Origin of the sequence: Paenibacillus sp. GCM10023252 (genome assembly GCF_042653305.1) — a bacterium.
Taxonomy (GTDB): Bacteria; Bacillota; Bacilli; order Paenibacillales; family Paenibacillaceae; genus Pristimantibacillus.
Map to the genome: position 1 here is coordinate 1 of NZ_JBHSHW010000021.1, position 115343 is coordinate 115343.

Consider the following 115343-nt stretch of genomic DNA (forward strand, 5'->3'; position numbering starts at 1 on the left):
ACTTGGTGGTTGTGAGGTGCGATGAACGTGAGCGGACTTTTTTTCAAGAAGGGTTCGAGCTCGGAAGCAGATGAAGCGAAAGGCAACATGAGGCGAAAGGTCAAACTACACATAACACTGTACTCACGCATCGGGGCATTCGCCCCTCGGTCCGGATCCGATGAAGAAGAGCCGCGGGCAACTCAGTCCGGACACACCTGCAAGGCTAAGTGGCGGAGCCACCCGGCGAACTGCTCGCTGCGCTTGACCAGAACTGCAGCTTAAGCCTTTCGGCGTCGTGAATACAAGAACGTTATGTGCCATACTCCAGAGACTATTAATCAAAGGAGGAAACCATGAGAAAAACTATTTTATTTCTCAACATAGTTTTATTGTTACTCGCTGTATTAACAAGCTGTTCCAATGATATTAATAAAACAATTCAAGGTGATTGGATTGCTGAAAGTGCAGATCAAAAGGTTGGAACGACGGACTTTTTGAATAAATATAACTACGTGAACATTCAAGAAGAAGAAATGAATTTTAGGCTATACTCTCGAGAGCAATTAGATGACAAAACACTTAGAGTATTAAGCAGTACAAATGAAAAAGTAAAATATGATTTGAATAAAAACTCAATAACAATTAATGATAGTCACTATCAGATTGAAATACAACAAGATGAAATGATTATAAAGAATGACAATATTGAAATCCTATATATAAGAGAATAATAAAACTAGATAAATAGTTTGTGTAAGTTATTCTGGAAGCGGAGTACAGCACATAACAACGTATTCACGCTACGTCGCTATCGCTCCTTGGTCCGGTCCGAAGTAGGAAGAAGCGGATTCGGTGAAGAAGATTCATTAGCAAGGAAGAATATTCAGCCGGACAACCTTGCACTGCCTAACCGCGTCGCGGCCGTTCCCTTCGGTCACTTAAGGCAGTGAAGGTTCGTGAATACAAGAACGTTATCAGAAACTGTCAAAGATCTAAACATTATATTTAAGAGGGTCTTTTCAATGAAGCTATGTAAATTAAATGAATTAGTCAGGTTGAATTATATTGAACTATATCCAGGCAGGTTAAAAAACGGATATTTAAATGAAGAATCAATTTACATTACTGATAATAGCTTTAGTTTGATTGTACCTGCAATAAAGAAGGGGTTTGAACAATACGAACCATTTAATTCGTTCGAGATAGGAAAGAGGCAATGGGAATTAATTTTGAGGGAAGTTAAATATTTAACTGAGATACTATACCAATCTCCTGCCAGTAAACAACTGGATAATTATATTTCGATATTTTATAGAGACCCAAACCTAAGAAAATCAAAAGTTAAAGAGACTATAGAAAATAGAGAAGATTTAGTTTTATTCACAGAAGATCTTATCGAATGGATTAATGCACAGCTAGAAACTAATGAATGTATAACATTGATAGGAATTTAATCAGTAAGGTATTTCAAGAAGTCGACAGCATCTGATAACACAGTATTCACGCATCGGAGCGTTCGCCCCTTGGTCCGGACCGTAGAAGAAGAGCCGCGGGTAACTCAGTCCGGACACACCTGCAAGGCTAAGTGGCGGAGCCACCCGGCGGACTGGTCGCTTCGCTTGACCAGGACTGCAGCTTAAGCCTTTCGGCGTCGTGAATACAAGAACGTTATCAGAAATTGGGGCAAAGTCCTTAAGGTGCAAAGAAATATAAAACCATAAGAAGGAAGGTTCTACTTTTGTCACATGTTAGAATTAGATGTACTGGATTGATTATACAGAATGACTGTGTTCTTCTCGTTGAATATGATAACAATGGAATTCATTATAATCTTCCTGGTGGAGGACTGGAACCAGGTGAGATAATAAAAGACGGCGTTGCCAGAGAGGTATTAGAAGAAACAACAGCTGAAGTAACTGTTGGATCACTTGCATTAATCTATGAAATGGCACCTCATAGACAATCAGGAGAATATATGAATCAAGAGCCTCATGGATTACATCTTATATTTGAATGCAGTTTAAAAGAGAATTCAATTCCAAAGTTACCTTCGCAACCCGATCCGCATCAATCCGCTGTAAAGTGGATACCAGTACAAGAGCTAGATTCCATTTTGCTATTTCCTAACATCAAAGAACAAATCAAATCATATGTAGGAAACAAGAATAATATTGAATTAATAGAGGACCATCAATTAGAAAGACAAGTATTTGAAAGAGAGTAAAGGATATATGAAAGTAAATTGAAGAAGGCCCCAACATCTGATAACACCGTATTTACGCTGCGTCGCTATCGCTCCTTGGTCCGGCCGAAGCTATAAGTAGTGTTTTCGAAGTAGTAGTTTCAGTAGCAGAGAAGCAAATTCAGCCGGACAACCTTGCACTGCCTAACCGCGTCGCGGCCACTCCCTTCGGTCGTTTAAGGCAGTGAAGGTTCGTAAATACAACAACGTTAGCTGAAAGATCGTGAAAAGATAATAAAACTCTAAAAGGAGGGAAGCCAGCATTGATTCCAATAACCAAAAGACTAATAGATTTAATTAGATCTTCTCCCAATATTGATTCGAGCTTTGTTACTTCTTATACAAATGTGATAGTCAAATACGGCGGTCTCGAAGATGCCTATAGCCTCTTCAAGTTATTTATTGAAGTTCCTGCTGATTACAATAGAATCTTGCTTTTAGAACCTATAATGATGCTTGGAGATTTACAGTTAGCACAAGAAATATATGACTACTGTTTTTATCAGAAAGATCTAAAGGAAGGAATGCCAAGCGAAGTTTTACATGTTTTAGGACATCTTGGATTTACAAAGTGTACAGAAACACTTGTGTCATTAATTAATTCAAATGACTGGCACATATCTAAGGACGCATGTTTAGGATTACTACATTTACCATGTAATGATTTTGAAAGCTATATAAAATCCATAATAGATTACTCATTTGGAAAGAGTCTATTTCAGGAGTTCGTACCAGCACTAAGTTATAAAATCTCAAACAATAGTATGGTTTCAAGATTATTTGAATGGGGAGATAGAAGAGCTTCAACTGATTGTAATGCAGGAATAATTCTAGGTATTGCTTTGTTTGGAAACAATCATAAAAACATGATTAAGAATATTTTGTGGAATCAGAATTGGGAAGCCCATGATAGAGGTACTGGCACATGCATTTGGTCATACATCTCAATGCAACACGTGGAATTAACCTTTGGGGAACTTATTCAAGATATCAAGAGTGAAGTTAATTCAATGCAGAATCTTAGATATCGTTTAGATGTTTTATCTGAATTGTTAGAATGTAAGTTGACATTCAAAAAACAACCAATTCGGTTTACAGAAACTAACAAAGAATCGATTGCTGATATCTATAGAGACTTATTTGATTGGAGCGATGATGACAAGGACGACTCAATTATTGGAATTATTTCAAATACATTAGAACAAGAAGTTGAATTGTTGGACAAGTACTATCATTTAAGAGAGAAAATAGAAATGAAAATTGAACATAATATCGAAGTGGATCTATTACGGGGATATTCAGAGAAGTCACGATCCATCAGCTAACACCATATTCACGCTTCGGGCCATTCGGCCCTCGGTCCGGCAGAAGTTAGAAGTGGAATCGAGGATGAATTATCAGTAGCAGTGAAGCGGAATCAGCCGGACACATCCTTCCACCTAACCGCGTCACGGCCGCCCTTCGGGCTTAAGGTGGAAGGACGTCGTGAATACAAGAACGTTAGCTGAAATTCCTGAAAGTCGAATTAATGATTGGAGATCAATGATGCCTTATATTAGACCAGTAATTACAAATCCATATTATGAGAGTCCCATTTGGATTGAAGATGATGTAACTCGTAAAGAGTTTATTTGTTTATCTTCTGATAGCACGGTAGAAGAAGTTGAATTATTTTTGATACTACTTTTTGGATTTAACAATATTGATCCAAAGCTTTCATTCACGGAATCATTCAACGAAATTCTTAATGAAGAGAGTGTTGCTATCTCAGGTGGCATTGCCTTCTTTGAAGATGAGAACAATTATATAATTCCGAGTTGCTGTAGCGGGCTAGAAGATTGGGAAGATCTCGAAGAATCAGTGGTTAACCGAAGTAGCCCGTGGCTTGGGCACGATCCTTCTCCAGGAATTACTTATCAATCAGATCACCTCTTTGTTTGGCCAGATGATCCAAATGAAAGTAATAATAACTTGATTAGTATTAAGTTTACAATCGAAGAGATGTTGGAAAATATTAAAGAAGTTAGAGCTGACTTAAAGGAGTTTATTCAACAACCATTATTCCAATGGATCAAATTAAGAGATGTGGATATCGCAGCCAGAATGAGTGAGAAAATGATTCAATGGTTCATTAAGAATTGATTGTATTACGAAGAAGTCAGGAACTACATCTAACAACATATTCACGCATCGGGCCATTCGGCCCTCGGTCCGGCCGGAGTTAGAAGAGGATTCGAAGAGGTATTTCAGTAGCAAGTAAGCGTATCAGCCGGACACACCCGCACCACCTAACCGCGTAGCGGCCGTCCCTTCGGGACTTAAGGTGGTGGGGCGTCGTGAATACAATAACGTTATGGGAAATCTTCGTCTGATAAAGGAGCCTTTTCTTGAGAACCTTTTTAAAGATTATTATGAGCAAACCATTAATTCTAATTTACTTTCTAGTATTATATATAAAATTCTCTGACTCATTTAGTATTTATCTAAATCAAGACCCTATAAAAACAGATAGTCTTTTTGTATATTTTTTGTAACTTTAACTTGTTTATTAGTTATACTTGGTTTCATTCAAATATGTTTGAGAATTTCTTTTCATAAGAAAAAACATAATGAACTTAAATTAGAATTCCTTAATAAATTTTTATTATTTGAAATACTTCCGATTGGAATTATCTTTTTAATTTGTTGGGCGATTTATCAAATAGTATTGCAATTTCCAGTGATTTAGGATTTTTGGGAAGCTAAATCACGATGTCGAAGACTTCCGATAGCACCATATTCACGCAGCGGGCCTCCGGCCCTTGGTCCGGCCGATGAGGAAGAGCCGTGGGTAACTCAGCAGGACACACCCGCACCACCTAACCGCGCCGCGGCCGGCTCCTCCGGAGCCTTAAGGTGGTGGGGCGTCGTGAATACAACAACGTTATCTGAAATAGTCCATATATAGAAAGGGATACGATGAAGAGACATTATTCTCAGATCTTAATATTAATTCTTATGATTATTCTAATGACTGCTTGCTCTGGCGGTCGGACTTTAGTGGAGACTACATGGATTGTGGCAGAGAAAAATGAGATGGACGGAAAGTATTTTGTTACTACAGAAAGAGTTAGAAAGAAAGATATAAAAGACCTTGAGATTAGTTCAAAAGAATTGTGGGATTCCATCGACATAGGGAAGAGTATCACATTCAGATATAAGGATGGAAAACCATTTTACTTAAAGGCCATTAATAATGTACCTACCTACAGTGAATTTGATGGAAAGGTAAAGAGCAAGGCACAAGATAATGGTAGTCATTTCATCATTGTTGACTTTCAACAAATAGGTGAGGAATTGATCAGAGTAGATGAATCTGAATGGAACAAAATGTCTGAGAGGCAGATTGTCCATTATTCCATTGATAGTTGGGGTGGAGTAAATAAGAGATTAAAATGATTTGTATGGTTTCTCATAAAATCTGACTCCATCAGATAAACCAGCTATTCAAAGTTAATACAGTCAGATAATCAAAAATCAGACCACTAAAAAAGGCGCACTTAAATAAGCTATCCCGAGAGAGATAGCGTATGGTAAAATGTTCCTAAAGTTTAATGATCAGACGTTGAAAACGGCTTATGTGTGCTCCAAACACCGAAAATGATGCGTAAAAGCTTGTTTGCAGTAGCGACAATAGCGACTTTTGCTAGCTTGCTTTGTGAACGGTTTAACTGGTTATATCGCGATAGGACCGTTAACTTGCTTCGAGATTCCTGCAACGGTAGCTTGGAATAAGGCGGTACGGAGGTAAGTTGATTGGAAATGCGATTCTGATTGGCGCTAAAGGTTCCCGACTCGTAAACAGATGAATCCAGCCCGGCAAAAGCGGTCAACTGTTTAACGGAAGGGAACCTTTTTATATCACCAATCTCCGCTTGAATGGTAGATGCTGTGAGCGGGCCAACGCCTGGAATCGAGCGAAGTAAGGCATGCTCAGGTAAGGAAGAAGCGAGCTGTAGCATAAGCTTTTGAATATCTGCTAGTCCTGCCTGGTGTGCTTGAATTAAAGAGATATAGTTTCTCATCGCAATGAAGTGAGAAAAAGCAGCCTTAGAATCTGGTAAGCTGTTACGCGCATGAGTAAGAAGAGCTTCCAGCTTCTTTTGGTTCCATGTGACCCCTCGGCGATTGCCCAATAGAATGCGCAAGACGTCCTCCTTGCTGGCGTTGAGCAGAAATTGAGGCGTGGGAAAGGTGCTTAGCAATTGCAGGGAAACCGTATTACATACGTTCTGAAAAGCCTTGTCATACCCCGGAAACACAAGATCTAGAACAGAGCGAAACTGGAGTTGAACCGTGCCATACAAGGACATACATTGGTAATGCTGCCTGCACAGGGCGCGGAGTCCTAAAATCTTGGGGTCAAGTTGAGCGACCGGAGAAACCTCTTTCATATAGAAGGCTTGGGCGCTCCGCAGCGCATCGATGGGATCTGTTTTGACCTTACGTGTGGCCTTCTTCTTCAACTGGGTACTGAATGCCCATACAGGAAAGAAGCACGGATGCACTAGAATGGACGGTCACTGTTATTTCCTGTTTGACATAAAGAAACCGGAACGCTCAGGAAGAAGAATCAGGGAACAGCTAAACCTTGGGATCCAAAATACGGAGTTCTGGTCCATGCAGCTACCTGAAGGATATTTAAGCTGCCGTCACCCTGAATTTGAAATGTGGATATAGTGCCCTGATTCCCGTTAAGGGCGTATAGATTACGTCCGTCTTCTGATACGCCGATATCCATAGGAAGTCCTGTGGGAAAACCTTCCGGAGTGCTGGCATAATTGCGGAGGAAAGTCAGGGCTCCATCTCGCTCGATACGGAAAACACCTATCGTTCCGCTCAATGTATTTGGACTGAAAGCGAAGCGTTCATCTTTTGTTACGGCAACCCAACATGTGGCGATCTGCCCTGTCTGAACAGAACCGCTGATTACCTGCAAGCGACCGTAACGGTCCATGGAATAAGAGGACAGCGCATTGGACAATGCTTCTGTAACCAATAGAACGCCGGAAGACAAGAATAACGAACCGAAGGGCTGCATTCCGTTAGAAGCGTTAATGACAGGACCGGTTAACGTGCCGTCCTGATTCACATGGTACACACTGAGATGATCCGTCGTAATCTCGGATACGACGAGTTTGCTCCCGTCCGGGCGGAACAGAACCTGTGACGGCACAGCATTAAGCTGACTAAGGTTACGTGTGGATCCGGGTATCGGAGTAAGACTCCCGTTTGGATTGATCCGGAACCTTGAAATATTAGATCCATAATTGTTCACAGCATTCCCCGCATTGGCAACGTAAAGAAGGTTCCCGAAAATTGCTATGCTGTTCGGTTGTTCCCCTCCTGAAGGGATAACATCGACAAGGATCGGCAATCCATTTCCGGCCAGGACAAAGCAACTGATCGTATGGCTACCCGCATTTGCGGCAAAAAGAAAACGACCGTCGGGTGACAACCTGAGGGAATCCTGTGACGACAAGGGATCGATGCCTCCTCAGGCTGCAGCCGTCGGGTTGATCCCCTTAATTCCAGACCCGCTTCCCCTCGTAGGCAATGCCCCTGCAAAGGTAAGGGTTCCATTAACGTTTCTGTAGAATGCGACGACTTGATTCATTACTCCCATATTTGTCATCATATAAACCATATTAGGCATAAAGTCGTTCTCCTCCTTATTTGAAACAATGATCTCATTCATTATTCGAATCATCCCGTCGTTTCATAGTATTCATTCCTGCCAAAGACCATGAGGTGAACTTAAAGGAATAGCTTCTTAAGAATTAACGGGGCATCGAACAAGGCAAGCATTGCTTGATTCAGAACGACGACGTTGGTTGAACCTGCTGTCTTGGACGCAGAGTCCATCAAGGAGGAGCATATGCTGACGGAAGAGGTATTGAATTTATGGTGGATTATCTCTTGAGATAGATTTGGTTGACTCTGTATCTGATAAACCAGCTAATCAAAGTTAATACAGTCAGATAAACAAATATCAGACCGCAAAAAATGGCGCACTGAAATAAGCCTATCCTGAGCGAGATGGCGTATGGTAAAATGTTCCTATAGTTTATTCCTGCGACAGCAGCTTGAAATAAGGCGGTACGGAGGTAAGTTGATTAGAAATGCGATTCAATTCTGAGTGGCTTTAAAGGTTCCCGACTCGTAAACAGATGAATCTACCCGGCGAAAGCGGTCAACTGTTTAACGGAAGGGAACCTTTTTATATCGCCAATTTCCTGCTTGGATCGTAGCCGCTGTGAGCGGACCTACGCCAGGTATTGAGCGAAGTAAGGCATGCTCAGGTAAGGAAGAAGCGAGCTTACGCTACTGGTCTGGACGAGGTATTCGGAGAAGTGGATTCAGCCCGACAACTCCTCCGAGGCTTAGCCTTCGACTAGGCACCCGTTGGTCGCCTTAGGCCTCTCGGGTTCGTGAATACCAGAACGATAGGTGAAATTGCCGATGAAGGAGAAATTCAATGAAGTTTACATCAATAAAAAAGAAGTTAAGGGGTATGAGAAGGAGAGCTAGAAAGCTTCCTTTGTGGGGGATTCATCATAAAAACCTTGATCTTGTATCATTAATTAAGAACAAAAAAGACTATGTTAAGTTATGGATTAGCCCTTTTTATAGGCTATATCAATTAAATAGTAAAGAGGTCGGCAAGAGGAACCCTCCAAATAGATTTAGGAAACAAGTGATTTATCAATTAATAGAAATATACCTAGAATGGCAAAGAAAATTAGATCAAATGAATGAAGATTATTACCTAAAGATATGGTTGGGAGACCCAGAGTTTATGGATTCCCAAGTAGTAACAGCTTTAGGAACAGAAATTCAGTATTATGAACGAATATTTCTTATGAATCCAGAACCAAAGCCTTTCCCATATAAGAATGTCCACCCATACTTTGAATTATTTACTTGGGAGAGATGTGTTAATGGTTATTATGTTTGGGAAAGCGATCTTGAATCTGAAGAAGAAATAAATGAGATGAAAAGTAAAGCCTATAAAGTCTATGAAGACATAATTAATGGTCAGCCTGAACGATCTTATTTTATAAGTACCGGTGATATGTGGACTGGGCAGATTCGTGGAAGCGGCAATCTCACCTAACACCATGTTCACGCTTCGGGGTATTCGTCCCTCTGTTCAGACCGAAGAAGTATAGCCGCGGGTAACGTAGTCTGGACACAGCTGCAAGGCTCCCGAAGTGCATTATTGATATGTAAAGTGAGGTGAGATCTCATTTTCACAACATTATTGAGCTATTCTAAAATACGGCAATTAAAGTATGACTTAGAATTAGTTGAACCAGTTTTTAAAATCTTAAATGATCGTAAGGAAATATTTGAAAACCATTGGCAAGACAGAGGAAATGAAAATAATCTAATAAAACAAGAAGATATACAAGACATTTTACATTACACAAAGCAGAAACTAATTGAATTAAGTGAATACTTTTGTACGGTCAAGAAAACTAAGCAATCTAAATGTCTATATTTTTATATAGATCAAGTTGAATTGCTATTACGGTATCACCGTGGAAACTTTGATACATATCCAGAAACCTATATGTATTTATATAACGAGTTATTACTGGGAGCAACAAGGTATCAGAATATAAGGAAAGTGTTAACGAAATATGGTTGTAAATTCGAAGATGATGGCCAAATCACATAACACTTTATACACACTATTCGAGACATTTGTCCCTCGGTTCGGATCCGATGAAAAATAGCCGCGGTAACTCAGTCCGGACACCTTGTAAAGATTGGAGTAAAACATATATGAAGGATCTAAGGTTTAAATTCTTCAGATTAATCATATTTTTAGGTTTAATTTCTCTGATTATTTATGAATATATGACGTACATGTCTTTGGTTGATTATATGGGACAGTACAATGTGGGTTATGATTCAGAATATTATCTGTATATGATTATTGGACTCTTGGTAGTATCAATTTTGCTGACCTACCTCTTTGTAAAAGTACAAATTGAGAACTCTATTAGTGAACTAATATACCTTTATATAATGGCTTTATTTTTTACGACTTTAACTAGCACAACAATGCTATCTGGAATTTGGCTGTTCAATGATTATAAGTATGATGAAATCATATACTGGGGAACTGCTGTAATTAACATCTACAACATATTCATTATATGTAAACAGCTGAAACGGAATCATAAGAGTAGGCATTTCGGAGATGGCAAGAATTTCACATAACACCGTGTTCACGCCATTCAAAATCATATTAGAGAGGACTATTGGCTCATGAACAACTTTGGAGAAAACTCTGTTATTGAGAAGAATTTAGAGGACATTACAGGAGTCACATGTATATATGTCCCAGTTAGAGATGTGTTTACATCTGTTCAATGGTACAGAAGGAATCTAGGTTGTGAGCCGACTATTCATTATTCTGTTGAACCCGGTATGACAAGGGCAATAATGAGATTTCCTGATATTAATGGAGTTCTAGCAGAGCCTGGAATAAGGCAAGTTGTTCCTGCTTTGATTCTAATGCGGGCTATAGAATCAGCAGGAGAACTCGGCTTTGTCCTTGATGACGGTATACGCCACCCCTCGTTTTGCTTTATAGCTCCTAATTTTTATGAAATATTTAATCGTTTTAAAGAGAATGGGGTACACATATTGACAGAAAGTATTGAAGGAAAACCCAATGGACCTTACGTAAGTTTTACTGATCCAGATGGTAATGTGTTGGCAATCTGGCAACCATTGTAATCACTTTCCTAATCTAACCTGCAGCAAGTTTAGTAGATGTAAAGAAAATTGAAGAACAACAGTTTAGGCGAGGGAGTCATGAATTCAAAAATATTGTAGTAGAGACTTATAAATAAAAATTCTAGAGTTGAAAAGAGTGATAAAGATAAAGTTACTTTTTATATGCAGCAGAAATAAGTGGCGCAGCCTGACTGCAGAGAAGATTTTTGAACAGTATGGAATGTATGATGTTCGATCAGCGGGAACGGAAGAGAATGCTCGTATTAAAGTGACTGCGGGCCATATCGGATGGGCCGACAAGATATTTGTAATGGAGAAGAAACATGAACAACGACTTAAAAGTAGATTTCATCAAGAAGTAAATGGGAAATGTTTGATAAGACTCGATATACCCGATGAATATCTCTTCATGGATGAGGATTTAATAGAACTATTAAAAGCAAGAGTATCTGAATATATTGAAGTACCTGATTAAGTGGGATTAGAATATTCAGCGAATTCAGCTGACAACACCTCCGAGGCTGAGTCTTCGATCCGGCGTGGCGATCAACTCGGTTGATTGCCCGCGGCAGCTTAAGGCTCACGGGTTCGTTAATGTGTAAGAAGTTATACGACAATCCTGCAAGACGGTATTCGAATGTGAATTCAGGGGAGTTGGAATGATGAGTATTAAAGCGATATTCCTTGATTTTTATGGGACTTTGGTTCACGAGGATGACGAAATTATCCCATTGATTTGTAAAGATATACAAGAGTCTGCTTTTGAAGATTGCCAAGTTAGGGATATAGGAGCCTATTGGTGGGGAGTATTTTCGAATATGTTTCAGAATAGTTATGGAGACTCATTCAAAACTCAACGGGAGCTTGGATTAATATCCTTATCTGAAACAATTTCTAGATTTAGGGCAAAGTGTGATGCAAATGAAATAATTCAGAAACAATTTGCTCATTGGTGTAAGCCTAAAATCTACGATGATACACTCCCCTTTTTAAATGATCTTCACGGATATCAAGTATATATTCTATCTAATATTGATATAGCTGATGTACACAACGCAGCGACCTATCATGGTATTCAGGTAAATGACATAGTCACAAGTGAAGATGTAAAATCTTACAAACCTAGACCGGAGTTATTCCTTGAAGTCCTCAGCAAATATAATCTCTCCGCTAAAGAAGTCTTACATATAGGAGACTCATACACGAGCGATGTTGGAGGAGCGAACAATGTAGGAATAAAGTCGGTCTGGTTAAACCGATTAAACAAGAAAAAACCAGAGGGGACAGAACCGAATTTTATATGTAGAGATTTAAGACAAGTTAGGGATATTATTAATGACTTCGAGGAAGGCAGATTCGTCGTATAACACCCTATTCTCTTATCGTGGCTTACGCCGCTTGGTCTGCAAGAATCATATTCGAAGATGTTGATTCAGTGGACAATCTGACATCGACTAAGATAGAACTATCTAAGCCATCTAGAAGGAGGTGCCGAGTTGAATAACAACAGAGGAAGCACTATTGTTGCATTTACTTTATTGACTACTGCAGTGATAATAACTCTTGGTCAACTAGGTGTAAATATTGATGAGATTGACGGAAGTTATAATAATAATTGGTTCGATCAAATTCCTTTTCTAGCATGGATTCTACTTATTATTTCCCTTATCTATGGACTTGTATTAATAAATAAGAACAAGGATTGACTAAGCTATATTTGGGGGATCTACTATGTTGAAAAGTCTTGATGAATTAAAGAAAAACAATGAATGTATTAAAGGAAGTTTTATTTACTCCTTACATGAAAAAGATTATTTCGATGAAAATTTATATTGGATATTCTACAACTCCATATTTGAATTGTCCAATTACTTCAGAGATAAGGAGCATGATCCGGAAATCACTGGAATGATATTTCATACATACAATTACTTCATCAAGTCGTTAATATGGAATTATAGTCCTCATGATTCATGTCAGGTTAAGAACCTTCCTCATGATAAGTTACATCTTTATGTTGAGCGGCTAAGTGTAAGAGTGGAGTGTAGTTATTTTGGTAGACAATCCGTTGATGAAGAAGGATTTAATGAAGAACTTTTGAATCCATTTTACAAAGGCCACGAGGGTGTATGAATGTAAGAACATAAATTGATATTACTGAAAAGATGGTGAGTACTTGGTTTTAGATTATCTAAATAAATACGCTCAGAAGGCATACCGAGAAGTGGCTACAATTATAAACTCACCGAATTTTTTGTTTTCTAATGATCCTACCCTACCAGAAATGAAGCAAACCATAATTACTTGTATATTCATGGATTCAATAGACTTATAAAGAATAACAGAATATCATCAGATAAATTGATCGAAGTGTTTTCTTGTCTTGAGAATGAGATAGAGCTGTATTTAAGGAAGCATTACACAGGAAAAGATTTTGTGTTTTTCTTGAACGCTGATGCACTTGTGCCGGCATTTACAATTACAATAGTTTCACACTATGAAAGTAAGGAAATACAAGGAAGCGTGTCATTAGTTGAATTAATTGATTGGTATAAAGAAAATGCATGTTACGAAGGACTAGAAATCGTTGAAAACCAGTTAAATGATGATAGCAAGGAAGATGATTCCGAAGAAACTTTTCCGGATTCTGTGAGGACCTATATAAAGATATTTAAAACCTGAACGACGACGATTCAGTAGATTTTCTTTGATTATGATCTCAAGGAGGAAGTATGAAAACCCATATTTATATGATTCGCCATGCCGAATCTCCATATGTATTTGGCGAAGAACGATCCAGAGGATTGTCAGATGAAGGCTTCCAGGCTGCGAAGAAAGTTGCGGATCTATTAGATTCTGAAGAAATTGATTGTATTGCTTCTAGTACATATCTAAGAGCCAGACAGACGGTGGAATATCTGGCGGAACGTAAGGGTCTGCCAATTAGAGAATATGATGAGTTGATTGAGAGGCCTATAAAGGGATTAGATTACAAGGCACCATGGGAAGAACTTTTACAAGCTATTGCGAAGTCATTTAATGATTATGACTATTGCCTGGAAGGCGGGGAAAGTACGAAACAAGCTCAACAAAGAGCGATTCCTGTCATTCTTGAATTACTGAAGGAATATGAGGGGAAAAGCATAGCAATAGGAACGCATGGCAATATCATGACGATCATCATGAACTATTTTGATCAGACATATGGATTTGATTTCTGGAATAGTACGTCAAAGCCAGATATATACAGGATGACATTTCAAGCTGGTCAGTTGGTTATAGTTGACCGATTATGGATTAGTGAATAGCCTCGGTACAAAGAGGGATTTCAGAGAAGCAAGAGCTGCGGATAATCCCTGGTGGGATTCATGAATGCGAGAGACGTTAGATGAAATCGTTATGCGGGGTGAAGTTTTATTAAACTATTCAAACTTATGTCTACTAGCTCAATGATATTTGGTATTTTGCTACTGTTAGCTGGATTTGTTACACATCCTGGTATTCCCTATCAAGATCCTACACCTGAAATACTACTTGATTACAATATCAGAGTAGAACAAGCAGATTCCTTACAACTATGTGGTTTTACTATTTTAATAGTAAGTATAGTCTTGACAATATCAGCCTGGATAATAAAAAGATCAAAAACGAAGCAGAGAAGTTAACTGAAAAATTTCAATAAGAATATAAGGGAGTTTGAGGCGCCTCGCAAGCTGCGGGGTCTCTTGCAATAGCTGATAACACCCTGTTCACTCATCGGGAGTTGAACGTCGTGAATACAAAAACGTTAAGCTAGATAACCAGAAGCATTTACCAAGAGGTGATCTCACTGAAGTTTCCATTAATCGTCTTGGATCTAGATGGTACACTCCTCAATTCAAATAAAGAAATTACTAATCGAAGTCATAGAGCCATTATGGAATGCACAAGTCTTGGTATGAAATTTGTGTTTGCAACAGCACGCCCGCCAAGGGCAGTCAGGTCATTTATGAAAGAAGAATTAATCAGATTAGGTTCATTTATCTACTACAATGGAGCCTATATTGATTGTAAACATACTGGAATAAGGGATCATGTGCTAATTGAATCTGAAGTTACAACTGAAGTCCTAGATTACTGTCTAACTTGTAACCCTAATCTTGATATAAGTCTAGAAGTGAAGGATGAATGGATGAGTTTAAGGGAATATGATTACACGACACTCATTAAAGTTAGAGACAATCCTATTGTAAAGCCGCTGGAAGAACTCAAACGACTTGCAGCCTCAAAGATCCTTTTTTCAGGGGACCTTGATATATTGTCGTTTCTTGAGAAATTCAAAACGAAATTAAATATTTTAACGACAGACAATGGAAAGCTGGTTCAGCTTTCATCCCTGAGGGCTTCTAAGGAAAGTGCAGTATCCGTTTTGTGTAAATCGATGAACATTGCACTCGAAAACGTCATGGTATTTGGTGATGATTTTAATGATATAGGATTATTTAAATCTTGTGGATATCCCGTGGCAATGGGAAATGCCATTGAAGAATTAAAACGGATATCAAAAGAGATTACAGAAACTAATGATAAAGATGGAGTCGCGAAGATTTTAGAAAGACTTTGTGAGTAATTCAAGGTTACTTCTGCTACACTTATTTACGCATTCATAACATGGACTTAGAAGACTCATGGGATTCAAAGGGTTACTTTATTGATTATTATATGTGAGTAATATCAGGGAAGTCTCGGACATCAGATAACACCGCATTGGGCTAGCGACCTCGGGCTCACACGTAGATTCGAAGAGGAGTAAATAGTGATGTTTCAAGATACCGGTGAAACGATATATAGTTTCTTTTACAACTACGACAAGCTAATTGAATGTCCTGAATGTTTGCACTGTATTACTTTAAAAAAAGATAGTGCAATAATCATTTGTTACAAATGCGGATATCAAAGCAGCCTAAATTCTATTGATTTGTTTACTTCTCTATGGGGGCGGAATGAAGGAACAGCGTATGGTTATAATTTGTTTTTAAGAACACCGGTATGTGGTCATGAACTCTGGGTGCTTAATAAGGAACATTTAGATTATTTAGAAGGTTACATAAGCAGTACCAACAGAAGAAGGATACCGAATATAAATCAAAGTGTTGCAAGTAGGATTCCGGACTGGATGAAATCATCTAAGAATAGGTTACAAGTAATAAATGCATTAACCAAGTTGAGGTTTAAATTAGAAAAACTATAAGTATGTGCTTCGAAAGTATTAAACATCAAATTAATAAAAGGAAAAATAATGAATGATAACTTGTTATTTGTTCTTGGCGTTTTTTTAGTTATTGCTTTTATAGTGACAATCGTTAATTATAAAAAATTAGGATCTAAGTTTAATCGATCATACTCCGGGGAAATAAGTTTGAAAGAAATCAAAAACTTCTACTTTAAAAAACAATATTGTAACCATTGTAATCAAAAGCTAATTAGAGTTCATGATAAGGAGTTTATCGAGGAGGGGTGGGATAACATTAATGGAACTCATTTTTATGGAAAAAAATATAAAGTGAAAACTTATCTCAAATGCCAAGAGTGTCAGAAAAAATATAAATTAGAAGATTTAATGAAAGAGTAACTCGAAGATGGTGCCAATAGCAGGGAAACAGATTCAGCGTGACACAGCTGCACCACCTAACAACATCGCGGCGGTCCCTTCTTGGACTTATGGTGGTGGGGCGGCGCCGTGAATTGAAGAATGGCCTCTGAACATTGCCATTGCCTACATTGTCAGAACTTTTATTCGCAAATACACTCAATTTTCCCATTAGAAGTTACAGAGCTACTTAATGTTTTGGGAATTGATTATACAAAGGACTCAGAGTCTCACGGTTTTTACACAGGTGAAGAAGACGAAGAAGAATATTTTGCTGGAGTTTGGTATCACTTTGTAGGCAAGATTGTATCTGGCAGAGATAGATTTAATAGAGAAGTTACAAGATCGTCTGACTTTGAAGATGTAGATGGTAATTTTTCAGTAGGCTTATCACAAGACTTGGAGTTGGTTCCATTTGAAGATGGGAAATTACCTTTTACACAAATTGATTTTCAATTCACTATACCTTGGAAAATAAAAAAGAAGATCGAGTAATCATCGGGGCATTACACATCTGCAGGAATATTGAAGGAGCCACCCGGTGACAGGTCTCTTCGCCGTGATGGGCTGGAAAGGAGATATCATGGAAACCTTTAACTACTTAGAAATTAAACCGTCTCAAAGATTCGATGATTTAGATCCGAATCAAGATGGAAACAAAAACACTAAATTCGCAGACCTCATTATTGACGGTAAATCAATTTATCAAATTCTTAAAAAACATGATATGGTCCCATCTCTTGGGTGGGGAAGTGCAGAGAATCAAAGGGAAATGATTGATTACTTTTTACTAATTGATCATCATGAATATATGTATAATAGATATCCCGTCTTAGTTTGCCCAATGTGTGGCGATGAAGAATGTGGATTTATTTCGGTCCAGATTGAGAGAGAAGGAGATATTGTCATATGGGAAAATTTCAAGAAAGAAAATGACAGTAATCCAATTAATCTTGGGCCATTTTATTTTGAAATAAATAATTATGAAAGAGCTATAAGGAAAACATTTGGTACTGTAGGATTCGAATAAGTAGCCGGAAGATTATTTTATATATTCAACGTGGAGGAAATGTAATGATCATCATTCTAATTATTGTTGTCATAGTTGGATTTGCCGGAATTATAGGAAATCAATATTCAGGATTAAGAAGAATGGAATATCTTCAAAGATCATTGGATGATATCAATCAAAAGCTAAGAGAAATTAAATCAAAATAGAACTGAGGAGAAACATCTGCATGAGAATTAGGGAGTGGAAGTCATGGCAGCAGGATATTATCAGATCATTCTAATTCCCAGCATGAATTGGGCTGAGTTAACAGAAGATGGAATTGAATTTTTTGGTAGCAGTACTATTCAATTTAAGCTTCTAGTAAAATATTTAGAATCGTTAAATGATTTATTCAATTCTTCTCCACCTGATAAGTGGCCATCGTTTGATAAAGAATGCTACTTTTCATTTGATGATGGAACTAATAAGTTCGATTTAGAGTTAAATACAGGACAAAAAGAAATTAACATTTCAGAAGTTTCAGTTAGGACATCTTTATATAAACCAAATGGAAATATATTAAAAACACTTGAAATCTGTAAAGACATTTGCAATCAATTTAATTTAAAACCATGGGACATGAAAATAAGGAGAATAATTGATTTGAATAATAAAAGTGATATAGCCGAAGTAGTTAATAAATTTAATTCATTTCCTATGTAAGTAATTCAAGAGGCAGATGCACATCTAATCACAGGCTAAGTCTTCAACCCTGCGGACCAATCCTGATTCTTCAATAAGGAGAGGAACATCCAATGAAATCCACTATAATTCAAGCACTCATCTTTTCTTTAGGTATTAATCTGTTACTGGTCATTGGGTTTTATATATTTATTAAGTTTGAACAGATGAAAGAAATCCGTGAGATAGAGAAAAATGGGGGTCAAGTTTTATCTTCAAATATCGGGCTGCAATGGGTTGGGGAGGTTACAATATTCAACTTAATGGTTCCAGGGCTTTTAAGTCTTGTTTTTTTCTCAGGAATATATGCATTAGGTAAATGGCTTGTGACTAGAATGTTGTAGGCGAAATACTATAAGCATCGATGTAATGAATAAGACTTAATTGGAGGAGATTTATGCTATTTAAGAAATTCACCAATTCAGATGAGTATGCACTTCCTATTGACTGGGAACCAGAATGGAGTGTTGGAGCACCGATACCTCATGTTATTTCTTCAGGGCATCAATCCTACTTGATTTATTACATAGAAGAAGAGAGCCAAGACTGGGACGGAATTAATGTTAAAGTTATGGATTCCAATGCTAATGAGGAACTACCGATAGCTGTAGTTGAATTTAAAGGTTGCTATGCTTATAAATTTGGTGGAGCAAATGATGAAGTATTGTACGGCCATCCATTATACAAAAAGGGGTTAAAATTTTACAGTGCACATAAAGTCATCAATTCTAATTGGATTAAAGCAGAAGAAAAAATAAATAGCGTACATGACTATTACAACCCAGAGCCGTGGAGAGATCGTATTCATTATTTACTACTATTTCATGACGAATTATTTGAATGCATAGCTGATGGATATGAAACTTCGGTGTACAGAGAGTCATTTAAAACAGTACTATCTAAAGTTCTCAATAAAATGAATTGTCTGTAGTAAAAAATTCGGCGGTAGGTGATTACAATTAACCTTTATTCTAGTGATTTCACTTTTTTAGATCCATGGAATATGGATGAATCAATTCTTTTTGTAGAGCAGCTTAACAAGGAGATTGGACCTAAACATCTACTTGCTGGAGTGAGGCTAAAGACAATTGCACGAAGATTTGATCAGGACGATGTATTATTTCAATTAATTGATGAACCTCATAAATATGTCGAAGTACATTTAACATGGACAAATAATAAAAACAATGAATGGCCAAGAGCTAAGATATTCAACTCTTTCGAAGAATGGATACAAATGAAAATGATTCCTGATCATAAATTGAATGAAGTATGAAGAGATCATATTAATGTAATTCAAGGAGATGGGAACATCACTTAACACCGTGTTCACGCTTCGGGCATTCGGCCCTCGGTACAGCAGGAGTTAGATGTGAGCTCAAAGAAGTAGTTGCCAATAGCAGGGAAGCATAATTAACTGGACATATCCATCTCTAAACCGCATCGCAGCTGCCCTCGGGGTTTAAGGGAGTTGGACGTCAATAATCTAAGAACGTTACACTAAGAACGTTACACGCAACACTTCGAAAGCGGGAAAACTATGAAGATTTAGATGATTTTTTAACGGGAATAAAACTAATTCAAAACTGGGAAGAGAAATTAAGAACTAAGTATCCAGATCGAGAATTTATTTTATTATTAAGTTCCACAATTGAAGGCAAAGAAGCCGTAATCAGATTTTATCAAATAAGGTAATGAGGCTGGATGGATGGAACTGAACAATCTTGAAGAATATAAAGAGGAAGCCATATTAGTATTAGAGATTCTGAATGGAACTCATTGAAGCAAAGAGAGTTTCGTTAAAACCATATTCACACTTCGGGGCATTAACCCAACGGTCCGCCAGTAATAAATCCGAAGAAGTAGTTTAAGAGGAACACCTGCAAGGCTACTGTCGGCGTCACCTGGCGGAGTAAGTCCCTTTGCTTAGTAGCAGTACAGCTTAAGCCTTTTGGCATATCGTGAAAGAACGATATTAGAAATGACCGAAACCATGAAAGGAAACGAATGAAACAATTACCTAAAGGAATCACTGATTTCGGAAAACCAGAAGAAAATGAGTCGATTTCCGAATTAGAATTCAAACTATTTTGTTACAAGCTACTAGTTGAATTTAAGTATGTAGAATTAGAAGTCATTGAATTGAGCAGTGGTAATTACTATTTAGGAAAGTTAAAGACCAATAACAAAGAACTCTGTATTTTAATGAATAGGCATTATCCTATAGTTGGGTTGGCTGATTATTATGATTATGGGATTGCTAACTTCATTGATCATAAAGAAATATGTGAATATATAAATTCAGAGAACAGATTGTTAACTCTAGAAAGTACATATAAACATTATCGTTGTATGAGTGTGTTGGACTTGGAACGTGAAGTAGATGAAGTAACTTTAAAATTACTAGACAGTCAGGAAATCAGACAAATAAATTATTGGAAACCTCAAAAAGTAAAAGACATTGTATTTAATAATTGGGATTGAGTAACTCAGAAAGCCTAAGGAGCTATAAAGCAGATGAGGGTTCTTGAGTAAAGCTAAAAGGGGGAACTGTATCTGATGAGAGGGATCAGTTTTGAAATCCCAAATATGTACGGTAGATTTCTTGGGGACATACTCAAGCGTTTTGACATGGATAAGTACAATTGGCGAATTGGTGGGGAAGAAGCATATCGAATAGCTAATGGTACATTAGGAGATGCCCTTTTTCCAGAGCCTATAGACAGTATGGATGGAGGTACTCTGAAAAGCATAGTAGAGAACAACGATTACTATATAATATTTCAGGATCTGAAAGCTTTCCCTAAGGGTAAGGACACGATTGAAATAAAGACTTATGAAGAATATCTTGTCAGTGATTGTGAACTCGTGCTTTTGGTTATTGATAGTGTTTATGTTGCAATATACTGTAAGGATAGAAGAGTGACGGAGTATATTTATGGAATTTCGATAAACATGGGATATACAAAAGTTAAATATATAACAGACGAAAACGATTTTAGAACTCGTCTTACTGTTTGGTAAAGAAGTATTGAAGGATGCCAAAGGGACAAAGACTTGGGATAAAATCATAATTGACAAGCAAAAAGATTCAGAAGGAATTAAAATAGAATTTGAAGATGATAACTTTGTATTACCACTAATCATTAATACTAAGCCCGATATTAATTTTACCTGGGGAACCTCATTAGGACTTCAAAAATAAATTAAGACCAGATAAACCAGAGCTGAAAGTCATAAAAAAATTCGAGGTGTATTCATGCTAGACGCATTCACAAAGAAGAGAATAGAAAAAATAATGACAGAGTATATTGATAAGAAAATCCCGAAGCACTTAAGAGATCAGATAAAGCTCAATTATAAGTTCAGAGGCAAAAATGTGACTTTGGTTGAACAAAGACCAGCTTTCAAGGGAGAAGGTTGGGTGGAGTTAGATATTGCGCAATTCCGGCTAGATCAGAATAAATGGAAAGTATACTGGAGAGATAGCAAAGATAAGTGGCACTATGTAGAGGAAATAACGCCTGAAGAGGATATTGAAAAACAATTAAAAATCGTTGACACAGATAATAGAGGATTATTCTGGGGATAGAGCCGCGGGGCCTGACGCTATGGACTAAGCGTAGAAGATTAGAAATAGAGATGAAAGTGGGGGTCATTTTATTTTAAATCGCCTTGGCCTTAGGCATGCCTTTGGGAGAGTATGCTATGGGTGGTAAGTATCCGGGGAAATTACCATCACCATTACGTTTTGCTTGCTTCATTCTGATTGTCATTCTAGTATTAATAGCCTCAATTGTAATGGTTAGAACAGAATTATTATTCCCCGATTGGACAAGGTATGCGAATTTTTAGAAGAGATGAATCGAGCAAAGCTCGTGAGCGCTTTCATTAAGAGATAGTGTATACTAGATTTACTAACCGTGCAAAGGATGAATGGATATGAATCAGGACTTCAGCGGGCTGGGCCGCCGTCACTTACAAAATGAGTCTTACGGAATTGCAGCTTATTGTTTCTATAGAGCGATTGCAGAACAAGCAGCGGACGGAAGCGCTTGGAATGGTCTCGTGCTTGCGCTGAGCTTGATGCGTAAGGAGGTCGACACGCAGACGATTCTATCCAGGTATGCGCTGCAGCCGCAGCTTCCCTACGATAAGCAGCTGGTTCCAATTGCGTTCATGATGTTCCGTAATTATCCGCAGGCCATGGCTGGATGGGCTCGCTCAATGGTAGGGCGCCCCGGCGTAAGTTCGCAGGAACAGAAGTCCTTCGCTGGGATGGCGGAGGATATTGAAGCCCAATACCGCAAGCTGGCAGAGGAACGTGGAGAAGAGACTCTGAAGCGCGAAGGAATGTTGACGCTCGAGGATTATGCAGCAAGGGTCATCGAGCTGGACTTGATTGTGAAGGGAACAACGGATTCACTCTTCGCCCAGGCGGAAGCTTGGCTTAAGGACGATTCAATGGTGCTCACTGCCGTCCGTATGCTGTGCCTCCTGCCTGATCCACGTAGCGAGCGGTTGCTGCGCCGGGTGTGCCGCGATGAGTCTATTCCTGGCAAGATGAGAACACATGCGCTGCTTGCACTTAGATGGCTGGGCGTACGCGGGAATGTTCGTCTCCATAAGCTTGGCGAGTCGTTCGTAATCGATCTGGACAACCCGAAGCCTGAGCTTACCCTCTCGGTCCCTGAGGCGTACAAGCCTGCCTTGGATCGAATGTGTCTCTGGCTGGCGAAGGAGCAGGGGGCCGTCACATCAGAGGAATATGAGCGGTATGCGGGAACGGAGGAGACGGAGCTGCCCCAGCATCTTGCTGAGAAGGTGAATGCCGCAGATCTACCTGGACTTCTGCAGGAGGTCATTCATACGGTCATTCGAAGTGCTAATGACGAATATTATCCGTTAGTTCCTAGTATTAGCGGATACCGCTCGTGGAGCAACGCCTTCCTAATCGTGATGAAGCAGTATGTGGAAGCCTCCGGGGGAACGTGGAACTATGGGGCATTGGAGCCGGACGATACCGCAGTGCTCCATCGCAATTGGATGCTCAGCGCAACGCCTGACTTCCATGAGCAGATCGCGGCTGGCAGAAGCAACAGTTGAGTCTGAAAAAGTGGAAGCCGGCCCTTGTTACGATGACAAGGGCAGGCTTCCACCTTTTTGCGGTATGCTTCCTAATTTTAAGCAGTGGCTCCTCTCTAAGAGGAGAAAAAAATGGTATGCAATAATATTGTAGAAGTAACCGGAGAAGTCCATGATTAGGACACGACCCCGAGAATATCTAAAGAAGATTCTAGGAATCTTATAACACAATATCCACGACTAAAATAAGAACTTTAAGGCGAAAGACGAATGAAAGTTGCTTATCTTGAACCTAAAGGGACATTTTCAGAAGAAGCAGCAATACCGATCAAGAAAGGGCAAGATTCAAAGAACGCTTCTACATAGAAGAATTTATGCATTAGAATTAGTTGTTCAAACCATTGTTGATCATACTAGAAGAGAGGGCTGACGCTTGTGTTCGTCTTAAGATTCACTCAAGACCTGATGAAGGATATGAAAGTCTCGCCAACAGAGCATGCAGATACATCAGAGCTTTTTAGCTGGCATTCGCATATCTACAGACTGAATAATCGGAAGCATATTATCTTCATTAATGATTTAAGTCGACTGTGTGTAATCATTGATGGAGTTAGAACTGCGCAGATAAAACAGTTGAAACAAAAATTCCTCTCTACCCTTGAACAATACCTGTTATATGAAGACATTCATCAAGGTTTAGTTAACGCGTATGTGAGTAGTAAATCTGAGATCATAATCTCAAAAACGAATAGTAGAAGTGTTCTGGCAACCATGAAAGAAATTACAATGCATGAGACTGATGCCCACCTAGATTTAAAGGATAATATGGAAAGAATGAAGTGGCTAAATAGATTGATATATAAACCAATCGATTATAAAGAACCAATCCATGTATTTAAAGATGCCATACAAAACCAGTTCTAATATCGTTACTTCACAGGAGGGGTTTACTTGAACGAACCATGGTCGAATAGGATACCTGCCATACAATTCCGAGTTGCTAGACCAACCCATCAATTGAATAAGATTGTAGATTTCTATACTAACGGTCTTGGTCTAAACATTGTAGGATCCTTCCAAAATCATGATGGTTACGATGGTGTGATGCTTGGACTGCCTAGCATCAACTATCATCTGGAATTCACCCAGCATGAACATGCTATTCCCATTCCACCACCCTCTGAAGATAATCTCTTGGTATTCTATATACCTAACCTGGAATCCAGAGATGAAGTTGTATCCAGAATAATCTCTATGGGATACCCTGTAGTCGAGCCTGAGAACCCTTATTGGAAGCTTAACGGCATAACAATCTGTGATCCTGATGGATGGAGAATTGTATTACAGGCCACAAGTGGAATTTCATAGTTAATTGGGAGCTAGTTGTACGTAGAACTAGATGAGGCCGAGGAGGCTACATACATTCTTACAAATCATAGAATTCAGAAGCATAAACTTAGTTTTATTGTCTTATTGATCTCAATAAGTGTTGCGGTGTATTTATTTGCTTTCATATTGCCTTATGCAGACCGGAAAGGCTTTTTTAGTGAGAATGATGTGCCCAACAAAATAGAAGCCACAAAGTATTTGTTCTTATGTCTTACAATGCTAGTCGGTTATTCAGTGGTTTTAAGCAAATATCTTCAAAGAATAACATGTATCAGATTTTTAAATTATCCCTTGGCTATCTTCAATGTGTATAGCGGGTTCTGGTTAACCCTAATTTACAAGGGTGGTACAATACTATGGTTCATGATGCCTACAATTATTTTATTAGTAATTGCATTGCCATATGGCTTTTATAAGGGATTATTAAAAGATATACAAAGTCGAAAGTGAACTCGACAGGCAAATCGAGAGGATTTGTCATTGACTAACAAAGTTCCTCGATCAGGTAAATAAACGAATCCACTCGTCTATATGACGAATGTCTACACCGTTACATTATAAAACCAAGGCTGCCGGAAGACCGGCAGCCTTGAGTTCATTCCAGTAAGATGCAGGAACCTATCGCTTGCAACGAGAGGGGTTCTTCATAACCTGCATCAGCAAGCGTTAATCCCGATAGATGCGAATGGAATCGACATACAAGGTGCCCGGCCTGGCGATCGGCTGCGCCGCTTCCACATAGATGGTGAGCAGCTCACCCTTCCACAGTGGACTCACGGTCGGATCGATCGTGTAGGTCGTATACTTGTCGTCACGGGCCGTCATCGTGAACGGCACGGTACCCGTGAACGCATCGGAGAAGGGAGCTTGTTCATAGAGATTGACGGCGCCCTCCCGTACGTTCGACTTGTAGCGGAAGCGCAGAAGCCAGTCGGTTATATCCGTGTCGTTCTTCACCTTCAGCTCAATCTTCTGGCCGGGCTCCGCGAAGAAGTAAGCGGACCAGCTCTGGGACATGAGCCGCGGGAGCCCCGTCTCGAAGCGAGCTTCCATCACGCCGCCCGCGATAGGGAATAGGCCGGGGTTCGCCGGATTATAGAAGGCGTCGTACGTATAATCGAACTGCCAGGAAGCGAGCGTCTTCGTCTGCGTAACGGCGATATCGCCAATCTCGATCGCCCCGCTGTAGCCGTGCCCGGTGACCGGCTCGATGACGAGCTGATCAATGACACCTGCCCAGTTCACATTACGTCCAATTGGGAAGGCATAGGTCCTGTATTCGGAGTCATTAGGCACAACCGGTATCAGGACGGATTGCTCGGGCTTCCAGACGTCTGCCGACTTCCACGATACCTTCGCCATCGGAGAGCCGGTGCCATTCTTCAGGCGGAAGGAGATCAGCTGAGCCTTCGAAGCAGCAAGCTGCAGCCGGTCCGGCGAGGTCAGCGACTTGACGCCGAACTGCAGCCCCGCATGCAGCCGTCCGTCCGCAACTCCCACCTGCTTGAAGCCGCTCTGCAGCGTCCAGCCCTGCAAGCCGCCGTCCACCGTATCGCTGAATGTCCACCCTTGAACAGTTGGCTCAGGTGTCGGATGAGTGGCCTTCTTCACCGCCTGCTTGCGGACTAGAACTAGCGGAGAGACAATCGGCTGACCGTCAATCATGCGCACCTGAACCTTGTCGCCGGATGGCGCTTCCAGCTCAATTCGATATATCCCTTCCGTCTGCGGTGTGAAGTGTATTCGAACGGCAGACTTACCGGGAATAGACTGGAAGGTCTGCGCTTCACCGGCTGCCGACCATTGGTCTGTACCGAGCTTCTTGTACAGCCTGAAGTTAAGAGCTGTATCAGGCTTCACGCCTTCAATCTCGACGTCTACCCCGTTGAAGGGGCGCTGACTCTCAATAACAGCAGCCAAGGCATTGGTGCGCTCGACTGTCACCTTGCCGGTGCGTTCGGAGCGGGGCGCCTGCTCAGTCACATACCGATTAACTCGGTAGGCGAGATTGCCGTCCTCCGCCTTGTACCAGCCAACAGAGCCGGCCGGCCGATCAAGTACAATCCGGTAGGTGTCCGTCTCGAGTGTGCCGGGGACGGGAATGTGGAACCAGTCCTTGTCTGCTGGGTAGAAGTATTCCTTGGAGGTTACGGCCTTGAATGTGCCTCCAATCTTTTTATAGATTGTACCGGTCAGTCCATTGGGTTCGTTATTGGCCGTCCAGACCGGAATTTCTACCGAGCTTATGGCGGTTCCAGGCGGAACGGTGAACTCCAGGCTAAGACTGTCCGTCAGCACTTCGGCCTCGCTGCCCGGCAGCTCGGAAGTCACTTCTTCCTCCCGCCACTCGCCAGCAGGCACGAAGTTAATCTCGGCATAGCGGATCGCTTCTGTGCCGTCGCCCAGATCGTCGATGATCAGATCGTTCTGTACATCCTTGCCGCTGTTGCGCGGCGAATCAGCCCAGTTGGTATCATGGAAGACGGCCGTCTTCCACTTGCCGGTTCCGGTCTTCTGTACCGTGCCGAGCGTCTGCCAGGTGCCATCGCTGTAATGATACAGGGATAGGCTGAACTGGTCGCTGCCCTGATCGTAATAGTCGATGCTGATCGTCGTGCCGTACATCGTGTTATACTGCTGGCGGTCATCCACATCGAACAGGATGCGTGGATTGCCTGCTGCGGTCATGACCGTCTTCTCGCCGTTCAGCGTGGTGAAGACCGGTGTGGCGCCTGGTGCATCATATTGACGCAGACCTTGCCAGATATTACGGATCTTAACGGGACGCGTCAGCCGCGCCTGCTCGCTGGAGAAGTCTCCGAGCCTGGCGTACAGCTTGGTGAAGACCGCCCGTCCCATCTGCTCGTGTGCATAGTGGTAGTACGGATTAACCTCCTTGGAGGCAACATCGTAAGGGAACATATACAGCCCGTCCACACCGTCCAGCATGGCGCGATTAATGAACGAGATGGGGTGCCCGAAGAATTCATTCGTATTCTGCCCAATCGACGCCCCTGCTTCATAGATCGTCGGAATGCCGGGTCTGTGACGCATACGGTTCATCATATAAGAAGCATCCGTATAGGCGTCCCACGTATCGTAGAGCTGGCTCATGCCGTTCTGCTTAATGCCAATGCCGCGTTCGACAGCGAGCTGAGCCACACGGCGGTAGATGAAGTTGCGGTTGGTCTGCTCATGCAGGCCGTACGCCATCTGAATCAGAAGCTGCTTCTTCGGAAAATACTTCTTATACAGCTCCATGCACCAGCGGATATGCTCGAGATACATGTCCTTGTTATAGCCGAGCGACAGCCACTGCGGATCGAGGGTGCCCTTCACATCATTGTCGAGCATCACTTCCTCCCACCGGCCGACGCCGCCGACGATGATGCGATTAACACCTGGATGGTTCGCATAGCGCTCCGCCATCGCGCTGACAAGCTTCTCATACTTTTCCCGGAATACGGGATCGAAGTAGTTGGGGAAGCCCGGAATACGTAATACCTTAGGCGAGGCATGCGGAACAGCATTGATATGGTCGATCACAAGTGAACCAGCCCCATCCATACCCCATGCGAGCTTATAATCGCCGGTCTTGCCCTGAAGGTGGAAGGTAGCCGTCTTCGTTCCGGAGTCGCCAGCAGCGAGCGTCCACGAGTAAGTAATTGCCTCAGCTGCCGGATCGGCCGGTATGGCCTTCACCCACAGTGTCGAGTCAGCAAGCGCCTTGACGTCGAACTGAACGGAATAAGACAGGGGCGGGGTGATGGAATAGACCGAAGTGAGAAATCCAGGATGACCGGCTTCATCCGAGTCTACGGCAAGCGACCTGCTGCCTGCAATAACCAGCGACGGATCTTCCGTAAGCTGAGCAGGGGAAGCAGGAGTATATCGATTCCGGTTCTGTTCCCAATCCTCCCACTGGCCGTCGATTATACGACGGACATTATACTTTTCGAACAGCCATTCCGGCGTTACGTCAGCCAGATTGTCAGCCGTGGCGAGGGCTAGCGTCACTTTTTTGCCCTGACTCGACCAATTGCGAATGCCCTCATCGAATAGCTGCCAGTTGTAGACGCCTTCCGCATGCTCAATCATATCCCAATGCGCAGCAACCTCGACGGTTGCGATATCGGGACGAAGAACTCCTGCTGTCGACTCATAGGTGTACGTCTGACGGGCCATATTCACGAAGCCGTGATCCGGCAGGCTCTCGACCGGAACCGCCGAGAATCCTTGGCTGCTTGCCGCTCCTGATATTGGCGGTGGAACAATTACGGACATCAAGACCGCCAACGATAAAGCCTTGCCTGACCATGTTCTGCTGAATCTCACGCAATCAACTCCTGTAGAATAAGATAGCCGGATGTACCGGTTGCACCGGATTTGCCCGGTGGGCAAGTTAATTGTAAAGTTCGATGTAACCGCATTCAAGAGCAATTGTTTGTGCTTTGGGTTGGATTTTGCGGTGTATCCAGTAATTAGAAGAGAATGATATAATGGGAAGGTGAGCGTGATGGCTTGAACCAACCTGTCAAGTTGAATCGGATTTTCCAACAAGACCATATACAGCGCTTATCGAACAAGTTAGGATCTGGAAGAATAACTAAGTGGGAACGGCCAACAGATAAGAGGTATACAAGCATCCAACATGAATTTTTTACTGAAGGATTCATAAGTATGCCTGGTCCAGGTGACTTCGTTCTACTCGTCGGCAAGCATCTGTGTGAGTTAAGCTCTTCAATCAGGTGGGCCGCGTTCCTGGATAATGAAGAGATACAGGAAGATCTTCGAGCAATAGCATTCGAACTCTCTAGTTGGTTAGGCAATCCTCTCTACGCACCTGATCTGTTCGGCTTGAATGCCTATCTGTTCGACGAGCACACCATGCAAGAGGCAAGGATCTGGCTATACCGCGAATATGGTGACCCTTCGTCTGATATGAAGTCTATGCTGCATGATTGGAAAGCTGAGAATGAATATAGGAAGTACTACATAGATGAGTTCACTGACTAAGGGGGAAGCAAATAATGGAAAAGGAAAGTTGTGACTTAGTACACCCTAATGGTGTTAAGGAAAAGAAGCTAGAAGTGGTTGATGGCTACACGATCAAGTATCATGCGAATGGAAAAACAATGTGGTCCAAAGGAAAGGTGATTGACAATCAGCCGGAGGGTTACTGGGAGTGGTATCGTACCGACGGAACCCTAAAACGTTCAGGGTATTTCGACAAGGGCGAGCCGGTGGGGGAATGGGTTACCTATGACAGTAAAGGGATGAAGTACAAAACGACAAATCGTGGTAATGGCTAGGCTATGAGGGTGAACCAGAACAAACGTATTCGAGAGATATTGTATGTGAGCAGATGCGAAACAAATCATACATGCTTTCTTACAAATTGACGAGTTAATCGATGATAACATATAAGGTTATGGGGGTTTTTGCTGGGTTGATTTTAATCAAATAGAAGATCTCGATCAATTGAGTGAAGCTCATATTGCTGAATTGTTATATTTTGCATTGACGGGAAGCTCAATCATTCCTATCCCAAGCGATATATCGAGAGTTTTATTGAATTTCACGGAGGAAGGCTTGTTTATAGATTTATCAAGGATAAAGAGAGATCAGAATGACATTCAGATTCCAATAAATGTAGTTAGGCATTACAGAGACATGGATAAAGTTTATAGACTGAAGGATGAAATAAAAGACGGTAAAGCTTGGTTAGTTCTTTCAAAGGAATCGTGGAAGATTATACAAGAGGCGTGATTATAGGGAGCGGCGATGAATGAAAATCAATTGGAAATATTGCGTTATTGCTCTTTTATTTTTCAGTGTTACTTTCTTGTATTACAAAGAAAATCAAGAGAATAAGAAATACGAAAATTATCTGTCACAGGAATTACAAAATCGTCACAATGAACTCATTGGAAACCTATTTATTGTTAAAGACGAAACAACCTCGTTTCTTAACGAAACGTTAAATCCCGAAATGAAGAGGAACATCGCCGAACGATTCTATCGAATCTCAGTGCTCTCTCAAGAACTTAATTACTTTATCAGTAATGTTCAACAAGAAAAAAATGATCTATTAAAAAATCAAACTTCAAGTGTTTCAAGTGATTTAGCCTGGTTTTTTGAGAACCAAGACTTAAATTCATTATCTAAAGAAGATAGAGCGAAGCTTACCAGAATAAATGTAATTTCTAACGAGTATAAAGGGGTCAATAGAAAGAATCAAACAGAAATTAAAAAATACAATTCCAATCCTTTTATTAAGAGTGAGAAGTGGAAGAGTGTAATGGTTGGACTGGACGAAGTGTCAAGAGAATACAAAAATGCGTTTAGCAGTTAGCCATTAGAAAGGATGCTAGAGAAGTTGCTTAAAAGGAGAGTGGAAATCACTTGAAACCTCAGAACAGAAATCGATATATCGGTGTATCCATGATTATAGTTGGATTGTTAATTCTAATAATTGTCCCACAGCTTGATGATACGAGTACAGAAAGATTTTTTTATATAAGTGGCCATGGTGAACAAGTAGGAGAGGTTCCGAATGCTCAAGAAACGGTGTACTACTCCATAACCTTACAAAATCAAGATAATAAGACTTATAAGATTAAGGCGATTGAACCCATTATTCCTCTAGAGATAAGGAAACTTATACTAGATGATAAAGTGCAAATCAACAAACGAGCGACTTTGAAAAAGAACGGTGAACTTGAATTTGAAGGACAATTCATTATGAATACGGCTTATTTCAGTCAAAATGAGATAAAGGCACTTTTGCCAATGATTGATTTGTATAAGATTAGGTATGACGAAAATGAAGAAATATTATTAAATACAAAGGGTCAGATCGTGATGCAGTGAGACCTGGTTGACTTCATAAGTACAAGATCGCTATACGATTCCATCATATAAAAGTCAGGTGAGCTGGTTGACCCTTGCTGCTGTTGTTCTAGTCATTTTATCTGGACTAATTCATTCTGTTTGGAATCTCTTTGCAAAGCAAAGTATAAATAAAAACGTATTTCTTTGGTGTTGTCAGTTGGCTGCTATCCTTATATTTCTGCCAATGTCAGTCATTGAGCTGCGGACAATTGACACGGTCCCATTAGTAGGATACCTATTACTTCTGGCTAGTATGATATTACATGGTATTTATATATTCCTGCTAGCGAAGACGTATACGATTGGTGATCTATCTCAGGTGTATCCCATCATGAGGGGAACTAGTCCATTATTCGTACCTATCATTGGTGTGCTTATGCTAGGAGAGAATTTAAGCATTCAGGGATGGATCGGGATAATCATGATCGTAATAGGTATTTTTCTAACAGGGGACATTAATACGAAGTGGAGGTTCAATAAGCCAATCCTATTAGCCATTATGGTCGGATTAATAATTACTTCATATACGGTAGTTGACAAAATCACACTTAACTACATCCCTGCTTTTACCTTGAATGAAGCAACGAACATCGGAAATTTAATCGCACTTACCTTTTTAACTATGAGATCACAAGGTATTCGTACAGAATGGAGAGTCAATTGGAAAACGATTATTTTAGGCGGAATCCTTGCTCCAGGGGGATACCTGTTGTTTCTGAAGGCGTTAGAACTACAGCCAGTCTCACAGATCGCTCCGATGCGCGAGATCGGAACCGTATTCGGGACAATTTTTGGAGTCTTCCTATTGAACGAATCACAAGGCAGAAACAGAATTATAGCATCCATTATCATAACCGCGGGAATCATTATGCTTGCTTATCAGTAGGGGTAACCCAATGACTGAAGAATCCATTTCTAAACAAAAGGAGATTATATGAGAAGAACAATCATGATTAGCGATATTCATGGCTGTATGAATCAATTCAATCAAATGCTGCATCATATTCAATTTGATTCAAGCGCTGATCAATTAATCTTACTCGGTGATTATGTCGATCGAGGACATTATAGCAAAGAAGTTGTTGATAAAGTAATCGAATTAGTTGAGAACCATCAAGCTATTGCTCTTAAAGGAAATCATGACCAAAGATTAGTAGACTTAATAAAAGGTGATAATCTCTCGGTGAGATCAAAGTTTATAGAGCATGGAGGAGTCCAAACCATTCAAAGTTATTGTGGTTTAGATGAAATTGTAAACCATAGAATAACAGATGAAATGTTTGACCAATGGATAGCCTTTATAAAAACTCACTATAAGCATCATATAGACTTCTTGAGTAAGTTACCTTGTTATTATGAAGACAATCATCACATCTATGTTCATGCGGGATTAAATCCTAGTTATAGAGACTGGAAGGACCAACCCGAACAAGACTTTATGTACATTAAAGATGATTTCATTCAATCAAGTTTTAACTTAGACAAAAAAATTATCTTTGGGCATACAAGAACAATAGATATTCATGGCAAATCGGATATCTGGTTTAGTGGGGACAAGATAGGAATTGACGGTGGTTGCGCGTACGGAGAGCAATTGAATGGTTTGATTTTTCAGAATGGATGTTATTCTTCCGTTGTAGTGGCTTCGTCAGATGAGAAGGGATATGTTAGATGAAAACGATATATCTCATTAGACATTGTAAAGCAACTGGTCAAGAACCGGAGGCGGAACTTACACTTGAAGGACAGGAGCAAGCAAAGAAGCTCTCTGAATTCCTTTTACATGAGCAGATTGAATTGGTTTATTCGAGCCCGTATGTAAGGGCAATAAATTCAATAAAGCCATTATGTGAGTATTCGAAAATTCCGTTACATATTGATGTTAGGTTGTCAGAAAGAATTCTAAGCTCAGAAGACTTACCTGACTGGACGGATAAATTAGAGCAATCTTTTATTGATATGAACATGAAGCTGCCAGGCGGAGAGTCCTCAGCAGAGGCGGCTCTTAGGGGCCCTTATTGGCTTTGATTATCAAGAATTATAAAAATGATTTCGGATATAAAGAATGGAAAGAAATGAAGAACCCCGACATATTCAAACTAAATATAGAGGAAAATCAGTTTAGTATGGAACGAATGTGGAAGTAATATGTCTGAAGTTTAAGGAACTCATTTCAAGTCGTGCCGCGGCGTAAATAAATTTAAGAAGGGGTATCATTTTATGCATTTTGGCTTTAAATATTCCAAGGAAGAATACGTTAAGGCTATGAGAGAATCCTATGACGACTCTAAATTTATCGATCTACTTGTAGCTGTAGGACTATTGTCATTGGGCATATATTTATCGTTTACTGATTCCTATGAGTTATTTAGTGCCATTTTTATCGTTATTTCTTTGGTTTACATCTTTATGATTTTCTCGAAATATTTTATTCTGCCAACTATCGTATACAACCGAGAACCAAAGTTTAAAGAGGATTATGAGCTCTCCTTTCTAGAGAATGAAATACTATTTAAAGCAGGAGCAATGAATTCAACCATACCGTGGAGTTATTATTTTGATTATAAACAATCTAAGGATTTTATCTTTTTAAAATATGCTAAGGAGAGATACACCGTCATTCCGAAGAGAATTTTTAAAAATGATGAAGAAGCAAAAGAGTTTATAGACTTATTAAAAATAAAAATGGTTAAATAGAGGTTATTTTATATAGCTTGAACCTAAAAAGGAGCAGCCAATCCATGATGGGAAGGATTAATTCGGATAAATGGGCTTCGTTTCGGCACTTTATAGATAAAAGTAAAGTTCATAGCTGTCTAGTAAGCTCTGGAGATAAAATGGTTTATGAGTATTATCGGAACAAAAAGTCTCAGAAGAAGCTATATAAAATTAATTCGGTTACCAAGAGCATTACCTCCTGCCTCGTTGGAATTGCTATTCAACAGGGGCTGATTCGGGATGTACATACACCGATCGCTCACTACTTTCCTTCCATTCTCAAGGATCAAGATACTAGAAAACAACAGATTACCATTGATCATCTGCTCAGTATGACTGCTGGGTTCGACTGGCCAGAGCTGGGCGAGTGGAATGGTTGGCCACACAGATGATTCATAGCTCGAATTGGGTCAATTATGTTCTGGAGAGACCCTTACGTTCTAATCCCGGTGAGCATATGAACTATAATTCAGGCTGTAGTCACTTGCTAATTGCAATCCTCCAGAAACTAACAGGAACTAGTGCGAAGAGCTATGCGGATAAAAATCTATTCTCCCACTTGGGAATTAATGAGTACCTATGGCATGAAGACCCGCAGGGTATTAATATTGGCGGCTTCGGGTTACATATGTCCATATCCGATATGCATAAGTTCGGGTCTCTCTACTTACGGAATGGGGTATCGAATAACAAGCAATTGTTGAGCGATGAATGGATCACCTACACAACCAGACCCAATCTGCTTACTTATAATCACATTGGCTATTATGGTCGTCATTGGTGGGCACCCGTTCATTCTCCAGAACATCCGTATTATTATGCGATGGGCATGGGAGGGCAATATATTTGTATCGATTCAACGAATGAAGTCGTTATTGCGCTGACATGTGACACGTATGGTGATACACTGAAACCGCTCAGAGCGATTGATGAATTATTAGCTTAGTAAACACTTAATATAGGAGGCGGAAGTTATGGAGGTCTTTGAAGAATATGTATCAGGTATACAAAAAGAGGAACAGCGAGCTCGTGTGGTGGAGGTTTTTGAGTGGGTTAGTCAGACCTTTCCACACTTGGTGCCCAAGATAGCATGGAATCAGCCTATGTTTACGGACCATGACACGTTTATTATTGGGTTTAGTGTAGCTAAGCAGCATATGGCGGTTGCCCCTGAGAGGGCTGGGATGGAACGTTTTGCTGATGATATCGTGAAGGCTGGGTACGACCACACGAAGGAATTGATACGAGTTCGGTGGGACAGTCCAGTTGATTACTCGCTGCTTGAGAAAATAATTAAGTTTAATATCAAGGATAAAGCGGATTGTACGACTTTTTGGCGGAAATAGCCAATGTCCTGGCTTCTAGGAAAACTCAAGAGTAAGGTGGCACCGAATGAATCGCAATCGACAGTTGATGAGCTTACTTTTAAACTAACAATTGAAGTAAAAGATGAGTTTAAAAATTTTAGTAAATACAAACGAATAAAAGTTCCCGTTATTTATTTCAGCATACAAGTGTTTATAAATGATAACGAACTTGATCAAGTTTTTGTAGAAGATCAATTTCTTCAATCGTTGCTTCACGAAGGTAAGTACCCCATGTTCACATGTACCTGCGGAATTTTTGATTGTGGGGGTTACTACATAGAGGTAATTCATAGAAAAGATAAACTGTGTTGGTACGCAGAGGATCCTCCATTTAAGGACCTTGAAATAAAGTCATCTAATTATTTTCAGTTTGAGTGGGAAAATGTATTTGAATTTACAATGGAGCTAGTTGCTCAGTTAGATGAGTTGAATAAACTCTATGACTCAAAGGGATTAACAAGGCCTTATGATCTAAAGGAATACTATCTGACAATTGAAAAGTTAAAGAAAATGAGACATTGAACGAGGGGGAGACTCTGTGAATGAAAAAGAGCGAAGAGCCTATTTAAAGCTACTCCATTATGGCCTTATTGAAATTAGACATCTTTCTTCACAGAAGTCCTTGTTTCATTTCATTAAGAATCGTAAGAAAATAAACAATCTGAGTGACGTATTACATAACCTACCCATACTCTTGCATAGCGATAGATTTGATGAAAAACTTATCTGGAATCAATTAATTGACACTGTGCCAGAATACATAGAGTATTTTAGAGAAGTATATGAAGATGAACTTTCTGCGTATTTTGAGTTTAATTTCGCTCTAGTAGAGCCCTGGTGTGAGTTGTCCGAAGAAGCAAGAGATGTAATGACACGGGAACTATATAAGGAATTAAAGGATCGAGATTCGTTGTTTTTCAATAAATTTACTGCATTAGCACGCAGAATAGATAATGATGATGTTCTTTTTAGAGCTAAGAACCAAGATGAGGATGAGTTCTTTGTAGTCGCCCATCTAACCTGGAATAACACTCTGCCGTCACTACATATATATAAGTCCATTGAAGAATGGAAAATAGATCATATGATGAAGACGGGAAAGAGTACGAAGTATTAATCGACGAATAATGAGATTCCAGGATACCGAGTAGGAAGAGAGTTGTTAAAATTGCTTGACTATTTCAAGATAAACGCTCAAAAAGCATATCGTGAGATAATAGCTATATCAGAGTCTCCATGCTTTTTATTTTCTAATGATCCTGAATTAAGTTCAATTGAAACGAAAAATAACTATTACTACATTCATGGATTTAATAGATTAATAAAACATAACAAAATAGAAATTGACCGGATTGTTTGGGCCTTCGCTTACTTAGAAGACGAATTAGAAAAGTATCTCATTCGATTTTATAAAGATAAGAAATTTGTTTTAACTATTAATGCCGACATACAAATCCCCGCATTTACACTTCTAGTGAAGTCCTACCATAATGAGATGCTATTAACTCCATCACCAAGTATTCAGAATTTAGTTGAGTGGTACAAGACGGAGGCTTGTTTTACTGGACTTACCATCTCTGAGACTCAAGATGAGAATGAAACAGAAGACGAGCCAATTGACTCTTATAGATCTAATGTGAAAGTTATATGCACCTAACGAAAAATGATGAGGGATTTCATTGCTATATTGTTCATGCTAGGAGGTGAGCCGCTTGAAAGCATTTATATTTGATATGGACGGGGTCATCATTGACAGCGAGCCTATACACTTCGAGATAGATGTTCAAACGATGAAGAGATACGGAGTTACGATTACGCACTACGAACTAGAGAGATACGTTGGCATGACCAATCCTGAAATGTGGCAATTGCTGAAGCAGCAATACGAGCTGCCTGAAGAGATCTCAGACATTATTGAATATCAGCTATCATCAAAAATTGATATAATCCGGAACTTGGATATCGCTCCAATTCCGGGTATAGCTGAACTAATATCTGAGCTTAAATCAAACCAAATAAAGCTGGGCGTTGCTTCCTCTTCACCCATTAGATTTATCAATGAAGTCTTAAAGAAATTTGAATGGCTTGCTGAGTTTGAATGCGTAATAAGCGGAGAAGACATGGCAAAAGGCAAACCTGCACCTGACATATATGTTGCAGCAGCAGGGCTGCTAGAGGTTGAACCACAGGAATGTGTCGTACTTGAGGATTCCAGGAATGGAATCTTAGCAGCTAAATCAGCCAATATGACATGCATTGGATATTGCAATCCGAATTCCGGCAATCAGGATCTATCACATGCAGATCTGATTGTTAAGGATATTCGTGAGATTAAGGTAATTGATTTTCTTCATAAGGAGCATTGACAGAATGGAAGACCATTGGAGGATATCGCCTTATAATCCGGAATGGGCAGTAATTTTCAACGAGGTGGGGTCAAGACTTAGAGAATCTCTGCAGGAGCAGGCATTACGCATAGACCATGTAGGGTCAACCTCCATAATTGGATTAGAAGCGAAGCCAATTATAGATATACAAATCTCCGTGATGAACGTTGAGGATGTACTTCGTTATCGATCCCAGATTGAATCAGTTGGCTTCGTATACAGAGAAGACAATCCAGACAAGACGAAGAGATATTTCAGGGAGATTCCTGGGACTAGAAGGACTCATATTCATGTAAGGCAGTCCGGAAGTTACTCAGAACAGATTACGCTGTTATTCCGTGATTACCTACGATTGCACCCTGAAGATTGCCTTCGGTATGCTAAGGAGAAGCATAGACTGATGGCTCTGTACAAGAATGATCGTCCTAAGTATGTGGATGGCAAAGGCCCTATCGTATGGGATATTATTGAAAAAGCACATCAATGGTCACAAGAACAAGGCTGGAAGCCTGGTGTATCTGACAAGTGAGATAAATAGAGAGGATGAACTCATCATGATGGTATTCTTATTCATACTTGGTCTCATTGTGTTAGTGATCGGGCCGATTGTTGGGGTTATGAGCTCTGACTTAGCTACAGCAGCGATAAGTATAGCATGTGGTGGTCTGCTGATTGGCCTATCTAAACTAATAGAGATGGTTGAAGATATTAAAAGCAACTTACTCCGTGCGCCACTGACCACTAGTCAAGTTGCTACAATTATCAAAAACACGATGACCTATGAGATTGAGTCAAAAGGGCTTGAAATCGAACTTAACAGTGAGAACGAGAATGGATATTCGGTCATAAGAATCGAAGACGACTATTACATTGCTGTTAGCCTTTTTAGTAAGTATTTAACGAAAAATGAAGAGGAATATATATTTGCTTTACCTAGGCAGGATGTAATCACTCTCTACTTGGAATACAACTATTATAAAGAGGTCGGATTGTTTAAAGTAATGAATGAGGTCTATGTCAACTTAAGTAAACTGAATGTACAACCAATCTTCTCAGGGAATTCAGTAACTCTAAAATATATCCAAGACTAACTTCACCAATGAGGAGATTGTGGGGGCGGCTTGAATAAAGGTGAGCTTTAACCCATTAGGGTATAGGATCATCGTGTTTCCCCCTTTCTTATGCTATAATGAATGACAGTCATTCAAGTGAGATGAAATTGGAGTGGATATGCTTGCGTCTGAAATACTTAAATATGATTGCTATCTTACTAGGATCGGCCGTCATGGCGTTCGGAATTAACAGCTTCAACTTGGCTAATGGGCTGGCAGAAGGCGGAATTACGGGTGTAGCCCTGCTGCTCAAATATGTGGTCGGATGGGATCCAGGTCTATCGAGCTTGCTCATCAACGTGCCGCTGCTGCTGCTGGGATGGAAGGTGATGGGGAAGACGGGGTTCATCTACGCGCTGATAGGTGCGGTGTCCTTCTCCTTGTTCCTCGTACTCTTCGAGCCATTCTCCATGACGCTCGAGGATCCGCTGCTCGCTTCCCTGTATGCGGGAGCATTCGTCGGAGTTGGGCTAGGTGTGGTGTTCCGGTACGGTGGCATATCAGATGGGGTGGATGTCATTGCCCGGCTGCTCCATCAATCGTTAGGGTGGAGCTTCGGACGGACCCTCTTCCTCACCGATGCCCTCGTGCTGGCTGCTTCCCTGTTCTATCTGGATATTCAGCGAGCGATGTACACAATGATTGCAATCGTGATTGGGACCCGGTTAATCGATCTTGTACAGGAGGGAACTTCCTCAGCTAAGGCGGTAACGGTTATCTCGAAGCAGCCTGACCTGATTGCTGGCCAGATTCTGAAGGAGATGAAGCGCGGGGTCACATTCCTGAACGGCAAGGGCGCTTACTCAAGAGAGCCTCAGGAGGTACTGTATTGTGTCATTAGCAAGCGTGAGACGGGCAAGCTGAAGCAGATTGTGAAGGATTCCGACCCACATGCCTTCGTCATCGTGAACGATGTACATGAGGTGTTAGGCAAGGGCTGGGAGTCTGAGCATACTCTAGTCTGATTATGCAAAATAAACCAATAAACCGGCTGACAAGATCATCCGCCGGTTTATTTGGTTACCATACTATACGTTATAATGAATGAATATCAGTCATAAAACGATAATAGAAAGGGTCACATCGTGATGGTTGGCTCTTCGGTCTTGCTATCCAGCTGGAACTCAGCAGGCTTGACCTTGAAGAGCTTGGTCGTGTAGAGCAGGCAGATGAAGCCGAGCAGCAGCCAGACGAGTCCAAGAATCCAGGAGTTACGGTCAAGACTAAACCACATGATGACCATCGCTGCCGTCCCGATAATCGGAACAACTAGGTACCGCAAGTAGTCTAGAGCAGAATGCAGCTGCTTGTTCTTCACGACATAATGCGAGATGACCGATAGATTAACGAACGAGAAGGCGATGAGGGCACCGAAGTTGATGAATGAGGCGGCTGTCTCCAGGCTGAACAGAATTGCTGTGAGGGAGATGGCGCCGACCAGCACAATATTGAACAGAGGCGTGCGTGAACGTGAGTTAATTCGACTGAACCATGCAGACGGCATCATGCGGTCCCGTCCCATGGCATACATGAGGCGTGATACGCTCGCTTGAGAAGAGACGGCCGATGCGATCGTACCGGCGAATCCTGCAGCAAGGAACAGCACTTGGAAGAAGACACTTCCGAACTTGGCTGCGATCTCGGGTGTGGATGCTGTGAAGTCTTCGAAGTCTGCAGCAGTAGGGTATAAGGTCTGAACGAAGTAAGAGCTGATCATGAACATCAGTCCGCCCAGCAGAGCGGTAAGGAAGAGAGCACGCGGAATGGTACGCTTAGGGTCAGCTGTCTCTTCCGAGAAGCCGGCAACCGCATCGAAGCCGAGATAGGAGAATACAAGCAGCGTCGCTCCCGCAATGAGAGAGGAGGAGTCTATGCCCGTCGTGAAGATGGCTTCGGGATACCAGAGCTTGCCTTCCACCGTGCCGTTGATGATGCCCCAGGCAGCGAAGACGACGAATGCAGCGACCATGACAAGTTGGAAAATAACGAAAGTGGAGTTCAAGTTAGCCGTTCCCTTGACCGTCAGCAGGTTGATCAGCGTCATGACAACTACGAATAGGACGATGAAGATCCAAGTCGGAACGTCGGGGAAAATGGAAGCGAGATAGATCTGTGCAATCAACGCGTTAACCATGGGCAGGAAGAGGTAGTCCATTAAGGCCAGCCAGCCCACCATGAATCCGAGATGAGGGTTGAACGACTTCTGGGTGTACGTATAGGCCGAGCCTGCGCTTGGATAAGCCCGAATCATGAAGACGTAGCTCCCAGCAGTGAATAGCAGCGCTATTAACGCTAGGATATAAGCACCTGTCACATGCCCGCCGGTCATGTCTGAAGCAATGCCGAACGTGTCGAAAATAACCATTGGTGTCATAAACCCTAGTCCCAATACTACCAGCTGCCACACGCTTAACGAACGTTTAAGTGTTGTCCCCGTGTCTTGCATACCATTCCTCCTTATGCTTTCTGTGTAATAGTATATATCGCAAATCTTCAAGCTTTCAACGATTATTTTTGGTATCATTTTGATGTAACCCTTTTCATCTAACCTCTTATGTAATAAAACTTAACATTAAACTAACTCTTGAATTCATTCATGGGATGTTATATATTGGAGTTACCAACATTATGACTGATGTTCAGTCAAGCTGCAGGAGGTCCATCATTGAGTACCGCTACGCAAGATAAGTACAAGTTAATTCTACAAGCTGCGATTGAGATTATCTCGGAGAAAGGCTTGTACAACACGTCGATCTCAGACATTGTGAAGAAGGCGGGCGTAGCCCAAGGCACCTTCTATCTGTACTTCCGCTCTAAGAACGCCTTGATTCCTGCGATTGCGCAGAACCTGATCTCCATCACGATGGAGAAGATGAAGGACAATACGGATAAGCATGAGGACTTCTCCGCGTTCCTGCAGACGTTCATTGAGGCCATCTACAACATTACGGATGAGTACAAGGATGTCATCGTGCTGTGCTATTCCGGTCTTGCGATTGACCATTCGATGGAGATCTGGGAGTCGATCTATCAGCCGTATTACGAATGGTTCGAAGCCGAGCTGAAGCGGGGAATCGAGCAGGGCGCCATCATTACTCAGTCGAATGTGCAGTGGACGGGCAAGCTCATCATTAACCTGGTTGAGAACGCAGCTGAGCGGTTCTATATCGGCCGAGATCAGGATATGACCAAGGAGCAATCGATGACAGAGGTGTTCCACTTCGTTCATCGTTCTCTAACGGCGAAGTAACACATAGAGTTCATGTATAGGATTTGTGCAAAATTGATCGGGAAACCGGTCATTTTTTGGAACATTAATGACTGATAGTCATTCATTAAAAGGATGTGAGGCTCATATGAGAAAAGAGCTCGTGTCTATCGCGCTCATCCAGCTGGGGTGTGGGCCGGATATTCTGGACAATCGTGAACGAACGCTGAGGCAAGTGGAAGCGGCCGCGGTTGAAGGAGCACAGATCATCTGTCTGCAGGAGCTGTATGATGGACAGTACTTCCCCCAACGGGTATCTCCTGAAGGGTATACGCTGGCAGAGTCCGTGGAGGGTGAGCATCTGAAGCAGATGGGCGCTCTGGCGGAGAGGCTGGGTGTTGTCCTCATCGTCCCGTTCTACGAGAAGGCGGGCAGGGGATTGTACTACAACAGTGCAGCCGTGTTCGATGCTGATGGCAGCCTCCTCGGCGTGACCCGCAAAAATCACATCCCGGATGGGCCGCAATACCACGAAAAGTATTACTTCATTCCCGGCAATACGGGGTATCCGGTCTATCACACCGCCTACGGTGTCATTGGCATCGGCATCTGCTGGGACGAATGGTTCCCGGAGACGGCTCGCCTCCTGGCGCTGCAAGGCGCGGACATTCTATTCTTCCCCTCGGCTATCGGCTCAGAGCCGGACTATCCGGAGCTCTCCACGAGGAGGGCTTGGGAGAAGGCGATCTCCGCGCATGGCATCTCCAACGGGGTGTTCGTTGCCGCTGTCAATCGTGTCGGCCAAGAGGACGACATGACGTTCTACGGCGGGAGCTTCATCAGCAATCCGCTGGGAGACATTGTGCAATCCCTAGACAATGAAGAGGGAATGCTGCTTCAGACAATTGATCTGAAGGAGATCGACTTCGCTCGTCATCTGCTTCAATTCCTACGAGATCGCCGGCCTGAGACTTACGGACCCTTGCTCACAAGGGACGCTAGAGCTTGAACCACAACAAGGAGGAATCATCCCATGTCCATTCAACAACCAATAGCAGGGCAACAGACCGCCGTAACAGAAGAGACGCAAGCCTATATTAAGCGGGTACTGCAGCTCATTGAGAAGAGCGAAGTGACGAAGGAAGATGCGGAGTGGATTACGAAGGAGACGGTCGAAGGATTTCGGGAGAACGTCAATCCTGGATTCCTGGAGTATCGGAAGACGGTAACCCAAGGCGGCCAGTTCGCAGCGGTGGAGTGGTCGGACAATGGCTCCTGCTTCAAGGATGTGAATGGCAAGGAATACATCGACTGTCTCGGCGGATTCGGCATCTATAACGTCGGGCATCGGAATCCTAAGGTCGTGAAGGCGGTCGAGGATCAGCTGAAGCGGCAGGCGCTGCACAGTCAGGATCTGCTGGATCCGCTTCGGGCGATGCTGGCCAAGATATTGGAGCGTATTACGCCGGGTGACCTCAAGTATTCGTTCTTCACGAACAGCGGGACAGAGAGCGTCGAGGCAGCCCTGAAGCTGGTTAAGATGTACAGCGACCGAACGACGATTATCGCAACAACACGCGCCTTCCATGGCAAAACGCTTGGCGCGTTGTCTGCGACAGCGAAGGGGATGTTCCGGAAGCCGTTCCTGCCGCTCATCGCTGGGTTCAAGCACTTGCCGTTCGGGGATATTGAAGCGATGCGGTCGACGTTCCGGTCTGCCGCGGCAGTCGGAGAAGATATCGCTGCTGTCCTGCTGGAGCCCGTACAAGGAGAAGGCGGCATTATCCTTCCTCCACCAGACTACTTGCGCCAGGTGCGGGAGCTGTGTGACGAGTATGGCGCCCTGCTCGTGTTCGACGAAGTGCAGACCGGCATGGGCCGAACGGGGCGGATGTTCGCTTCCGAGCTGTATGGTGTTGTACCGGACATTCTCTGTCTAGCTAAGGCGTTCGGCGGTGGCGTCATGCCCGCAGGGGCGGTCGTTGCGAAGGAGAAGGTGTTCAAGAGCTTCTTCCCTAACCCATTCATGCACACGACGACGTTCGGCGGGAATCCGCTCGCCTGTGCGGCCGCGATTGCCACGATTGATGTACTGCTGGAGGAGAAGCTGCCTGAGCGAGCGGCGGAGATTGGCCTATACTTCCTTGAGGAGCTTCGCAAGGCGAGCATGGGCCATGAGGACAAGGTGATGGAGATACGAGGCATCGGTCTCATGATAGGCATAGAATTCCACCAGGACGAGGTCGGTTACGAAGTGTCCAAGGGGATGTTCGACGAAGGGGTACTTGTTGCGGGGACGCTCATTAATTCCAAGACGATTCGAATTGAACCGCCACTGACGATCTCGAAGGACGATGTAGACCGAGTGGTGTCGACGTTCCGCCAAGTACTAAGCCGTACTAATTCCTTGGTATAAGGAGGGCTTCGTATAGATATGGCAGAGACGTTGTTAAGCACGCCGAGACAAGATGGATTCCGCATGCCGGGTGAGTTCGAACCCCATCAAGGGACCTGGATGCTGTGGCCGGTGCGGACGGACACCTGGCGGCTCGGCGCCAAGCCTGCCCAGGACGCGTTCGTGGCGGTGGCGCTGGCGATATCGGAGTTCGAGCCCGTGACAATCGGGGTCTCCGCGATACAGTATGAGCATGTGAGATCTGTATTCCCTTCCCGGGTGCGTATCGTGGAGATGTCGTCGAATGACGCTTGGATGCGAGATATCGGGCCGACCTTCGTCAAGAATGACGAGGGCGAGGTTAGAGGGGTGGATTGGGGGTTCAACGCTTGGGGCGGGTTGAATGGCGGACTGTACTTCCCATGGGATCAGGATCTGCTCGTGAAGCAGAAGGTGCTGGACATGGAGAGCAAGAGCCGATACGACTGTCAGTCGTTCATCCTCGAAGGCGGTGCGATCCTAGTAGATGGGGAAGGGACGCTCATTACAACTGAGCAGTGTCTGTTGAATGAAAATAGGAATCCTGGCATGAGGCGTGCAGAGGTGGAAGAGAGGCTGCACGAGTACTTGAACGTGGAGAAGATTATATGGCTGCAACAAGGGCTGATGTATGACGAGACCGACGGCCATGTGGATGAGGTGGCCGCCTTCATCAGACCGGGGGTCGTCGCGATGAGCTGGACGGATGATCCCGAGAGCCCCCAGTACGAGCGGCTGAACGCTGCCTATGAGGTGCTGAGCGGGACAACCGATGCGAGAGGCCGGCAGCTGGAGGTGCATAAGATTCATATCCCTGATCCAATGAAGATCTCGGATGAGGAAGCAAGGCTCATTGACCGAGCGAGGAGGAGCTATAACCGGGCAACGGGAACGCAGTTCGCCGCTTCCTATGTGAACTTCTATATATGCAACGGAGGGGTTGTCATGCCTTCGTTCGGCGATCGGCATGATGCTGCCGCTTATGAACAGCTATGCGGGTTGTTCCCGGAGCGTAAGGTGGTACAGGTTAACACGAGGGAGATTGCACTTGGCGGCGGCAATATTCACTGCATTACGCAGCAGCAGCCGAAGTGAGAGGATGGGAGGAATGGAGACGATGGCAGAGAATCTACTGAAGATGTTCATTCATGGGGAGTGGACAGAGGCGGCATCTGGAGAGACGCGGAACATTGTGAATCCAGCGAGCGGCCAGTTCATAGCGGTGGCTGCGGAAGGCGGCGAAGAAGACGCGAATCGCGCAGTGGCTGCAGCTAAGTCGGCCTTCTACCAAGGAGGCTGGTGGGGAACACCAGCGGCAGAGCGAGCTCGCCTGTTGTTCAAGGCTGCGGACCTGCTGGAGAGCCGCAAGGAGGAGTTCGCCAGGCTGGAGACACTGAACAATGGGAAGCCGCTGCGCGAGGCGGAGTTCGATGTGAATGATACGATTGCTTGCTTCCGCTACTATGCGGGACTCGCGACGAAGCCGCATGGACAATCGTATGAGGTGTCTGACCCGATGCAAGCGGTTGTCGTGCGAGAGCCTATAGGCGTATGCGGTCAGATCATTCCGTGGAACTATCCGCTCTTAATGGCAGCCTGGAAGCTGGCACCGGCGCTCGCTGCTGGCAATACGGTTGTGTTCAAGCCGGCTGAGATTACTCCGATCTCGGCTGTGGAGCTGTTCGGTATACTTGAGGAAGCGGGATTCCCGCCTGGAGTTGTCAACCTTGTGTTAGGAGCTGGAGCGTCGGTGGGACAGACCTTAGCAGCACATGACGACGTTGACAAGATTGCCTTCACAGGCGGAACGGACACGGGAAGGAAGATCATGCAGGCCGCAACCGGCAACTTGAAAAAAATATCACTAGAGCTAGGAGGCAAAAACCCCAATATCGTGTTCGCGGATGCCGACTTCGAAGCGGCTGTGGAATATGCGCTGTTCGCTGCTTACGCCAACTCCGGTCAGGTGTGTGCGGCGGGCTCCCGCTTGCTGGTGGAAGAGTCACTCTATGATAGATTTATTGCTCGCCTTGTCGAGCGGACTATGGCGATTAAGGTTGGTCCCGGACTGGCCGACGGAACAGAGATGGGGCCGCTTGTCTCGGAAGCGCATCTGAACAAGGTGCTGGGCTATGTGGAGATTGGCAAGGCCGAAGGCGCGACGCTGCTCTGCGGCGGCAGCCGCTTGACCGGCGGGGAGTATGAGGGCGGGTTTTATATGGAGCCTGCGATTTTCACAGATTGTGAGCCTAGTATGAGAATAGTTCGTGAGGAGATCTTCGGGCCGGTGCTGGTCGTGCAGACCTTCAAGAATGAAGAGGAAGCGATAGCGATGGCGAATGACACGATCTATGGGCTGGCCGGTGCAGTGTTCACGAGCAATGGGGCGAAGGCGCAGCGTGTGATTCGGAAGCTAAGAGCAGGCATTACGTGGATTAATACTTATCATCCCACTTATAATGAAGCGCCATGGGGCGGCTACAAGCAGAGCGGCATCGGACGGGAGCTGGGCACCTTCGGCTTCGAGGAGTATACGGAGGTTAAGCAGATTAATACGAATCTTGCAGTCGAGCCGCTCGGCTGGTACAGCTCATGATGAAGGAGACGACAACGATGGGGATCGCACGTCAATTCGTAACTGGAGGGACTGACCTTCCGGGACCCAAGACACAAGCTCTAATTGACAGACGGCAGCAAGCTGTAGCCAAGGGGGTAGGCAATAATCATCCCTTGTTCGTGCAGAAGGCGGAAGGGGCGCTGCTGGTTGATGTGGATGGGAACCAATACCTCGACTTCGCAGGGGCGATTGGAACCGTTAATGCCGGACATTGTCCGCCGGAGGTGGTGGAGGCGCTGCACAAGCAGCTGGATCAATATCTCCACACTTGCTTCCATGTCGGCATGTATGAGCCCTACGTTGCGCTGGCCGAGAAGCTGGCACAGATTACACCGGGGACTCATGCGAAGAAGGCGATGTTCATGAACAGCGGGGCGGAGGCGGTTGAGAATGCGGTCAAGATTGCTCGCAAGTATACGGGCAGACCCGGTATTGTCTCCTTCACCCGCGGCTTCCATGGCCGTACCCTGCTAGGAATGTCACTGACTAGTAAGGTTAAGCCGTACAAGTTCCAGATGGGGCCGTTCGCTCCAGCCACGTATAAGGCGCAATTCCCTTATCCTTATCAGAGGCCGGCGGGGATGACAGAAGAGGAGTATTCGGAGTTCTGCGTGAAGCAGTTCGAGGACTTCCTCTTGACGGAGGCAGCTCCTGAGGAAGTGGCGGCGGTCATCATGGAGCCCGTGCAAGGAGAAGGAGGCTTCATCGTTCCGCCTGAATCATTCGTGCAGGGGATCTACCGCATCTGCCGGGAGCATGGGATCCTGTTCATCGCGGATGAGATTCAGACGGGCTTCGGCCGCACGGGTGAGATGTTCGCCAGTACCATCTTCGGCATTGAGCCGGATCTGATGACGCTGTCGAAGTCGCTCGCTGCGGGATTCCCGATCAGCGCCGTCGTCGGCAGAGCAGAGATGATGGACGCACCGAATCCGGGTGAGATTGGCGGCACCTATGGTGGCAGCCCGCTGGGCTGTGTGGCTGCCCTTGCGGTTATTGAGAAGATGGAGCGGGAGGACCTGCCGGCGAGGGCTCGGGAGATGGGGGAGATGATCCGGGGAAGGTTCGGTGCACTGCAGCCGAAATATCCGTGTATCGGTGAGGTTCGGGGTCTAGGTGCGATGTGCGCGATTGAGATCATTGATCCGAAGACCGGGGCGCCTGGCAAGGAGCTGGCTGCTCAGGTGATTCAGTCGAGCTTCGGCAAGGGGGTTGTGCTGCTCAGTGCGGGAGTGCATAGCAACGTCATTCGATTCCTGGCACCACTGGTCATATCCGATGAGCAGTTGCAGGAGGGTCTCTCTATAATAGAAGAAGTTCTTGAGGAGCTTCATGCGGAGTCTGCATTGAAGCAGTGGTAGTAGACAGATAGGAAGAGGGGGAAGAATTGAATGATTAGACATCTGTTCATTAACGGCGAATGGATGGAAGCCGAGTCTTATGTGACCCTGTACGCTCCATATAGCGGGGAAGCTATTGCTGAGGTGCCTGCAGCGTCGGAGCGGGAGGTTGGACTTGCGATCGCAGCAGCGGAGCAGGCGAGAGAGACGATGAGGCGAATGCCCGCTCATCAACGTGCTGTTATCCTGGAAAAGCTCGCCTTACTGCTAGGGGAGCGACGTGAGGAAGGAGCACGGTTAATTGCTCTGGAAGCGGCTAAGCCGTTCAAGACAGCATTGGCCGAAGTGGACCGGACGATCCAGACGTACAAGTTCGCCGCAGAGGAAGCGAAGCGAATTCACGGGGAGACGATTCCGATGGATGCGGCTCCAGGAGGGGATCATCGGACCGCCTACACCGTGCGGGAACCGATGGGCGTCGTAGCGGCGATTACTCCGTTCAACTTCCCGATGAACTTGGTCGCTCACAAGGTTGGTCCTGCGATTGCTTCGGGGAATACGATCGTCCTTAAGCCAGCTAATCAGACGCCGCTGTCGGCGTACTTCATTGGCGAACTGCTGCAGGAAGCGGGGCTGCCGGCCGGTGCGCTGAATATCGTGACGGGCAGCGGCAAGGCGATAGGAGACATTCTTGTCACGGATCCTAGGGTAGCGAAGATAACGTTCACCGGCAGTCCTGAGGTAGGCGCTTCGATCAAGGCCAAGGCGGGGCTTAAGCGAGTAACGCTCGAGCTTGGCTCGAATTCAGCGCTCATCGTCGATGATCATGTGAGTGTGGATGCCATTATTCCTCGCTGCGTAATGGGGGCTTACGCTTACCAAGGGCAGGTGTGCATCTCCCTGCAGCGGGTGTACGTCGTTGGAGAGGCGAAGTTCACGGAGTTCACGGAGAAGTTCGTTGCGGCGGCGCTGGGGCTGAAGCTCGGAGATCCGCTTGATGTGAATACGGACGTGTCTTCTCTTATTACGAAGAAGGATCTCGCCCGTTCATTGGATTGGATTGAGCAAGCGAAGCAGCTGGGAGCTGAGGTTGCGTTAGGCGGCTACGCGGCAGAACATGGCATCCTGCGTCCGACGGTGCTGCTGCATGTTGGTCCTCGGGCGTGGGTGTCCTGCAAGGAGGTGTTCGCACCGATCGTGCTTATTAATAAGGTGGACTCGGTAAGTGAAGCCATTGAGCTAGTGAACGACTCTGACTTCGGTCTGCAGGCCGGCATCTACACCGAGAATCTGCGAACGGCAATGGATGCGGCGGAGCGGCTTCAAGTAGGCGGCGTTATGATTAATGACGTCCCAACCTTCCGCGTTGACCATATGCCATACGGCGGCGTCAAGCAGAGCGGTATGGGCAGGGAAGGCATTAAGTATGCGATGGAGGAGATGACGGAGCTGAAGCTCGTTGTCATTAATAGGAACTAATAAGAGGATTCCACAGTCGGCAGGAGAGACTGTGGGATTTTTTTGTGCTGCAAGAGTTCGACTGGTGGGTGGATGGGCGGCACTCTCTTTCTCCTTTTGCACACTATCCCATTCACTCAGGCACAGGATGATAGAGCTCGGAATGTGATGGTGCGACGCCTGCAACGCCAAATATAAGCGTAATTGACATAGTGAGGAGAGTTAAGTGTGAAAACGGTCATTGACCTCGCTTGACATTATTAAGATAATCAGGAAGTAAGCGTCTAGTCTCAATCTCTAATGAAAGCCACATAAATTCATTCGAATAGAAGGGAGAGATAGCATGTTCACTTATCAACTCAGACAGGATATCCATCTTCAATTGCTTGAGACGCGGCATGCTCTCACTGTGCTAGAAGTGATTGAGGCAAATCGAGCGTATCTGGGTCGATTCTTACCTTGGGTATCCTCTACCCATGACGAGAATGATGTACGTTCATTCATTCAAGTGGAATTGAAGCGCTTCTCTGAAAATAAAGGATTCTCATGCGGAATCTTCTATAATAATCAGTATGCAGGCAACATCGGCGTTCATGATATCAATTGGGACTCAAGGTATACCTCTATCGGATATTGGCTCAGCGAGGAGCATCAAGGCAAGGGAATCATGACCGACGCTTGCAGAGCAATGATTAACTACTTGTTCAATGAATTAGGCTTGAATAAAATTGAGATTAGGGCCAGAACAGATAATCCTAAAAGCCAGGCCATACCGATACGGCTAGGGTTCCAGAAGGAAGGGACTCTCCGAGCCATTGAGTTCAATGATGGACAGTATCATGACCATGTCGTGTATGGGTTGTTAAGAACAGATTGGAGGACAAGCCATGCTTAGTCATTCCATTCAACCATGTATTATTAGCTCCATTAGCCACAAATCGAGAGCTTGCTAATTAAAAATAAGGAGAGCAGCCAACATGAGCAGACCAAGGGAAGTCTATCAATTCAAGATATCGTTGAAAGGTGCGAAGCCGCCTGTATGGAGAAGAATTCAGGTGCCTAAATCCTATACGTTCTGGGATCTGCATGTCGCCATACAAGATGTGATGGGGTGGCATGACTCGCATCTTCATGAGTTCTCTATCCGTAATCCTAAGAACGGAAGGAAAATGGCCATCGGAGTTCCCAATTATGAATTCGACTCTCGCGAAGTGCTTCAAGGCTGGAGCAATAAGATATTGAATTATTTTAAACCGGACAATAAAGTGGCCTCCTACGTCTATGACTTCGGAGATTACTGGGAGCATCGCATCGAATTCGAAGGGGTGTTCCCTAGCGAGAGCAGTGTGGAGTACCCGATCTGTCTGGCTGGCAAGAGGGCTTGTCCACCAGAAGATTGCGGCGGAATCCATGCCTATCAGATGATTCTTGAGAATGACCATCCGATGCAAGAGGAGTACGACTGGTTCGAGCCGGACAGCTTCAACAAGAAGGAAGTCGTATTCTCGGATCCGAAGGCCAGGTTCGACCAGAACTTCGAGCTCATAGAGGATGTCGAATGAGAAGGGTGCCGCAAGCGAGATGAGGAAGAAGCAACCGGACCGATTAACGACTGAGGAATACATGAACTCCGGCCACATGCAGATCTACAGAGGGACGCATGACGAGACGATTGAGCTGCACTGGCATGAATTCTATGAGCTAAGCTATGTGGTGTCAGGGAGCGGGACCCATCACTTGAATGGACATGCGCTTCCTCTGACCGCGGGTACGATCTTCCTGCTCACTCCCGCTGACTTCCATGAGCTGACGATTGACAGTGGCTCGCTGGATATCTATAACGTCATCTTCTCAGAGCGATACATTAATGGTACAACTCTGCAGCTGCTCTTCCACAATATGCGCCAGCTGCAGTATACCTACCCTGATTCCATCCGAGAGCGTACGGTGTGGGAGTATGATCGAATACGGCAAGAGCTCGCAGAACCGCGTGTGGGCAGTGAGGAGATGATTCGGTGCACGCTGGAGCGGCTGCTCATCGATCTATATCGGGGAAGCGAGCAGGTGCAGCTATCCAGACTTCAGCATACCCAGATGGCTCAGCCCAACCTACAGAGCGCCCTCATGTACATTCATCTTCACTTCCGTGAAAATATTACGCTCGAACAAGCGGCCAAGCAAGCGCAATATTCGGCCAATTACTTCAGCGGATGCTTCCGGGACTGGGTAGGCATGTCATTCGTCAGTTATGTACAGCAGCTTCGGCTGCAATTCGCAGAGGCTCTGCTGCAGGCTTCGAACCTACCCGTGACGGAGATTGGATTCGCGTCGGGGTTCAATACGTTAGGACACTTCGAGCGGGTATTCAAGGAGAAGTACGGCGTCTCACCAGTCAAGTACCGCGGCCTAGACAAGAGGAAGATGAAGTAATCTGAAAAAATGCATACTTTCACTAAGGAAACGCCGAGTAGGTTCTCGGCGTTTTATTTTATAATGAGACCAAGAACTTAATCGAACCTTAGGAGGCAACAACGATGAATACAAGTGTGACGTTGACGCAGGAAGAGACGAACTTCTATAACGAGCAGGGCTATTATCTGTATAAGAAGCCATTATTCAGTGCGGAGAAGATGAGCTTGTTGAATGGAATATTCGAAGAACAGCTTGCCCAAAAAGGAAGCAAGCTGTCGGATGAGCTGGATACCCCCCACTTCCGCGATGAGCGTCTGCTAGACTTCTTGTTGTCTGAAGAGGTGCTTGATCTAGTAGAGCCTATCATTGGTCCGAATATCGGTCTGTGGTCCAGTCACTTCATCTGCAAAGATCCGATTGTTGGACGCGCGACTCCTTGGCATGAAGATTCTGCCTACTGGAATGGCCGTCTGAGCTCCTTCGATAAAATCATTACGGTATGGCTTGCACTCGACAAGAGCTGGGAAGAAAACGGATGTATGCGCGTCATTCCTGGCACGCATCGCAACGGCTTCTCCGAGTATGAAGAAATTGATGGAACGGTAAATACGTTCAATACACAAATAAAAAAAGAAAGCGTAGATGAATCTCAAGCGGTGTACTTCGAGCTGGAGCCGGGCGAGTGCTCCCTGCATGATTCGCGTATTATTCACGGGGCAAAAGCAAATACGAGCCCTTACCGCCGCTGCGGGTATACGATGAGATACTTCTCAACAGAGGCGCTTGTCTACCCAGACAAAAACCCAGACTTCAAGATCTGGCTGGCTAGAGGAAAAAACATTGCAGGAAGCAAGTTCGTAAACGAATAACAATCGATTAGAAATAGGAGATTCCGAAACATGGAGATTAACATTCATCAAGCCTTGTGGGGACTTGAAGGCAGCTATAGAGACCAGCTCGCAATGGCGGCTGCGAAGGGATATGCGGGAATCGAGGCTCCCCTTCCTCCAGAGCATCAAGCTGAGGAGTTCCGTGGCTTGCTTAAAGAATTAAGTCTGACGTACATTGCTCAAGTCGTCACGTCTGGTAACCATGAGGAATCTTTCGCTGAGCAAGCGCACAGAGCTGCTGAATTCGAGCCGATCCTCATCGTATCCCATAGTGCTAAGGACAGTATGCATTGGGATAAGCAGCTTCAATTCTTCGAGTCTGCGCTCCGTGTAGAGAAGGCTATCGGCATTCAGGTCGGACATGAGACGCATCGATCACGTGCTATGTTCACCCCTTGGGCAACGGCTGCGCTGCTGCGGGCATTGCCTGACCTTCGTATTACAGCCGACCTGAGCCATTGGTGCTGTGTGACGGAGAGCTTGCTTGAGGATAATGAAGAGGATCTTAAGCTTGCTCTCGAACGCGCTATCCATATTCATGGCCGTGTCGGCTATGCTGAGGGGCCTCAAGTTCCTCATCCGGGTGCCCCTGAGTATGCAGTTGAGTTGAATCGCTTCCAGACTTGGTGGCAGGAGATTATTCGGCTGCGCAAGAGCGAGGGCAAGGAGTTCATGACCATTACACCAGAGTTCGGCCCTGCCGCATCGGGATATATGCATACTCAGCCTTACACGGGCCAGCCAGTCGTGGATATGATTAAGGTGAATGATTGGATGGCTGAGCGAATTCGAACGTTTGAAGTGTAATGAAGCGATAGAATGTAATGAGAATGCGGAAGAGTCCTTGCATGTGCAAGGGCTCTTTTGGCGTGGATAGACATAGAGGCAATCTATGTCTATCCCATTAGAGGAGATATGTGGTAAGTTGATTATATCAATTCACCATGAGGTGGCAGGAGACTTATGATGCCGATAACTAGACTTACGTATTATGAGAAGGAGAAGTGGTACCGACAGCCGCTTTCTCTTATTAGAGTGTTTATTTTTGCCGCATGCCTGACGGAGATAATATGGCTGAAGTTTACGACTGTTTATGGTATTAGGCTTACATGGGAAATATTCCTTCATTCGTTCGGCATCTATCTCTGTACTTACGTAGGCAGCTTTGCCAAGAGTAATAAACCTCAGCGAAGAGCTTGGGAAGTATTAAGGTACATCATGAGCTGGATCATCATGATTCCCATCCTTGTATTAAGCAGCATTGCTCTGTTATTCAACGTGGTAGACGGTTATAGAGGACCGGTGATGGTAGAGGTTAAGGTTATAGATACCTATGATCAACACAGGGGCACGAGCATGGTTATAACAGATATTGGAACGTTCGCATTAAGAACCTATGGAGAAGAGGTAGAACCTCGTAAAAGGTATAGAGCAGCCTTGTTTGAACTGTCAGATGTGCTTGTAGTAATCGAATCACTTCCTGCTCCGTCAGCTTACTTGAATTCATCGCTAGTGGAGGCTGGAAAATGAGTAGAAACCACAATAGAATCAAATACATATTCATGATTACGGTGGCGTCTTTCATCGTATTTTTTGCCACTTCCATCTACCTAGACGAAAATATTAATAACACAAGCAGGACATTATTATATTTTGATGATCATCCACTTACAGATGAAGAGATGCAGGGATTAGAAGTAGATATAGTAGCTCAAGGCTTTCCTGGCAAACCGTATAAGATTACGAAGCTTCCTACTTATATGATCTTAAGGACATCGACGCAAGAAGTATTATTGGTTACGAATGAATTGGATGAAATTAGAGATTACTTAAAAAAATCACAAGTAATAAGGGGTGGGACTTTGAAATCATTTTTTACAAGATTATTCTCTAAAAACTCAGAGTCAGCCGTCGACTTGAAACAGATGTCAGCAGAAGCATCACCGACTACAATAAGCACGATTCCTGACAAACCTGTACCATTCGGTTACAAAGTTCAGTGGTTAGCTATACAAACATCCGATACGGAGCATGTTGTTCGGCAATTAGAATTGCACAATGTTCAAGCTGCAAATTGGAGCTCTGGAATTAACAGTGCGTATGATGGGATGGTATTCGTCAGTCCTCCTGTGCATGGCTGGACTCTAGTAGTATCAACCAGCATCCCGGATGCGAGCAATGATGGACTTGACGCTCTCCTTAATCGTATAGCGGCAAATTATGAGTCTGCACAGTATTTCGGATCTCATCGAGTTGTTGAGTATCATGCTTGGGTGAAAATCGAGAAAGGCAAGTTCACAAGAAAATTTGCTTATTCAGGTGAATCAGGTGAACTCATATGGAATGATGGAGCCCTTACGGAAGAGGAAAAACAACTAAACTTCAGAGTCTCTGATATCAGTCAAGAGGATTATGACAAGTTATGGTCGCCTAGTGAAGAAGACGTCATGTCTCTCGCCGGCTTATGGAGTATTAATCCACAGGAAGATTATCCGGATGTTGAAGAGGGTGTCGGATTTCTTGGTGAGTGGTGAGGGAAGTTGTTTCGATGAACTGGTATAAAAAGGGAACTTCTATTCACGAGCAACTGTGTAGTCTTAACGAGTTGGGAATTAACTTTAATATTCATGTGATACTTGATGACTTTCTAGTTTTTCTGAAAAATGATGATATGGACCCTTTCCTCTTATTGCTCATATGATATGGAATCTCTCTTGAGATTTAGGGGGCATTATGAAAAGAATAATACCAAACCAGAAACAATTATTGCTATTTGTTTTATGTGTTGCAGTGGTACTCTTCTGTATGGACTATGAACAGAACAGCTTATGGAGCAACGATAATATAAATAAGCCGATTCAGATTCGAGAGATTTCCACAACAAAAATGCAAAAAGCAGTCTACACGAGCGATGGTGATGGAGCACGAATCAAATTCGAAGATATTGATCTAACCCATGATGAGATATTAAGAATTGTGCAGTGGATTAATTTATCCCCAAAAGCTGACATTTCCAAGCTGGTTGCTGTTCCTGCAAATATAAGCATGGGAATCGTTATTCGAATGAAGTCTAAGCGGGAAGTCCGCATACAGTACAACCTCGAAAGTATATTTATAACTAAAATTGATGCCATAAAGGGTCAAGTCCAGTACTCCATTAAACAACCTAAGTTGAAGGAGTACTTTGATCAGCATCTTAAGGGATTTTACTTTGGACAAGACATGGTGAAGAAGCTTTAACATTAACGAATAGGAGGAGTACCAATCCTTATGTCTTCTTGTGTATTTTGTAACATTGTTTCGAGAGAAGTCCCAGCAGATATTATATATGAAGATACGGATGTGCTTGCTTTTTACGGACTTCATTTTATGGCTCCGGTTCACGCACTTGTCATTCCCAAAAAACATATAGAGAGCATTATGGACATTAAAGATGAAGACCAATCGGCTATCTATCGCTGTCATGTTAGTATTCAGCAAGTAGCGAAGAAGCTTGGAATTGCTGAATCGGGGTTCAGAGTTATAACGAATATTGGTAAAGACGGACAGCAAGAAGTTCCGCATTTGCATTATCATGTGATTGGCGGAAGGGAATTATCATGGCATATGTGATGAGGGCAGAGTATTGAAGTATTTCAGGATTGAGCTATGGGAAGGGCTGCAAACGATCGAAAGCAAACAAGAAAGCCGAAATCAATGGATAGAGAACGAAAAGCAATATATATTGCAGTTGGAAAAGTTAAAAGAACAATTGAGTTCTAGAAATTATCGCTTCTTCAGATTTGAGAGTCTACATGACGGACAGCTTGTAGCTCAGACAATATCAATACTCTCCAATATGAAGTTTTATTCAGCAGTGGTGCAACTCTGAAAATTGAATTCGGGACGTTCAGTTATAACAGAAGAAGATTTATGTTGTAAGTCTTGGGAGGTCTTGCCTTGATACATATTCGAGACTATATATCCACTGATCTCAGTGCAATTGCTGTGTTAATGGGGGAGCTAGGATATCCTACATCCGAACATGACATGGATAAAAGAATGGCTATCATTAACTCTGATCCTTCGTATTTCACCTTTGTTGCTGAACATGAGGGAATTGTTGCAGGAATGATTGGAGTGCGTCTTCTAAGTAATTATGAGATTGATGGTCCTGTGACCCAAATATCTGCATTAGTCGTTCATTCGGAGTACAAGGGAAGAGGAATAGGTAGGTCCCTAATGGGATTTGTTAATAGCTGGTCAGCTGAAAAAGGGTCATCCGTGTTATATCTAACAAGCGGAATGAAGGAAGAACGAAAAGCGGCGCATAAATTTTACAAGGGAATGGGTTATGAGATTACGGGTTATCGCTTTGTTAAACTAAGACAGTGATAAGGGAAGGGGGCACTACTAATGGCGCTTGATTCAAGCTTTTTCTATAACCCTAATCGGATACATTATATGGATTCTAAGCCTTTATCGGATGCTTCTATGGTTCCCCTTATCATCTGCCCTGGATTGTCGGAGACAGCGGAAGAATATGAAGATATGTTGATGGAGCTTCTGCCTAGACGTGGCATTGTACTATCCTTCCGCGGGAGAGGTCAGAGTGAGACTCCTCTAACTGGTTACGATCTGCATGATCATGTTGAAGACTTGGAAGGATTAGTTGAACATCTGTCGCTCAGGACTTTTCACCTGTTAGCTAATTCGAGAGGAGTCTCCTATGCCTTAGCTTACGTTGAGCGCAACTCTAGCAAGGTTAAGAGTATCCTATTAGAAGATTACCCTCCAGAGCACAAGGCCATGCCAGATGGTTGGGCTGACGAATACATTCATAATTACTTAATTCCATACCGTAGAGTCACAAATATTACTCGGACAGCAGTCAGGGGGATTCAGGAACAATCCACTCAGCTGTATCTAACTCACAAATTATATATGCCGACACTTATTTTAAGGGGGATGTTAGAGGATAGTCTGATCTCAGAAGAGCATATGTCGAGATATCGTGAGATGAGTGAGGAGTGCAAGGAGGTCCAGTTTCATGAGTCTGGACATAATATTCGGAGTACTGAACGGGAGAAGCTTCATCAGACTATACGTGAGTTTTTAATAAAAGCTGACTGAGGCTTATCCAGGAATGAGCTCGGAAGCAGGTTCGTTAAGAAGCAGATTGATTATCCCTATCAGAAACAGACAATCACCAATGTCAGTAAGGAATGAACGTTATGAAGTTAGGCAAGGCCGTCATGATTCGCTTTATTATTTTTCAGGTGTTGTTTTTTATCCCCGTCATAATAAGTGTGCTTACTATTGCAATACAGGTTAAGGCTTCGGTCTCGGTAAGTGAGCTGCTTGGCTTTACCAAGGAACCATATGACTTCATGAGCAAATTTAACATGAATGCAGAGGATGTAGACATTATTGAGTTTTTTGCAGATCCTGAGCGGATTCCTGAGGGGTTCCACGACGAACAGGAACGAGAGATGCTAAGAGACAATGATTATCCAGTCCCTGGTTACTTCTATGCATCTGTCATACTCCTTGTCATCTATGCCGCCTCCTACTTGTTCCTTGTCAGCAAATTACATGGACCCTTCATCTACAGATGGCTGCCAATGCTAGCTACTATCACAATAAGTGCTTATCTCCTCTACAGTTATGCAGGAAACTATATGGTCTTAACTAACACATCTGAGTATTATCTCTATCGAGTATTGGAGAGTGTTGGGCTGTAAAAGCTGGCTTGTCGTAAAGTGTACCAAGAATGAAAAAGAGGCTAACCTTCAAACAAAATGAAGGTTAGCCTTTTTTAAATAAACGCTGGTTACTTCAACTTACTCCTCATCATCTGGCTCAATGGTTACAGTGACAGTTGCAGTTGTTGTTCCCCCGCGCCCATCCGAGATGGTTACAAGGAAGGAGTCTACACCTGATACATTGGCATTCGGCACGTAGATGAAGCTGCCATCAGCGTTCAGCTGTACGATACCGAGATTCGGACCTCGGCTGAGCGAGAAGGTGAGCGGGTCACCATCAGGATCACTGGCTGTTACTGTTCCTCGTACTGGTGTATTCTCCAGGGTGAAGATCGATAGATTGCTCGCTGTCGGAGGCCGGTTGCCAGCCGCTGGTGCATTGCCTCCTATGACATTAACTGTAACGGTAATAATGACCGAACCGCCATTCCCATCGGATGCCCGAATCGTGAATCTCTCTGTACCTACGAAGTTCGCATTCGGAATATAGGTGAAGGTACCGTCGGCGTTCACAATGGCCTCTCCGTTCACCGGAGGTTGATTCAACGAGTAGGTGATGGCATCATTCTCTGGATCTGCTGCAATAGCGCGTCCGCTGACCGGAACGCCTTGCGGAGTCGTTAGTGTAATATTATCACCGTATGGCGGGATGTTCGGCGCGAGCGGCGATACATTGACCACGACCTCGGACTGCGAAGTTAATCCATAGCCGTCGTATACCTGGAAGAGGAAGCTGTCGGGTCCGACATAGCCTGGATTAGGGGTATAGATGAAGCCCCCATTCTCAATGTCAACCACAACCGATCCATTCGTCGGGTTACGAACGATGGTATAGAGCAGCGGATTGTTATTCGGATCCGTACCGGTCACGATGTTGATGGTTGGTGTATTGAAGTAGACGATAATTGCAGCTGCATCCGCTCTAGGCGGCAGGTTATATACGCCAACTGTAATGGTAGATAGTGCGGTTGCGCCATGAACATCGGTCACGAGCACGGTGAATACATCAGTGCCAATGAAGCCTAGATCTGGTGTATAGAAGTAGCTGCCATCCGCGCTAAGGAGCAGGGTACCACTCTTCGGAGGAGTCTGTACCGTGTAAGTGAGCGGTCCTCCGTTCGGGTCCGTAGCAACAATCTGACCTTGTGTCCGAATATTCTGCGGTGTGGAGATGACATTGCTCTCTGCGATCGGCGGGATATTGAGTACGTTAATCGTGACTGTGGCCACACCGGACGCGCCGCCAACATCTGTACCAAGCACGGTGAAGGAGTCTACCCCGACGAACCCGAAGTTAGGGGTATACGTGTAGGTTCCGTCTGGATTCACGAGGACTGTTCCGTCCGTTGGCGGTGCGTTAAGGCTGTAAGTGAGTGGCCCGCCATCCGGATCCACGCCAGTTACTGTACCACCAACTGGCGTTGTGCCTGAAGTAGACACTTCAATATTCTGCAGCACTGGCAGTCGGTTAATGACGTTAATCTGAACGGTAGATACGGCTGTGCCCCCGGTAGGTGTCGTCACCAAGACGGTGAAGGAATCTAGACCGCTGAATGAAGGGGCCGGGGTGTAAGTGAAGGTCCCGTCCGGATTCACGAGGACTGTTCCGTTCAGCGGCTGAGAATTAACGGTGTACGTAATGGGATCTCCGTTAGGATCAGTAGCTACGACCTGACCGTTCAGCGGCGTATTCTGGAACGTAAGATAGGCATAAGCCTGAACGATTGGCGCTTGATCGAACACCGTAATCGTAATGGTACTGACTGCCGTCAGACCTGCCGGATCAGAGACAATGACGGTGAAGCTGTCTGTACCTGTGAAGCCAGCATTAGGCGTATACGTGAACTGTCCATTCGGATTAACGACCGCTGACCCATTCAGAGCAGGAGAGTTCAGGGTGAAAATAAGCGGATCATTATTCGGGTCAGTTGCACTGACCTGACCTTGTATGGCCGTTGCAGCTGGCGTGCTCAGCGTAATGTTCTGAGTGACTGGCGGCAGGTCGAATACTTCAATGATGACACTGGCTACAGCTGAGAGCCCATTCGGATCGGTGACCAATACAGTAAAGGCATTCGTACCTACAAAGAATGGATTAGGTGTGTACACGAAGGATCCATCTGGATTCAGTACGACCGTTCCGTTGCTTGGCAGCGAATTAAGTGTATAGGTCAGAGGGTCTCCGTCCGGATCAACTGCGCTCACCACACCGTTCACCGGAACATTCTCCGGGGTACGGAGAGTGATGGATTGAGCAATTGGCGGTTGATCAATGACACTAATGACAACAGTAGCGACGGAAGTTAATCCTGCAGGGTCCGTAACGACGACCGTGAAGGAATCCGTGCCAACGAACTCTAAGTTCGGAGTGTAGGAGAAGGTGCCGTCTGGATTCACAGATGCCGTTCCATTCACAGGTACAGAATTAAGGGCGAATACGAGCGGGTCACCGTCTGGATCAATGGCTGTTACCTGACCGGTAATAGATATATTCTCTGGTGTCGTCAAGCTTAAGTTCTGAGCAGTCGGCGGCTGGTCGAACACGTTGATGGTAATGGTCGCGATTGCGCTAGCGCCCGAAGGATCACTAACCGTGACGGAGAACGCATCTGTACCAACGAAGTTCAGATTCGGCGTGTACGTGAAGCTGCCGTCTGGCGCAAGAGCTGTCGTTCCGTTCAATGGTGTATTCGTTAATGTGTAAGTGAGCGGGTCGCCATCCGGATCAGAGGCGGCAACTTGTGCGCTAACGACCGTATTCTGAGGTGTATGATAGGTTGCATTCTGTGCAAAAGGCGGCTGGTCGAACACGTCAATGGTAATGGTCGCTATGGCAGAGAGCCCGGAAGGATCGCTTACCCTCACAGTAAAAGCATCCGAGCCTACAAAGCCAAGATTCGGCGTGTACGTGAAGCTGCCATCCGGGCCAACGACTGCCGATCCATTCACGGCTTGCGTATTCAATACGTAAGTCAACGGATCGCCATTCGGATCGCTAGCGATGACTTGGCTCGAGACCGGAATATTCTCCGGCGTCCTCAGGCTCAGGTTAGACGTGACTGGCGGCTGATCGTAGACGGTAATGGTAACCGTCGCGAAGGCAGACATGCCGAACGGATCTTGAACTTGGACGGTGAAGGAATCTAAGCCAATAAAGTTCAAGTTCGGTGTATAAGTGAAGCTTCCATCACCATTAATCAATACTTGCCCATTCGCTGGTATTGAATTCAAGGTGAAGGTGAGTGCATCGCCGTTCGGGTCGCTCGCTGTTACTTGGCCGCTGACAGGGAAGTTCTCCGGAGTCGTCAGAGACAAGTTCTGGGCTGTTGGCGGCTGATCGAATACGTTAATCGTAACCATGGAGGACACGATTCCGCCGAATCCATCGTTCACGAGCACAGTGAAGGAATCTACTCCGACATAGCCTGGTTTCGGAGTGTAGGTGAAGTTGCCATTCGGTGCAACGACTGCGACTCCATCTGTTCCAGGCGAATTAAGGGAATAGGTTAGAGGGTCGCCGTCTGGATCGGATGCCGTTACCTGTCCGGATATAGCAATATTCTCAGGCGTGTTCAGGTACACATTCTGAGTCGTCGGAGGCTGGTTGAACACCGTCACCGTCACGACAGACAGCGCCGTTCCACCCAGCCCGTCGCTGACGGTAATGGTGAACGTATCTGTTCCAATGAAGTTCAAGTTAGGCGTATACGTGAAGGTTCCTACTGGATTCGCTACCGCCGTACCGTTCGCAGCTGGAATTGTGACGGCATATGAGAGCGGGTTGCCATCCGGATCTGAAGCTGGAATTGGGCCGCTAACCGGCACATTCCTAGGCGTAGAAGCCGCTGTATCTTGTGCGACGGGTGGCTGATTGGAGACGTTGACCGTAACGGTCCCAATGGAGGATGCGCCTTGGGAATCAATTACGATGACAGTGAATGTATCCGTGCCAACGAATCCAACGTTAGGCGTGAAGGTGAAGGTGCCGTCTGGATTCACGATGACGGTGCCGTTAGCTGGAGGAGTGTCCAAGGCGAACGTAATCGGATCCCCATCCGGGTCGACCGCAATGACCTGGCCGTTAACCGGCACATTCGTCGTCGTGTTCACGGTCAGATCTTGAACGATTGGCGGTTGTGTAACGACATACACCGTTACGGTAGAGACAGCCGTTCCCCCATTCGTATCCGTGACGAGCACCGTGAAGGTATCCTGACCAACGAATCCGACATTAGAGGTGTAAGTGAACGTTCCATCCGGATTCACGAGCGCCGTACCATTCGCAGGCGGAGTATTCAGGGTGAACGTAATAGCATCCCCGTTAGGATCAGTAGCAGGCACTTGACCATTAACAGGAATGTTCTGCAACGCATTCAAGGTCACATCTTGTGTGACAGGCGGCTGGTTGAATACAGTCACCGTAACATTGGAAGTCGCACTTCCGCCAGAAGGATCCGTTACAGAGACGGTGAAGGTATCAACCCCGACGAATCCGGTATTCGGCGTATAGGTGAATGTACCATCCGTATTCACGATTACTGTACCTGAGGCTGGAGGAGAGTTAAGGGTGAATATTATCGGATCGAAGTTCGGATCAGTAGCCGTCACTTGACCGTTGACAGGGAAGTTCTCAGGTGTAGCGATAGCAATATTCTGAGTAATCGGCGGAAGATTGAATACGTTGACAGTTACTGTTGAGATGGCACTAGCTCCGAATGGATCACTGACGGTTACGGTGAAGGCATCCATACCTACGAAGGAGTTGTTAGGCGTATAGGTGAATGTCCCGTCAGGATTAAGGACAACTGTACCGTTCACTGGTGCTGCATTCAGGGTGAAGACGAGTGGATCCCCATTCGGATCGGAAGCCGTCACTTGCCCGTTAACGGCAAAGTTCTCCGGTGTACTAACGGCCAGATCCTGTGTTACTGGTGGATTGTTGAACACCTCAATTCGCACGGTAGCAATATCCGATAGTCCAGCAGGGTCGGATACGATGTAATTGAAGGCATCCGTACCAACGAATGAGGCAGCTGGTGTATAAGTGAAGGTACCGTTCGCATTCACTACTGCTGTTCCATTCACAGGGGAGGATAGCAGGGCGAAGGTAAGCGGATCTCCATCCGGATCAGTAGCCGTCAATGTGCCGTTGATTGCCGTATTCTCGGGTGTGGAGTAGGAAGCATCCTGGGCAACAGGCGGCTGGTCGAAGACGGTAATACGAATGGTTGCAATATCCGATAAGCCGAACGGATCCGTTACAATAATATTGATGACGTCTGATCCGATGAAGGCAGCATTAGGCGTATAAGTGAAGGAGCCATTCGGATTCACGACGACCGTCCCATTCGATGGTCCTGAGAACAGGGCGAAGGTGAGCGGATCTCCGTTAGGGTCTGTAGCCGTTACTGCTGAACTGATCGGTACATTCTCCGGGGTCGACAAGTCTAGATCCTGAGCGACAGGCGGCTGGTCATACACATTAATGGTTACTGTGCCTACATCCGACTCATTGCTAGGGTCAGTTACGAGATAAGTGAAGGAGTCTACACCAACGAATCCATTGTTCGGAGTGTAGGTGAACGTTCCGTCTGTATTGACAATGGCTATACCATTAGCCGGAGGTGAGTTGATCGCATACACAAGCGGATCCCCATTGGGATCGGTAGCGACAACTTGGCCGCTGACAGCGAAGTTCTCTGGTGTGGTAATCGTATAATCTTGAGCAATAGGAGGAAGGTCATAGACGGTAATGATGACCGTACCTGAGTCGTTCAGACCGAACGGATCTGTCACTTGGAAGGTGAAGGAATCATTGCCTACAAATCCTGTTGCAGGTGTATAGGTGAAGGTGCCGTCTGAGTTGAATACAAGAGTCCCATTGCCTGGAGTTGAGCTCAAGCTGAATACGAGCGGATCTCCGTTGGGATCCGATGCTGTCACTGTACCATTAACCGGGAAGTTCTCAGGCGTAAGCAGGGTTAAGTCTTGAGCGACAGGAGGAAGATCATAGACGTTAACAGATACCGTTGAGATGACGGATGCGCCATTGGAGTCAGTAATGAGTACCGTGAACGTATCCGTTCCGACGAATCCAGCCCCTGGGGTATACGTGTAGCCTCCTGTTGGAGTAACCACAGCCACACCGTTCACAGCAGCTGAGTTCAAGGTGAAGGTCAGCGGATCTCCGTCTGGGTCTACAGCTGTAATCTGCCCATTGACTGCAATATTCTCCGGTGTGGAGATCGTCACATTCTCGGATATTGGTGCTTGGTTGTATACCGTTATGGTCACGGTGGACACCGCAGTTGCTCCGTTCTGATCGCTTACCAACACGGTGAAGGAGTCCGTGCCAATGAATCCGAAGTTCGGTGTATAGGTGAATGTCCCGTCGGATTGAACGACAGCCGTACCGCTGGTTGGCGAGGAATTCAGCTGGAAGGTGAGGAAGTCGCCATTCGGATCCGTAGCACTCACCTGGCTCGTCACCACGGTGTTCTCCGGTGTCTCGAAGCTTAGATCGGAGGTGACGGGCGGTTGATTCGTTACGACGATAGTTATCGTAGAGATGGCTGTTCCGCCTTGGCCGTCGGAAGCAAGCACGGTGAAGGAATCCGTGCCGACGAAGAAGGTATTCGGTGCATAGGTGAAGCTGCCGTCCAGATTGACGGAAGCTGCTCCGGCGGAAGGATTGGAATTCAAGGTGAAGGTGACGGGATCGAAGTCAGGATCCGTAGCGGTCACTAGTCCATTAACGGAGAGATTCTCCGGAGTAGTCAGATTGTAATCCTGTGTAATAGGCGGCCGATTGCCTACGGAGGTATTCACTCCATTAGAAGCATTCGACCCGGACGTGATGGGCGATCCGGGGAAGCTCTGGAAGGAATAATTAACGAATGCAATATTCGTCAAGGTGGAGCCGACAGGACGAGATAATACCGATGTGGAATAGGTAACCGTCCTCGATACGCCAGGGGCAATGGTACCCAGGTCAACGCCAGACTCCGGACTTAGTCCAGGCTGAGTCACACCATCAATCGTCACACTTCCGGGAATGAACGCTGAATTATCCGGTATGGCATCGCTAAGCAGCACTAGATTAGCGGATGCGGTTCCCGTGTTCTTGGCCACCACGGTATAAGTCAGTGTCTCTCCAACGAGTACGGTCGTCTTGTCCGCGCTCTTGGTCGTGACGAAGACCGGGGCATTCACATCAACCTGAAGCCCAAGCGCGTTAATGACATATACATCAACGGAGGACGTACCTTGCAAGGATGCAGAGGATTGGGAGTTGGTCAGGAAGGGAGAGACATCTACATTCGTTATATCCCAGCCTTGACGACGGCCAATCTCTGTAGCTCCGAGCGGGCTGTTCAGATTGCCGAAGGTGCCGCTGGTGTCCAGCAATCCATCGTCACCATTAATCTGTGAACAGAAGAAGTTGCCTACGGGATTATTCGGACCAGCGATAGGCTGCAGGCCGGCTGGATTCGGCCCGAATCGCATCTGATCGCCAACATTGCTAGAATCGCCCTCTTGAGCGCTCACCATTAATCTGCCCTTAATAGCTCCTGTCACCGGAGTAAGGAAGCCGCTGACGGTTGCTACGTTGCCGGCGACTCCGTTCACGAGCTCGGCCCCGACGAAGATCGTCATATTGCGTGAAGGCAGTGTTGGGTTCCCATAGATGACAGCAAGGGTCCATCCGCAGTTATTCTCTGAATTGCTTAGCGGAGCTACAATGCCGGGAACACGTCCGCAGCTGTAGGCTCCCGCGCCTCCCTGCTGAACAAGCTGCGTAACATTAGCAGAGCGAACATAATATTGTCGGGTAGGGGCTAGATTGAAGGCGGTGGCAGGATCGGGCGCAACGCTGAATCGGCCTGCTGGTGTTGCGAAGGTAACAGAATCGTTAATATTGGAGCTTACACTGACATTCCCGAACGCATAGCTGGCTGCCCATAAGAGCTCGGCATAGATGACGGTACTCATGCTAGGCATCCTTAAGAAGGCTAACGATTCGTTCAAGCGGTAATCCAAGGTGGTCCCGGCAGGATAGTTAGTGGCGCGGAGGGACGTATTGAGTGTAATGAAGGCGCCGATTGAATCTCGTATTCCTTGATTATTCGTGTTAAGCTCCTTCGCTAATCCCATCGTGTTGCCAGTGAAGGTGACGGCACCATTAGCCGTTGTGTTGAATCGAGTGATATAGGGCATGACTCCTCCTTATAGATAAGAATGTAGATCGTTGCACTTTTACATACTTATTCGCAGGCTCTTGCTGTGTATACAATAATTTTCCAATAAAATCCCAATTCTTGTCCCGTCCAAAATGATGCAAAGTTCTGTAATGATGTGCAGTACAGTTGTGTATGATATAATGAATCCGGTTCTATACGATTCAGAAGGAGCAAATAAATGATGATACCATTCTTACAACATAATCCGACCAAGCTCTGGTTCGGAGCCGGACAGATTGACAAGCTGCAGCTAGAGATTGGTAAGGGTGCGCGGGTGCTGCTTGTCTATGGCGGCGGGAGCATCAAGCGCAGCGGGCTGTATGGCCAAGTTATGGATCAGCTTAGCCAGATTGGAGCAGAAGTGGTGGAGCTGGCGGGGGTTGAGCCCAACCCTAGGCTAAGCACCGTGCAACGCGGGATTGAGCTATGCCGGGAGCGTGAGGTCACGATGATCCTCGCAGTAGGCGGGGGCAGTGTCATTGATTGTGCGAAGGCGATCTCGATCGGAGTGCCGTACGAGGGGGATGTATGGGATATCATTACCCGGAAGGCGACTGCGTCGTCTGCCCTTCCATATGGGACCGTGCTCACGCTCGCGGCTACAGGCTCCGAGATGAACAACATCTCCGTCATTACGCATTGGGAGAAGAATGAGAAGCGCGGCTGGGGGAGCCCGCTCGTCTACCCTGCCTTCTCCATCCTGGATCCGGCGTATACAGTAACCGTCCCGCTCGATCAGACGATCTACGGCATCGTAGATATGATGTCGCATGTGCTGGAGCAGTACTTCCATCGGACGGCTAACGCTCCCATGCTGGACCGATTCATGGAGTCGGTACTGCTGACCGTCATGGAGGCTGCTCCGAAGCTGGTGAAGGATCTATCTAATATAGAGCCTAGAGAGACAGTCATGTACGCAGGGACAACAGCGTTCAATGGCCTGTTGTCGAGTGGAACGGATGGAGGAGACTGGGCTTCCCATCAGATCGAGCACGGATTGTCAGCGGTATACGATATTCCTCACGGGGGCGGACTTGCGGTCCTGTTCCCTAACTGGATGGCACACTCCGCAGAGTATGATCCATCGAGAATGGCTCTGCTTGCGGTTCGTGTACTAGGCGTTGATCCAGCAGGCAAGTCTGAGCTGGAGGTAGCGATGGATGGGGCAGAGGCGCTCCGCAGCTTCTGGAACAGTCTGGGTGCGCCTAGCCGGCTTGCAGACTTCGACATTGACAGCAGCAGGCTGGATGAGCTGGTGGAGAAGTCGTTCATGAAGGATTCCATTGGCGGCTACAAGCCGATGACCCGGGACACCGTTAGAGATATACTGATTCGTTCCATGTAGCAGGATAGGTAATAATGTTTGTAAGCCAAGAGCCCAGCCTTCAGCAGTCGATGCCGACTGTATGATGGCTGGTTTTTTTTTGTGACGAGCAGCTCATGGATCAAGACAGAGTGAAGGCGGTGTCAACGCTTCTTCACTTGGGAAGGCGGAATGCCGGTTACCTGCTTGAACTGCCGGCTGAAGAAGTAGATGCTCTGATAGCCGAGCGCATCCGCGACTTCCCCGACGGTCATACCGTGATGGCGAAGCAGGTATTCTGCTCGCTCAATTCTCCTCGCAATGGAGTAGTTCTCGGCGGTAATGCCCATCACTTCCTTGAACTTGAGGGAGAAGTAACGAGGAGAGAGGTGGGCGATTGCTGCAAGCTCGGCTAGATTGAAGCGGCGGCCTGGATTCTCTCGTATGAAGACGGCAACGTCTGTCATAGCTGCGGTGAGCGGGTGGGCCGTAGAGCCGTCATGTTCACGAGCTCTAGCCGCTTCGCGCTCATACGTGTGAAGCATGAGATTCATCAGCAGATTAGATTCCTGCTCATAACCTTCCGCATGCCGGTTCATGGCGACTACATAACGGTCCAGATAAGCTTCAATCGCAGTAGGATCATCGAACGTTATGCGTGATGGAAGGCGTTCCAACGAGTGATTACCTTCAGGCGCAGAGAAGTGAATATACGTCACGTGGAGAGGGTTATTCGGATCATGTCCTGCATAGGTCAGATCCTCCGGCCGGAATAAGTAGCAATCACCGCGATGCACCTGCTCCGTTCTGCCATTCAGATGCATATAGCCTTCGCCCCTCCATACATACCACAAGTCATAATCGGTGAAGGGAAGATCCATTCGCTGCCACTTCCAGGAAGGCTCGCACACAGTCTTCCCATAGGCAAGAGGATTCAGCTCCCACTTGGTATAAGGTATCATCTCTCGTATAATCCCTCCTTCACATAAGTAGTTAAGTGCAAATGATAAGGATGGTTGGTGCATTTCATAATAAGCATATTGTACGTAAAATACAGATAAGGAACAACACTAAAGTTCAAATCAGAGAGGGGAAGGTACAATGGCAGAAGCCTTAACACCTGAACAAATATCGGAGAAGCTATATCGGTTCGATCGGGTCGCTGATAAGCTTGAACGGCTGTCAGATATCGGGGAGGAAGCGCTGAAGCAGTACCAGACTCAGGGGTTCTTGGGCATTAATAAGGCGCTGAGTGAGCAAGAGGTTAGTACAGCTATAGCAGCCATCGTCGACATTATTACTTATGAGAATCAAGGAGCTAAGCTGCAATATGTGAAGCCGCTAAGCGAGCTGCCTACAATCGAGGATCGAGAGCTGGCCCTTCGCAAAATCTACGACTTCACCTCAGAGGATGGTAATGAGAGGCTGAAGGCCATCGCTAATCATCCGAGTATTCTTGCAGCAGCAGAGAAGATTCTCGGGGAGAAGCCTAAGCTCGTACAGGATATGGCGCTGCTGAAGCCGCCGCATGGCGGAGGGGAGAAGCCTTGGCATCAGGATATGGCCTACGGCAATCTTGCTTATGATAAGTCCGTCGTGGGGGTGTGGATTGCACTTGATGATGCGGACCTCGATAATGGCTGTATGCACGTTATTCCGGGTTCGCATGCAGGGGGAGCCATTCCCCACTATGCTATCCGAGACTGGCAGATCTGCGATCTGCATGTGCCGGTGGAGCGGGATGTTGCTGTTCCGCTCCCATCAGGCGGACTCATGCTGTTCCATGGCCTGCTGTCGCACGGAACACCGTACAACCATTCTGTGAAGCGTCGCAGAGCGCTGCAGTTCCACTATGTCGGGGAGTCGGCCGTGAGACTGTCGCCTAAGGAATATAAGAGATTCTTCACGAACGAGATGACTGGAGCAGAGTGTTAGAAGGTCTTCGTTCGTCCTGCTAGGCAAGCAAGAGCCCAACATCCGACCGCTAAGACAGCGATCGTATGTTGGGCTTTTTTGGTCCAGACATGTATCTGTTAAGCATAGTAAGGAGAGATCATCAGGTACACAATAACGCCCGACAGAGAGACATACAGCCAGATCGGCATCGTCCACCGCGCAAGCTTCCGATGCTTGTCCACCTTCATCTGCAGACCGCGCACGACCGTGAACAGAGCGAGCGGTACGATAGCTGCGGCAAGGACAATATGGGTAATGAGGATGAAGTAGTAGATGCCAGCAACCAGTCCTTCCCCGCCGAAGGAGGTAGATTCAGCCATGGAATGGTAAGTAAGGTAGGACACCAGGAAGAAGGTGGTCGTCGTGAAGGCCGCGAAGATGAACCGCCTGTGCCACGTAATATTCTTCTTAGCCGCTATCATGTAGAGAGCAAGCAGCAGGAACAGGAACGTGAAGCCGTTCATGACAGCATTGAACAGCGGCAGCAGGATGAGGGTATCATGCTCGGCATCCCCTAATTGAGGCAGGAACAGCAGGGCAAGCACAATGCCGTTAATTAGAGCAGTCAACCCAATAATAATCCAAGTAATGGCTCTCTCTGGTATAGCTCGAGTCGATTTATCCATGTGTGACATATCCCCTTCTGACCTTATATGAAAATAAGTGAACTAAGCTAATTGTAATGGAATCTCGTCATAATTCAATGAACAAGGGAGGGCAATTGTGTGTAGATCTATTGAACATTAGACTTCCATGATTCACCAATCCTTATTCTGGGTTAATGAATAGATACATATATTCTTACAGGGGTGCGGTCTGCCTGCTGGAGGTACTAGGCTACATGAAGACTGAGGAGAGGAGGAAGAGGATGATTGAATTCCGGAAGGTGGACAAGTACTTCGGCAAGTTCCAGGTGCTAGCTGACATTAATCTGCATGTCGAACAAGGAGAAGTGGTAGTCGTCGTCGGACCTTCCGGTTCGGGGAAGAGTACGCTGCTTCGCTGCATTAACGGGCTGGAGCAGATCTCGAGTGGAGAGCTCAAGGTGAATGGAGAGCTGGTAGGCGGCAAGCAGACGAACATGAACAAGCTGCGCAGTGAGATCGGCATGGTATTCCAGCACTTCAACCTGTATCCCCATCGGACTGTGCTGCACAATATTACGCTAGCCCCGATGATGGTCCGAGGTCTGTCGGAGAAGGAAGCGAAGGAGACAGCGATGCTCTACCTGGAGAAGGTAGGCATTGCGGAGAAGGCTGACGCCTACCCCTCTCAGCTGTCGGGCGGTCAGCAGCAGCGGGTAGCAATCGCCAGAGGGCTGGCTATGAAGCCGCGCATTATGCTGTTCGATGAACCAACCTCCGCGCTAGACCCGGAGATGATTGGCGAGGTGCTTGAAGTCATGAAGGCGCTGGCCCGTGAGGGCATGACGATGGTTGTGGTCACACATGAGATGGGATTCGCCAGAGAGGTTGGGAGCAGGGTAGTGTTCATGGATGAAGGCAGGATTGTAGAGGAAGCTCAGCCTGCAGCCTTCTTCGCAAGTCCGAAGGCGGAGCGGGCGAAGCTGTTCCTGAGCCGGCTCATTAATCATTAAGACTATATGTTACATATAGAAGAGGAGATGCGAGATGGAGAGAACAATGAAGCTTCCACTGGTCCTTATTGGTATGATGATGATGCTTGTGCTGGCGGCGTGCGGCGCTAATAATGCAGACCCTGCGAACAATGGGAATAATGCGCCGGCCACGAACGGGAACACTGGCGGCTCGGGCGGCGAGGAAGGCAGCGCTACGCTGGATGCCATCACGGAACGCGGCAAGCTGGTCGTCGGCGTGAAGTTCGATACCAAGCTGTTCGGTCTGAAGGACCCAGGCTCAGGCGAGGTGGAAGGCTTCGATATTGATATCGCGAAGGCGATTGCAGCGAAGCTGGTTGGAGATGAGAGCAAGATCGAGCTGAAGGAAGTCACGTCCAAGACGAGAATTCCTATGCTGAACAACGGCGAGATTGATCTCATCGTAGCTACGATGACGATTACAGAGGAGCGGAAGAAGGAAGTCGACTTCTCTGACGTATACTTCAAGGCTGGGCAGTCGCTCTTAGTGAAGAAGGGCAGTTCGATTCGCAGCATTGAAGATGTGACCAAGGACACGAAGGTGCTCGGTGTGAAGGGTGCCACTTCCATTAAGAATATTGAGGACCGTGTGGAAGGGCTGCGCGTGCAGCAATACGAGAATTATCAGGACGCGTTCACTGCGCTGAAGGCTGGTCAAGGTGAAGTGTTGACAACGGATAACGCGATTCTTTTCGGCATGACGAAGCAGGATCCCGGCTATGAGGTCGTAGGCGGAACCTTCACAGATGAGCCGTACGGGATCGCGATGAAGAAGGGCAGTGCTGCACTCAATGAGAAAGTGAATGAAGTGCTGAGCGACCTGAAGACGAGCGGAGAGTATGACAAGATCTATGAGAAGTGGATTGGCGAGAAGCCTCCTGCTGAATAAGTCAAGCAGCTTAAGGAAGTGGAGGGCACGTGCATGATTGACTTCGACATCTTAACGAACTATTCGGACTTATATCTAGAGGGCATTGTACAGACGATCTATGCGAGTGTCCTCGCCTTGGCAGGAAGCTTCGTCCTTGGAGTCCTCATCGCCATCATGCGTATCACGCCTGTTAGAATGCTCAATGTGCTTGGAGCAGCCTATGTGGAGTTTTTCCGGAACATCCCGCTGCTCCTCGTCGTCTACTTGTTCTTCCTGGGTCTTCCTGCGCTCGGAATTGTACTCGATGGCTTCGTCTCCGGCACACTTGGGCTCATGATCTACACCTCATCCTATATTGCAGAGGCAGTTCGAGCGGGCATCCAGGCAGTGCCCAAGGGCCAGACAGAGGCAGCACGCTCATCCGGACTAAGCTATGGACAGACGATGCGAGCCGTAATATTGCCGCAAGCCATCAAGATCGTCATACCGCCGATTAGCAATCAGTTCCTGAATCTAGTGAAGAATTCCTCCATCCTTAGTGTCGTATCCGGCTTCGACCTCATGTACTTCGGTGATATTGTCAACTCGGAGACGTATGATACAGTTAGTTCGTACGCCTTCGTCGCGGTCTTCTACCTCATCCTGACGATTCCGCTAAGCTTCGCCTCCCGTACGCTGGAGCGCAGGCTGCTGCGGAGCGGATAGGGGGAGGGGACAATGGATTTTACAGCTGCTTATTCCAGTGACAATCTAGCGTTCCTGTTCGAGGGCTTCGGGCTGACCTTATGGCTGGCGCTGCTAGCTATCGTGTTCAGCTTCATTCTCGGCTGCTTGCTGGGCATTATACGATTCATGAAGGTTCCTGTGCTGTCTCCGGTTGTGGGGCTGATGGTGGAGATGACCCGCAATCTTCCGCTGCTGCTGCTTATCTTCTTCGCAAGGTTCGGCTTGCCGGAGCTTGGCGTGAACTTGCCTCCGTTCTGGGCAGCAATCGTTGCGCTAACGGTATTCGAAGCAGCAATGATTGCCGAGATTGTGCGAAGCGGGTTGCTGTCGGTTGACAAGGGAGTGGTGGAAGCGGCGCGCTCTTCGGGATTAACGTATGCGCAGACGATGCAGCACATTATACTGCCAATCGGCCTGAGGAGAATGGTACCGCCGCTCGTTAGTCAATTCATCTCCTTGCTGAAGGACACTTCCCTCACCGTCATTATTACGCTTGGCGAGATGATGCATCATGCGAATATTATTATGGGACAGAATCCGAATATCGTCTTCCCAATTCTAATTCTAGCTGCATTGCTGTATTTTATCGTCAACTATGGATTATCTATCGTTGCCAGGAGGCTTGAAGCAAGGCAAGCTTAGAAGCCATGTCATGTGTCCCGGTGTTGCTCCTTGTGGAGCGCAGCGGGATTGCGTACTATTATCGGGTGTTAATGGACAGCAATACTTGTGGGAGGGACTATCTATGAAGATTACAAGCATCGAACTGTTCAAGGTGCCGCCGAGGTGGCTGTTCCTGAGAATGACGACGGATAACGGTCTCGTCGGCTGGGGAGAGCCAATCGTGGAGGGTAAGGCGGACACGGTGAAGGCAGCAGTGGAGGAGCTATCCGTCTACCTCATCGGCCAGAATCCCCAGCGTATCGAGGATCTGTGGCAAGTGATGTATCGAGGTGGGTTCTACCGCGGCGGCCCTATTCTTGCAAGCGCTATCTCTGGTATTGAGCAAGCGCTCTGGGACATCAAGGGCAAGTATTACAACGCACCGGTATATGAGCTGCTGGGCGGTTCTTGCCGGGACAAGATTAGAGTGTACAATTGGATTGGCGGAGACCGTCCGTCAGATGTACGTTCAGCAGTTAAGCGCCAGATGGAGTCCGGAATTACAGCAGTGAAGATGAATGCAACGGAAGAGCTGCATTATATTGATTCACACAGCAAGATTGATGGAGTCATCGAGCGTGTAGCTGCTGTAAGGGAGACAGGCGGGACGGACTTCGGGATAGGAATTGACTTCCACGGGCGTGTGCACAAGGCGATGGCGAAGATGTTGGTCAAGGAGCTTGAGCCGTACAAGCTAATGTTCATTGAGGAGCCCGTACTCCCCGAGAATAATGAGGCGCTGCGGGAGATTGCACGCCATACGACCATTCCGATTGCGACAGGGGAACGAATGTATACCCGCTGGGGCTTCAAGGAGCTGCTGCAGCAAGGGTATGTAGATATTATCCAGCCTGATGTCTCTCATGCAGGGGGCATTCTCGAGACTCGCAAGATTGCTGCCATGGCTGAGGCATATGATGTTGCGTTAGCGCCTCATTGTCCGCTAGGTCCAATCGCGCTTGCTGCCTGTCTTCAGGTGGATGCTTGCTCTCCGAATGCCTTCATCCAGGAGCAGAGTCTGGGCATTCATTATAATCAGGACGGAGATCTGCTCGACTATCTGGTGGATATTGAATGCCTGCAGTATGAGGATGGGTTCGTATCGATGCCGCAAGGGGCGGGACTCGGTATCGAGGTGCATGAGGAGAAGATTAGGGAGCTTGCGAAGCGAGGCCATGACTGGCGCAACCCGCTCTGGCGGAATGAGGATGGCACGGTAGCGGAGTGGTAAGGTGAAGGAGCGTGTGGGAGCCCGTGGAGGCTCCCTTGTCTCACGTATGGAAGGTGGAGCGATACTCTGTAGGCGTATAACTAGTCTCCTTACGGAAAAACTTCGCAAAGTGATTCGTGTCCTTGAATCCCGTCTGATCGGCAATATCCTTGATGCTCATCGAAGTTGTTGCAAGCAGCATTTTCGCTTTCTCTGCTCGTTTGCGGCTTACGTATCTTAACGGGGAGATCCCGAAGTTCTTCTTGAAATAGGCAATAAAATAATTCGGGTGCAGATGCAGCTCCTTCGCCAAATCTTCGATGCGCATAGAGGCGCTCAGATGCTCGTTAATATAGTGTTGTATGAGCTTCATCCGCTCGATATCCTCAGATCGATGCTGCAGCACACGAATGGGCACGCTCTCTAAGTATCGAGCGATAATCTCGAGCAGAATGGCCTTCTCCCGCAGCCTGGCCAGCGAAGAGGCATTCCTATAATGGTTGCGCAGTTCCTCGAATAATCCGGCCATCTCCTCTAGATTCTCAACTTGAATACTTAAGGGGACCCCAATCCATTGGAACAGATCAACGGGTCCTACCATAGCTGTGAAGTGGCACCAATACTTCCCGTAAGTATGCTCGCTCACGGTAGAATAAGATTGCTTCGTATAAGCCGGCATTAGACACAGCTCTCCAGCCTTCGGATACAACTGCTGGTCGCCTATACGAAGCCAGCCGTCACCCTCTTGAATAAAGTATAGCTTATTGTATTCGGGGGTATAATCGACATCTCTCCAGCTTGCCGTGCATTTGGTATAATGCGCGGCAAGCACCTGCACCTGCAGCGTCTGGAGCAGATCAGCTACGGTTCGGTCCTCGCTTCTGGCGGGCATTAGGCTGGCAGTCCCTTCTGTTCGTTCCTTCCCTTCACTATAATGGAATATCACTGATTTGAACATGATGATGTTAACTTTATACAGCTACTCCTTAGCTTCATCCATAGGAATGGATTCGCTTCCATTCTATACTGAAGAGGAAGTGATTCTTACAAGGAGGCGAACAGATATGGGGCAAGACGCACCGCTGTTATTAACGGATGAGCAGATGAGATCATTCATCTTGAACGGTTATCTGCTTCTAAGCACAGACTTCACACCGGAGTTCCATGAGAGGCTGGTTGAGCAGTTGAACCATGTATACAAGGAAGAGGGGAACCCAGGCAACAATATCCTGCCTCGCATTCGTGATCTGCAGAGAGTGTTCGAGCATCCCGTCATTACAGGCGCTCTGACGAGTGTGCTCGGCCGGAATTATCTGCTTCATACGCATCGGCACGGTCATTACAATGCCGTGAGCACCCCAGGCGGCTGGCACAAGGATTCCTATTGGGGGCACGCACGCATGCGGAACCATCATCCGTGGTGGGCAATGATCATGTACTTCCCGCAGGATACCCCGGTGGAGCTCGGTCCGACTGGAGTCATGCCGGGCACTCAGTATGAGTCGAGCCGTACGTTCGCCGAGGACGAATCAACAGAGGAAGTGCAGGCGAGCGGTCAGGCAGGCACCTTCGCCCTCATCCACTATGATATCTGGCATCGCTCCACGCCTAATCTGTTAGGCAAGCCTAGATATATGCTGAAGTTCGAATTCATGCGGACCGAAGTGCCTGTATCTCCAACATGGAATAACAAGCAGCTGGAATGGGATAAGCTTGCAGCTGGTGCAAGTGATCATGCTCGTAACGGGGTAATTGCAGAGGAAGTCTGGAGCTGGCTGTGCGGCCGTGTTGGAGGACTGGCGGGAACGAAGCAAGGGGATCAAGGACAGCTGGATGACTTGAAGGCCCAGTTAGAGAGGGAGGAAGAGAAGGCTGCTCTTCAAGCGGCTTATACGCTAGCTCGATATGGTGAGCCTGGTGTTCAAGTACTTCTTCAAGCGCTCCATCATGAAGAGGTCGCCGTATCGCGAACTGCGGCGTATGGATTATCCACAGCCGGAGGCGAAGCCGTAAGCGGTCTGACTGCTGCCTTAGGAGATGCCAGGAATGAGACGGTCATTCATGCTGCTCATGCCTTAGGAGAATTGAGGGAATATGCAGTAGAGGCTATTCCCCAGTTGCAGGGGCTGCTGCAGCACTCCTCGGCAAAAGTTCGACGAGCGGCTGCGGATGTGCTGGGCATGTTCGGAGGGAAGTCATCCGCTGCAGAGGCAGCGGTTAGCGGACTGATAGAAGGACTGTCGGATGAGGATGCTCAGGTTCGATTCATGTCGGCATTATCACTGACGCGCTATGGCAAGAGCGCTGCTGCGGCCGTACCTCATCTCGCGCAAGTGCTCGAGGATGACAATCGGTATGTGAGAGGGCATGCTCTTGAGGCCCTTCGGTATATTGGCACTACGGAAGCGAATGAGATTCTAATGAGAGAATTGTTCAACAGTCGCTGGTGCTCATCCACCACGCCTGCGAGCACATTCTAGCTGGAGGTTAAGCTATGGTGCATAAGGATATATCGGCCGGAGCAGATGCCATCATCATGGACAATCGTGACGATGTAGCAACCGCGCTAAGAGAGTTGACAGCCGGACAGTCAGCTCGATACCGACTTGAAGATCGTCAGGCAGAGACCTTGCTGAAGGATGACATCCCGTTCGGTCATAAGTTCGCCATCAAGCCGATTCGCAGCGGAGAGCCTGTTCGCAAGTATGGGGAAGTGATCGGTCAGGCGACATCCGCCATTGAGGCAGGCTGCCATGTTCATGTTCATAATCTGGAAGGAATCCGGGGGAGAGGCGATCGAGCTGGCTCGGACGTTGACCAGGTGACTGCAGGATGAGGACAATACCAGGCTACATCAGACCTAACGGGGAGATTGGCATTCGCAATCATCTCTTAATCATCCCGACAGTCATCTGTGCGAATCAAGTGTGCAATCGAATGATGCAGATGGTGCCGGGAGCGATCTCCATTCCTCATCAGCATGGCTGCAGCCAGATTGGCTCAGACAAGGATCGTACGTTCGATGTGCTCGCCGGGACGGGAATGAACCCGAATGTCGGAGCCGTCATTATTGTGAGCTTAGGCTGTGAAGTGGTGGATCCTGCCGCCTTGGCAGATCGGATTCGTACGACAGGCAAGCCGGTTGAGGTGTTCGATATTCAGTCCGTCGGTGGTTCCCTTAAGGCTATCCAATATGGGGTCGAGATTGCGAAGCGGCTGCAAGCGCAATTGGACGATGAACCTAGAGCTGCGGTGCCTCTGAGCAAGCTCAAGGTCGCTGTGAAGTGCGGAGGCTCCGATGCGACATCGGGGATGGCATCGAACCCAGCGCTAGGGAATGCTGCTGATCTGTTAATCGGAGAGGGCGGTACGATCGTCATCGGCGAGACGACAGAGATTATTGGAGCAGAGCATGTGCTGGCTGAGCGTTGTGCAAGTGATGAGACAGCGAGTGAGCTGTACCGAATCGTGCATCGCTTCGAAGCGGAAGTAGAGCGGATGGGGGCGGATATGCGCGGCGGCAATCCAAGCCCCGGCAATATTGCAGGAGGACTATCGACGATTGAGGAGAAGTCTCTGGGGTGTATTAGCAAGTGCGGCACAGCTCCGATTCACTCCGTCATTGAATATGCAGAGCAGATTCCAGAGGGTGGACTGTACTTCATGGATTCGCCTGGCAATGATATTGAATGTGTATCAGGCATGGCGGCCGGGGGCGTGCATCTCGTATGCTTCACGACTGGACGAGGAACGCCAACCGGCGCCGCGGTCGTACCCGTCATTAAGATTACGGGCAATCAGAATACGTTCAGCAAGATGGAGGACAACATGGACGTCGACGTCAGCGGCATGCTGGACGGCACGCTCAGCTTAGCAGAGGCAGGAGAGCGAATCTGGCGGGAGATTGTAGAGGTAGCGGAGGGTCGCTGGACTAAGGCGGAGCTGCTAGGCCATCAGGAATTCAGTATTAACCGAATCGGACCGAGCCTATAATGGTGTGTTGAGTGAAAAAAAGGCACCACAGAACCCTCTTATCAAGAGGTAATCTGCGGTGCCTTGTGCTAGGTCTATAAGTATACAGCCTTGCCAGTACGAGATGACTCGTAGATGGCCTCAAGAATCTGAGACACCACGTAAGCTTGCTCCGGTGTGACGACCGGATCGGTATCCTCGTCTATCGCCTTAATCCAAGCTCTCATCTCCACATCGGGAGCATCCTCGGTTGAACCGCTGTAGAACGCTACGCCGCCTGCGGACAGATCAACTTCAGTCGTATACAGTCTGGAGTTCTTCTCGCCGTTGATGCGCAGGCCGCCCTTCATATCAGCACCTGCTTCAGTTCCGCATAGTGTGCACTTCGCCTCGTCAACCTCTAGGGAGTTAAGCGCCCAGCTTGATTCCAGGACGATGCTTGCGCCATTCTCCATGACGATCATGCCCATCGCGGAATCTTCAACCGTGAACTTCGCTGGATCCCAAGGGCCCCAAGCGTTCGCAGCATTCTCAGTCTGAGACAGCTTGTGGTAGGACGTCCCAAGCACAACCTTCGGCTTGTAGTTATCCATCATCCACAGGGTCAGGTCAAGAGCATGCGTCCCGATATCAATGAGCGGACCGCCGCCTTGCTTCTCCTCGTCGAGGAATACGCCCCATGTCGGAACCGCACGACGCCGGATAGCATGCGCCTTCGCATAATAGACCTCGCCAAGCGCGCCTTCTTCGCACAGCTTCTTCAGATGAAGGCTGTCCGGACGGAAGCGGTTGTTGTAGCCGATCGTCAGCTTCTTGCCCGTGCGCTTAGCCGCTTCAACCATACGCGCTGCATCTGCAGCTGTCTTAGCCATAGGCTTCTCGCACATGACATGCTTGCCCGATTCCAGAGCAGCAATGGCAATGTCCGCATGAGAGTCATTCGGTGTGAGGACATGAATAATATCAATCGTATCGTCCTTCAGCAGCTCGGTATAGTCGGTATACACACGGCTGTCAGCAGCGCCGTACTTCTCAGACGCTTCTGTCGCCTTGTCCTCGATAATATCACAGAAGGCAACCAGTTCGACGTTCTGCAGCTTCTTCAAGCTAGGCATATGCTTGCCGTTGGCAATCCCGCCGCAGCCAATAATTCCAATGCGATAAGTGCGTGACATAATGATGGTTCTCCCCATTCGTATAAGGTAGTGTAAGGGCATACATATTCATTCAACATTACTAATTTAACATAGTTCGGAGGAGGATATTAGTCTAAATTAGAGACTTAACGACTACAATATTACGACATCAAGACATTCGCAGACATTCGTAGTCTGTCATGCGGCTAGTGGCTGCTATCCCCATATTCGGCTTATTATTGAGGGATAGATTGGTGGAACCGGGCTGTCGTCCCTGCTGGACAGGTGCAAAAAAAGGACTAATCTCGATTGCTGAGATTAGCCCGCTTGAATGCTTGCTTATTCGCGCTTGTAGACGACGGAGCCGTTAATCCAAGTGGTGAGCACGCGGGCTCTAGTCCGGAACGGGTGCTCCGACCATAAGACAAGATCGGCATCCTTGCCCGGCTCCAAGGAGCCTACACGGTCGGCTACTCCGCACAGGGTCGCAGGATGAATAGTAATGGCACGTAGTGCGGCAAGCGGGTCCAGCCCATGCTTGACCGCTTCCGCCGCACAGAGAGATAAGTGTTGAATGGGCGTGTAGGGATGGTCGGTAATGATGGAGATTGGAATGCCCAGCTCATGCAGCTGCTTCGGCGTGGACAGATTCATGTTCCTGGTCTCATGCTTGGTCGATGGACCCATGAATGGGCCGAGCGTGACCGGATGTCCAGCGTTCTTCAGCGCGTCAGTCACTCTCAATCCTTCCGTGCAATGCTCAACCGACAGCTGAATATCGAACTCCTTAGCTAGGCGGAGCGCAGTGGCAATGTCATCCGCCCGATGGGCATGGATGCGCAGTGGCATCTGACCTTGGAGCACTTGAATGAACGGAAGATACGGATGCTTGCCTGACGGATACAGCTGCTCGAAGGTAGTTGTTCCCTGCTCTAGCAGCTTCCTCCCCTCGGCGAAAGCATCTCGAATCAGCTGTGCGATAGACATTCGTGAGAAAGGGCCAGTCCCCTTGCGAATGCCGTAAGTCATCTTCGGATTTTCCCCAAGCGCGCACTTCAGACCGCTGTCCTGGCGGATAATCATGTCATCGGCGATTGTTCCGACTGTTTTCAACACGGCCCATACTCCTGCTACCGGATTCGTGCTGCCCGCGCCGCACTGAATGGTCGTTACGCCTGCAGCCCTTGCGTCTTCGAAGGCCGGGTCGAAGGGATTAATTCCGTCAACTGTGCGCATGAGGGGGGTGAAGGGGACCGAGGATTCATTAATATCGGATGTATCTCCAGGTGCCGTGCACATGCCGACATGCGTATGGGCATCGATTAGACCAGGGGTGATGACCCCGCCCTTCGCATCGAGCTTCTCTGCATGAGCAGGGATCTGAAGGTGCGAGCCAATGGCGAGGATACGCCCTTCATCAAGCAGGAGCTCGCCTTGCTCGAATACCTCATTGTTCTCATTGGCTGTATAGATGGCGGCATTATAGATATGCAGCATAGTCGTTATCTCCTCTCTCGTTCGTAGGCGATGCTGCCATTGATAATCGTCATGCTGATCGTGGAGGTCAGCTCTAGCGGCTCGCCGTCCCACAAGAGCAGGTCAGCATCCTTGCCGGTTGTCAGGGAGCCGACGCGATGGTCAATGCCAAGCGTTCTTGCCGTTCCCAGCGTTAATCCGTATAGTGCCTCTGTGAAGGGAAGCCCTTCTCTAATCGCCAGCGAAGCCTCGAGGGCAAGATAGCGAATAGCGGAGGTCGGATGGTCGGATGCGAAGGAGATCGGTATCCCTGCCTCATGCATGCGCACATATGCGGCTGGGTTCACATGCTTCACCTCATCGCGCTGCCGATCAATGAAGTATGGACCTCCAATGACAGGCACACCCGATTCTGCAATAGCCTCGCTGACAAGGTGGCCGTCTGTCGCATGGACGATCACTACCTGGATGCCGAATTCACGCTTCAGCCGCAAGGCAGTCACAATATCATCAGCACGATGGGCGCGAATGAATAGGGGAATGGACCTGTGTTCTTCGAACAAGGCTGACCACAGATCATCGGAATGGTTGGTGCTTGCCGTTCGAAGTCGATCGCGAACGAGGGCAGCTATACCCATGCGGCTAACCGGAGCTCCTGCCAGCTTCATTGCCTTCGGGATCTCTCCGAGGGAGACAGCTGCTCCTAGCAGTGGGAGGAGGGTCATATCCTCTACTGTGGTGCCCGACGGCTTCAGCACAGAGGTCGTGCCGGAGATGATATTCTCCTGCCCTGGCCCGATATGCAAGGCAGTAATGCCGTATTCCCTTGCTTCCTGGAAGCTGGGGTCGAACGGGTTGATTCCATCAAGTACCGATAGGGAAGAGGCATTGCGGGAGAAGCTGATCTCATAGGAGTCGTCGCCTTCCTTGCGGATACCCGTCTCCTTAAGCCCAATACGGCTGTAGCCGTCGATGAAGCCGGGAGTGACCCAAGCGCCTCCAGCATCAATAGCATGACAGCCGTCAGGGAGTTGAATGTCTTGTCCAGCTTTTATGATGATTCCGTTCTCCCAGAGCACAGCGGCTCCTTCGAGAGCGGTCTTCGTCTCACTGTCATATAGTGTCGCATTATAGATAGCGGTTACCATTGTGTTTGAACCTCCTGCACTGTTGATGTTGAATAACTAGCAAGTATTATGCCGGATCGTCGTGTTTACAAAAGCTTATTTAATGGTTGTTAATTGTAAGCGCGTGCAACCATTTAAACCGTTTCCAATCTATTTCTGTTGTAATATAAGCTGACATATCATAGAATTACGGGTATGAAATAGATCATTTGGTGTTTGGGGGAGTTGGCATGGTTTTTGCTTAATCTAACATCATGTAAAGCTGCTGCGATAATAGAGCGAGAGGGATGGTCACCATGCTAACGTTGTCTCAAGAGCAAACTTATAGACTTGCACTTACCCCAGAGCTGCGCCAATCTGTTCATATCTTACACCTGTCGGGCTACGAGCTTATTCGTTACTTAGAGGAACAATCGCAGGAGAATCCGCTGCTTGATATTGAATATCGCAATGACAGCATGGCTGGTGCGAGGAGCACAAGCGGGAAGATGCTGCACTCGGACTATGATCCGATCTGGCGTGCGGCGGTTAGTGAAGAGACGCTTGAGGAATACTTGCTCCAGCAGCTAAGATGTCTGACATTAGAGCCACAGGTGATGCGAGCGGCGTCCTTCCTGGCTGGCAATATAGATGAACAAGGTTATCTGGATATCTCTCTGCAGGAAGCGGGTGACAAGCTGGGGATTGCTTCGCATCTCATGGAGCTGGCCCTTGCCCAATTGCAAGCGCTGGAGCCGGCTGGTGTCGGAGCGAGAGACTTCAAGGAGTGCCTGCTGATTCAGATTCGCAGAGATGAGAATGCTCATCCGCTGGCTGAAGTCATCATTCAACAGCATCTTAGATCGCTTGCCCATGGCAGACTGGCAAGCATTGCTGAAGATATTGGCTGTTCGAAGGTGGAGAAGGTCGCCGCGGCACTGCAATACATTCGTACGTTGAACCCGAAGCCCGGACATTCCTACAGTACAGCAGATCCGCATTATATTATTCCGGATGCGGTTGTGCTGCAGGAGGACGATCGGTATGTCATTCGGATGAATAATCGCTATTTGCCGAAGGTTAGCATTAATTCATTTTATACGAGGTATGCCCAGCTCGACAGCACAGCAGCCTACTTGAAGGAGCGGATGAAGTCTGCTGAATGGATTATGCGCAGTCTTGGGCAACGCGAGCAGACCTTAACTCGAGTCATTGAGTTCATCATTAATAAGCAAGTGGGATTCCTAGTCCATGGCGAGCGAGCGCTTAAGCCGATGAACTTGAAGGAGATCTCAGAGAGTCTGGGCTTGCATGAATCCACCATATCTAGGGCGGTGAGCAATAAGTTCATCAAGATGCCCTCGGGTACCTACGAGCTGAAGTACTTCTTCTCCACCGGGCTGCAGACGGATAATGGAGAGGCGGCATCGGCTACTCGCATTAAGGCTCATATCCGCTCGTTAGTGGAGAAGGAGCCGCGGATGAAGCCGCTATCTGACCAGCGGATCTGCGAGCTGCTGGAAGCGGACGGCGTGCAGATCTCCAGAAGAACCGTAGCTAAGTACCGCGAGGAGCTCAAGATTCTGCCTTCAAGCATGCGCAAGCAGATTGGATGAATGGGGTGGATGGGGAGAGTTGTGGGCTGGAAGGGCTGGAAGGGCTGGAAGGGCCGGTGGGCTGGAAGGGCCGGTGGGCTGGAAGGGCCAGTAGGGCGGGATGAAGCGGTAGGGACCTGATGGACCGGGATGAATCGGGATGGATTGAGATGTATCGGGTGACCTTAGGGTCATCCGGTTTTTTTGTTTTTGAGGGGATTCTGGAGTGATGGTAGGGAGGGCGCGTGCTCACTGCTTGAGCTCCGCTCAAGTTGCAATAGCGCCAGAATCTGGCGCTGCAGCGGCCGGAGGAGGCCGGCCGAGGGCAATAGCGCCAGAATCTGGCGCTGCAGCAGCCGGACGAGGCCGGCTGAGGGCAATAGCGCCAGAATCTGGCGCTGCAGCAGCCGGACGAGGCCGGCCTAGGGCAATAGCGCCAGAATCTGGCGCTGCAGCGGCCGGAAGAGGCCGGCCTAGGGCAATAGCGCCAGGATCTGGCGCTGCAGCAGGCGGACGAGGCCGGCGGAGGGCAATAGCGCCAGAATCTGGCGCTGCAGCAGCCGGACGAGGCCGGCTGAGGGCAATAGCGCCAAAATCTGGCGCTGCAGCGGCCGGATGAGGCCGGCTGAGGGCAATAGCGCCAGAATCTGGCGCTGCAGCAGCCGGATGAGGCCGGCTGAGGGCAATAGCGCCAGAATCTGGCGCTGCAGCGGCCGGATGAGGCCGGCTGAGGGCAATAGCGCCAAAATCTGGCGCTGCAGCGGCCGGAAGAGGCCGGCAGGAGGCAATAGCGCCAGAATCTGGCGCTGCAGCGGCCAAGCCGCCCCTCCGGCCGCGCCGGAAAATCGCCCACAAAACGCCAAAAAAAGAGATAGCACCATTGCTGGCGCTATCTCTGCTCTCGGCTGCTGGCGGCCGAGATTACGATGGCAGTGGAATAGCCTTAGACGGCATCCATTGCAAACACTTGCTTCACCTTCGCAATCGCTGCATCCAGATCCTGCTTCTCAATGATGAGAGGAGGGGCGAAGCGGATGATGTTGTCGTGGGTCTCCTTGCACAGGAGGCCGAGATCCTTAAGTGCCTCGCAATACTTGCGGGCAGAGACGGTCAGCTCCATGCCGATGAACAAGCCTCTGCCTCTAACCTCGCGAATGACAGGGTAGTTAAGCGAGCTAAGCTGCGCCTTGAAGTATTCACCTAGCTCCTTGGAACGCTCAGCCAGCTTCTCTTCTTCAAGGACATCCAGCGAGGCGCTTGCAACTGCGCAGCCGAGAGGATTGCCCCCGAAGGTCGAGCCGTGGGAGCCAGGCTCGAATACGCCGAGTATGGACTCATCCGCCGCTACAGCGGAGATCGGGAACACGCCGCCTCCAAGCGCCTTGCCCATAATGTACATATCCGGCTTGACACCCTCCCAGTCACAAGCGAAGCGCTCGCCGGTCCGTCCGAAGCCGGTCTGAATCTCATCGGCGAGCAGCAGCACATTATGGCTGCGGCACAGCTCTTGCGCCTGCTTAAGGTAGCCATCCTCTGGAATGACAATTCCAGCTTCGCCCTGAATCGGCTCAACGAGGAAGGCTGCTGTATTCGGAGTAATCGCTGCCTCCAGAGCGGCGATATCGCCATAAGGAATAATCTTGAACCCTGGCGTGAAGGGTCCGAAGTCCTCTCTGTACTCTTCGGAGGAAGAGAAGGACGTAATCGTAATCGTGCGACCGTGGAAGTTGCCTTCGCAGACGATGATCTCCGCCTGATTCGCGGGGATTCCCTTGCTCCGGTATCCCCAGCGACGTGCCGCCTTAAGCGCAGTCTCTACAGCTTCGGCGCCTGTATTCATCGGCAGAATCATATTCTTGCCTGTATACGCAGCCAGCTTCTCGTAGAAGTCGCCGAGTGTCTCGTTGTGGAACGCCCGGGACGTCAATGTGACCTTGTCGGCTTGATCCTTGAGAGCCTGAATAATTCTCGGATGACGATGCCCTGCATTAAGGGCGGAATAAGCGCTAAGCATATCCATATAACGGTTGCCCTCTGGATCCGTGACCCAGATTCCTTCCGCCTCGGATATGACGACAGGCAGTGGATGGTAGTTCTTCGCGCCGTATTGCTCGGCCTTGTCAATATACTTCGATGTAAGTCCCATCATGGTAGTCCTCCTTGCGAGCAGCAGCTGACGATTGCTCTATTAATAGGTATGCACCTATCATAGCAATAATCATGCCGGAGCGAGGGGATAACCGGAAGTCATCAGCTTATCAAGTCCCAGCTTCGTCAGCTTAATGCCCGTACGGCCGCGTATGACGAGCAGCATACCGCTCTTCTCCAGAGCATCAACCCGGTGTCTGATCTGCTGTTCCGAGAGCGGCTTGGACAGGACGCTGGAGCACTCAGCAATCTTCTGCCTGCCAATCGGCTCGCCTCGGCGATTGTATTCATACACCTTGTGCAGGATGAACAGCATCTCTTCCTCGTCCGTCACCGCTACCGCTGCTTCCTCATTCTTCGGCTCACCAGCAGCCGCAACATCTGAATCGGACCGATAGACGAGCTCACCTCGCTTCGTTGCCGCACTGCGCTGGAAGAAGCTCTCCTCTGGAATATCATTGAGCGTAATTCGGTCGTTCTCACATACGGCCAGCATATAATCCAGCGTATTCTTGAGCTCGCGAATGTTGCCATACCACTCGTATTGGGTTAGGCGGCGCAGCACCTCGGGAAGGATGCGAATGTGATCTCGTCCGCTCGAGTGGATGAAGTGGCGGATGAGGCCCTCGATATCCTCCTTGCGCGTGCGCAGCTTGGGCAGATGCACGTACAGCACCTTAAGCCGGTGATACAAGTCCTCCCGGAACTTGCCGAGATCAATCATTTTGAGCAGATCCTTATTGGTTGCTGCGATTACTCTTACATTAATAGGGATAATCTTACTGCCGCCGATACGCATAATTTCTTTCTCTTGAAGCACCCTCAGCAGCCGGGCTTGCAGCTTAAGACTAATATCACCAATCTCATCTAGGAAAATCGTCCCCCCATTAGCCTGCTCGAACAGCCCGGTCTTGCCGCCTTTTTTTGCCCCGGTGAAAGCGCCTTCCTCATAGCCGAAGAGCTCGCTCTCAATCAGATCTTCGGACAGTGCGCTGAAGTTGATGGCCAGGAACGTCTGGCTGCCGCGCAGCGATTCATTATGCATGGCGCTGGCGAACAGCTCCTTGCCCGTACCACTCTCCCCTTCAATAAGGACGGTCAAGTCATTACGTGACAGCTTGCGTGCAATGTCCTTCGTCTTCGTCAGGGCAGGGCTGTCGCCAATAATATCATTGAAGGTATACTTGGCGACGAATCCTTTTTTGACCAATTCCCGTCTTAAGGTTCGCTCGATCTTGATCGTCTCATGCACGTCCTTGAAGGTAGCGACGATGGAATTCTCACCCTTGAGGTGAATCCGCTGGACGACGAAGTCGGTCCCGTTCACGGTGAATACTTGATTCGTATCATCGGAGTCATGAAGGATGAAGAGGATGAGCTCCTGATTGCTAATGACGCTGCCGAGCGGCTTCCCGATGGCGAAGCGCGAGGTCACCTTGAGCGCCGATTCCATAATATCGTTGAAGACAGTGACCTTGCCGCTGCCGTCAATGGCTAGGATGCCGTCATTCACGCCGTCGAGCACCTGCTTGAAGTGCTGATTCAGCTGCCCGGTCTCATAGCTCGTATGAGCGAGCTTCTTGCTTAATTCTATGATTTTGCGTATAAAACGCTTGGAAATCTCCAGTCCCTTCTGCTCAGGGAGCTTCAGCTTGCGAATGATTTCCATAATGGTTGTCAGGTCGATGAGCCTCGGTCCAATATTAACCACTTCGGATACGAACTCCGGCACCAGGTCTACTTCTCCAGGCGTGATGGCCAGGGACACCTTTTGCAGGTTTTTTTTGCCTGGATAGTAGGGGATATATTCAATATTATCAATGCCGAGGTCTAGCAGGTTGCCAATGGATTCGGACACCGTCTCCGGGTAGTCATTCACATATAGGGCTCTCGTTCCGCTTGGATAGAACAGCAGCTTATCGATATGCTCGTAGTTGGCGATCCGGTTCGCTACAATAATCTGGCAATCCTTGCCGATGTAGTCCGCGACTTCATCCTCTATGTGCTGGGAGGAGAGAATGACGAGCTTGCGATTAATTTTGGCGGGAATGCCGGGCTCTTCGATGGAATAACTTTCAATGTCTACAAAGTCACCAATAATATCCTGCAGCTGAGCTAGAAGGGTTTTGCGTGTTTCTACAGTTCCAGTTAGTAAGGTTATCGATTGATTAGGCATGGAGAGAGCTCCTTCCGGATCTGGCAAGCAATTGATGGTTGTGATTGGGTGCCAACTATGACCATATAATATCAGAATGTGAGCAAATCTATCAATACTTTTTAGTGAAAGATCGAAGGTAACGGTTACAAAAAAATTAAATGTCAGTTAATCTAACATTGAAAAAAAGTTGGCACAGAAGTTGCTATGAGTAATGAGCAAAGGGATCTGAGCAATTGCGGGGATTTCTTAATATTCAACTTAAGGGGAGATTGGCTTGAGAAACCAAAAGAAATGGCTGTCCACGTTGTTAGTACTGATGCTATCCATCTCAATCCTGGCTGCATGTTCGGGCAAGAACAACAATGCCGGTGAAGGTGCGAATGCATCAAATTCACCAGCACCAACTGTTGAACCGACTGAAGCACCGAAGGCAGAACCACAGCCGCTAGTCGTAGGTATTGAAGCAGAACCGACTTCTCTGAATCCTTACAACTCTACAGATGGCAACTCTACAGGTGTTCAAGGCAGCATGTTCGAAGGACTGCTGAAGCTGGATGTGAACATGAAGATTCAGCCAAGCCTTGCTACCGAATACAAAGTAAGCGACGATGCGAAGTCCATTACGTTCACGCTTCGTGAAGGCGTAACGTTCCACGATGGAGCTAAGCTAACGGCTCAAGGCGTGAAGGATGCGCTGGACTTCGTACGTACAGAAGAGAACCAGCAAGCGCGCAAGAGCTTCTTCTCCTTCGTTGATACGATTACAGTAGCAGACGAGACTCACCTGACAATCACTTCCAAGGATCCTAACTCCGCGATGGCGGCGTACATGACTCACTCGGCTGGCTCCATTATCTCTCCGCTGGAGCTGGAGAAGAAGAAGGCTGATGCGAATTACAACCTTGACCGCAATCCGGTTGGCACAGGCCCTTACAAGTTCGCTGAGTGGAAGAACGGCCAATACGTGAAGGTTGTTCCATTCGATAACTATTGGGACAAGGAACACGCAGCTAAGCTGGCAAGCATTGAATACAAGCCAGTTACCGAAGCATCTACCCGAATCAACATGCTGAAGACCGGCGAGCTTGATATCGTGAAGAATGTTCCTTCTCTAAGCGCTAAGGAGCTTGAGGGAAGTGCTGATCTTGATATTAGCAAGACACCAAGCATGGATGTCTACTATGTAGGACTCAACTTGAAGAATAAGCAGTATAACAAGGAAGTTCGTCAAGCGATCAACTACGCTCTTGACAAGGATCAACTGATTACTCAAGTTGTGAACGGCTATGGCCGCGTTGCGGACTCTGCAATTGCACCTAACGTAGTTGGCTACAAGGCACAGACTCCTTATCCATTCGATGAGGCTAAGGCTAAGGAACTGATGAAGCAAGGCGGCTATGAGAAGGGGTTCGAAGCGACGCTGTGGACACGTAATGAGACAGAATTCGTTGCCATTGCTGAGAACGTATCGATCCAGTTAGCTAAGGTAGGCATTAATGCCAAGGTTGTACCACTAGAGTCCGGTACGATGTTCGACAAGCTGGATGCTGGGAAGGAGACGGATATGTGGATTGGCCGCTGGTCACCAGGAACAGGTGAAGCGGATTGGGGTCTACGTCCGAACTTCCACTCCACACGCGTACCGCCGAACTACAACAACAGCGGATTCTATGTGAACGCTGCAGTTGACAAGCTGCTTGACGATGCACTGGCTACACCAGATGCAGCTAAGGCTCAAGGCTTCTACGATGAGATTCAGAAGACCGTATTCGAAGAAGCAGCATGGGGCTTCCTGTACAGCCCTGAGTCCATTATCGGCAAGAGCAAGAAAGTATCGAATGTTGTCGTAGTCCCTACTGGATACCTTGATCTGAACAATGCTGTAAAAGAATAATAAGCTTAACAGGTGTGGCCCTCAGCAGATGCTGAGGGTCTGCACCTTCCCTTGTATCTTAATCCCCGTTACAGAAAGTAGGGAGTCGGTTGTTCGCATATATTGTAAAACGCGTCTTAGGGATGATTCCGATTCTGCTTCTCGTCTCGATTCTGTCCTTCTTCCTTATTCGGCTTACCCCTTCGGATCCCATTCGAATCATCTATGGGAACGACCTAGATAAGGCCACCTATGAAAAATACAGGCAGCTGGAAGGCTTCGACGATCCGCTGATTGTTCAATACGGTAGATATATGGTTAAAGTGGTGACGGAATTCGACTTCGGCACTTCCTATCGAACGAAGTCGCAGGTTACCGAGCAAATAAGTGAACGCGCAATCTCCACCTTGATTCTAACCTTCGCTGCCATGGCGTGGGCCATCGTAATTGGGCTGCTCGTTGGAATTGTATCCGCGACGAAGCGTAATTCCATCTGGGATCGACTAGGCATGGTCACGACTATAACGGCGTTAAGTGTACCAGAGTTCTGGTTCGGACTTGTGCTCATGCAATTGTTCTCGGTATACCTTGGCTGGCTGCCTTCGGCAGGAGCAGGCACCTGGCAGCATCTCATTATGCCATCGCTGACGCTCGGACTCGGCGTTGCAGCCGTTATTGCAAGGTTCACAAGAGCAAGTGTATTGGAAGTATTGAGAGAAGATTATGTCCGTACAGCTCGTGCTAAGGGGCAGAAGGAAAGCGTCATCATTGGCACGCATGTGCTGCGTAATGCGCTCATTCCGGTCGTCACGATGGCAGGTTTGCAGTTCGGCTTCTTAATCGGCGGGGCAGCTGTCGTAGAGAGCGTTTTTGCCTACCCAGGCCTAGGCGCCTTGCTCATCGATTCTATATCTTCCCGGGATTATCCAGTTGTTCAAGCGTTAATTCTGCTGTTCTCCGTGCAGTTCCTAATCGTGAATCTGCTAGTCGATATTAGCTACGGCCTGCTTAATCCGCAAATTCGTTATGAGTAAAGGAGAAGGAAGATGTCAAACAACTCGAGAGCGTATTCTCCTTTCCGTGCTTTCTTAGCTAAGTTCCTGAAGCAGCGGCTGGCTGTCGTTGCGACTGGCGTCGTCGCCCTGATTGTATTAGTAGGAATCTTCGGACGCTTCTTGACGCCTTACAACCCTGTGCTGCCCGTTACGGATCAATACGAGGAGAAGGGCGTTAAGGTCACCTCACTATCCTCGTGGCTCGTTCCACTGTCTGGACAGCTAAGCGATGGGACTGCGGTTAAGGCTGCTGAGCTGGAAGGGCTGTCCGGCGAGAGTGAACGCAAGGAGATTGCCAAGTCAAGATTAGATCGTGAAGGGCTTCGCATAGGGGCCGTCACCAAGGGTACAACAACGGTTGTTGTACGCAGCGGAGATGTATCCGCCGTTGTAGAGGTTGGAGTATCAACCGAAGAGCGTCATGCTGTGCTGTCTCAACTATCAGCTAAGCCTAAGACCGACTCACTTCAAGCCGGAGAGAAGACCGTCATTGAACTGAACGGTGTCATGACCGATGGCCGTAAGCTTGCTGGAGCAGAAGAGATTGCGTCCGTACTGCCGCAAGCTGCTGAAGATGACAAGAAGTCTACGGACAGCGGGTTCGTCACTTCGGATGCAGCAGCTAAGCATTCAGGCATTACTTATGAATCTACGACTCCTGCTGTTATAGACGTATCCGAGGCAGGGGAGATCAGCGCTCTGAAGCAAGGGAGCGGCCGTGTCATCGTACGGGCGGGCGACGTATCGTCTCTAGTGTTCGTACAGGTTGGAGGTGCTGCGTCAGCGGAGCCTGAACTGACAAGCTTGCAGCTGGAAGAGAGCTATACCCAATTAGAGGACACTTCGAAGCATCAAGCTCCATCCTCTCGTCATCTGCTCGGCACGGATCACGCGAACCGTGATATATTCAGCCGCTTAATTGCAGGGACGCAGCAGACGTTAATCATCGGCTTCGTATCCGTTATTATCGGTGCGACAATCGGCGTTCTGTTCGGTCTGTTGTCCGGTTATTACGGCGGACGATTAGATATGCTTATTACCCGCGGATCAGACATTCTGTTGTCCTTCCCCGGCATGCTTCTTGCCATATTCGTCATTGCGGTGTTAGGCCCTGGTACGATTAACGTAATATGTGCAGTGGCCATCTTCACCGTCCCAATCTTCACGCGTATCGTACGCGGCAGCGTGCTGTCCCTTCGGGAGATGACCTACGTAGAGGCTGCGAGATCCATTGGAGTTCGCAACTCCGTCATCCTGGCCAGACATATCTTCCCTGGCACGGTATCTGTCGTCATCATCTATCTGACGATGCGGGTTGGCAGCGCCATCTTAATTGGGGCAGGCCTCAGCTTCTTGGGTCTTGGAGCTGACGTTACCGCTCCGGAGTGGGGCTCCATGCTGAATGCAGCGAAGAACAACAGCCATGGATTATTTTTCCCATTGCTGTCACCTGGTCTCGCTATTCTAATTACCGTGCTATCCTTCAATATTATGGGCGATGGACTTCGAGATGCGCTCGATCCTAAGCTGAAAGACTAGGGGGCTAAGGCTATCATGACTAACAATGTATTGGAAGTGGAGGAGCTCGTCGTTACGATGTCGAACGGAGGCCGAGACCTGGCTGTCGTGAACGGCATATCGTTCAATATTCGGGCAGGGGAGACGCTTGGCGTAGTCGGTGAATCCGGCTGCGGCAAGAGTGTAACCTCTCTGTCCATTATGCGGCTCATTCCATCACCCCCCGGTAAGATTAAGTCAGGCAAGATCAGATATAACGGTCAGAATCTGCTGGAGCTCAGAGAGAGCGAGATGAGGAAGGTTCGCGGCAACGAGATCTCTATGATCTTCCAAGAGCCGATGACATCGCTTAATCCGGTACTTAAGATTGGCAAGCAGCTCGATGAAGCGATTCTGCTTCATAATGAGGTATCTGACAAGGAAGCCAAGCTGAGATCCATTGAGATGCTTAAGACGGTAGGGATTGCTCGAGCTGAGCAAGTGTATGCATCCTTCCCATTCCAGCTCTCAGGCGGGATGCGTCAGCGGGTTATGATTGCGATGGGTCTCGCATGCAAGCCTAAGCTGCTCATTGCAGATGAGCCGACTACAGCTCTAGACGTCACGATTCAAGCCCAGATTCTAGACTTGATGAAGGATCTGAAGGAGAAGACAGGCACGGCAATCCTCTTCATTACCCATGATCTTGGTGTAGTGGCAGAGATGTGCGACCGCGTCATGGTTATGTATGCGGGTGAGATTGTGGAGGAATCCGACGTGGATACTCTCTTCAACGACCCTAAGCATCCTTATACGAGAGGCTTGCTAGCCTCCATTCCAAGTGTTGAACATAAGCGTGATCGATTATTCTCCATTCCTGGTCAAGTTCCGCCAGCAGGATCTATCGTGCAAGGGTGCCGGTTCGCAGATCGCTGCAGCGAAGTCATGGATATATGCCGCCAGCAGGATCCAGCGCTTATTGTCACGGAAGCCGATCATAGAGTCCGATGCTGGCTGCATCAACCGTCTGGAGCTCAAGCGGAGGTGTCCACATCATGATTGCTGCGAACGAACAGCTGCTGCTCGACGTCCAAGAGCTCAAGGTTCATTTTCCAATACGGACAGGTATTATCCCTAAGGTAACAGGCCACGTCAAGGCCGTAGATGGCGTATCCTTCCAGCTGAATGCGGGAGAGACGCTGGCAATTGTCGGTGAGTCAGGCTGCGGGAAGTCAACGACAGGGCGTGCGGTGCTCCAGCTCATACGTCCAACTGGCGGTGAAGTGCTCTTCCAGGGCGATAATCTGCTCGAGATGTCAGCTAACCAGCTCAGAGCGCAGAGGCAGCATATGCAGATGATCTTCCAGGATCCTTATTCTTCCCTTAATCCTAGGCTGACGGTAGAGAAGATTCTGCTTGAGCCGCTCATGGCGCATGGTGTGGGCAGCAGGCAGGAGCAGCTCACGCGGATAGGCGAAGTGATGGAGCTGTGCGGACTGAACAAGTCGCATCTGAATCGGTATGCCCATGAGTTCTCCGGCGGTCAACGGCAGAGAATCTGCATTGCACGCTCTCTCATGCTTAGCCCTCAGCTCGTCGTTGCGGATGAGCCGGTGTCTGCGCTGGATGTGTCTATTCAGTCTCAGATTCTGAACCTGATGCAGGATCTGCAGCGAGAGCTCGGAGTAGCCTTCTTGTTCATCTCCCATGATCTCGCGGTAGTCCGTCATATTAGTCACCGGGTTGGCGTCATGTATCTAGGCAGGATGGCCGAGCTCGCTCCAGCGGAAGAGCTGTATAACAAGCCTCTGCATCCTTACACACAGTCCCTGCTGTCAGCGATACCAACGTCCAATCCTCGCATTCGCAAAGAAAGAATCGTACTGAAGGGAGATGTTCCTTCTCCTGCAAATCCTCCGATCGGCTGCGCATTCTCGACTCGCTGCCCGCAGGTGATGGACGTCTGCAAGGCTGTTCGTCCAGAGATGATAGAAGCCGAACCAGGCAGATATGTCGCCTGCCACTTATATGAGGGTAAGCAAGGCTAGTCTACGCGGGTAAGGTAGGGAGAGGGGAAGAGATTCGAATGGACCATATATTGACTGTCGTGAAGCGTGGTCAGACCATTGAGAGTGTCCATCAAGGCCATATCGCGATTGTCGATTCCTCCGGTCAATTGTTGTATGCCGCGGGTAACCCATCGCATCGTACATTCGCACGTTCAGCGCTTAAGCCTCTGCAAGCATTTCCACTCATCACTTCGGGAGCGGCAGAGCACTTCCTGCTTAATGACAAGGAGCTGGCGATCTGCTGCGGCTCACATAATGGGGAAGATATGCATGTCCAGACGGTTAGATCCATTCTCTATCGGTTAGGCTTGGAGGAAGGCGGCCTTCAGTGCGGGGCGCACCTGCCCTATGATGAGAGCAGCTCCCATGAGCTGCTGCGCAGAGGCGTGCAGCCAGGTGCTGCTCATAATAATTGCTCCGGGAAGCATGCTGGCATGCTGGCGCTCGCTCTTAATCTTCATAGTGATATTGAGCGCTATCATGAGCAGGAGCATCCTGTACAACGGCTAATTGCCAGTGCGCTCGGTGAGATGACTGGCATGACGGAGGGAGACTGGGAAGTTGGGATAGACGGCTGCGGCGTCCCGACGTATTCCTTCCCGCTAGATAAGCTCGCACTGCTGTATGCGCGGTTCGCTGAACCTAGCAGGCTGCCTAAGGGTCGCCATCAGCAAGCTGCCAGGCAGATCGCCAAGGCAATGACCTCCTATCCGGAGATGGTAGCCGGCACGAATATTCTTGACACGGATCTCATGCGAATGACCGGCGGGGACATTATTGCTAAGGGCGGAGCAGAAGGGGTCTACGCCATGGGCATTGTAAGCCGTGGAATAGGCATTGCCATTAAGGTCGATGACGGCAATCTGCGAGCGGCGTATCCTGCTGCGGTTGAGATTCTCAGTCAGCTCAACTTGATTGATGCAGATATGAAGAGTCAGCTGGACAGCTACTGGCATCCAGTCATTAGGAATCGGCGGGGAGAAGCAGTTGGAGCCATTGAACCCGTCTTGCGATTAACTGCTGCACAGAGAGATATGCTGGGATAGAGGATGTGTACCGATGCGGGGTGTGATAGGAGTGTTAATAGAGAGAAAAAAATGGTTCTACTCGATGAAGGTTCGAATGTATGCCATAGTAGGTGTTGCCATTGCTGCCATTCTATTGCTCTCCATTGCGGTCTTGTACACCCAAGCTCAGAGCAAGCGTATGGACCGTGAGATGAACAACGTATTCACAGCTTCGCAGAAGGGCAGCTCCACAGAGGCCGCTCTCGAAGCTCTCAAGATGGGAGAGCTGAAGCTTGCCAGCTCGCTGAATATATCGGAAGCGGAGCTAGTGAGCAAGAAGCTGGCATTCATTGTTCAAGCAGTGTCTGAACAACAGAGCTTAATGGCCATGCTGAGTAGTGAAGCCGAGAGGGAAGGGTTGCAGGCGCTCGGGAAGCTGAAGGAAGGGACGGTTGCTTATCAGGATGTCTTGAATAAGCTGACTGACAACATTACGGCGGTGAATGCCTTAACGACAGATATGATCTACTCTGCCAGCTCCTTCGAGAACTCCGTTCGAGGGCGTGGTGAGTTGAGCTTGCTCTCACAGATGCTAATGCTCAGGCAGCTCGAGAAGGACTTCCTATGGCGAAGAGATACGGGCAATGGCGACCCATTCAAGAAGACGATGAAGGATATGGAGCTGCAGCTGAAGCAATCTGCGACATTCATGGAAGCAGAGCGAACCATCCTACTGCGCAACATCGCTAAGTATGGAGACTCCTTCCAGAGTCTGCTCGAACTCATCCAGGTACAGGAAGGACTGAAGACGGAAGCCTCTCAGCTGAATGCCGGGATGCAGACACAAGTAACGGCGATTAACGAGATGCTTCGGTCCGAGTTGACCCGAATAGAGAACAAGAAGTCAGCCCTGACCAAGCAGCTGAATGTGCTATTCGTAGTGTTCTCTATGCTTGCCATTGCTCTCATGTGCATCATTGGTGTGCTGCTCGGTCGTTCGATTATTGCGACCATTCGTACACTGCAGAACGGTGCTAGAGTAATCGGACAAGGAGATCTGTCTCATCGCGTCATCGTGAAGGATCATGGAGAACTCGGTGAGCTCGCCGCTTCCTTCAACGAGATGGCCGCTAAGGTCGGGAGCTCCTTCCGCAGTGTTGTCGAGGTATCTGGACAGCTGGCAGCCTCTTCACAGACACTGTCTGCTGCCTTCGAGGAGACGGCGGCCCATACCGACCAGGCGAATCACACGATTCAAGCAGCAGCGGAACAAGCATCCGAACAGAGCCATACGATGAATGAAGGACTGCTCTGGATAGACCGTATTGACCGTCAGCTTAAGGATGTCCACCAATCTTCAGAAGACATTAACCGCCTTACGCAGCGCTGCGAACAGAGCAGCATGAACGGAATGGAACAAGCCTCCGTCATGGAGAATGCCTATACGGATCATATCACAACTTCCGAACAGCTGTCTGTCCATATACAAGAGACCGTTCAATGTGCGTCTGATATTACTCATATGGTTGGCGCCATTAAGGACATATCCGATATGATCGGACTTATCGCGCTCAATGCATCGATTGAAGCGGCACGCGTAGGGGAGGAAGGTCTGGGATTCGCCGTCGTCGCGAAGGAGATTGGTATTCTCGCGAAGCAGACGAAGAGTCAGCTGACTGGTATTCAGAACATCACTTCGAAGCTTGCAAGTCAGATGACCCAGCTTACTTCTGGTGTACAGCAATTGGAAGACAGCGGTAAGAAGCAAGGGCAAGCTGTAAGGGTGACGAAGGCGTCATTCGCTGATATTGCCGGCCAGATGGAAGGAGTAGCCTCCGAGATCCTTCGCATTGGTCAAGCCATCGCCGAGGTGTCACAATCATCGAGCCAGCTTGTCAGCTCTATGCACAATGTGAAGGCACTCTCGAGTCAGTCGGTCAATCTCTTCCAGGACATGTCCGCAGCCAGCCTGGAGCAGCTTGCAGCAGTGGGACAGATGAATGAAGAAGCAGCAGAGCTAGCTGCTCTATCGGAGAGATTGATAGAGGAAGCAGAACAATTCAAGCTATAACATCGGAGGGCTTACCATGAAATATCGCGTAGAAAAAGACTTTCTGGGAGAAGTACAAGTACCGGCTTATGCTTATTACGGCATTCAAACGATGCGTGCGGTCCAGAACTTTCCGATTACCGGTGTACCGGTCCATAAGGAGCTTATTGTTGCCCTTGCTGAAGTGAAGAAGGCGGCTGCTATGGCTAATATGGAGACAGGCAAGCTTCGGGAGAAGCTTGGCCAGTTCATCATTCAAGCAGCCGATGAGATTAAGCAAGGCCGCCATCTGGAGCACTTCATCGTAGATTCCATTCAAGGCGGAGCTGGCACCTCCATTAACATGAATATGAATGAAGTGTTGACGAACCGAGCTCTGGAGATTATGGGCGAGAACAAAGGCGACTACTTCTATTGCAACCCTAATAATGATGTGAATATGTCTCAATCGACGAACGATACGATTCCTACAGCGCTTCGGCTCGCGGCCTATCGGCTAACGCAGTCGCTGCTCGTTGTCATGGAGGACTTCCAGAAGAGTCTATACGCGAAGGCGCTCGAGTTCGACGATGTCATTAAGATGGGCCGCACCCACTTGCAGGATGCCGTGCCGATTCGCATGGGACAAGAATTCCAAGCATACGGGAGAGTAATTGGACGCGACAGGAAGAGAATAGCGGAAGCAGCTGAAGAGCTGCTCGCTATTAATATGGGAGCAACAGCTGTAGGAACAGGACTTAACGCGAAGCCACAGTACATTACAAGAGTAAGTGAGCTGCTGGCTGAGCAGACCGGAATAGCGGTGTATACAGCGGAAGACCTCGTCGATGCGACGCAGAATACAGATGTGTTCACCGCACTGTCCGCTTCCCTGAAGGTATGCGCAGTGAACCTCTCGAAGATATGCAATGATATTCGAATGATGGCTTCAGGTCCACGGGCGGGTCTCGCCGAGCTGAAGCTGCCGCCAAGACAGCCGGGCTCCTCGATTATGCCGGGCAAGGTTAATCCTGTTATGCCTGAGGTCATGAACCAGATTGCCTTCCAAGTCATTGGCAATGACCATACGATCTCACTAGCTTGTGAAGCAGGACAGTTCGAGCTGAATGTGATGATGCCGGTCGTCGTGAAGAATCTGCTTCAATCGCTGCAGATTCTGCATAATGGCCTCGCTGCCTTGGGCGAATACGCCATTCAAGGGCTGGAAGCAGACCGTGAACGCTGCCAAGAGTACGTCGATCGGAGCTATGGCATCATTACCGCACTGAATCCTCATCTCGGCTATGATGTCGCTTCACAGCTCGTGAAGGAAGCGGCGAAGACAGGGCTCACGATTCGGTCTATTATTGAGGAACGTCAGCTGTTAACTCATGAGGAAGTAGCGGCGATCCTTGATCCAGTAGCAATGACCACGCCTGGTATTGCTGGAGAGCCTAAGGAATAGCTAGCATAGGGTTCATATGATCATAAGAAGGCCGTCTGGCATGGACCGTATATCGGGTCCTTCCAGACGGCCTTCCTGCATGTAAGCTGGCATAGAGAAGCACCGGCTGCTCGCCGGTGCTCTGAAGGGAGTCTATAAGATGCGCTCGCCTAGGAGGGAGCCGATAAGTTCAACGACAAGGCGGGAGGTGCGGTGGCCTTGATCAAGTGTAGGGCTGACTTCGACGAATTCGGCGGATGTGACGATGCCTGATTCATAGAGCATCTCCATCGCGAGATGAGCCTCGCGGTAGCTCAGTCCTCCTTGGACCGGAGTTCCCGTGCCTGGAGCGATGTTAGGGTCTACACTGTCGATGTCGAAGGAGACGTGGACACCGTCAGTGCCTTCACTCGCTACTCGTATCGCTTCTTCCATCACACGAGGCATGCCCAGCTTATCAATATCGGTCATCGTGAAGCATGTAATGCCTTCCTTGCGAATATACTCGCGCTCGCCTGGATCGAGCTGACGAGCTCCGATAATGACTACGTTGCGAGGGCGAATCTTAGCTGCGCTGCCGCCGATGGAAGTGAGCTTCTCTACCCCTTGGCCAAGGCTCACAGCAAGTGACATGCCGTGAATATTGCCGGATGGAGTAGTCTCTGGCGTGTTCATATCGGAATGAGCATCTATCCAGATGACACCAAGCTGGTTATAGTGCTGAGCCAAGCCGGCCAGGGTGCCGATCGCAATACTGTGGTCACCGCCGAGGACGAGCGGGAAGGAGCTGCCTCCAGCAATGGAAGCGACGCGCCCAGCTAGCATCTCGTTAATACCTGCGACCTCGTTCAGATACTTCAGCTCCGGAATATTCCCCATATCCTTCAGCTCAAGGGGACCGACTGGCTCTTCCACGGTTGCTGCAAGACCTAGATTCATCAGCTTGCGCTCCAGGCCGGCCTGAATAATCGCTTCCGGTCCCTGGCTTGCGCCGCGGCGCGAGCCTCCCCCGTCGAAGGGTACAGTTACAATCGATACGGATTCTACTACTCTCATCCTACGGTCACCTCATTCTTAGAATTAACAATCCCATGCTGTTCGGCGAATTCTCTCTGAATCTCGATTAACTTCTCTGGATGCTGAAGCAGGTGAAGCCCTGTTGCGGCAAGCGCCTTAATGCCTGTCATCAGAGCCTTCTCTCCATCTGGACCACCAACTGCGTCGCGGAACTGGATCGTGTGTACGCCATAGGGGCAGTTCGGAACCTGGATGTAAGGGTGGATAGCTGGAACCTGATGGCTGACATTGCCCATATCCAGGGAGCCGTGATCGAGTCCATGCTTAATCTCATCAGGCTTGACTCCAAGGGCAAGCAATTGGTCGACGAACACGCTGGACAAGGCTTCATTCGTGACGAGATTGTCATACCCCAGCTCATAATTGCTAATCTCCACTCGGCAGCCAGTAGCTAGAGCCGCTGCCTTCGCACAATTGCGAACCTTCTCCACGGTTGCGGTAAGTGTGGTCTTGAGGCCGGTCCTGACGTAGAACTGAGCCTGAGTGCGGTCCGGAACGATGTTCGCCGCCTCTCCACCCTTCGTAATAATGCCGTGTATGCGTACATCCTTCGTTACATGCTGACGCAAGGCGTTAATACTGTTGAAGGTCTGGATGACGGCATCCAGAGCATTGATTCCATTCTGCGGCTGAGAAGCGGCATGGGCGGTTCGGCCATAATAATCGAACTGGATGGCCTCCATCGCCAGTGACTTGCCGCTGCGCTCATAGGAGTGATAGGGGTGTGCCATCATCGCTGCATCTACGCCTTCGAAGTAGCCTTGCTCCGCCATGGTCACCTTGCCGCCGCTGGTCTCTTCGGCCGGTGTGCCGAATAAGATGACCTTGCCTCCATATTGGTTGACTGCATCTCGGAGGGAGATAGCAGCGCCCAAGCTCATCACACCAATTAGATTGTGTCCGCATGCATGACCAAGACCGGGAAGGGCGTCATACTCGGATAAGTAAGCGAGTGTCGGCCCAGGCTTGCCTGAATCATAGATTGCCCGGAAGGCGGTTGGAAGTCCAGCGCTTCCCGTCTCCACATGGAATCCATACTTCTCTGCTATAGAGGTAAGCAGCTTCGCCGCCTGGAATTCTTCATGGCCGAGCTCGGGATTGTCCCAGATCTTGCGGCTAGTCTGAACCCATAGGTCGCGGTGCTCTTCAATGACATTCATTAATCGATGGTTCATGTCGCTCATACAACCTCATTCCTTTACGAAGACTTCTTCTGTCGTTCTGTCTTCTCTACTAAGCAAGAAGGGTGCCAAGGTGAGTGGGCGGTCATTCCTGACTGCTGTGAAGGGCAGTTCTGCGACTTGGCATCAAAATTGCTTCTTAACCATACCGTTAGACGAATAAGCTGAAATAAGGGATAAAGGGAGGCGGACAACGGATGATGGAGCAATTTGTGAATGAACCGTTTACCGATTTTACGAAGGAAGAGAATCGTAAGGCTATGCTGGAGGCGCTTCAGCTCGTAGAGTCACAGCTAGGGAGACATTATGCGATCGTCATTGACGGTGAGCACATCGATACAGAACGTAAATCGACTTCGATTAATCCTGCCAACACGAAGCAGGTAGTTGGGGTAGTTGCTCAAGCGGATGCAGCGCTTGCTGAGCGTGCCATTGTGCAGGCAGCGGCCAAGTTCGAGAGCTGGAAGTGGACGAACGGATCAGAGCGCGCACGTATTCTCTACCGTGCAGCAGCGATTATGAAGCGTCGGAAGTTCGAGTTCTCTGCATGGCTGGTCTATGAATCAGGGAAGACTTGGGCGGAAGCGGATGCCGATACGGCTGAGGCGATTGACTTTATGGCCTTTTATGGACGTGAGATGGAGAGGCTTGGAGAAAAACAACCATTAACCAGAATTCCGGGTGAAGACAATGAATTGACATATCTCCCATTGGGTGTTGGTGTGGTCATTCCTCCGTGGAACTTCCCATTAGCCATATTAGCGGGGATGACAACGGCTTCGGTCGTGTGCGGCAATACGGTGGTGCTCAAGCCTGCCAGCCCAACGCCGGTCATTGCTGCCAAGTTCGTCGAGCTGCTGAAGGAAGCAGGACTTCCGGATGGCGTCGTGAACTTCGTGCCTGGACCTGGCGGCGAGGTGGGAGATCTGCTGGTCGATCATCCGCTTACTCGCTACATCTCCTTCACCGGTTCCCGTGAGGTTGGCCTTCGTATTAATGAGAGAGCGGCTAAGACCCAGCCGGGTCAGCGCTGGATTAAGCGTCTAGTTGCGGAGATGGGCGGCAAGGATGCTATCGTCGTGGACAGCGATGCGGATCTGGATCTGGCAGCAGAGTCTATTACGTACTCGGCCTTCGGCTTCTCCGGCCAGAAGTGCTCCGCTTGCTCCAGAGCGATCGTGCATAAGGATGTGTACGATGAGGTGCTGAGCAAGGTCGTTGAGCTGACGAAGAAGCTGACGATTGGCGATCCTGCAACTGGCCAGTCCTATATGGGTCCAGTTATTGACGAGAAGGCGTATAACAAGATTCTTGAATATATTGAGATCGGCAAGTCAGAGGGACGTCTGATGACAGGTGGCTCAACTGGCGACGATAAGGGATACTTCATCGAGCCGACCATCTTCGCAGATGTGGATGGCCATGCGAGAATCTCTCAAGAGGAGATCTTCGGACCTGTGCTTGCGTTCACGAAGGCAGACAGCTATGACCATGCGCTAGAGATTGCGAACAATACCTTGTTCGGCCTGACAGGTGCGGTCATCTCGAACAACCGCAGCCATCTCGAGCAAGCACGTCGCGAATTCCATGCGGGCAACCTGTACTTCAACCGCAAGTGCACAGGTGCGCTCGTAGGGGTACAGCCGTTCGGCGGATTCAATATGTCGGGCACGGATTCCAAGGCAGGCGGACGCGACTACCTGCTCTTATTCACTCAAGCTAAGCTTGTATGCGAGCGTATGTAAATGAACTTAACAGAGGAGGCCGCCTATGGAACGGCTTAGCGGCAAGAGTATAATACTGCGTATGGAGCTGGATGCCGCAACCGGCAAGTTCGGTGAGCTGGCCTCCGCCATTGCCGAAGCAGGCGGTGACATCATTGCATTAGACGTCATTGAGACGAGCGACAAGACGAGCGTGAGAGACATTACCGTTCAAGCCAATGAGATCTCATTCCTCGATCGCATGAAGCAGAAGCTGACGAAGCTAACCGGAGTCAGACTCATTCATGTATCCGACCGTACCTTCCTGCTGCATCTAGGCGGGAAGATTACGATCCAAGCGAAGTCGCCGATTCAGAACCGGGACGATCTGTCCCGCGTCTACACACCTGATGTGGCAAGGGTCTGTCTGGCGATTAAGGAAGATCCGCAGCAGGCATACTCCCTCACTATCAAGCGAAATACGGTTGCTGTTATCTCTGACGGCACAGCGGTGCTTGGACTCGGCGGCATCGGTCCAAGCGCAGCGATGCCCGTCATGGAAGGCAAGTCGATGCTGTTCAAGCAATTCGGTGATGTGGATGCGTTCCCGCTCTGCCTCGATACGCAGGATACGGAAGAGATTATCCGGATCGTTAAGGCGATCGCGCCAACGTTCGGCGGCATTAACCTGGAGGACATCTCGTCTCCGCGGTGCTTCGAGATTGAACGCAGGCTGAAGGAAGAGCTGGAAATTCCGGTGTTCCACGATGACCAGCACGGTACCGCGGTTGTTCTCTACGCAGCCCTTATCAATGCGCTTAAGATTGCCGGCAAGTCGATCTCTGACGTGAAGGTCGTCGTCTGCGGTATCGGAGCAGCTGGAGTTGCCTGCAGCCGAATCCTGCTCTCGGCAGGGGTGAAGCAGCTCGTTGCGGTGGACAAGCAGGGAATCCTGACACCAAGCAACTGCGAGCATCCGATGCACAAGTGGCTGGCCGAGCGTTCCAACAGCGGTGAAGTGACAGGCAATCTTCAGGATGCACTGAAGGATGCGGATGTATTCATTGGATTGTCTGCAGGTGGGCTGCTGAGACGCGCCGATGTTGAGCTCATGGCAGAGGGCCGAATCGTGTTCGCAATGGCTAATCCAACGCCAGAGATTATGCCGGATGAGATTGAGGATATCGTTGCTGTAGCAGCGACAGGACGGTCCGATTATCCGAACCAAGTGAACAATGTGCTGTGCTTCCCTGGCATGTTCCGAGCTGCGCTTGACTGCCGCGCTTCGGATATCAATGAAGAGATGAAGCTGGCTGCTGCGGAAGCAATTGCTTCGATCATCTCCGAGGAAGAGCTTAACAAGCATTACATCATTCCGAGCGTGTTCAACAAGCAGGTCGTCCCAGCCATCCGGCAGAAGGTAATCGAAGCCGCGATTCGCACGGGTGCGGCAGGCAAGATTCCAAGAGACTTCCGTTAACCGCACCACACCGGTGCTTACCGAACGAACCATACCGAACAAACCATACCGAACAAACCATACCGAACAAACCATACTGAAGAGCTCCCAACGCCGGGAGCTCTTTTTGTGCTCCGTTTACAAGTCTGATACATTTCTGACACCGTTAGGTTACAATAGTTGGGTAATATAAGAAGCAGAACTATGAAGGTAGCGGGGGTAAGGCTGTGTCTAGGAAAATACTTGTCGCAGACGATGAACAGAGCATCGCTGACGCCATTGCCTATGCTCTTCGGCGTGAAGGATATCAGGTCGAGACCGCCCATGACGGGGAGGATGCGCTCTCCAAGGCGGCCAGCTTCCGCCCGGATGTCATCATATTGGATGTGATGATGCCTAAGCTCACTGGCTATGATGTGTGCCGCAAGCTGGAGAATCGCATTGGGGTTGGCATTATTCTGCTGACCGTGAAGGATGATATTGTAGATAAGGTGCTTGGCCTCGAGCTGGGTGCTGACGATTATATGACGAAGCCGTTCGATGTCCGCGAGCTGATGGCTAGAACGAAGGCGCTTGTGCGGAGAATGGAGAAGAGCAAGCAGGAGGAGAAGCCTGAAGAGCTGACAGCGGGTGCTGTTCGGATGCACATACTTCAGCGCATGCTATATGTAGACCAGTCAACGATAGATGTAACTCCTAAGGAATTCGATCTGCTGGCGCTGCTGCTCTCCCACAAGGAGCGGGTGTATACGAGAGAGGAACTGCTCGAGCTCGTATGGGGTATGGAATATGCAGGGGGCACACGGACAGTCGATATTCATATTCAGAGGCTTCGCAAAAAGCTGGGAGATGTCGATCAATCACTCATCCAGACGGTATACGGCATCGGTTATAAGGCTTCGGGAGACCGGGCATGAGAATCTCCATCAAGCTTAAGCTGGGCATGGTGCTCGCACTGTTGCTAATCCTAACGGTGACAGTCATAAGCGGATTCGTTCTACGCGGCATTGCGGAGCATCAGCAGGAAGAGATGGAGCGCGACCTGGCTAGGCAAGGGCAGATCGCTTCCCAATATGTGAAGCAGAACTATGTAACCGGGCTGGTCAGGCAGCAGCCGGACAGCTTCATGAAGCTGCAAGGACCGCGAATGGCGGTCTATATCGGGATGCTAAGCGGAGGAGATCAAGTCGTACTCTACAACCCATCAGGTGAGCAAGTAGGCAACTCCTTGCCTATTCAAGAGACTGCTGACGTAGCCGATACGCTGAACTATGCGAAGCAAGGCAAGATCGCTTATCAGACTTCGGGAGACTCTGTCATCTACTTCACCCCCATTCAAGGGGAGAGAGAGTTGATTGGCATTGCTTCCTTCCACTATTCCCTTCAGAGCAGCCAGCAATTCCTGCAGACGATTCGCGATCTCTTCCTAACCGCAGGATTCATTGCTACCCTTACGGGGTTCCTGCTTGGATACGGCTACTTCTACCGTGTAGCTAATCTCATCAGCAAGCTGAGGAGAGCTTCGAATCAGATTGTTGCCGGCCACTATATGAAGGCAGTGCCGACCAAGCGCCGCGATGAGCTTGGAGAGTTAAGCCAGGACATCTACTCCATGAGTCAGGCTATTGAACAGCATATAGAGGAGATGACGGAGGAGCAGCGTAAGCTGGAGCTAGCTGTTCGCAAGCTGCAGAAGCTTGAGCAGCAGCAGAAGCAGTTCATTGGCAATATTAGCCATGAATTCAAGACACCATTAACATCCATTAAGGCCTATGTGGATCTGCTGGATATGTATCGCGATGACCCGACACTGACGGAAGATGCCATTCAGAGCATCGGCAAGGATACGGAGCGGTTGTACGATATGGTGGATAAGGTGCTGAGACTATCGGCACTGGAGAAGTATGACTTCGAGCTGCAAGCGGAGAAGGTCGAGTTGAGCGAGCTTCTTAAGGATCTAAGCGATCGGATGCGGGGGAAGGCATCGAAGTTCAACTTAACGATGACAACGGAGCTGGAGCCGGCTGTAATATGGGCTGACCGGGAGAGTTTAATGCATATCTTCATCAACCTCATTGACAATGCCATTAAGTACAATGTGCAGGGTGGAACGATCCATATTACGTCTGTTATAGACAAGGGACATGCGGCGGTCACCATTAAGGATTCCGGAATTGGCATTCCTCCTGAGCTGGATGCCAAGATCTTCGAGCCATTCTTCACTATCAACAAGGACCGCTCAAGACTCTCGGGCGGCACTGGGCTTGGCCTTCCGCTTGTGAAGCAGCTGGCGGAGAAGCAGAAGGGCGTCATCCGCTATGAGTCTTCTGTCGCCGATGATAGCGGCCGCGGGACGAGGTTCACCGTAATCTTCCCTCTGTTCCGGGATTAGTTCACCTATTTTTACAACTTGGATACATGATCGTCATGGTGCCGAAACATCCAATTGTTACTCTATATCCAACATACCAAGGAAGGAGCTTCACCATGACAACAAGACTCGGGAGATGGATCTGGCTGAGCTCGGCAGTGGTGCTGGCCATGACCCTGTCAGCATGCGGAGCAAGCAGTGAGGAATCGAACCGCGAGGTCATTCGTAAGGAGAATAAGTCGATTACCGTTATTGATGCAGGCAAGGCAGCTCCATCCAAGGTGGCCGTTGCTTCTATCGAGACAGTCAAGGGTGCTAGAGGGATGGCCTTCCTCTCCGAGAATAGCATCATTGCCAGCAGACCTGCGGCAGACCTGCCGCCTCGTAAGCTTGAAGGTGAGGAGCAGCTCTACAACAATCTCTATGTCTATGATCTAGATTCGAAGACAGACAAGGCGATATACCCTGCTGAGGAATATCAAGGCTCGGCTAAGCTGACGCCAGACAAGAAGCATCTCGTCTACAAGGCTCAAGTGGAAGAGGATGCCAGAGGGTATATCCTGAATCTTGCAGATGCGGAAGGCAAGCCGGTGCCCATCGGGGGTGCTGATCAAGCAGTTAACATCGGGGACTTCAGCGTGGACGATCAGCAGATTCTGTTCACGACGGTTGACGGCTCCCTGCACACTTCGGACCTTAATGGGAATACAGAGACGGAGGTGGACAGCCCGAAGAGCCCCATCCTTACCGCAGCGAGAGCGGGTGGCGGGATCTACTACGTCATGGAAGAGAATCTGTATTACAAGCAGACAGGTGAATCACATGCGCAGAAGCTAGTAGATGGTGTTATATGGGTCATTCCTTCACCAGATGGGAAGCAGCTTGCCTTAGTTAGGCGTGCGACTGAGACGACCATGCTCCTCACGATTACGGATCTCCAAGGCAATGAGGTGCTCAAGCTGAATGCAGCTACGCAGATCTACGGAACGAGCTGGTCTCCTGATGGCTCTAAGCTGGTCTATAATGTAATCTCCGAACAAGCTGGTGACAAGGGAGTCTACATGGCGGATACAGCATCAGGCGAGGTAACGCCGATAACCATTGATCTGCAATATGCTTCCGATCCCATTAGCTGGAGTCCATCCGGCAACAAGCTCGTCACTTCTACTTCTATTAATAACGAATTCGTGACGTACGTCATTACCCTTAAGGATTAATATTCAGTAATGGATTAGCATTCGGCTGTAAGCGAGGTGGTGATGATAATGAATCGAGCCAAGCGAATTGACATCCTGCGCGAGATTGAAGTGTACTGTTATAGAGTCTGCTACCAACTGCTTGCCAACGAGGCGGCAGCACATGAAGCTGCCAAGGAGACGCTTGTTCGTCTATATGAACGAGATACCTTCTTCACACCTTCCGCAGACCAAGCTTCACTGCTCAAGAAGGAGTCAGCGGCTGTCTGCATGAGCTGGCAGCTCCATCACACCAATCATCATGAATCGAGATATGTCTCTCAGTCTGGTGTATAATAGAGAGGTTTGCGTTATACACGGTTAATAGGGAGAGATGAGATATGGCACATACCCGCAGGCTAGAGACGAATCAAGATATGCAGGAAGCGATGGAGCAAGAGGCGCGAATCCGTGTTTTCCAAGATAATCATGTCATTAACTCCGGAGGTATCATTACCCGCTTCGACGAGCAGCTCGTCGTCGTGCAGAGCGGGGTAAGCGATGTCGCTTATCATGATCGCTCAGCATGTGAATTCTATGCGATAGGGAAGAGATAGAATGGCTGAACCGCTTCAAGGGGAACTTATTACTACTGCTACGTTAGCCATTGACCTTAAGAGATTAGGAATTGAAGAAGGCGCCTCTCTGCTCGTTCATTCCTCACTGAAGTCCCTAGGCGGCTGGGCACCCGGAGGCGCAACAACCGTCGTGCTTGCCCTGCAAGCAGCAATAGGCGATGAAGGGACACTTGTCATGCCTGCGCATAGCAGTGATCTGACCGATCCCGAGGGCTGGCAGAATCCTCCGGTCAAGGAAGAGTGGTGGGAGCCGATTCGTGAGACGATGCCGCCCTTCGATCCTGACTTCACACCAACGAGAATGATGGGAGCGATCGTAGAATGCTTCCGGACGCAGAGGGAGGCGGTCAGGAGCATGCATCCTCATGTCTCCTTCGCTGCCTGGGGCAAGCACAAGAAGTGGGTGACGGATCGTCATAGTCTAGCTTGGAGCTTAGGCGAGGCATCGCCGCTGGCCAGATGGTATGAGCTGGATGGCTGGGTGCTGCTGATAGGGGTCGGTCATGCCAACAATACATCCTTGCATCTATCTGAATACAGGGCAAGCTATGCAACCAAGAAGACCATAACGAACCGAGGCCCGTTGACCATCGAGGGGGTAAGGCAGTGGGTCAGCTACGATGATATTGCGCTGGATTCAGAGGACTTCGAGAGCATCGGTGCAGCATTCGAACAACAGACCGGACTCGTTAGGCGGGGACTCATTGCTGGAGCGGAAGCGATGCTCATGCCTCAACGGGCATTGGTGGACTTCGGTGTGAAGTGGATGGAACAGAATAGGGAATAGAGCGAGGAAGGGCTGTCCGATGGGTCTAATTGACCATGAAGGGCGGCCCTTGCTATGTCTATAGGCTAGATTAACAGCTAAGGAAGGCACCTTCGCACACACTCTCCAATAATCCCCCCGCAACATTCGGTCTGTGCTGTTGCCGCGGTATCTGTTATCATTATGTCGGGCTTGTCTTATTCCCCAAGCGTCTCACTTGACCATTGAATTGTAGAAGGAGTTAGCTCACATGCTATTTGTACTTATTGCGCTATGGGTCGTTGGTACGATTATGCTCGTCTCGGATCCTCAGTCCGCAGCCATGCGCCGGCTCAGCGCTGTCGCATACAGCGGGGGTGCGGGGGCGCTCGCAGCAGTACTTGACCTTCAGCTCATTCCAGCGCTTGAAGCATCTGACCAGTCCAGCACTAAGCTAATCGAGCTGTTAACTCTCCTGCAGTCGGTCTCTTCCTTAGCTTCGTATTATATTGTTCCTTATGCCTTCCTATTGTTCGCAATGGCTTACAAGCCGGTAGAGCTGCACTCTTGGAAGCAAGATGCGCTGCCTTATGTATTGTTCCTCCCCATTGCTCTGTGTCTACTGTTCACTCCCTATTATAACGAGAGATACCCGATTACCTTCGACATCGTCGTGTGGTGGGCAGTTCCGTATATCATAACTGGAGCCTTCCTCGTACTCTCGAAGCGTCTGAGGCATCCGGCGCTGCTGCGTACGCATCTGGTCGTCTGTCTGTCGGTGCTTCCGCCAATGTTGTTCTGCATGACGATGAACTATATATTGCCAAGTCTCGGCTTCCTGCGCATGTGGGTCTACAATCCGTGGATGGTTGGTATGGGTGTGGCAGTGTTCGTCATCGGTCTGTTCACCTATGGCTTCATGGGCATTCGTATCTTCATCGACAGGCGCCGTATGGACTCTACTCTGCGGGCGGTGACATCGGGGTCAGCCATCTTGAATCATGCCATTAAGAATGATGTTGGCAAGATGAGGTTATTCCTGGGTCACATGACTCATTACGCAGAAGCTACGAATCAACCGGAGCTGCTCGCTGACATTCAGGCGGTACAGTCCGCTTCTCAGCATATTCACGATATGATCTCACGGGTCCATCGCCGGACGGAAGACCTTGATCTCTTGCTTGCAGCTACGGATATTGGGCAGCTCATTACGCATACTCTGAAGGCTCATGAGCCGCAGCTAACTCGAATAAGGATGTCTATATCGATCGAGGAAGGCTGGCAAGTGCAAGTGGATGCGGCTCAGCTCGGAGAAGCGGTTAATAATCTCGTCAGTAATGCGATAGAGGCGATGGGGGGAGAAGGGGAGCTTGCGGTTCGCTTCAGCTCATCCAAGCGTGACTTATTAATTGAGATTCGAGACTCCGGGCCAGGGATGGATCGCAAGCAGATTCGCCGGGCTCTTGAGCCCTTCTACACGACGAAGAACTCCAGCGGAATGAACTTCGGACTCGGACTTCCTTACGCTTATCATGTGATGAGGAAGCATAAGGGTTCGCTCTATATTCGAAGCAAGCCTGGACTAGGCACGAGCATATTCTTATCCTTGCCTAAGCGGGCAACATCGGCTCTAAGGGCTAGCTTATCCAATACGTTAGAGGCAGGGAGAGAATGAGATGAATGATAATCCTATTCAATTGTGGATCGTCGAAGACGACGCAGACTGGCTGCGAGGACTATCTCGCTATCTAAGCGGTTATGATGATATGAAGCTGGTATTCACAGCGTCCTCGCCGCAGCTCGTCAGAGAAGCTCTTCGTAAGGGAGAGCACCCAGCAGATGTCGTGCTGATGGACATTATGCTGGACGGCGAGGCTGCCGGCATAGCATTAGCCGAAGAAGCAGCCATGATGACAGGAGCACGGGTCATCATGTTGACCTCAATGGAAGAGAAGAATCTCATCTTCCGCTCCTTCCAAGCTGGGGCGATCGACTATCAGATCAAGTCGGAATTCGAGTCCATCCCTGCAGCTATTCGGGCTGCTTATCAGAGACAATCTCCAATTAGTCCGATGGCGGCCGAGCGAATGCGCGAAGAATTCCAGCGGCTCAAGCTTATGGAGCAGGAGTTCGAGAGGAAGAAGCTGAAGGACCTCATCACTCCCTCTGAGCTTCAGCTGCTAGAGCTCATTGATCAAGGCTATTCGCAGAGTCAGATGGCCGATAAGCTTGTTGTTTCTATTAGAACCATTAAGAACCATGTGAATCATATTTTGCGGAAGCTCGGTCATAAGGGTTCTAGAGAAGCCGCGCAGCATGCCAAGGATATGGGATTGTTCCGCAAGGAAGAATAGGAGAGAAGCTCGGAAGGCTGTAGGCCTTCGGAGCTTTTTTTTTGATTCTCGTGCCAGCTGAGCTGAGGTACCATGAAAAGTTAGTACTATAACAAACGACAAAAAAATTGAACAATAGAGTTGTGACCAGGTCATAAATATTGCTTGAACATGAGATTAAATGTAGGAGCTGGAGGGATGAGAGGTTGCCACTGTTCACATGGAGTCACCTAGGTGCGTTAATCATATTGATGCTGGCTGTGTATGTATTAATCATTAGTCGAGTGGGCTTGAGAGCACCGGAGGTGAACGGCAGGCTCCGAGTAGGAATAGCTGCTCTGCTGCTCAGCAGTGAGATTGGAATTCAGCTATGGTACGGACGGTCAGGGCAGTGGGGTTGGCATACCCTTCCCTTGCAGCTCTGCAGCATGACCGTTCTGTTGTCAGCGGCTGCCCTGTATATTCGCTCGAACTCATTAAGAGATGTTACCTTCTTCCTCGGCATTCTAGGTGCGTTGCAGGCGCTGATCACTCCTAACCTGGATTACAGCTTCCCTCACTTCCGATACTTGCAGTTCTTCCTTGCTCATATCGCCATCGTAGCCGCTAACATCTACTTACTCGCTGTGGAGAGATACAGGCCTACTCTCAGCTCTGCCCTTCGAGCCTTTCTATGGCTTCATGTGCTGGCGATCCCAGCGGCAATCGTTAATTATGCTGCGGGAACGAACTATATGTTCTTGGCCCGCAAGCCCGACACAGCTTCCTTGCTGGACCTATTAGCTCCATGGCCATGGTATCTGCTCCAGCTGGAATTGGTCATCATGCTCCTCATTATCAGCCTATGGGCAGCCATTAAGCTTGTACTCTATATCAAGAGAGGAAGTATGCAACATGAATCAGATGAATGAATTCGCGAAGAGACACTGGACCTCGCTGCTCGGTGTGCTGTTCATCATGACCGCTATCGTTACGTTATTCAAGTATACCGCTCAGCAGGGATGGATTAGCGATCCGGTAAGAGTCGCCTTCGGCCTGCTCTGCGGAGCAGCATCCTTAACGACTGGTATTCGGCTTGCCGCCAGCAAACGATATCGGACTGTGAGCCAGATTGTAATGGGTACAGGTGCTGGCATTCTCTACACGACGTTCTCCTTCGCAGGCATATACTACGAGCTATGGCCTCCAATGACCGTCCTGCTCGCTATGCTTGGCCTGACAGCTGGCTTAACCCTCTACGCCTATCGCATGGAGTCTAGGCTGCTCATGATTATCGCGCTTACCGGCGGACTGCTCGCGCCGCTTCTCATGCGGCCGGAGACGGATCAAGTATTCGCATTGTTCCTGTATCTGCTTGTGCTGAATATCGCTTACTTCTTCCTGAGCGTGAATAAGGCTTGGCCGGAGCTTCGAAGTACAGCATTCGCAGGAACTTGGCTGCTGTATGTGGTCTATTACGTGCACTTCAGCCCCTCGGTCGATGGATTGTGGAGTATGCCGTTCCGATATGCGGCAGCTGCATTCCTATTCTATATGGTAGGCTTCCTGCTGGCCTCATGGCGCAGCAAGCTTACGTTCGACGGTCTGAATCTATATCTAGGCGCAGCGAACGGCGTATTGTTCGGAAGCTGGTGTCTCGTCTTGCTTGACGGCGTCATGGATTATGCTTATCCACTTGCTGCTATTGGAGCGCTGTATATGCTTGCGGGGGCAGTCATATTCGGTTACACGAGACGACCGGGGTCTGCAGTGGCCACCTATTTCCTTAGCGGTCTGCTGCTCCTCTTAATTGCTGCGGGCCAATTCGGGAATGACCTTGCCTACAAGCCTATACTTACTGTTTTCCTGTGGGGCGGCATTGCAATCGTCCTTGTATGGATTGGACGCGCTCGTCATTACGTTCTGCTCAGCGTGGCTTCCGTTGTCATCTGGTTCATCGTAGTCTGCTATTGGTACGCGGTCACTTGGAATACGCCGCGAGGAGAATGGTTCGGTACCTATATCCCATTCTTGAATTGGGGAGCAGCCGCCTGGATCCTGCTTGCCGCAATCGGCTTCTTCTACGCAGCTAGGCTG

116 protein-coding genes (1 of these 116 running past the window's edge) are annotated in these 115343 nt (G+C 47.9%); 99 read left to right on the top strand and 17 right to left on the bottom strand.

Translation table 11 applies throughout. The annotated features are described in order from the left end of the window. Positions 1-335 precede the first annotated feature (335 nt). From ACFO9Q_RS10845 to ACFO9Q_RS10870, 6 genes are all read left to right on the top strand, one after another. Positions 336-713 carry a hypothetical protein gene (locus ACFO9Q_RS10845; protein ID WP_379181725.1) on the top strand — a complete coding sequence of 126 codons (378 nt, stop codon included), beginning with the start codon at positions 336-338 and terminating at the stop codon, positions 711-713. Positions 714-938: 225 nt separating this feature from the next. After that, positions 939-1436, top strand: coding sequence for a hypothetical protein (locus ACFO9Q_RS10850; protein ID WP_379181727.1), 498 nt, complete (start codon positions 939-941; stop codon positions 1434-1436). A gap of 284 nt (positions 1437-1720) precedes the next feature. Next, positions 1721-2206: an NUDIX domain-containing protein gene (locus ACFO9Q_RS10855; RefSeq protein ID WP_379181729.1), complete on the top strand. Its 486-nt coding sequence runs from the start codon at positions 1721-1723 to the stop codon at positions 2204-2206. A gap of 281 nt (positions 2207-2487) precedes the next feature. After that, positions 2488-3549, top strand: coding sequence for a hypothetical protein (locus tag ACFO9Q_RS10860; RefSeq protein WP_379181731.1), 1062 nt, complete (start codon positions 2488-2490; stop codon positions 3547-3549). A gap of 160 nt (positions 3550-3709) precedes the next feature. Then, positions 3710-4366, top strand: a complete 657-nt coding sequence (locus ACFO9Q_RS10865; protein WP_379181733.1) for a hypothetical protein — start codon at positions 3710-3712, stop codon at positions 4364-4366. A gap of 915 nt (positions 4367-5281) precedes the next feature. Then, positions 5282-5662 (top strand): hypothetical protein, encoded by a 381-nt coding sequence (locus ACFO9Q_RS10870; protein WP_379181735.1) that lies wholly within the window; start codon positions 5282-5284, stop codon positions 5660-5662. 152 nt (positions 5663-5814) lie between these two features. Here ACFO9Q_RS10870 and ACFO9Q_RS10875 read toward each other — a convergent pair whose 3' ends face one another. From ACFO9Q_RS10875 to ACFO9Q_RS10885, 3 genes are all read right to left on the bottom strand, one after another. Beyond that, positions 5815-6729, bottom strand: coding sequence for a transposase (locus ACFO9Q_RS10875; protein ID WP_379181737.1), 915 nt, complete (start codon positions 6727-6729; stop codon positions 5815-5817). Positions 6730-6836: 107 nt separating this feature from the next. Then, positions 6837-7745, bottom strand: coding sequence for a lactonase family protein (locus ACFO9Q_RS10880; RefSeq protein WP_379181739.1), 909 nt, complete (start codon positions 7743-7745; stop codon positions 6837-6839). A gap of 15 nt (positions 7746-7760) precedes the next feature. Continuing rightward, positions 7761-7961, bottom strand: a complete 201-nt coding sequence (locus ACFO9Q_RS10885) for a hypothetical protein (RefSeq protein WP_379181741.1) — start codon at positions 7959-7961, stop codon at positions 7761-7763. A gap of 780 nt (positions 7962-8741) precedes the next feature. Between ACFO9Q_RS10885 and ACFO9Q_RS10890 the strand changes: the two genes are divergently transcribed. The 24 genes from ACFO9Q_RS10890 (at position 8742) to ACFO9Q_RS11005 (ending at position 24831) form a co-directional block, all read left to right on the top strand. Further along, positions 8742-9380 (top strand): hypothetical protein, encoded by a 639-nt coding sequence (locus ACFO9Q_RS10890; protein ID WP_379181743.1) that lies wholly within the window; start codon positions 8742-8744, stop codon positions 9378-9380. A 1163-nt stretch (positions 9381-10543) separates the two neighbouring features. Beyond that, positions 10544-11017 carry a VOC family protein gene (locus ACFO9Q_RS10895; RefSeq protein WP_379181745.1) on the top strand — a complete coding sequence of 158 codons (474 nt, stop codon included), beginning with the start codon at positions 10544-10546 and terminating at the stop codon, positions 11015-11017. Positions 11018-11162: 145 nt separating this feature from the next. After that, entirely contained in the window at positions 11163-11492 is a 330-nt protein-coding gene (locus tag ACFO9Q_RS10900) for a low molecular weight protein tyrosine phosphatase family protein (RefSeq protein ID WP_379182731.1), read from the top strand. 184 nt (positions 11493-11676) lie between these two features. After that, positions 11677-12384, top strand: coding sequence for an HAD family hydrolase (locus tag ACFO9Q_RS10905; RefSeq protein WP_379181748.1), 708 nt, complete (start codon positions 11677-11679; stop codon positions 12382-12384). Positions 12385-12513: 129 nt separating this feature from the next. Next, positions 12514-12723 carry a hypothetical protein gene (locus tag ACFO9Q_RS10910; RefSeq protein ID WP_379181750.1) on the top strand — a complete coding sequence of 70 codons (210 nt, stop codon included), beginning with the start codon at positions 12514-12516 and terminating at the stop codon, positions 12721-12723. A gap of 25 nt (positions 12724-12748) precedes the next feature. Continuing rightward, complete coding sequence (locus tag ACFO9Q_RS10915; protein WP_379181752.1) at positions 12749-13150, top strand: hypothetical protein; 402 nt, start codon at positions 12749-12751, stop codon at positions 13148-13150. A 171-nt stretch (positions 13151-13321) separates the two neighbouring features. Further along, positions 13322-13699 (top strand): hypothetical protein, encoded by a 378-nt coding sequence (locus ACFO9Q_RS10920; RefSeq protein ID WP_379181754.1) that lies wholly within the window; start codon positions 13322-13324, stop codon positions 13697-13699. 50 nt (positions 13700-13749) lie between these two features. Further along, positions 13750-14325, top strand: a complete 576-nt coding sequence (locus ACFO9Q_RS10925; RefSeq protein WP_379181756.1) for a histidine phosphatase family protein — start codon at positions 13750-13752, stop codon at positions 14323-14325. Between the two features lie 512 nt (positions 14326-14837). Next, positions 14838-15626 carry an HAD family hydrolase gene (locus ACFO9Q_RS10930; protein WP_379181758.1) on the top strand — a complete coding sequence of 263 codons (789 nt, stop codon included), beginning with the start codon at positions 14838-14840 and terminating at the stop codon, positions 15624-15626. A 189-nt stretch (positions 15627-15815) separates the two neighbouring features. Next, positions 15816-16247 (top strand): hypothetical protein, encoded by a 432-nt coding sequence (locus ACFO9Q_RS10935; protein ID WP_379181760.1) that lies wholly within the window; start codon positions 15816-15818, stop codon positions 16245-16247. A 48-nt stretch (positions 16248-16295) separates the two neighbouring features. Continuing rightward, positions 16296-16628, top strand: a complete 333-nt coding sequence (locus tag ACFO9Q_RS10940) for a hypothetical protein (protein WP_379181762.1) — start codon at positions 16296-16298, stop codon at positions 16626-16628. A 216-nt stretch (positions 16629-16844) separates the two neighbouring features. Continuing rightward, positions 16845-17141, top strand: coding sequence for a hypothetical protein (locus ACFO9Q_RS10945; protein ID WP_379181764.1), 297 nt, complete (start codon positions 16845-16847; stop codon positions 17139-17141). 46 nt (positions 17142-17187) lie between these two features. Next, positions 17188-17676 (top strand): oxidoreductase, encoded by a 489-nt coding sequence (locus ACFO9Q_RS10950; RefSeq protein ID WP_379181766.1) that lies wholly within the window; start codon positions 17188-17190, stop codon positions 17674-17676. 44 nt (positions 17677-17720) lie between these two features. Next, positions 17721-17864 carry a hypothetical protein gene (locus tag ACFO9Q_RS10955; protein WP_379181768.1) on the top strand — a complete coding sequence of 48 codons (144 nt, stop codon included), beginning with the start codon at positions 17721-17723 and terminating at the stop codon, positions 17862-17864. Positions 17865-17907: 43 nt separating this feature from the next. Further along, the gene (locus ACFO9Q_RS10960; RefSeq protein ID WP_379181770.1) at positions 17908-18360 is read left to right on the top strand and encodes a hypothetical protein; all 453 of its coding nucleotides are present in this window, start codon (positions 17908-17910) and stop codon (positions 18358-18360) included. A 92-nt stretch (positions 18361-18452) separates the two neighbouring features. Next, positions 18453-18722, top strand: coding sequence for a hypothetical protein (locus ACFO9Q_RS10965; RefSeq protein WP_379181772.1), 270 nt, complete (start codon positions 18453-18455; stop codon positions 18720-18722). Between the two features lie 53 nt (positions 18723-18775). After that, entirely contained in the window at positions 18776-19309 is a 534-nt protein-coding gene (locus ACFO9Q_RS10970) for a hypothetical protein (protein ID WP_379181774.1), read from the top strand. Positions 19310-19381: 72 nt separating this feature from the next. Beyond that, complete coding sequence (locus tag ACFO9Q_RS10975) at positions 19382-19654, top strand: hypothetical protein (protein ID WP_379181776.1); 273 nt, start codon at positions 19382-19384, stop codon at positions 19652-19654. Positions 19655-20385: 731 nt separating this feature from the next. Continuing rightward, positions 20386-20862, top strand: a complete 477-nt coding sequence (locus ACFO9Q_RS10980; protein WP_379181778.1) for a hypothetical protein — start codon at positions 20386-20388, stop codon at positions 20860-20862. 75 nt (positions 20863-20937) lie between these two features. Then, complete coding sequence (locus tag ACFO9Q_RS10985; RefSeq protein WP_379181780.1) at positions 20938-21402, top strand: DUF2691 family protein; 465 nt, start codon at positions 20938-20940, stop codon at positions 21400-21402. 235 nt (positions 21403-21637) lie between these two features. Then, a complete protein-coding gene (locus ACFO9Q_RS10990) occupies positions 21638-21970 on the top strand; it encodes a DUF3024 domain-containing protein (protein ID WP_379181782.1) in 333 nt (110 codons plus the stop codon). Positions 21971-22320: 350 nt separating this feature from the next. Next, positions 22321-23484, top strand: a complete 1164-nt coding sequence (locus ACFO9Q_RS10995; protein ID WP_379181785.1) for a HEAT repeat domain-containing protein — start codon at positions 22321-22323, stop codon at positions 23482-23484. Between the two features lie 414 nt (positions 23485-23898). Beyond that, positions 23899-24387, top strand: coding sequence for a DUF6933 domain-containing protein (locus ACFO9Q_RS11000; RefSeq protein WP_379181787.1), 489 nt, complete (start codon positions 23899-23901; stop codon positions 24385-24387). Between the two features lie 27 nt (positions 24388-24414). Then, a complete protein-coding gene (locus ACFO9Q_RS11005; RefSeq protein WP_379181789.1) occupies positions 24415-24831 on the top strand; it encodes a VOC family protein in 417 nt (138 codons plus the stop codon). A 687-nt stretch (positions 24832-25518) separates the two neighbouring features. Here the strand turns inward: ACFO9Q_RS11005 and ACFO9Q_RS11010 are convergent. Further along, entirely contained in the window at positions 25519-29187 is a 3669-nt protein-coding gene (locus ACFO9Q_RS11010; RefSeq protein ID WP_379181791.1) for a beta-galactosidase, read from the bottom strand. 345 nt (positions 29188-29532) lie between these two features. Between ACFO9Q_RS11010 and ACFO9Q_RS11015 the strand changes: the two genes are divergently transcribed. From ACFO9Q_RS11015 to ACFO9Q_RS11105, 19 genes are all read left to right on the top strand, one after another. Further along, positions 29533-29868, top strand: coding sequence for a hypothetical protein (locus ACFO9Q_RS11015; protein WP_379181793.1), 336 nt, complete (start codon positions 29533-29535; stop codon positions 29866-29868). Between the two features lie 14 nt (positions 29869-29882). Then, entirely contained in the window at positions 29883-30164 is a 282-nt protein-coding gene (locus tag ACFO9Q_RS11020; RefSeq protein WP_379181795.1) for a hypothetical protein, read from the top strand. A 169-nt stretch (positions 30165-30333) separates the two neighbouring features. Beyond that, a complete protein-coding gene (locus ACFO9Q_RS11025) occupies positions 30334-30621 on the top strand; it encodes a hypothetical protein (protein ID WP_379181797.1) in 288 nt (95 codons plus the stop codon). A gap of 19 nt (positions 30622-30640) precedes the next feature. Then, a complete protein-coding gene (locus ACFO9Q_RS11030; RefSeq protein WP_379181799.1) occupies positions 30641-31207 on the top strand; it encodes a hypothetical protein in 567 nt (188 codons plus the stop codon). A gap of 50 nt (positions 31208-31257) precedes the next feature. Continuing rightward, positions 31258-31725, top strand: a complete 468-nt coding sequence (locus tag ACFO9Q_RS11035) for a hypothetical protein (protein WP_379181801.1) — start codon at positions 31258-31260, stop codon at positions 31723-31725. Between the two features lie 58 nt (positions 31726-31783). Then, the gene (locus ACFO9Q_RS11040; RefSeq protein ID WP_379181803.1) at positions 31784-32632 is read left to right on the top strand and encodes an EamA family transporter; all 849 of its coding nucleotides are present in this window, start codon (positions 31784-31786) and stop codon (positions 32630-32632) included. Positions 32633-32680: 48 nt separating this feature from the next. Further along, the gene (locus ACFO9Q_RS11045; RefSeq protein WP_379181805.1) at positions 32681-33421 is read left to right on the top strand and encodes a metallophosphoesterase; all 741 of its coding nucleotides are present in this window, start codon (positions 32681-32683) and stop codon (positions 33419-33421) included. Beyond that, on the top strand, positions 33418-33774 hold the full coding sequence (locus ACFO9Q_RS11050; RefSeq protein ID WP_379181808.1) for a histidine phosphatase family protein: 357 nt from the start codon (positions 33418-33420) through the stop codon (positions 33772-33774). The genes ACFO9Q_RS11045 and ACFO9Q_RS11050 overlap by 4 nt, the downstream gene beginning before the upstream one ends. A 192-nt stretch (positions 33775-33966) precedes the next feature. Further along, complete coding sequence (locus tag ACFO9Q_RS11055; RefSeq protein WP_379181810.1) at positions 33967-34443, top strand: YcxB family protein; 477 nt, start codon at positions 33967-33969, stop codon at positions 34441-34443. A gap of 44 nt (positions 34444-34487) precedes the next feature. Further along, complete coding sequence (locus ACFO9Q_RS11060; RefSeq protein WP_379181812.1) at positions 34488-34856, top strand: serine hydrolase domain-containing protein; 369 nt, start codon at positions 34488-34490, stop codon at positions 34854-34856. 65 nt (positions 34857-34921) lie between these two features. Next, positions 34922-35410, top strand: coding sequence for a serine hydrolase domain-containing protein (locus ACFO9Q_RS11065; protein WP_379181814.1), 489 nt, complete (start codon positions 34922-34924; stop codon positions 35408-35410). Positions 35411-35438: 28 nt separating this feature from the next. Beyond that, positions 35439-35810: an iron chaperone gene (locus tag ACFO9Q_RS11070; RefSeq protein ID WP_379181816.1), complete on the top strand. Its 372-nt coding sequence runs from the start codon at positions 35439-35441 to the stop codon at positions 35808-35810. A gap of 3 nt (positions 35811-35813) precedes the next feature. Then, positions 35814-36353 (top strand): hypothetical protein, encoded by a 540-nt coding sequence (locus ACFO9Q_RS11075; RefSeq protein WP_379181818.1) that lies wholly within the window; start codon positions 35814-35816, stop codon positions 36351-36353. 16 nt (positions 36354-36369) lie between these two features. Beyond that, positions 36370-36948 (top strand): hypothetical protein, encoded by a 579-nt coding sequence (locus ACFO9Q_RS11080; protein ID WP_379181820.1) that lies wholly within the window; start codon positions 36370-36372, stop codon positions 36946-36948. Positions 36949-36990: 42 nt separating this feature from the next. After that, positions 36991-37488, top strand: coding sequence for a hypothetical protein (locus ACFO9Q_RS11085; RefSeq protein ID WP_379181822.1), 498 nt, complete (start codon positions 36991-36993; stop codon positions 37486-37488). 55 nt (positions 37489-37543) lie between these two features. Then, a complete protein-coding gene (locus ACFO9Q_RS11090) occupies positions 37544-38197 on the top strand; it encodes an HAD family hydrolase (protein ID WP_379181824.1) in 654 nt (217 codons plus the stop codon). A 4-nt stretch (positions 38198-38201) separates the two neighbouring features. Further along, the gene (locus ACFO9Q_RS11095) at positions 38202-38747 is read left to right on the top strand and encodes a GrpB family protein (RefSeq protein ID WP_379181826.1); all 546 of its coding nucleotides are present in this window, start codon (positions 38202-38204) and stop codon (positions 38745-38747) included. A gap of 25 nt (positions 38748-38772) precedes the next feature. Further along, the gene (locus ACFO9Q_RS11100; protein WP_379181828.1) at positions 38773-39309 is read left to right on the top strand and encodes a hypothetical protein; all 537 of its coding nucleotides are present in this window, start codon (positions 38773-38775) and stop codon (positions 39307-39309) included. A gap of 164 nt (positions 39310-39473) precedes the next feature. Then, complete coding sequence (locus ACFO9Q_RS11105) at positions 39474-40295, top strand: YitT family protein (RefSeq protein WP_379182733.1); 822 nt, start codon at positions 39474-39476, stop codon at positions 40293-40295. Between the two features lie 113 nt (positions 40296-40408). On the opposite strand, the gene ACFO9Q_RS11110 is transcribed toward ACFO9Q_RS11105, so the two are convergent. Further along, positions 40409-41776, bottom strand: a complete 1368-nt coding sequence (locus ACFO9Q_RS11110) for an APC family permease (protein WP_379181830.1) — start codon at positions 41774-41776, stop codon at positions 40409-40411. A 219-nt stretch (positions 41777-41995) separates the two neighbouring features. On the opposite strand from ACFO9Q_RS11110, the gene ACFO9Q_RS11115 reads away from it, so the two are divergent. From ACFO9Q_RS11115 to ACFO9Q_RS11205, 19 genes are all read left to right on the top strand, one after another. Next, positions 41996-42580, top strand: a complete 585-nt coding sequence (locus tag ACFO9Q_RS11115) for a TetR family transcriptional regulator (protein ID WP_379181832.1) — start codon at positions 41996-41998, stop codon at positions 42578-42580. Between the two features lie 106 nt (positions 42581-42686). Next, positions 42687-43547, top strand: coding sequence for a carbon-nitrogen hydrolase (locus tag ACFO9Q_RS11120; protein ID WP_379181834.1), 861 nt, complete (start codon positions 42687-42689; stop codon positions 43545-43547). A 24-nt stretch (positions 43548-43571) separates the two neighbouring features. Then, positions 43572-44954, top strand: coding sequence for a putrescine aminotransferase (locus ACFO9Q_RS11125; protein WP_379181836.1), 1383 nt, complete (start codon positions 43572-43574; stop codon positions 44952-44954). An 18-nt stretch (positions 44955-44972) separates the two neighbouring features. Then, a complete protein-coding gene (gene aguA / locus ACFO9Q_RS11130; RefSeq protein ID WP_379181838.1) occupies positions 44973-46067 on the top strand; it encodes an agmatine deiminase in 1095 nt (364 codons plus the stop codon). Between the two features lie 22 nt (positions 46068-46089). Further along, complete coding sequence (locus ACFO9Q_RS11135; RefSeq protein WP_379181840.1) at positions 46090-47568, top strand: aldehyde dehydrogenase family protein; 1479 nt, start codon at positions 46090-46092, stop codon at positions 47566-47568. A gap of 17 nt (positions 47569-47585) precedes the next feature. Next, positions 47586-48950 carry a 4-aminobutyrate--2-oxoglutarate transaminase gene (gene gabT / locus ACFO9Q_RS11140; RefSeq protein WP_379181842.1) on the top strand — a complete coding sequence of 455 codons (1365 nt, stop codon included), beginning with the start codon at positions 47586-47588 and terminating at the stop codon, positions 48948-48950. 30 nt (positions 48951-48980) lie between these two features. Then, positions 48981-50408, top strand: a complete 1428-nt coding sequence (locus ACFO9Q_RS11145; protein WP_379181845.1) for an aldehyde dehydrogenase family protein — start codon at positions 48981-48983, stop codon at positions 50406-50408. 322 nt (positions 50409-50730) lie between these two features. Further along, complete coding sequence (locus ACFO9Q_RS11150; protein WP_379181847.1) at positions 50731-51282, top strand: GNAT family N-acetyltransferase; 552 nt, start codon at positions 50731-50733, stop codon at positions 51280-51282. An 82-nt stretch (positions 51283-51364) separates the two neighbouring features. Further along, a complete protein-coding gene (locus ACFO9Q_RS11155) occupies positions 51365-51949 on the top strand; it encodes a plasmid pRiA4b ORF-3 family protein (protein ID WP_379181850.1) in 585 nt (194 codons plus the stop codon). A 19-nt stretch (positions 51950-51968) separates the two neighbouring features. Further along, positions 51969-52817 carry a helix-turn-helix transcriptional regulator gene (locus ACFO9Q_RS11160; RefSeq protein WP_379181852.1) on the top strand — a complete coding sequence of 283 codons (849 nt, stop codon included), beginning with the start codon at positions 51969-51971 and terminating at the stop codon, positions 52815-52817. A 104-nt stretch (positions 52818-52921) separates the two neighbouring features. After that, positions 52922-53668 (top strand): phytanoyl-CoA dioxygenase family protein, encoded by a 747-nt coding sequence (locus ACFO9Q_RS11165; protein ID WP_379181855.1) that lies wholly within the window; start codon positions 52922-52924, stop codon positions 53666-53668. Between the two features lie 30 nt (positions 53669-53698). Beyond that, complete coding sequence (locus ACFO9Q_RS11170; protein ID WP_379181857.1) at positions 53699-54496, top strand: sugar phosphate isomerase/epimerase family protein; 798 nt, start codon at positions 53699-53701, stop codon at positions 54494-54496. Positions 54497-54652: 156 nt separating this feature from the next. Continuing rightward, positions 54653-55219, top strand: coding sequence for a hypothetical protein (locus ACFO9Q_RS11175; RefSeq protein WP_379181859.1), 567 nt, complete (start codon positions 54653-54655; stop codon positions 55217-55219). Next, positions 55216-56223 (top strand): hypothetical protein, encoded by a 1008-nt coding sequence (locus tag ACFO9Q_RS11180; RefSeq protein ID WP_379181861.1) that lies wholly within the window; start codon positions 55216-55218, stop codon positions 56221-56223. The genes ACFO9Q_RS11175 and ACFO9Q_RS11180 overlap by 4 nt, the downstream gene beginning before the upstream one ends. A 199-nt stretch (positions 56224-56422) precedes the next feature. Beyond that, complete coding sequence (locus ACFO9Q_RS11185) at positions 56423-56929, top strand: hypothetical protein (protein WP_379181863.1); 507 nt, start codon at positions 56423-56425, stop codon at positions 56927-56929. Between the two features lie 30 nt (positions 56930-56959). Beyond that, a complete protein-coding gene (locus ACFO9Q_RS11190) occupies positions 56960-57301 on the top strand; it encodes a histidine triad nucleotide-binding protein (RefSeq protein ID WP_379181865.1) in 342 nt (113 codons plus the stop codon). A gap of 327 nt (positions 57302-57628) precedes the next feature. Beyond that, the gene (locus tag ACFO9Q_RS11195) at positions 57629-58063 is read left to right on the top strand and encodes a GNAT family N-acetyltransferase (RefSeq protein ID WP_379181867.1); all 435 of its coding nucleotides are present in this window, start codon (positions 57629-57631) and stop codon (positions 58061-58063) included. A 21-nt stretch (positions 58064-58084) separates the two neighbouring features. Next, complete coding sequence (locus ACFO9Q_RS11200) at positions 58085-58801, top strand: alpha/beta fold hydrolase (RefSeq protein ID WP_379181869.1); 717 nt, start codon at positions 58085-58087, stop codon at positions 58799-58801. A gap of 101 nt (positions 58802-58902) precedes the next feature. Further along, entirely contained in the window at positions 58903-59412 is a 510-nt protein-coding gene (locus ACFO9Q_RS11205) for a hypothetical protein (protein WP_379181871.1), read from the top strand. A gap of 99 nt (positions 59413-59511) precedes the next feature. Here the strand turns inward: ACFO9Q_RS11205 and ACFO9Q_RS11210 are convergent, their stop codons facing one another. Then, positions 59512-67650, bottom strand: coding sequence for an Ig-like domain-containing protein (locus tag ACFO9Q_RS11210; RefSeq protein WP_379181873.1), 8139 nt, complete (start codon positions 67648-67650; stop codon positions 59512-59514). 204 nt (positions 67651-67854) lie between these two features. Here ACFO9Q_RS11210 and ACFO9Q_RS11215 point away from each other — a divergent pair, with 204 nt between their 5' ends. Next, a complete protein-coding gene (locus ACFO9Q_RS11215) occupies positions 67855-69018 on the top strand; it encodes an iron-containing alcohol dehydrogenase (RefSeq protein ID WP_379182735.1) in 1164 nt (387 codons plus the stop codon). 122 nt (positions 69019-69140) lie between these two features. On the opposite strand, the gene ACFO9Q_RS11220 is transcribed toward ACFO9Q_RS11215, so the two are convergent. After that, positions 69141-69938 carry a helix-turn-helix domain-containing protein gene (locus tag ACFO9Q_RS11220; protein WP_379181875.1) on the bottom strand — a complete coding sequence of 266 codons (798 nt, stop codon included), beginning with the start codon at positions 69936-69938 and terminating at the stop codon, positions 69141-69143. A 139-nt stretch (positions 69939-70077) separates the two neighbouring features. Here ACFO9Q_RS11220 and ACFO9Q_RS11225 point away from each other — a divergent pair, with 139 nt between their 5' ends. Next, positions 70078-70911: a phytanoyl-CoA dioxygenase family protein gene (locus ACFO9Q_RS11225; RefSeq protein ID WP_379181877.1), complete on the top strand. Its 834-nt coding sequence runs from the start codon at positions 70078-70080 to the stop codon at positions 70909-70911. A 98-nt stretch (positions 70912-71009) separates the two neighbouring features. On the opposite strand, the gene ACFO9Q_RS11230 is transcribed toward ACFO9Q_RS11225, so the two are convergent. Next, positions 71010-71558 (bottom strand): DUF420 domain-containing protein, encoded by a 549-nt coding sequence (locus ACFO9Q_RS11230; protein WP_379181879.1) that lies wholly within the window; start codon positions 71556-71558, stop codon positions 71010-71012. A 242-nt stretch (positions 71559-71800) separates the two neighbouring features. Here ACFO9Q_RS11230 and ACFO9Q_RS11235 point away from each other — a divergent pair, with 242 nt between their 5' ends. The 5 genes from ACFO9Q_RS11235 (at position 71801) to dgoD (ending at position 76041) form a co-directional block, all read left to right on the top strand. Then, positions 71801-72529: an amino acid ABC transporter ATP-binding protein gene (locus ACFO9Q_RS11235; protein WP_379181882.1), complete on the top strand. Its 729-nt coding sequence runs from the start codon at positions 71801-71803 to the stop codon at positions 72527-72529. A 34-nt stretch (positions 72530-72563) separates the two neighbouring features. Further along, positions 72564-73439 carry a glutamate ABC transporter substrate-binding protein gene (locus tag ACFO9Q_RS11240; protein WP_379181884.1) on the top strand — a complete coding sequence of 292 codons (876 nt, stop codon included), beginning with the start codon at positions 72564-72566 and terminating at the stop codon, positions 73437-73439. Positions 73440-73472: 33 nt separating this feature from the next. After that, positions 73473-74126, top strand: a complete 654-nt coding sequence (locus ACFO9Q_RS11245) for an amino acid ABC transporter permease (protein ID WP_379181886.1) — start codon at positions 73473-73475, stop codon at positions 74124-74126. 12 nt (positions 74127-74138) lie between these two features. Then, positions 74139-74789 (top strand): amino acid ABC transporter permease, encoded by a 651-nt coding sequence (locus tag ACFO9Q_RS11250; protein ID WP_379181888.1) that lies wholly within the window; start codon positions 74139-74141, stop codon positions 74787-74789. Between the two features lie 103 nt (positions 74790-74892). Beyond that, positions 74893-76041 (top strand): galactonate dehydratase, encoded by a 1149-nt coding sequence (gene dgoD, locus ACFO9Q_RS11255; RefSeq protein ID WP_379181891.1) that lies wholly within the window; start codon positions 74893-74895, stop codon positions 76039-76041. A 40-nt stretch (positions 76042-76081) separates the two neighbouring features. On the opposite strand, the gene ACFO9Q_RS11260 is transcribed toward dgoD, so the two are convergent. Continuing rightward, positions 76082-76978, bottom strand: coding sequence for a helix-turn-helix domain-containing protein (locus ACFO9Q_RS11260; protein WP_379181893.1), 897 nt, complete (start codon positions 76976-76978; stop codon positions 76082-76084). Between the two features lie 106 nt (positions 76979-77084). Here ACFO9Q_RS11260 and ACFO9Q_RS11265 point away from each other — a divergent pair, with 106 nt between their 5' ends. Genes ACFO9Q_RS11265 through ACFO9Q_RS11275 form a run of 3 tightly spaced genes read left to right on the top strand, consistent with a single transcriptional unit; the run spans position 77085 to position 80013 of the window. Then, positions 77085-78500, top strand: a complete 1416-nt coding sequence (locus tag ACFO9Q_RS11265) for a HEAT repeat domain-containing protein (protein WP_379181895.1) — start codon at positions 77085-77087, stop codon at positions 78498-78500. A 14-nt stretch (positions 78501-78514) separates the two neighbouring features. After that, positions 78515-78856, top strand: coding sequence for a UxaA family hydrolase (locus ACFO9Q_RS11270; protein WP_379181897.1), 342 nt, complete (start codon positions 78515-78517; stop codon positions 78854-78856). Then, complete coding sequence (locus ACFO9Q_RS11275) at positions 78853-80013, top strand: UxaA family hydrolase (RefSeq protein ID WP_379181899.1); 1161 nt, start codon at positions 78853-78855, stop codon at positions 80011-80013. Before ACFO9Q_RS11270 ends, ACFO9Q_RS11275 begins: the two co-directional genes overlap by 4 nt. Before the next feature lie 74 nt (positions 80014-80087). On the opposite strand, the gene ACFO9Q_RS11280 is transcribed toward ACFO9Q_RS11275, so the two are convergent. From ACFO9Q_RS11280 to ACFO9Q_RS11290, 3 genes are all read right to left on the bottom strand, one after another. Further along, positions 80088-81167 (bottom strand): Gfo/Idh/MocA family protein, encoded by a 1080-nt coding sequence (locus ACFO9Q_RS11280; protein WP_379181901.1) that lies wholly within the window; start codon positions 81165-81167, stop codon positions 80088-80090. Between the two features lie 300 nt (positions 81168-81467). After that, positions 81468-82625 (bottom strand): amidohydrolase, encoded by a 1158-nt coding sequence (locus ACFO9Q_RS11285; RefSeq protein ID WP_379181903.1) that lies wholly within the window; start codon positions 82623-82625, stop codon positions 81468-81470. A gap of 5 nt (positions 82626-82630) precedes the next feature. Further along, positions 82631-83752, bottom strand: coding sequence for an amidohydrolase family protein (locus tag ACFO9Q_RS11290; RefSeq protein WP_379181905.1), 1122 nt, complete (start codon positions 83750-83752; stop codon positions 82631-82633). Positions 83753-84027: 275 nt separating this feature from the next. Here ACFO9Q_RS11290 and rpoN point away from each other — a divergent pair, with 275 nt between their 5' ends. Further along, positions 84028-85326 (top strand): RNA polymerase factor sigma-54, encoded by a 1299-nt coding sequence (rpoN, locus tag ACFO9Q_RS11295; protein ID WP_379181907.1) that lies wholly within the window; start codon positions 84028-84030, stop codon positions 85324-85326. A 246-nt stretch (positions 85327-85572) separates the two neighbouring features. Here rpoN and ACFO9Q_RS11300 read toward each other — a convergent pair whose 3' ends face one another. The 3 genes from ACFO9Q_RS11300 to ACFO9Q_RS11310 all read right to left on the bottom strand — a co-directional run bounded on the left by ACFO9Q_RS11300 (position 85573) and on the right by ACFO9Q_RS11310 (position 89629). After that, the gene (locus ACFO9Q_RS11300; RefSeq protein ID WP_379181909.1) at positions 85573-86124 is read right to left on the bottom strand and encodes a hypothetical protein; all 552 of its coding nucleotides are present in this window, start codon (positions 86122-86124) and stop codon (positions 85573-85575) included. A 124-nt stretch (positions 86125-86248) separates the two neighbouring features. Beyond that, positions 86249-87451, bottom strand: coding sequence for an ornithine--oxo-acid transaminase (locus tag ACFO9Q_RS11305; RefSeq protein WP_379182737.1), 1203 nt, complete (start codon positions 87449-87451; stop codon positions 86249-86251). A gap of 72 nt (positions 87452-87523) precedes the next feature. Next, positions 87524-89629 (bottom strand): sigma-54 interaction domain-containing protein, encoded by a 2106-nt coding sequence (locus tag ACFO9Q_RS11310; protein ID WP_379181911.1) that lies wholly within the window; start codon positions 89627-89629, stop codon positions 87524-87526. A 256-nt stretch (positions 89630-89885) separates the two neighbouring features. Between ACFO9Q_RS11310 and ACFO9Q_RS11315 the strand changes: the two genes are divergently transcribed. From ACFO9Q_RS11315 to ACFO9Q_RS11350, 8 genes are all read left to right on the top strand, one after another. Then, positions 89886-91505, top strand: coding sequence for an ABC transporter substrate-binding protein (locus tag ACFO9Q_RS11315; RefSeq protein WP_379181913.1), 1620 nt, complete (start codon positions 89886-89888; stop codon positions 91503-91505). An 89-nt stretch (positions 91506-91594) separates the two neighbouring features. Beyond that, complete coding sequence (locus tag ACFO9Q_RS11320) at positions 91595-92518, top strand: ABC transporter permease (protein ID WP_379181915.1); 924 nt, start codon at positions 91595-91597, stop codon at positions 92516-92518. 12 nt (positions 92519-92530) lie between these two features. After that, positions 92531-94078, top strand: a complete 1548-nt coding sequence (locus tag ACFO9Q_RS11325) for an ABC transporter permease (protein WP_379181917.1) — start codon at positions 92531-92533, stop codon at positions 94076-94078. Positions 94079-94093: 15 nt separating this feature from the next. Then, complete coding sequence (locus tag ACFO9Q_RS11330; RefSeq protein WP_379181920.1) at positions 94094-95095, top strand: ABC transporter ATP-binding protein; 1002 nt, start codon at positions 94094-94096, stop codon at positions 95093-95095. Next, positions 95092-96084 (top strand): ABC transporter ATP-binding protein, encoded by a 993-nt coding sequence (locus tag ACFO9Q_RS11335; protein ID WP_379181922.1) that lies wholly within the window; start codon positions 95092-95094, stop codon positions 96082-96084. The genes ACFO9Q_RS11330 and ACFO9Q_RS11335 overlap by 4 nt, the downstream gene beginning before the upstream one ends. Before the next feature lie 38 nt (positions 96085-96122). Further along, a complete protein-coding gene (locus ACFO9Q_RS11340) occupies positions 96123-97151 on the top strand; it encodes an asparaginase (RefSeq protein ID WP_379181924.1) in 1029 nt (342 codons plus the stop codon). A gap of 13 nt (positions 97152-97164) precedes the next feature. Further along, positions 97165-99183, top strand: coding sequence for a methyl-accepting chemotaxis protein (locus tag ACFO9Q_RS11345; protein ID WP_379181926.1), 2019 nt, complete (start codon positions 97165-97167; stop codon positions 99181-99183). A 16-nt stretch (positions 99184-99199) separates the two neighbouring features. Continuing rightward, positions 99200-100606 (top strand): aspartate ammonia-lyase, encoded by a 1407-nt coding sequence (locus ACFO9Q_RS11350; RefSeq protein WP_379181928.1) that lies wholly within the window; start codon positions 99200-99202, stop codon positions 100604-100606. Between the two features lie 132 nt (positions 100607-100738). On the opposite strand, the gene rocF is transcribed toward ACFO9Q_RS11350, so the two are convergent. Both rocF and ACFO9Q_RS11360 read right to left on the bottom strand, forming a co-directional pair. Continuing rightward, entirely contained in the window at positions 100739-101641 is a 903-nt protein-coding gene (rocF, locus tag ACFO9Q_RS11355) for an arginase (RefSeq protein ID WP_379181930.1), read from the bottom strand. After that, positions 101638-102837: a M20 family metallopeptidase gene (locus ACFO9Q_RS11360; protein ID WP_379182739.1), complete on the bottom strand. Its 1200-nt coding sequence runs from the start codon at positions 102835-102837 to the stop codon at positions 101638-101640. The genes rocF and ACFO9Q_RS11360 overlap by 4 nt, the downstream gene beginning before the upstream one ends. A gap of 203 nt (positions 102838-103040) precedes the next feature. On the opposite strand from ACFO9Q_RS11360, the gene pruA reads away from it, so the two are divergent. The 12 genes from pruA to ACFO9Q_RS11420 all read left to right on the top strand — a co-directional run. Continuing rightward, complete coding sequence (gene pruA / locus ACFO9Q_RS11365; RefSeq protein ID WP_379181932.1) at positions 103041-104588, top strand: L-glutamate gamma-semialdehyde dehydrogenase; 1548 nt, start codon at positions 103041-103043, stop codon at positions 104586-104588. A gap of 25 nt (positions 104589-104613) precedes the next feature. Then, positions 104614-106026, top strand: coding sequence for an NAD-dependent malic enzyme (locus ACFO9Q_RS11370; RefSeq protein ID WP_379181934.1), 1413 nt, complete (start codon positions 104614-104616; stop codon positions 106024-106026). A 206-nt stretch (positions 106027-106232) separates the two neighbouring features. Further along, the gene (locus ACFO9Q_RS11375; RefSeq protein ID WP_379181936.1) at positions 106233-106922 is read left to right on the top strand and encodes a response regulator transcription factor; all 690 of its coding nucleotides are present in this window, start codon (positions 106233-106235) and stop codon (positions 106920-106922) included. Beyond that, entirely contained in the window at positions 106919-108397 is a 1479-nt protein-coding gene (locus ACFO9Q_RS11380; protein WP_379181938.1) for a sensor histidine kinase, read from the top strand. Before ACFO9Q_RS11375 ends, ACFO9Q_RS11380 begins: the two co-directional genes overlap by 4 nt. Before the next feature lie 95 nt (positions 108398-108492). Further along, positions 108493-109593: a hypothetical protein gene (locus ACFO9Q_RS11385; RefSeq protein WP_379181940.1), complete on the top strand. Its 1101-nt coding sequence runs from the start codon at positions 108493-108495 to the stop codon at positions 109591-109593. 48 nt (positions 109594-109641) lie between these two features. Beyond that, the gene (locus tag ACFO9Q_RS11390; protein WP_379181942.1) at positions 109642-109908 is read left to right on the top strand and encodes a hypothetical protein; all 267 of its coding nucleotides are present in this window, start codon (positions 109642-109644) and stop codon (positions 109906-109908) included. Positions 109909-109952: 44 nt separating this feature from the next. Beyond that, entirely contained in the window at positions 109953-110168 is a 216-nt protein-coding gene (locus ACFO9Q_RS11395; protein ID WP_379181944.1) for a hypothetical protein, read from the top strand. 1 nt (position 110169) lies between these two features. Continuing rightward, positions 110170-110976, top strand: a complete 807-nt coding sequence (locus ACFO9Q_RS11400) for an aminoglycoside N(3)-acetyltransferase (RefSeq protein WP_379181946.1) — start codon at positions 110170-110172, stop codon at positions 110974-110976. A 229-nt stretch (positions 110977-111205) separates the two neighbouring features. Continuing rightward, positions 111206-112609 carry a sensor histidine kinase gene (locus ACFO9Q_RS11405; protein WP_379181948.1) on the top strand — a complete coding sequence of 468 codons (1404 nt, stop codon included), beginning with the start codon at positions 111206-111208 and terminating at the stop codon, positions 112607-112609. 1 nt (position 112610) lies between these two features. Further along, positions 112611-113288, top strand: coding sequence for a response regulator transcription factor (locus tag ACFO9Q_RS11410; RefSeq protein WP_379181950.1), 678 nt, complete (start codon positions 112611-112613; stop codon positions 113286-113288). A 185-nt stretch (positions 113289-113473) separates the two neighbouring features. Then, complete coding sequence (locus ACFO9Q_RS11415) at positions 113474-114178, top strand: TIGR02206 family membrane protein (RefSeq protein ID WP_379181952.1); 705 nt, start codon at positions 113474-113476, stop codon at positions 114176-114178. Beyond that, on the top strand, positions 114162-115343 hold the 5' portion of the coding sequence (locus ACFO9Q_RS11420; protein ID WP_379181954.1) for a DUF2339 domain-containing protein. It continues 471 nt past the right edge of the window; the window shows 1182 of its 1653 coding nt (coding positions 1-1182); the start codon lies at positions 114162-114164; the stop codon falls past the right edge of the window. Before ACFO9Q_RS11415 ends, ACFO9Q_RS11420 begins: the two co-directional genes overlap by 17 nt.

Bases quoted from the DNA above. Each gene is read 5' to 3' on its own strand.
- ACFO9Q_RS11275 (WP_379181899.1), top strand. From the start codon at position 78,853: ATGAGGACAATACCAGGCTACATCAGACCTAACGGGGAGATTGGCATT.
- ACFO9Q_RS11280 (WP_379181901.1), bottom strand. From the start codon at position 81,167: ATGTCACGCACTTATCGCATTGGAATTATTGGCTGCGGCGGGATTGCC.
- ACFO9Q_RS10845 (WP_379181725.1), top strand. From the start codon at position 336: ATGAGAAAAACTATTTTATTTCTCAACATAGTTTTATTGTTACTCGCT.
- ACFO9Q_RS10965 (WP_379181772.1), top strand. From the start codon at position 18,453: ATGAAATCCACTATAATTCAAGCACTCATCTTTTCTTTAGGTATTAAT.
- ACFO9Q_RS11065 (WP_379181814.1), top strand. From the start codon at position 34,922: ATGAACTATAATTCAGGCTGTAGTCACTTGCTAATTGCAATCCTCCAG.
- ACFO9Q_RS10895 (WP_379181745.1), top strand. From the start codon at position 10,544: ATGAACAACTTTGGAGAAAACTCTGTTATTGAGAAGAATTTAGAGGAC.
- ACFO9Q_RS11310 (WP_379181911.1), bottom strand. From the start codon at position 89,629: ATGCCTAATCAATCGATAACCTTACTAACTGGAACTGTAGAAACACGC.
- ACFO9Q_RS11290 (WP_379181905.1), bottom strand. From the start codon at position 83,752: ATGGTAACCGCTATCTATAATGCGACACTATATGACAGTGAGACGAAG.
- ACFO9Q_RS11175 (WP_379181859.1), top strand. From the start codon at position 54,653: ATGATGCCGATAACTAGACTTACGTATTATGAGAAGGAGAAGTGGTAC.
- ACFO9Q_RS11015 (WP_379181793.1), top strand. From the start codon at position 29,533: ATGCCTGGTCCAGGTGACTTCGTTCTACTCGTCGGCAAGCATCTGTGT.
- ACFO9Q_RS11150 (WP_379181847.1), top strand. From the start codon at position 50,731: ATGTTCACTTATCAACTCAGACAGGATATCCATCTTCAATTGCTTGAG.
- ACFO9Q_RS11380 (WP_379181938.1), top strand. From the start codon at position 106,919: ATGAGAATCTCCATCAAGCTTAAGCTGGGCATGGTGCTCGCACTGTTG.
- pruA (WP_379181932.1), top strand. From the start codon at position 103,041: ATGATGGAGCAATTTGTGAATGAACCGTTTACCGATTTTACGAAGGAA.
- ACFO9Q_RS11045 (WP_379181805.1), top strand. From the start codon at position 32,681: ATGAGAAGAACAATCATGATTAGCGATATTCATGGCTGTATGAATCAA.
- ACFO9Q_RS11125 (WP_379181836.1), top strand. From the start codon at position 43,572: ATGTCCATTCAACAACCAATAGCAGGGCAACAGACCGCCGTAACAGAA.
- ACFO9Q_RS11245 (WP_379181886.1), top strand. From the start codon at position 73,473: ATGATTGACTTCGACATCTTAACGAACTATTCGGACTTATATCTAGAG.
- ACFO9Q_RS11020 (WP_379181795.1), top strand. From the start codon at position 29,883: ATGGAAAAGGAAAGTTGTGACTTAGTACACCCTAATGGTGTTAAGGAA.
- ACFO9Q_RS11285 (WP_379181903.1), bottom strand. From the start codon at position 82,625: ATGCTGCATATCTATAATGCCGCCATCTATACAGCCAATGAGAACAAT.
- ACFO9Q_RS11220 (WP_379181875.1), bottom strand. From the start codon at position 69,938: ATGATACCTTATACCAAGTGGGAGCTGAATCCTCTTGCCTATGGGAAG.
- ACFO9Q_RS10980 (WP_379181778.1), top strand. From the start codon at position 20,386: ATGAAACAATTACCTAAAGGAATCACTGATTTCGGAAAACCAGAAGAA.
- ACFO9Q_RS10940 (WP_379181762.1), top strand. From the start codon at position 16,296: ATGAATGATAACTTGTTATTTGTTCTTGGCGTTTTTTTAGTTATTGCT.
- ACFO9Q_RS11145 (WP_379181845.1), top strand. From the start codon at position 48,981: ATGATTAGACATCTGTTCATTAACGGCGAATGGATGGAAGCCGAGTCT.
- ACFO9Q_RS11400 (WP_379181946.1), top strand. From the start codon at position 110,170: ATGGCTGAACCGCTTCAAGGGGAACTTATTACTACTGCTACGTTAGCC.
- ACFO9Q_RS10915 (WP_379181752.1), top strand. From the start codon at position 12,749: ATGTTGAAAAGTCTTGATGAATTAAAGAAAAACAATGAATGTATTAAA.
- ACFO9Q_RS10925 (WP_379181756.1), top strand. From the start codon at position 13,750: ATGAAAACCCATATTTATATGATTCGCCATGCCGAATCTCCATATGTA.
- ACFO9Q_RS10905 (WP_379181748.1), top strand. From the start codon at position 11,677: ATGATGAGTATTAAAGCGATATTCCTTGATTTTTATGGGACTTTGGTT.
- ACFO9Q_RS11055 (WP_379181810.1), top strand. From the start codon at position 33,967: ATGCATTTTGGCTTTAAATATTCCAAGGAAGAATACGTTAAGGCTATG.
- ACFO9Q_RS11345 (WP_379181926.1), top strand. From the start codon at position 97,165: ATGCGGGGTGTGATAGGAGTGTTAATAGAGAGAAAAAAATGGTTCTAC.
- aguA (WP_379181838.1), top strand. From the start codon at position 44,973: ATGGCAGAGACGTTGTTAAGCACGCCGAGACAAGATGGATTCCGCATG.
- ACFO9Q_RS11155 (WP_379181850.1), top strand. From the start codon at position 51,365: ATGAGCAGACCAAGGGAAGTCTATCAATTCAAGATATCGTTGAAAGGT.
- ACFO9Q_RS11050 (WP_379181808.1), top strand. From the start codon at position 33,418: ATGAAAACGATATATCTCATTAGACATTGTAAAGCAACTGGTCAAGAA.
- ACFO9Q_RS11180 (WP_379181861.1), top strand. From the start codon at position 55,216: ATGAGTAGAAACCACAATAGAATCAAATACATATTCATGATTACGGTG.
- ACFO9Q_RS11385 (WP_379181940.1), top strand. From the start codon at position 108,493: ATGACAACAAGACTCGGGAGATGGATCTGGCTGAGCTCGGCAGTGGTG.
- rpoN (WP_379181907.1), top strand. From the start codon at position 84,028: ATGCTAACGTTGTCTCAAGAGCAAACTTATAGACTTGCACTTACCCCA.
- ACFO9Q_RS11135 (WP_379181840.1), top strand. From the start codon at position 46,090: ATGGCAGAGAATCTACTGAAGATGTTCATTCATGGGGAGTGGACAGAG.
- ACFO9Q_RS11325 (WP_379181917.1), top strand. From the start codon at position 92,531: ATGTCAAACAACTCGAGAGCGTATTCTCCTTTCCGTGCTTTCTTAGCT.
- ACFO9Q_RS11030 (WP_379181799.1), top strand. From the start codon at position 30,641: ATGAAAATCAATTGGAAATATTGCGTTATTGCTCTTTTATTTTTCAGT.
- ACFO9Q_RS10985 (WP_379181780.1), top strand. From the start codon at position 20,938: ATGAGAGGGATCAGTTTTGAAATCCCAAATATGTACGGTAGATTTCTT.
- ACFO9Q_RS11395 (WP_379181944.1), top strand. From the start codon at position 109,953: ATGGCACATACCCGCAGGCTAGAGACGAATCAAGATATGCAGGAAGCG.
- ACFO9Q_RS11200 (WP_379181869.1), top strand. From the start codon at position 58,085: ATGGCGCTTGATTCAAGCTTTTTCTATAACCCTAATCGGATACATTAT.
- ACFO9Q_RS10890 (WP_379181743.1), top strand. From the start codon at position 8,742: ATGAAGTTTACATCAATAAAAAAGAAGTTAAGGGGTATGAGAAGGAGA.
- ACFO9Q_RS11360 (WP_379182739.1), bottom strand. From the start codon at position 102,837: ATGAACCATCGATTAATGAATGTCATTGAAGAGCACCGCGACCTATGG.
- ACFO9Q_RS10935 (WP_379181760.1), top strand. From the start codon at position 15,816: ATGTTTCAAGATACCGGTGAAACGATATATAGTTTCTTTTACAACTAC.
- ACFO9Q_RS11120 (WP_379181834.1), top strand. From the start codon at position 42,687: ATGAGAAAAGAGCTCGTGTCTATCGCGCTCATCCAGCTGGGGTGTGGG.
- ACFO9Q_RS11410 (WP_379181950.1), top strand. From the start codon at position 112,611: ATGAATGATAATCCTATTCAATTGTGGATCGTCGAAGACGACGCAGAC.
- ACFO9Q_RS11095 (WP_379181826.1), top strand. From the start codon at position 38,202: ATGGAAGACCATTGGAGGATATCGCCTTATAATCCGGAATGGGCAGTA.
- ACFO9Q_RS11390 (WP_379181942.1), top strand. From the start codon at position 109,642: ATGAATCGAGCCAAGCGAATTGACATCCTGCGCGAGATTGAAGTGTAC.
- ACFO9Q_RS11110 (WP_379181830.1), bottom strand. From the start codon at position 41,776: ATGCAAGACACGGGGACAACACTTAAACGTTCGTTAAGCGTGTGGCAG.
- ACFO9Q_RS11235 (WP_379181882.1), top strand. From the start codon at position 71,801: ATGATTGAATTCCGGAAGGTGGACAAGTACTTCGGCAAGTTCCAGGTG.
- ACFO9Q_RS11230 (WP_379181879.1), bottom strand. From the start codon at position 71,558: ATGGATAAATCGACTCGAGCTATACCAGAGAGAGCCATTACTTGGATT.
- ACFO9Q_RS10990 (WP_379181782.1), top strand. From the start codon at position 21,638: ATGCTAGACGCATTCACAAAGAAGAGAATAGAAAAAATAATGACAGAG.
- ACFO9Q_RS11335 (WP_379181922.1), top strand. From the start codon at position 95,092: ATGATTGCTGCGAACGAACAGCTGCTGCTCGACGTCCAAGAGCTCAAG.
- ACFO9Q_RS11225 (WP_379181877.1), top strand. From the start codon at position 70,078: ATGGCAGAAGCCTTAACACCTGAACAAATATCGGAGAAGCTATATCGG.
- ACFO9Q_RS11160 (WP_379181852.1), top strand. From the start codon at position 51,969: ATGAGGAAGAAGCAACCGGACCGATTAACGACTGAGGAATACATGAAC.
- ACFO9Q_RS10955 (WP_379181768.1), top strand. From the start codon at position 17,721: ATGATCATCATTCTAATTATTGTTGTCATAGTTGGATTTGCCGGAATT.
- ACFO9Q_RS11250 (WP_379181888.1), top strand. From the start codon at position 74,139: ATGGATTTTACAGCTGCTTATTCCAGTGACAATCTAGCGTTCCTGTTC.
- ACFO9Q_RS11100 (WP_379181828.1), top strand. From the start codon at position 38,773: ATGATGGTATTCTTATTCATACTTGGTCTCATTGTGTTAGTGATCGGG.
- ACFO9Q_RS11215 (WP_379182735.1), top strand. From the start codon at position 67,855: ATGATACCATTCTTACAACATAATCCGACCAAGCTCTGGTTCGGAGCC.
- ACFO9Q_RS11210 (WP_379181873.1), bottom strand. From the start codon at position 67,650: ATGCCCTATATCACTCGATTCAACACAACGGCTAATGGTGCCGTCACC.
- ACFO9Q_RS11405 (WP_379181948.1), top strand. From the start codon at position 111,206: ATGCTATTTGTACTTATTGCGCTATGGGTCGTTGGTACGATTATGCTC.
- ACFO9Q_RS11070 (WP_379181816.1), top strand. From the start codon at position 35,439: ATGGAGGTCTTTGAAGAATATGTATCAGGTATACAAAAAGAGGAACAG.
- ACFO9Q_RS11165 (WP_379181855.1), top strand. From the start codon at position 52,922: ATGAATACAAGTGTGACGTTGACGCAGGAAGAGACGAACTTCTATAAC.
- ACFO9Q_RS11060 (WP_379181812.1), top strand. From the start codon at position 34,488: ATGATGGGAAGGATTAATTCGGATAAATGGGCTTCGTTTCGGCACTTT.
- ACFO9Q_RS11340 (WP_379181924.1), top strand. From the start codon at position 96,123: ATGGACCATATATTGACTGTCGTGAAGCGTGGTCAGACCATTGAGAGT.
- ACFO9Q_RS10970 (WP_379181774.1), top strand. From the start codon at position 18,776: ATGCTATTTAAGAAATTCACCAATTCAGATGAGTATGCACTTCCTATT.
- ACFO9Q_RS11265 (WP_379181895.1), top strand. From the start codon at position 77,085: ATGGGGCAAGACGCACCGCTGTTATTAACGGATGAGCAGATGAGATCA.
- ACFO9Q_RS10995 (WP_379181785.1), top strand. From the start codon at position 22,321: ATGAATCAGGACTTCAGCGGGCTGGGCCGCCGTCACTTACAAAATGAG.
- ACFO9Q_RS11185 (WP_379181863.1), top strand. From the start codon at position 56,423: ATGAAAAGAATAATACCAAACCAGAAACAATTATTGCTATTTGTTTTA.
- ACFO9Q_RS11260 (WP_379181893.1), bottom strand. From the start codon at position 76,978: ATGTTCAAATCAGTGATATTCCATTATAGTGAAGGGAAGGAACGAACA.
- ACFO9Q_RS11270 (WP_379181897.1), top strand. From the start codon at position 78,515: ATGGTGCATAAGGATATATCGGCCGGAGCAGATGCCATCATCATGGAC.
- ACFO9Q_RS11350 (WP_379181928.1), top strand. From the start codon at position 99,200: ATGAAATATCGCGTAGAAAAAGACTTTCTGGGAGAAGTACAAGTACCG.
- ACFO9Q_RS11370 (WP_379181934.1), top strand. From the start codon at position 104,614: ATGGAACGGCTTAGCGGCAAGAGTATAATACTGCGTATGGAGCTGGAT.
- ACFO9Q_RS10975 (WP_379181776.1), top strand. From the start codon at position 19,382: ATGGATGAATCAATTCTTTTTGTAGAGCAGCTTAACAAGGAGATTGGA.
- ACFO9Q_RS11240 (WP_379181884.1), top strand. From the start codon at position 72,564: ATGGAGAGAACAATGAAGCTTCCACTGGTCCTTATTGGTATGATGATG.
- ACFO9Q_RS11170 (WP_379181857.1), top strand. From the start codon at position 53,699: ATGGAGATTAACATTCATCAAGCCTTGTGGGGACTTGAAGGCAGCTAT.
- gabT (WP_379181842.1), top strand. From the start codon at position 47,586: ATGGGGATCGCACGTCAATTCGTAACTGGAGGGACTGACCTTCCGGGA.
- dgoD (WP_379181891.1), top strand. From the start codon at position 74,893: ATGAAGATTACAAGCATCGAACTGTTCAAGGTGCCGCCGAGGTGGCTG.
- ACFO9Q_RS10885 (WP_379181741.1), bottom strand. From the start codon at position 7,961: ATGAATGAGATCATTGTTTCAAATAAGGAGGAGAACGACTTTATGCCT.
- ACFO9Q_RS10960 (WP_379181770.1), top strand. From the start codon at position 17,908: ATGGCAGCAGGATATTATCAGATCATTCTAATTCCCAGCATGAATTGG.
- ACFO9Q_RS11075 (WP_379181818.1), top strand. From the start codon at position 35,814: ATGTCCTGGCTTCTAGGAAAACTCAAGAGTAAGGTGGCACCGAATGAA.
- ACFO9Q_RS11330 (WP_379181920.1), top strand. From the start codon at position 94,094: ATGACTAACAATGTATTGGAAGTGGAGGAGCTCGTCGTTACGATGTCG.
- rocF (WP_379181930.1), bottom strand. From the start codon at position 101,641: ATGAGAGTAGTAGAATCCGTATCGATTGTAACTGTACCCTTCGACGGG.
- ACFO9Q_RS11205 (WP_379181871.1), top strand. From the start codon at position 58,903: ATGAAGTTAGGCAAGGCCGTCATGATTCGCTTTATTATTTTTCAGGTG.
- ACFO9Q_RS11190 (WP_379181865.1), top strand. From the start codon at position 56,960: ATGTCTTCTTGTGTATTTTGTAACATTGTTTCGAGAGAAGTCCCAGCA.
- ACFO9Q_RS11105 (WP_379182733.1), top strand. From the start codon at position 39,474: ATGATTGCTATCTTACTAGGATCGGCCGTCATGGCGTTCGGAATTAAC.
- ACFO9Q_RS11305 (WP_379182737.1), bottom strand. From the start codon at position 87,451: ATGGGACTTACATCGAAGTATATTGACAAGGCCGAGCAATACGGCGCG.